This is a genomic window from Kitasatospora sp. NPDC004615 (assembly GCF_042873545.1).
Taxonomy (GTDB): domain Bacteria; phylum Actinomycetota; class Actinomycetes; order Streptomycetales; family Streptomycetaceae; genus Kitasatospora.
This window is the reverse complement of the sequence record NZ_JBIALQ010000001.1, coordinates 1,206,908-1,322,250: the sequence shown is the minus strand read 5'-3', so window position 1 is coordinate 1,322,250 and position 115,343 is coordinate 1,206,908. Positions and strand designations below refer to the sequence as shown.

General features: G+C 72.8%; 87 protein-coding genes and 3 pseudogenes (2 of these 90 running past the window's edge). 52 read left to right on the top strand and 38 right to left on the bottom strand.

Annotated elements, in window-relative coordinates; all coding sequences use genetic code 11:
- From ACFYS8_RS05900 to ACFYS8_RS05875, 6 genes are all read right to left on the bottom strand, one after another.
- A protein-coding gene (locus ACFYS8_RS05900; protein ID WP_387636282.1) for a ribonuclease H crosses the window boundary here: on the bottom strand, window positions 1-83 show its 5' portion. Its footprint begins 604 nt before the window's first position; the window shows 83 of its 687 coding nt (coding positions 1-83); it begins with the start codon at window positions 81-83; its stop codon lies off the left edge, out of view.
- Window positions 84-130: 47 nt separating this feature from the next.
- Window positions 131-1,315 carry a ferritin-like protein gene (locus tag ACFYS8_RS05895; RefSeq protein ID WP_387636280.1) on the bottom strand — a complete coding sequence of 395 codons (1,185 nt, stop codon included), beginning with the start codon at window positions 1,313-1,315 and terminating at the stop codon, window positions 131-133.
- A complete protein-coding gene (locus tag ACFYS8_RS05890) occupies window positions 1,312-3,270 on the bottom strand; it encodes a GMC family oxidoreductase (RefSeq protein ID WP_387636277.1) in 1,959 nt (652 codons plus the stop codon). Before ACFYS8_RS05890 ends, ACFYS8_RS05895 begins: the two co-directional genes overlap by 4 nt.
- Complete coding sequence (locus ACFYS8_RS05885) at window positions 3,267-3,974, bottom strand: hypothetical protein (RefSeq protein ID WP_387636274.1); 708 nt, start codon at window positions 3,972-3,974, stop codon at window positions 3,267-3,269. The genes ACFYS8_RS05890 and ACFYS8_RS05885 overlap by 4 nt, the downstream gene beginning before the upstream one ends.
- Window positions 3,975-4,126: 152 nt before the next feature.
- A complete protein-coding gene (locus tag ACFYS8_RS05880) occupies window positions 4,127-4,828 on the bottom strand; it encodes an alpha/beta fold hydrolase (RefSeq protein ID WP_387636271.1) in 702 nt (233 codons plus the stop codon).
- A 723-nt stretch (window positions 4,829-5,551) separates the two neighbouring features.
- Window positions 5,552-6,148, bottom strand: coding sequence for a TetR/AcrR family transcriptional regulator (locus ACFYS8_RS05875; RefSeq protein WP_387636269.1), 597 nt, complete (start codon window positions 6,146-6,148; stop codon window positions 5,552-5,554).
- A gap of 98 nt (window positions 6,149-6,246) precedes the next feature.
- Between ACFYS8_RS05875 and ACFYS8_RS05870 the strand changes: the two genes are divergently transcribed.
- Together ACFYS8_RS05870 and ACFYS8_RS05865 are read left to right on the top strand one after the other, a co-directional pair.
- A complete protein-coding gene (locus tag ACFYS8_RS05870) occupies window positions 6,247-7,356 on the top strand; it encodes an FtsX-like permease family protein (protein ID WP_387636266.1) in 1,110 nt (369 codons plus the stop codon).
- Entirely contained in the window at window positions 7,353-8,018 is a 666-nt protein-coding gene (locus ACFYS8_RS05865) for an ABC transporter ATP-binding protein (protein ID WP_387636264.1), read from the top strand. The genes ACFYS8_RS05870 and ACFYS8_RS05865 overlap by 4 nt, the downstream gene beginning before the upstream one ends.
- Before the next feature lie 7 nt (window positions 8,019-8,025).
- Here the strand turns inward: ACFYS8_RS05865 and ACFYS8_RS05860 are convergent, their stop codons facing one another.
- Entirely contained in the window at window positions 8,026-8,790 is a 765-nt protein-coding gene (locus tag ACFYS8_RS05860) for an alpha/beta fold hydrolase (RefSeq protein ID WP_387636261.1), read from the bottom strand.
- Window positions 8,791-8,906: 116 nt separating this feature from the next.
- On the opposite strand from ACFYS8_RS05860, the gene ACFYS8_RS05855 reads away from it, so the two are divergent.
- From ACFYS8_RS05855 to ACFYS8_RS05830, 6 genes are all read left to right on the top strand, one after another.
- A complete protein-coding gene (locus ACFYS8_RS05855) occupies window positions 8,907-9,461 on the top strand; it encodes a PadR family transcriptional regulator (RefSeq protein WP_387636258.1) in 555 nt (184 codons plus the stop codon).
- A 127-nt stretch (window positions 9,462-9,588) separates the two neighbouring features.
- Window positions 9,589-9,990, top strand: coding sequence for a sortase-dependent protein (locus ACFYS8_RS05850; RefSeq protein ID WP_387636255.1), 402 nt, complete (start codon window positions 9,589-9,591; stop codon window positions 9,988-9,990).
- Between the two features lie 40 nt (window positions 9,991-10,030).
- Window positions 10,031-10,624 carry a class F sortase gene (locus ACFYS8_RS05845; RefSeq protein ID WP_387636251.1) on the top strand — a complete coding sequence of 198 codons (594 nt, stop codon included), beginning with the start codon at window positions 10,031-10,033 and terminating at the stop codon, window positions 10,622-10,624.
- A 111-nt stretch (window positions 10,625-10,735) separates the two neighbouring features.
- On the top strand, window positions 10,736-11,566 hold the full coding sequence (locus ACFYS8_RS05840) for a hypothetical protein (protein WP_387636248.1): 831 nt from the start codon (window positions 10,736-10,738) through the stop codon (window positions 11,564-11,566).
- Complete coding sequence (cseB, locus tag ACFYS8_RS05835) at window positions 11,563-12,276, top strand: two-component system response regulator CseB (RefSeq protein ID WP_387636245.1); 714 nt, start codon at window positions 11,563-11,565, stop codon at window positions 12,274-12,276. The genes ACFYS8_RS05840 and cseB overlap by 4 nt, the downstream gene beginning before the upstream one ends.
- Entirely contained in the window at window positions 12,273-13,484 is a 1,212-nt protein-coding gene (locus ACFYS8_RS05830; RefSeq protein ID WP_387636242.1) for an ATP-binding protein, read from the top strand. Before cseB ends, ACFYS8_RS05830 begins: the two co-directional genes overlap by 4 nt.
- On the opposite strand, the gene ACFYS8_RS05825 is transcribed toward ACFYS8_RS05830, so the two are convergent.
- From ACFYS8_RS05825 to ACFYS8_RS05815, 3 genes are all read right to left on the bottom strand, one after another.
- Window positions 13,481-13,969 (bottom strand): nuclear transport factor 2 family protein, encoded by a 489-nt coding sequence (locus ACFYS8_RS05825; protein ID WP_387636240.1) that lies wholly within the window; start codon window positions 13,967-13,969, stop codon window positions 13,481-13,483. The two genes, ACFYS8_RS05830 and ACFYS8_RS05825, sit on opposite strands and share 4 nt — an antisense overlap.
- 6 nt (window positions 13,970-13,975) lie before the next feature.
- Window positions 13,976-15,751 (bottom strand): acetyl/propionyl/methylcrotonyl-CoA carboxylase subunit alpha, encoded by a 1,776-nt coding sequence (locus ACFYS8_RS05820; RefSeq protein WP_387636237.1) that lies wholly within the window; start codon window positions 15,749-15,751, stop codon window positions 13,976-13,978.
- Between the two features lie 222 nt (window positions 15,752-15,973).
- Window positions 15,974-16,669 carry a response regulator transcription factor gene (locus tag ACFYS8_RS05815; RefSeq protein ID WP_387636234.1) on the bottom strand — a complete coding sequence of 232 codons (696 nt, stop codon included), beginning with the start codon at window positions 16,667-16,669 and terminating at the stop codon, window positions 15,974-15,976.
- Window positions 16,670-17,091: 422 nt separating this feature from the next.
- Between ACFYS8_RS05815 and ACFYS8_RS05810 the strand changes: the two genes are divergently transcribed.
- A complete protein-coding gene (locus tag ACFYS8_RS05810) occupies window positions 17,092-17,781 on the top strand; it encodes a ScbR family autoregulator-binding transcription factor (protein ID WP_387636232.1) in 690 nt (229 codons plus the stop codon).
- A 129-nt stretch (window positions 17,782-17,910) separates the two neighbouring features.
- On the opposite strand, the gene ACFYS8_RS05805 is transcribed toward ACFYS8_RS05810, so the two are convergent.
- On the bottom strand, window positions 17,911-19,371 hold the full coding sequence (locus ACFYS8_RS05805) for an FAD-dependent monooxygenase (protein WP_387636230.1): 1,461 nt from the start codon (window positions 19,369-19,371) through the stop codon (window positions 17,911-17,913).
- Between the two features lie 1,438 nt (window positions 19,372-20,809).
- On the opposite strand from ACFYS8_RS05805, the gene ACFYS8_RS05800 reads away from it, so the two are divergent.
- The 18 genes from ACFYS8_RS05800 to ACFYS8_RS05715 all read left to right on the top strand — a co-directional run bounded on the left by ACFYS8_RS05800 (window position 20,810) and on the right by ACFYS8_RS05715 (window position 38,983).
- On the top strand, window positions 20,810-22,231 hold the full coding sequence (locus tag ACFYS8_RS05800) for a hypothetical protein (protein ID WP_387636228.1): 1,422 nt from the start codon (window positions 20,810-20,812) through the stop codon (window positions 22,229-22,231).
- Between the two features lie 975 nt (window positions 22,232-23,206).
- A complete protein-coding gene (locus ACFYS8_RS05795) occupies window positions 23,207-23,365 on the top strand; it encodes a hypothetical protein (protein ID WP_387636226.1) in 159 nt (52 codons plus the stop codon).
- A gap of 181 nt (window positions 23,366-23,546) precedes the next feature.
- Window positions 23,547-25,022 (top strand): FAD-dependent monooxygenase, encoded by a 1,476-nt coding sequence (locus ACFYS8_RS05790; RefSeq protein WP_387636223.1) that lies wholly within the window; start codon window positions 23,547-23,549, stop codon window positions 25,020-25,022.
- Window positions 25,023-25,068: 46 nt separating this feature from the next.
- A complete protein-coding gene (locus ACFYS8_RS05785) occupies window positions 25,069-25,725 on the top strand; it encodes a TetR/AcrR family transcriptional regulator (RefSeq protein ID WP_387636221.1) in 657 nt (218 codons plus the stop codon).
- 30 nt (window positions 25,726-25,755) lie between these two features.
- A complete protein-coding gene (locus tag ACFYS8_RS05780; RefSeq protein ID WP_387636218.1) occupies window positions 25,756-26,085 on the top strand; it encodes a TcmI family type II polyketide cyclase in 330 nt (109 codons plus the stop codon).
- Between the two features lie 37 nt (window positions 26,086-26,122).
- A complete protein-coding gene (locus tag ACFYS8_RS05775; protein ID WP_387636216.1) occupies window positions 26,123-27,391 on the top strand; it encodes a beta-ketoacyl-[acyl-carrier-protein] synthase family protein in 1,269 nt (422 codons plus the stop codon).
- Entirely contained in the window at window positions 27,388-28,605 is a 1,218-nt protein-coding gene (locus tag ACFYS8_RS05770; RefSeq protein WP_387636213.1) for a ketosynthase chain-length factor, read from the top strand. The genes ACFYS8_RS05775 and ACFYS8_RS05770 overlap by 4 nt, the downstream gene beginning before the upstream one ends.
- A gap of 43 nt (window positions 28,606-28,648) precedes the next feature.
- The gene (locus ACFYS8_RS05765) at window positions 28,649-28,918 is read left to right on the top strand and encodes an acyl carrier protein (RefSeq protein WP_387636211.1); all 270 of its coding nucleotides are present in this window, start codon (window positions 28,649-28,651) and stop codon (window positions 28,916-28,918) included.
- 97 nt (window positions 28,919-29,015) lie between these two features.
- Window positions 29,016-29,801: a 3-oxoacyl-ACP reductase FabG gene (fabG, locus tag ACFYS8_RS05760; RefSeq protein ID WP_387636208.1), complete on the top strand. Its 786-nt coding sequence runs from the start codon at window positions 29,016-29,018 to the stop codon at window positions 29,799-29,801.
- Window positions 29,802-29,849: 48 nt separating this feature from the next.
- Window positions 29,850-30,809 carry an aromatase/cyclase gene (locus tag ACFYS8_RS05755; RefSeq protein ID WP_387636206.1) on the top strand — a complete coding sequence of 320 codons (960 nt, stop codon included), beginning with the start codon at window positions 29,850-29,852 and terminating at the stop codon, window positions 30,807-30,809.
- Between the two features lie 2 nt (window positions 30,810-30,811).
- The gene (locus tag ACFYS8_RS05750; RefSeq protein ID WP_387636204.1) at window positions 30,812-33,109 is read left to right on the top strand and encodes an SDR family oxidoreductase; all 2,298 of its coding nucleotides are present in this window, start codon (window positions 30,812-30,814) and stop codon (window positions 33,107-33,109) included.
- A 195-nt stretch (window positions 33,110-33,304) separates the two neighbouring features.
- Window positions 33,305-34,732 (top strand): MFS transporter, encoded by a 1,428-nt coding sequence (locus ACFYS8_RS05745; protein WP_387636201.1) that lies wholly within the window; start codon window positions 33,305-33,307, stop codon window positions 34,730-34,732.
- A 21-nt stretch (window positions 34,733-34,753) separates the two neighbouring features.
- A complete protein-coding gene (locus ACFYS8_RS05740; protein ID WP_387636198.1) occupies window positions 34,754-35,335 on the top strand; it encodes an NADPH-dependent FMN reductase in 582 nt (193 codons plus the stop codon).
- 68 nt (window positions 35,336-35,403) lie between these two features.
- The gene (locus tag ACFYS8_RS05735; protein ID WP_387636196.1) at window positions 35,404-35,805 is read left to right on the top strand and encodes an acyl carrier protein; all 402 of its coding nucleotides are present in this window, start codon (window positions 35,404-35,406) and stop codon (window positions 35,803-35,805) included.
- Entirely contained in the window at window positions 35,802-36,572 is a 771-nt protein-coding gene (locus ACFYS8_RS05730) for a 4'-phosphopantetheinyl transferase family protein (protein WP_387636193.1), read from the top strand. The genes ACFYS8_RS05735 and ACFYS8_RS05730 overlap by 4 nt, the downstream gene beginning before the upstream one ends.
- Window positions 36,573-36,654: 82 nt before the next feature.
- A complete protein-coding gene (locus ACFYS8_RS05725) occupies window positions 36,655-38,217 on the top strand; it encodes an acyl-CoA carboxylase subunit beta (RefSeq protein ID WP_387636191.1) in 1,563 nt (520 codons plus the stop codon).
- Window positions 38,218-38,246: 29 nt separating this feature from the next.
- Window positions 38,247-38,486: an acyl-CoA carboxylase subunit epsilon gene (locus ACFYS8_RS05720; protein ID WP_387636188.1), complete on the top strand. Its 240-nt coding sequence runs from the start codon at window positions 38,247-38,249 to the stop codon at window positions 38,484-38,486.
- On the top strand, window positions 38,483-38,983 hold the full coding sequence (locus ACFYS8_RS05715; protein ID WP_387636186.1) for a nuclear transport factor 2 family protein: 501 nt from the start codon (window positions 38,483-38,485) through the stop codon (window positions 38,981-38,983). The genes ACFYS8_RS05720 and ACFYS8_RS05715 overlap by 4 nt, the downstream gene beginning before the upstream one ends.
- Window positions 38,984-39,054: 71 nt before the next feature.
- On the opposite strand, the gene ACFYS8_RS05710 is transcribed toward ACFYS8_RS05715, so the two are convergent.
- Entirely contained in the window at window positions 39,055-39,933 is an 879-nt protein-coding gene (locus ACFYS8_RS05710; protein WP_387636184.1) for a hypothetical protein, read from the bottom strand.
- Between the two features lie 162 nt (window positions 39,934-40,095).
- Here ACFYS8_RS05710 and ACFYS8_RS05705 point away from each other — a divergent pair, with 162 nt between their 5' ends.
- The 4 genes from ACFYS8_RS05705 to ACFYS8_RS05690 all read left to right on the top strand — a co-directional run bounded on the left by ACFYS8_RS05705 (window position 40,096) and on the right by ACFYS8_RS05690 (window position 43,323).
- Complete coding sequence (locus ACFYS8_RS05705) at window positions 40,096-41,349, top strand: MFS transporter (protein WP_387636182.1); 1,254 nt, start codon at window positions 40,096-40,098, stop codon at window positions 41,347-41,349.
- A gap of 58 nt (window positions 41,350-41,407) precedes the next feature.
- On the top strand, window positions 41,408-42,058 hold the full coding sequence (locus ACFYS8_RS05700) for a DsbA family oxidoreductase (RefSeq protein WP_387636180.1): 651 nt from the start codon (window positions 41,408-41,410) through the stop codon (window positions 42,056-42,058).
- The gene (locus ACFYS8_RS05695; protein ID WP_387636177.1) at window positions 42,051-43,022 is read left to right on the top strand and encodes an alpha/beta hydrolase; all 972 of its coding nucleotides are present in this window, start codon (window positions 42,051-42,053) and stop codon (window positions 43,020-43,022) included. The genes ACFYS8_RS05700 and ACFYS8_RS05695 overlap by 8 nt, the downstream gene beginning before the upstream one ends.
- 145 nt (window positions 43,023-43,167) lie before the next feature.
- Window positions 43,168-43,323, top strand: a complete 156-nt coding sequence (locus ACFYS8_RS05690; RefSeq protein WP_387636175.1) for a hypothetical protein — start codon at window positions 43,168-43,170, stop codon at window positions 43,321-43,323.
- 74 nt (window positions 43,324-43,397) lie between these two features.
- On the opposite strand, the gene ACFYS8_RS05685 is transcribed toward ACFYS8_RS05690, so the two are convergent.
- The 3 genes from ACFYS8_RS05685 to ACFYS8_RS05675 all read right to left on the bottom strand — a co-directional run bounded on the left by ACFYS8_RS05685 (window position 43,398) and on the right by ACFYS8_RS05675 (window position 45,997).
- The gene (locus ACFYS8_RS05685) at window positions 43,398-44,099 is read right to left on the bottom strand and encodes an antibiotic biosynthesis monooxygenase (RefSeq protein WP_387636173.1); all 702 of its coding nucleotides are present in this window, start codon (window positions 44,097-44,099) and stop codon (window positions 43,398-43,400) included.
- 115 nt (window positions 44,100-44,214) lie between these two features.
- Complete coding sequence (locus ACFYS8_RS05680) at window positions 44,215-45,060, bottom strand: SDR family oxidoreductase (protein ID WP_387636170.1); 846 nt, start codon at window positions 45,058-45,060, stop codon at window positions 44,215-44,217.
- Window positions 45,061-45,073: 13 nt separating this feature from the next.
- On the bottom strand, window positions 45,074-45,997 hold the full coding sequence (locus ACFYS8_RS05675) for a ScbA/BarX family gamma-butyrolactone biosynthesis protein (RefSeq protein WP_387636168.1): 924 nt from the start codon (window positions 45,995-45,997) through the stop codon (window positions 45,074-45,076).
- A 123-nt stretch (window positions 45,998-46,120) separates the two neighbouring features.
- Here ACFYS8_RS05675 and ACFYS8_RS05670 point away from each other — a divergent pair, with 123 nt between their 5' ends.
- Window positions 46,121-46,759, top strand: a complete 639-nt coding sequence (locus ACFYS8_RS05670; protein WP_387636165.1) for a ScbR family autoregulator-binding transcription factor — start codon at window positions 46,121-46,123, stop codon at window positions 46,757-46,759.
- A 471-nt stretch (window positions 46,760-47,230) separates the two neighbouring features.
- On the opposite strand, the gene ACFYS8_RS05665 is transcribed toward ACFYS8_RS05670, so the two are convergent.
- Window positions 47,231-47,848: a hypothetical protein gene (locus ACFYS8_RS05665; RefSeq protein WP_387636162.1), complete on the bottom strand. Its 618-nt coding sequence runs from the start codon at window positions 47,846-47,848 to the stop codon at window positions 47,231-47,233.
- Window positions 47,849-48,088: 240 nt separating this feature from the next.
- On the opposite strand from ACFYS8_RS05665, the gene ACFYS8_RS05660 reads away from it, so the two are divergent.
- The gene (locus ACFYS8_RS05660; RefSeq protein WP_387636160.1) at window positions 48,089-48,601 is read left to right on the top strand and encodes a hypothetical protein; all 513 of its coding nucleotides are present in this window, start codon (window positions 48,089-48,091) and stop codon (window positions 48,599-48,601) included.
- Between the two features lie 3 nt (window positions 48,602-48,604).
- Here the strand turns inward: ACFYS8_RS05660 and thpR are convergent, their stop codons facing one another.
- On the bottom strand, window positions 48,605-49,198 hold the full coding sequence (thpR, locus tag ACFYS8_RS05655; RefSeq protein ID WP_387636157.1) for an RNA 2',3'-cyclic phosphodiesterase: 594 nt from the start codon (window positions 49,196-49,198) through the stop codon (window positions 48,605-48,607).
- A gap of 104 nt (window positions 49,199-49,302) precedes the next feature.
- Entirely contained in the window at window positions 49,303-49,623 is a 321-nt protein-coding gene (locus ACFYS8_RS05650) for an SAV_915 family protein (RefSeq protein ID WP_387636154.1), read from the bottom strand.
- 277 nt (window positions 49,624-49,900) lie between these two features.
- Between ACFYS8_RS05650 and ACFYS8_RS05645 the strand changes: the two genes are divergently transcribed.
- Together ACFYS8_RS05645 and lysA are read left to right on the top strand one after the other, a co-directional pair.
- A complete protein-coding gene (locus ACFYS8_RS05645) occupies window positions 49,901-50,098 on the top strand; it encodes a hypothetical protein (RefSeq protein ID WP_387636151.1) in 198 nt (65 codons plus the stop codon).
- Window positions 50,099-50,160: 62 nt separating this feature from the next.
- On the top strand, window positions 50,161-51,510 hold the full coding sequence (gene lysA / locus ACFYS8_RS05640; protein ID WP_387636148.1) for a diaminopimelate decarboxylase: 1,350 nt from the start codon (window positions 50,161-50,163) through the stop codon (window positions 51,508-51,510).
- A 40-nt stretch (window positions 51,511-51,550) separates the two neighbouring features.
- On the opposite strand, the gene ACFYS8_RS05635 is transcribed toward lysA, so the two are convergent.
- Genes ACFYS8_RS05635 through ACFYS8_RS05610 form a run of 6 tightly spaced genes read right to left on the bottom strand, consistent with a single transcriptional unit; the run spans window position 51,551 to window position 66,653 of the window.
- Window positions 51,551-52,042, bottom strand: coding sequence for a peroxiredoxin (locus ACFYS8_RS05635; protein WP_387636145.1), 492 nt, complete (start codon window positions 52,040-52,042; stop codon window positions 51,551-51,553).
- A 32-nt stretch (window positions 52,043-52,074) separates the two neighbouring features.
- Window positions 52,075-53,130: an MDR family NADP-dependent oxidoreductase gene (locus ACFYS8_RS05630; protein ID WP_387636142.1), complete on the bottom strand. Its 1,056-nt coding sequence runs from the start codon at window positions 53,128-53,130 to the stop codon at window positions 52,075-52,077.
- Between the two features lie 29 nt (window positions 53,131-53,159).
- Window positions 53,160-54,794, bottom strand: coding sequence for a phytoene desaturase family protein (locus ACFYS8_RS05625; protein WP_387636866.1), 1,635 nt, complete (start codon window positions 54,792-54,794; stop codon window positions 53,160-53,162).
- Window positions 54,795-54,814: 20 nt separating this feature from the next.
- Window positions 54,815-56,449 (bottom strand): phytoene desaturase family protein, encoded by a 1,635-nt coding sequence (locus tag ACFYS8_RS05620; protein ID WP_387636140.1) that lies wholly within the window; start codon window positions 56,447-56,449, stop codon window positions 54,815-54,817.
- On the bottom strand, window positions 56,436-65,711 hold the full coding sequence (locus tag ACFYS8_RS05615; protein WP_387636138.1) for an amino acid adenylation domain-containing protein: 9,276 nt from the start codon (window positions 65,709-65,711) through the stop codon (window positions 56,436-56,438). Before ACFYS8_RS05615 ends, ACFYS8_RS05620 begins: the two co-directional genes overlap by 14 nt.
- Window positions 65,712-65,756: 45 nt before the next feature.
- The gene (locus tag ACFYS8_RS05610; protein ID WP_387636135.1) at window positions 65,757-66,653 is read right to left on the bottom strand and encodes a sterol desaturase family protein; all 897 of its coding nucleotides are present in this window, start codon (window positions 66,651-66,653) and stop codon (window positions 65,757-65,759) included.
- Window positions 66,654-66,808: 155 nt separating this feature from the next.
- On the opposite strand from ACFYS8_RS05610, the gene ACFYS8_RS05605 reads away from it, so the two are divergent.
- The 8 genes from ACFYS8_RS05605 to ACFYS8_RS05570 all read left to right on the top strand — a co-directional run bounded on the left by ACFYS8_RS05605 (window position 66,809) and on the right by ACFYS8_RS05570 (window position 89,676).
- Complete coding sequence (locus ACFYS8_RS05605; RefSeq protein WP_387636132.1) at window positions 66,809-67,963, top strand: cytochrome P450; 1,155 nt, start codon at window positions 66,809-66,811, stop codon at window positions 67,961-67,963.
- Window positions 67,964-68,104: 141 nt separating this feature from the next.
- A complete protein-coding gene (locus tag ACFYS8_RS05600) occupies window positions 68,105-70,666 on the top strand; it encodes a hypothetical protein (protein ID WP_387636129.1) in 2,562 nt (853 codons plus the stop codon).
- Window positions 70,659-75,353, top strand: a complete 4,695-nt coding sequence (locus ACFYS8_RS05595; RefSeq protein WP_387636127.1) for a DUF6603 domain-containing protein — start codon at window positions 70,659-70,661, stop codon at window positions 75,351-75,353. The genes ACFYS8_RS05600 and ACFYS8_RS05595 overlap by 8 nt, the downstream gene beginning before the upstream one ends.
- A gap of 84 nt (window positions 75,354-75,437) precedes the next feature.
- Window positions 75,438-76,598, top strand: a complete 1,161-nt coding sequence (locus ACFYS8_RS05590) for a Kelch repeat-containing protein (RefSeq protein ID WP_387636124.1) — start codon at window positions 75,438-75,440, stop codon at window positions 76,596-76,598.
- On the top strand, window positions 76,595-79,801 hold the full coding sequence (locus ACFYS8_RS05585) for a hypothetical protein (protein ID WP_387636122.1): 3,207 nt from the start codon (window positions 76,595-76,597) through the stop codon (window positions 79,799-79,801). Before ACFYS8_RS05590 ends, ACFYS8_RS05585 begins: the two co-directional genes overlap by 4 nt.
- Window positions 79,783-85,050, top strand: coding sequence for a hypothetical protein (locus tag ACFYS8_RS05580; protein WP_387636119.1), 5,268 nt, complete (start codon window positions 79,783-79,785; stop codon window positions 85,048-85,050). Before ACFYS8_RS05585 ends, ACFYS8_RS05580 begins: the two co-directional genes overlap by 19 nt.
- A complete protein-coding gene (locus ACFYS8_RS05575; protein WP_387636116.1) occupies window positions 85,043-86,884 on the top strand; it encodes a hypothetical protein in 1,842 nt (613 codons plus the stop codon). The genes ACFYS8_RS05580 and ACFYS8_RS05575 overlap by 8 nt, the downstream gene beginning before the upstream one ends.
- Before the next feature lie 77 nt (window positions 86,885-86,961).
- Complete coding sequence (locus ACFYS8_RS05570) at window positions 86,962-89,676, top strand: ATP-binding protein (protein WP_387636114.1); 2,715 nt, start codon at window positions 86,962-86,964, stop codon at window positions 89,674-89,676.
- Window positions 89,677-89,683: 7 nt separating this feature from the next.
- Here the strand turns inward: ACFYS8_RS05570 and ACFYS8_RS05565 are convergent, their stop codons facing one another.
- Entirely contained in the window at window positions 89,684-90,502 is an 819-nt protein-coding gene (locus tag ACFYS8_RS05565; protein ID WP_387636111.1) for an alpha/beta fold hydrolase, read from the bottom strand.
- Window positions 90,503-90,683: 181 nt separating this feature from the next.
- Here ACFYS8_RS05565 and ACFYS8_RS05560 point away from each other — a divergent pair, with 181 nt between their 5' ends.
- The 3 genes from ACFYS8_RS05560 to ACFYS8_RS05550 all read left to right on the top strand — a co-directional run bounded on the left by ACFYS8_RS05560 (window position 90,684) and on the right by ACFYS8_RS05550 (window position 94,775).
- Window positions 90,684-92,309, top strand: a complete 1,626-nt coding sequence (locus ACFYS8_RS05560; RefSeq protein WP_387636108.1) for a tannase/feruloyl esterase family alpha/beta hydrolase — start codon at window positions 90,684-90,686, stop codon at window positions 92,307-92,309.
- A 70-nt stretch (window positions 92,310-92,379) separates the two neighbouring features.
- On the top strand, window positions 92,380-93,537 hold the full coding sequence (locus tag ACFYS8_RS05555; RefSeq protein ID WP_387636105.1) for a hypothetical protein: 1,158 nt from the start codon (window positions 92,380-92,382) through the stop codon (window positions 93,535-93,537).
- Window positions 93,538-93,545: 8 nt separating this feature from the next.
- The gene (locus ACFYS8_RS05550; protein ID WP_387636103.1) at window positions 93,546-94,775 is read left to right on the top strand and encodes a biotin carboxylase; all 1,230 of its coding nucleotides are present in this window, start codon (window positions 93,546-93,548) and stop codon (window positions 94,773-94,775) included.
- An 84-nt stretch (window positions 94,776-94,859) separates the two neighbouring features.
- On the opposite strand, the gene ACFYS8_RS05545 is transcribed toward ACFYS8_RS05550, so the two are convergent.
- Window positions 94,860-95,105 (bottom strand): hypothetical protein, encoded by a 246-nt coding sequence (locus ACFYS8_RS05545; RefSeq protein ID WP_387636101.1) that lies wholly within the window; start codon window positions 95,103-95,105, stop codon window positions 94,860-94,862.
- 391 nt (window positions 95,106-95,496) lie between these two features.
- Between ACFYS8_RS05545 and ACFYS8_RS05540 the strand changes: the two genes are divergently transcribed.
- A complete protein-coding gene (locus ACFYS8_RS05540; RefSeq protein ID WP_387636098.1) occupies window positions 95,497-95,844 on the top strand; it encodes a hypothetical protein in 348 nt (115 codons plus the stop codon).
- 57 nt (window positions 95,845-95,901) lie between these two features.
- Entirely contained in the window at window positions 95,902-97,233 is a 1,332-nt protein-coding gene (locus ACFYS8_RS05535) for an alpha/beta fold hydrolase (protein WP_387636095.1), read from the top strand.
- Between the two features lie 28 nt (window positions 97,234-97,261).
- On the opposite strand, the gene ACFYS8_RS05530 is transcribed toward ACFYS8_RS05535, so the two are convergent.
- From ACFYS8_RS05530 to ACFYS8_RS05510, 5 genes and pseudogenes are all read right to left on the bottom strand, one after another.
- The gene (locus ACFYS8_RS05530) at window positions 97,262-97,441 is read right to left on the bottom strand and encodes a hypothetical protein (RefSeq protein ID WP_387636093.1); all 180 of its coding nucleotides are present in this window, start codon (window positions 97,439-97,441) and stop codon (window positions 97,262-97,264) included.
- A complete protein-coding gene (locus ACFYS8_RS05525) occupies window positions 97,438-98,478 on the bottom strand; it encodes an alpha/beta fold hydrolase (protein WP_387636091.1) in 1,041 nt (346 codons plus the stop codon). The genes ACFYS8_RS05530 and ACFYS8_RS05525 overlap by 4 nt, the downstream gene beginning before the upstream one ends.
- Before the next feature lie 28 nt (window positions 98,479-98,506).
- Window positions 98,507-98,695 (bottom strand): annotated as a pseudogene (locus ACFYS8_RS05520) (helix-turn-helix transcriptional regulator); the annotation flags it as partial.
- Between the two features lie 177 nt (window positions 98,696-98,872).
- Window positions 98,873-99,319 (bottom strand): annotated as a pseudogene (locus ACFYS8_RS05515) (ATP-binding protein); the annotation flags it as partial.
- A 34-nt stretch (window positions 99,320-99,353) separates the two neighbouring features.
- Window positions 99,354-99,959, bottom strand: coding sequence for a VOC family protein (locus ACFYS8_RS05510; protein ID WP_387636089.1), 606 nt, complete (start codon window positions 99,957-99,959; stop codon window positions 99,354-99,356).
- Between the two features lie 157 nt (window positions 99,960-100,116).
- On the opposite strand from ACFYS8_RS05510, the gene ACFYS8_RS05505 reads away from it, so the two are divergent.
- The 4 genes from ACFYS8_RS05505 (at window position 100,117) to ACFYS8_RS05490 (ending at window position 105,703) form a co-directional block, all read left to right on the top strand.
- Window positions 100,117-101,424, top strand: coding sequence for a BTAD domain-containing putative transcriptional regulator (locus ACFYS8_RS05505; RefSeq protein WP_387636087.1), 1,308 nt, complete (start codon window positions 100,117-100,119; stop codon window positions 101,422-101,424).
- Window positions 101,425-101,552: 128 nt separating this feature from the next.
- The gene (locus ACFYS8_RS05500; protein WP_387636084.1) at window positions 101,553-102,107 is read left to right on the top strand and encodes a hypothetical protein; all 555 of its coding nucleotides are present in this window, start codon (window positions 101,553-101,555) and stop codon (window positions 102,105-102,107) included.
- A 172-nt stretch (window positions 102,108-102,279) separates the two neighbouring features.
- Window positions 102,280-105,189: a BTAD domain-containing putative transcriptional regulator gene (locus tag ACFYS8_RS05495; RefSeq protein WP_387636081.1), complete on the top strand. Its 2,910-nt coding sequence runs from the start codon at window positions 102,280-102,282 to the stop codon at window positions 105,187-105,189.
- A 109-nt stretch (window positions 105,190-105,298) separates the two neighbouring features.
- Window positions 105,299-105,703, top strand: coding sequence for a hypothetical protein (locus tag ACFYS8_RS05490; protein ID WP_387636079.1), 405 nt, complete (start codon window positions 105,299-105,301; stop codon window positions 105,701-105,703).
- An 89-nt stretch (window positions 105,704-105,792) separates the two neighbouring features.
- On the opposite strand, the gene ACFYS8_RS05485 is transcribed toward ACFYS8_RS05490, so the two are convergent.
- The 7 genes and pseudogenes from ACFYS8_RS05485 to ACFYS8_RS05455 all read right to left on the bottom strand — a co-directional run.
- Complete coding sequence (locus ACFYS8_RS05485; RefSeq protein ID WP_387636077.1) at window positions 105,793-107,058, bottom strand: acyltransferase; 1,266 nt, start codon at window positions 107,056-107,058, stop codon at window positions 105,793-105,795.
- Between the two features lie 401 nt (window positions 107,059-107,459).
- A complete protein-coding gene (locus ACFYS8_RS05480; protein WP_387636863.1) occupies window positions 107,460-107,930 on the bottom strand; it encodes an NUDIX domain-containing protein in 471 nt (156 codons plus the stop codon).
- Window positions 107,931-108,077: 147 nt separating this feature from the next.
- A pseudogene (locus tag ACFYS8_RS05475) lies at window positions 108,078-108,553 on the bottom strand (helix-turn-helix domain-containing protein); the annotation flags it as partial.
- A 79-nt stretch (window positions 108,554-108,632) separates the two neighbouring features.
- On the bottom strand, window positions 108,633-111,371 hold the full coding sequence (locus ACFYS8_RS05470; protein WP_387636075.1) for an alkaline phosphatase family protein: 2,739 nt from the start codon (window positions 111,369-111,371) through the stop codon (window positions 108,633-108,635).
- A 2-nt stretch (window positions 111,372-111,373) separates the two neighbouring features.
- Complete coding sequence (locus ACFYS8_RS05465) at window positions 111,374-112,741, bottom strand: ABC transporter permease (protein ID WP_387636073.1); 1,368 nt, start codon at window positions 112,739-112,741, stop codon at window positions 111,374-111,376.
- 198 nt (window positions 112,742-112,939) lie between these two features.
- A complete protein-coding gene (locus ACFYS8_RS05460) occupies window positions 112,940-113,860 on the bottom strand; it encodes an ABC transporter ATP-binding protein (RefSeq protein ID WP_387636071.1) in 921 nt (306 codons plus the stop codon).
- Between the two features lie 241 nt (window positions 113,861-114,101).
- A protein-coding gene (locus ACFYS8_RS05455) for a glycosyl hydrolase (protein WP_387636068.1) crosses the window boundary here: on the bottom strand, window positions 114,102-115,343 show its end. Its footprint extends 1,464 nt past the window's final position; 1,242 of the gene's 2,706 nt are visible here — the last part of the coding sequence; its start codon lies off the right edge, out of view; the stop codon is at window positions 114,102-114,104.

Sequence of the window (115,343 nt, the reverse complement as noted above, 5' to 3'; positions counted from 1 at the left end):
TCGGCGACCACGTACGCCCAGCCCGCCGGCCCGGGGTTGCCCTTGGCTGCTCCGTCACATGCGGCGATCACTCGTTCAAGCATGTGTCGATCATGCCAGGCGCCGCACCGGGGCGGCGGCGGGTGGTCGGTCAGGCGAAGGCCTCGGGGGAGGGGGAGCGGGCGGCGGACAGGTCGATGGGGGCGCCCGGGTGGAGGGTGGTGGCCCGGAGGTTGCGGGTGACTTCGGTGGTGGCGGCGTCGAACTGGGGGGCGGTGATCTCGAAGGTGGCGCTGGCGAAGAGGCCTTGGGCGGCGAGGGCCGGGTCGGGGTGCGGGTTGCGGGACAACTGGGCCGCGCGGTCGCGGAGTTCGAGCATGGTGGGGATGGCCAGGGCCAGGTGGCGGGGGAAGCCGTCGAACGCGGAGGCGAGGTAGCGGAGCAGGACGGCGTAGCGGGAGTTGAAGGCGACGGCCTGCTCGTAGACGCCGCTGGTCTGCTCGTACCGCTGGTAGTCGGCGACCTTGGAGTCACCGTGGATCGGGTAGGCGTCGTCCCAGGAGACGTCGATCAGCGGGCCGCTGGGCGGGTCCTTGGGGCGGTCGTGGGGGCCGTAACCGCGGCCGGTGTAGATCTCGTTGAAGCGGAACCAGTGGGCGAGTTCGCGTTCCTCGCCGAACACCTCGTTGCTGTTCCAGATGGTGTCGTGGACGCCCTCGCCCTGTTCGGTGATGGTCTCGATCGCCAGCAGCGCGGTGGCCAGGTCCTCGATCGGGAAGACTTCGCCGCCGGAGTTGTAGAAGTCCTCGGGGCCGACCTGGCGTTCGGGGCCGCCGGTGAAGACCCGGTCGTGGCCGAGGGTGCGGACGAGGTACTCCAGGCCCTGGCGAATGGTGTCGTAGAACTGTCCGATGGAGGTCCAGCCGTCGCCCGGGGTGGCCGGGGGCGTCATGCTCTTCGGCTGTTCGATCCGCAGGAAGGTCTTCAGCGCCTCGGGGGAGAAGTGCCGCAGGCCGATCGACGGGACGGTCTCGCCGCTGAACGGCAGCCTCGCCGGGTACTCGGCGACGACCCGGGAGTCGACGACCGGGGTGCCGCCGACGGCGTTGAGCAGGTTGGCGGCCAGCGTCATGTGGAGCATCTCCTCCATCAGGACGGCGCGGATCCCATAGTAGGCGGGCGTGTTGGTGCCGGGGCGGATGGTGTACATGCCGGTCATGTAGACCGGGATGGTGAGGTGCTCGACCTCCAGCGCCGCCTGGAGGTAGGTGCGCAGCTCGTCCAGGGTCTTCGGGACGGCGAAGCCGGCCTTCTCCACTGCCAGGGCGGTCCTCATGCGGGTACCTCCGCTTCGTCGGCGCCCCGGATGTCGGCCGGGCGCCGGTCGAGGAGCAGGTCGGTGTGGATCTGCTCGGCGCTGCGCAGGGCGAGGGCCAGCATGGTGAGGGTGGGGTTGCTGGTGCCGACGGACGGCATGCTGCCGCAGCCGACGGCGTACAGGTTGGGGTGTTCCCAGGTGCGCTGGAAGCCGTCGACCACGGAGTCCTTCGGGGAACTGCCCATGATGTGCGTGCCGGCGCCGTGCCCGGCGCCGCTGTAGGCCAGGTCCATCGTGGTGCCGTCGATGGTGTGGGTGAAGTGGCCGAGCGGGGAGACGCCGTCGCGGGGCGTGAAGTCGGTGTAGTCGGTGGCGCCGAGGTGCTGGAAGATCTGCCCGGCGACCAGGCGGGCCGCGTAGATCCCGTCGCGGGTGTGCTGGTCGAGGTCGTAGGTGAGGACGGGGCGCAGGTTGCCCATCGCGTCGCGGTAGCGGCGGTCGACGGTGACCCGGTTGGCCGGGTTCGCGGACTGCTCGACGGCGACCTGGAGTTGGAGCTGCCGGCCGATGGTGGAGCCGAGCAGGCGGCGCAGTTCGGGGCCGAAGACGCCGTCGGGGCGGACCTCGCCGTTCCTGTCGCCGCCGATGCCGAGCGCGGTGGCGACGTTGCTCATCGGGGCGCCGGTGGCCCAGCCCCAGCCCCAGTTGCCGATCTCGATCCGGAACGGGGCCCGGCGCCGGCGTCCGTCCCCGAACCGGAAGACCTCCCAGCCGGAGGTGTGCCCGGGCCCGCGGAACGGGCCGACCGGGCCTCTCTTCTCGTCGGCGAGCGCCCAGTTGAGGATGGTGGGGTGGTCCATCAGGTTGCGGCCGACCTGGTCGCTGCCGTTGGCGAGCCCGGAGAACAGCAGCAGGCGGGCGTTCTCGATGGCGTGCGCGGCGAGCACCACCGTGTTCGCCTCGACCACGTACGACCGGCCGACCGGCGAGACCGGGTCGGTGTAGGCGCGGAACTCGACGCCGCTCACCCGGCCGCCCATGGTCGGCCCCGCCAGGCGGACCCGGGTCACCACGCAGCGGGTGGCGAGCGTGACCGTCCTCGGGAAGCGGGCCTGCTGGCGCAGCGGGTGGGACTTGGCCTGCACCGGGCAGATCGGCACACAGCTCGCGTTGCCCACGCAGCGCTCGCCGTAGTTGGGCAGGCCCACGGCGCTGGCCGGCCGGTACCGTTCCGGCTTGTAGTCCGGGTTCGGGGTGGAGTTGCGGGCCTGCGGCAGGCTGTGGACCTTCAACGGGTAGGTGTCGTGGGCGACTTGGTCCGGGATCTGGGTGCCGTCGAGGCCGGTGCAGTACTGGTCGATGTAGCTGGGCGGGATCCGGTGCATCGGGTAGACGTAGTCGGGGTCCGTGACGACACCGAGCTCGCGCTGATCGGCGGCGTCCCCGGCCACGCCGATCTCCAACTCGGCCCGGGCGTACCAGGGTTGCAGGTCCGCCGCGTCGATCGGCCAGTCGCGGCCGTAGCCGAAGCGCTCCTTGGTGGCGAAGTCCTCGGGGTGCATGCGCGGCACCGCCCCGAGCCAGTGCATCGCCGCGCCCCCCAACTCCCGCAGGTAGTCGGTGCCGTAGGGCAGCCGGCCGTTCTGCACGAAGTAGCCGCCTGCGGTGTACTCCCGCTCACCGGGCTCCGGGTCGGTCACCGGTGCGAGGTCGAGGACGTCGGGGAAGGGGGCGGCGGTGCTGCGCCGGTAGGCGGAGTTGGGCACCTTGGCGACGGCCGAGTAGAAGGTGGACAAGGAGCCCAGGTAGCCGGGCCAGGTCTCGGTGCCGCCGTTCCCGGCCTCCAGGACCAGCACGTGCCAGCCCCGGTCGCCGAGGTCCTTGGCGAGCAGGCTGCCGGCCCAGCCGCCGCCGACGATGACGACGTCGTAGCGGCGGCGGACCGCCTCGTCCGCGCTGACGGTCTCGGTCATGCGTCCTCCTTCGAACTGCCGGGCCGCTCGGCGGCGGTGGGGACGGCGGGCGGTCGCTCGGCGGCGGCGGCGGCGGCGGCGGTGGCGGTGGCGGTGGGGACGGCGGACGGTCGTTCGGCGGCGGTGGGGACGGCGGACGGCGGAATGTGGCGGGCGGCGCGGAGCCCGGGCAGCAGGTGCCCGGGGACGGCGTCCAGGGCGACCTCGGCGGTCAGCCCGGTGCGGAAGGGGAGTTCGGCGAAGCCGAGGCCCTCGCGCAGCGCCGCGGTGTCGGGCTGGGCGGGCGGCTTGACCGCCCAGGTGCCGAAGCCCGGCGGTTTGGCGCCGGACGGGTGCCCGTGGAAGGTGCGCCAGGCCAGGCCCTCGACGTAGGACTCCGGGGCGACCACGAACTCCTCGTTGGCCACCTGGCGGCGCAGCGCCGCGTGGGCGGCCGGTGCCAGGCGGGGCCAGGCGCCGGTGAGCCACAGGTAGGTGAGCGCCCGGGCCACCTCCAGGTGGACGGGGGAGAGGCTCTGCGGGCCGCCGCCGTCCGCGACGGCGGCCTTCCAGGCGGCCCGGAACTCGCCGAACTGCTCGGCCCCGACCTGCTGTTGGGTGGTCTCCAAGTAACGTTCGGCCATGCCGGTGCCGTACAGGTCGAACGCGGAGAACCCGGTCAGCGGGACGGACAGCTTGACGAAGTCCTCAACCTCTTTGGTCACAGCGGGAATTGTCATCGCGCTCCTCTCTCACGGGGGAGGTCGCCCGGCCCGGGGCGGATGCCGGGATCCTGAACAGTTCTCGGGCGAACTGCCTTGATTCTTCGCCCACCTGGGTACCGCGTTGTGCTGTCCGCCAAAGGGGGGCCCGGAATTCACCCGTCCGGGTCAGCCAGGGTTTCGAGGAAGGCCGAGACCGCTTCGAGGAACGCCTCGGGCTCGGTGTCGTGGATCATGTGCCCGGCGTCGATGGTGACGAGAGTCCCGCCGGGGATCCGGGCGGCCAGCTCGGCGACGCCGTCCTGCGGGATGTGACTGGACGGGCCGCCGGCCAGCACCAGGGTCTTCGCGGTGATCTCGCCGAGCTGCTCGAGCCAGCGGGGATCGGGCCGGTCGATCTGCCGGCGGACGGGCGCCACCAGCTCCCAGTCGAAGGCCAGTTCGCCGTCCGGCCGGGTCGGGACGTTCGGCGTCCGCGGGCGCGGCACCGGTACGTCCTCCAGCACCAGCCCACGGACCCGCCGCGGCCGGCGCTGGGCGAGCAGATAGGCCACGACCCCGCCCATCGAGTGCCCGACCAGATCGACGGCGCCCAGCCCGAGCGCGTCCAGGAACCCGAGCACGTCGGCCTGCATCAGCTCGAGCGTGTACTCCTTCGACCGGTCGCTGCGGCCGTGGCCGCGCAGATCGAGGGCGTACACCCGCCGGCCGCGGGCGAGCGCGGGCGCCACCACGTCCCAGCTGTCGGCGCCCTCGCCCAGCGCGTGCAGCAGCACCAGCGGTCTGGCGTCCGGCGGGCCGGACACCCGGTAGGACAGCCGGATCCCCCCGGCATCGACTGTGCGGTCGTCAACCATGGGGCGAGAATACGGGAGCGCCGGCCCGCGGCCGTCGGGTTCAGGCCAGGCCGAACTGCCGGGCGCGGGCGGCGAGTTCGACGTCGGGACCGGCCGGCAGTCGGGTGGCCTCGCGCCCGTTCAGGCGGAGTGGCGTACCAGTGCGCGGCGCCGTTCGCGTCCCCGAAGGCCGGCGCGGCCTGCGGGAGCCGTCCGACCGCTGCCACCGCACACAGCTCGGCGGCGGAGTCCCCGATGGCTTCGATCGCCTCCGTCAGTGCGTACGGTTCCAGGCCCGGCCGTGGTTCGGTCGGCGCCAGCAGTTCCGTGCCGCCCCACGCATCGAGCAGTACGACGGATCCGCCGGCCGTGACAGCCGACCCCCGCGACGGCCGCGGGGCAGGTGTCACGACCGTGCCGAGCCGCCGTCCGGTGGCGACGTCGAAGGTGCGTACCGAACCACTCGTGTCGGCTACCAGCAGCTGTGAAATGTACTGTGCCGATCCGGCGGTGGCCGCGACCGCTGGTCCCGGCCACTTCTGATCGTCCGTCCGCCAGTGTGCCCAGCGCCCGGCCCAGGGGCTGGGAGGGCCGTACGTGGACAGTCGTGAGCCTGACGCCAAGTTAGCCGAGGCATCGGCAGGTGGAAACCGTGCCGCGGTCCCAGCCGGTCCAGGGCGACGCGAACCGGGCACGGCTACAACATGCCTGTCCCCTGAAGGGAGTTGGATGCCCGGCGGGCCGTCAGCCGGCGGAAGGGCGTACGGCGGTGAGGGCGGCGACGGCGAGGGTGGTGGTGCGGTCGGTGGTGGGGTGGTAGGGGGCGCCGGATTCGAGGGCGGTGACGGCGGCGTTGACCAGGCCCTGGAGGAGGCGGGCGGTGAGTTCGGGGGAGGTGTCGCCGAGGTCGGTGAGGGCCTGGAGCAGGGGGGCGAGCAGTTCGTGGTGGGCGTGGCCGGCGGCCTCGCGGAGGGCGGCGGCGTCGCGGTCGCCGGCCAGGGCGCGGGCGATCCGGTGCTCGCCGTCGCGGACGAGTTCGCACTGGGCGCGGACGTAGGCGGCGACGCGGAGTTCGGGGGTGCCGGCGGCGGCCATCGCGGCGGTGATCCGCTCGGTCCAGCGCGGGGTGGACTCCTGGACCACGGCGGCGAGCAGTTCGGCGCGGTCCGCGAAGTACTTGTAGACGCTGTTGCGGGCCAGGCCGGTGCGGCGGGCGACGGCGGTGAAGGTGACGGCGGCGGCGTCGCCCTCGGTCTCCAGCAGTTCGCGGGCAGCCGTGACCAGCGCCCGGCGCTGCTGGGCGCGGTGGTCGGCGACCGTGGCGGCACTGATCTTCGGCATCTCAACAGTCTAGGAGCCCGGACGGCCCCCGGTTTGGGGACGCCGCGTCGCCATGTTCTATCTTGGGGACACACTGTCCCCATCTCGGAAGGAGCACGGTGTACCTCGCCCTGCTCGAACTCAAGGCCGCCCGCGGCCGCTTCCTGCTCATGGGCTGCGTCGTCCTGCTGGTCGCCGCCCTGGTCGGGATCGTCTCCGGGTTCACCACCGGACTCGGTGACGACACCGTTTCCGCGCTGCGCCGCCTGCCCGCCACCCACCTGGCGTTCTCCCCGGACACCAAGTCCGACCAGTTCGCCCGCAGCCTCGTCCCCGCCGAGACGCTGACCGGCTGGCAGCAGCGCCCCGGCGTCCGGGCCACCCCGCTCGGCGTCGGCATCACCCGCGGCACCACCGACCGGCACACCGAGGTCGACCTCGCCGCGTTCGGCGTCGAACCGGGCTCGTTCCTCGACCCGGGCGCCGAGGACGGCCAACGCCTCGGCGGCGACGACCAGTTGGTGATCTCCCGGAAGCTCGCCGAGGAAGGCGTCGCGATCGGCGACACCCTCACCGTCGACCGGCTCGGCATCGCCCTCAAGGTCACCGGCATCACCGGCCGCGCCTCCTACGGCCACGTCCCGGTCGGCTACGTCACCACCGCCACCTGGCAGCGGATCCGCTTCACCACCCCCGGCGCGAAGACTCCCGCCGCCGAACTCCCGCACCAGTACAGCGCGATCGCCCTCCAGGCCGGAACCTCGGAGCTCGCCGCCGCCGACCGCGAGCTCGGCACCCGCACCGTCCCGCTGGAGGACGCCTTTGCCGCCGCGCCCGGCTACACCGGCGAACGCGTCACCATGACGTCCATCCAGTTCTTCCTGTACCTGATCGCCCCGCTGGTGGTCGGCGCGTTTTTCGGCGTCTGGACCGTCCAGCGGCAGCCCGAACTCGCCCTGCTCCGCGCGATGGGCGCCTCCCGGCGCCGGCTGCTCGGCCACACCCTCGTCCAGGCCGCGGTCGTGGTGATCGGCGGAACCGCGGCCGGCGCCGCGCTCGCCTCCGCCGTCGGGCTGCTGGTCGGCACCGAAGTCCCGTTCAGCCTCCCGGGGTTGGCGCTCACCGCCACCATGGGCACCGTCGCCCTGGCCGCCCTCGCCGGCGCCGCCCTCACCCTCCGCCGGGTCGCCACCGCCGACCCGATGACCATGCTGGGAGCCGGACGATGACCACGCTGACCCTCCGCCAGGTGTCCGTCTCGCTCGGCCGCGGCGACGCACGGACCCCCGTGCTGCGCGGCATCGACGCGACCTGCCGCCCGGGCGTCCTCACCGCACTCGTCGGCCCCTCCGGCTCCGGGAAGTCCACCCTGCTCGCCGTGGCCGGCGCGATGCTGCGCCCCGACGAGGGCCAAGTGCTGCTCGGCGACACCGACTTGGCGCCGCTCGGGGACGCGGAGCGGGCGAAGGTCCGCCGCGAACGGATCGGGTACATGTTCCAGAGCGGCAACCTGCTCGGCGGACTCACCACCGTCGAACAGCTCCTCGCCGCCGCCTCGATCGCCGGACGCCCCGCCCGTCGGCTGCGCCCCCGGGCCGAGGCCGCGCTCGGCGAGGTCGGGCTCGGCCACCGGCTGCGGCACCGCGCCGACCAGCTCTCCGGCGGCGAACGCCAACGCGTCGCGCTGGCCCGGGCGTTGTTCCTCGAACCGGACCTGCTGCTGATCGACGAACCCACCGCCGCCGTCGACCGCGAACAGGCCGGCACCCTCACCGAGCTGATCGCCAACACCGCGAAGGCCCGCGGCTGCGTGGCGTTGGTGGCCACCCACGACCCGGTGGTGACCGACGCGGCGGGGGACGTGATCGACATGGCTGCCGGACCGCGCTGAGGCGGCGTCAGCGGGGGAGAGCTTCGGCGACCGCGCGGGCGAAGGCCTCGGGGTTGTCGAGCATGATGTTGTGACCGCAGTCCGGGACCGCCCGGACGGTCACGCCCGAGGCCGCCAGCCGCTCGGTGTCGGCGGGCGCGCCGTCGGCGGCCGGGTGGAGGAAGGTGCGCGGGACGGGCAGGGCCCCCAGCTGCTCGCGCAGAGCCGGGGTCGTTCCGCGCGCCCGGTGGACCGCCGTGCGGTACAGGGCCTCGCGCCCGGCCAGGCGCATGGTGGCCCACCACTCCGGGCCGACCCGCTGCTCCGTGCGCTGCCATCCGTCGGCCAGGAACTCCTGCTCCGTGAAGGTGTGGATGGCGCTGCTGCCGGGCTCCGGGACCGGCGGGGCCGGGTCCAACGCGGCGTCCACCAGGACGAGTTGGGAGACCAGTCGCGGGTGCCGGGCGGCGAGCAGGACCGCCACCGCGCCGCCCATGCTGTGTGCGACGACCTCGGCGCCCGTCACCTCGGCGGCCTCCAGCGCGGTTGCCACGGCGTCCGCGTGGGCCTCCAGGGTGTAGGTGAAGTCCGTCGGGCGGTCGCTGATGCCGAAGCCGAGCAGGTCGAGCAGCAGCGACCGGCGGCCGGTCAGCAGCGGGTGCGCGGCGGCGGCCGCCCAGTACACGGGCGAGCTGGCGCCGAGGCCGTGCAGGTAGAGGCGGGCGGGCTCCTCGCCGGGGATCTCCACCCACTGGATCCGGTCGCCGTTCGGGGTCACGAGGGCATGGCGCACGGCCGACTCCCTTGGTTGCTGCGGGACTTGGACGAGGTGGACGATACCTCGATGGCGAGGTATCGCGATACCGATATACCGCGTTGCCGAGCGACGGATGTGGCAGCATGGGCCGCATGCTCAAGCTCGCGATCCTCGGATTCCTGCACGACCGGCCGATGCACGGCTACGAGCTGCGCCGGCACCTGGCCGGACTCACCGGCCACATCCGGCCGATCAGCGACGGCACCCTCTACCCCGCGATCAAGCGACTCGAGGGCGACGGCCTGCTCGCCCGTGAGACCGAACCCGGATCGGCCGCCGCCCCCCGGCACACCCTGCACCTCACCCCGGCCGGGCGCGCCGCACTGCTCGAACTCCTGCGTATGCCCGAGCAGTTGGACATCAGCGACGAGAACCGCTGGTTCACCGTGCTGGCCTTCCTCCGCCACCTCGACAACCCCGCCGAGCAGGCCGCCGTACTCCGCCGCCGGCTGGCGTTCCTCAGCGAGCCCGCCAGCTTCTTCTACGACCGCGACGACCGCGACCGGCCGCTGCGCGCGGAGGAGCTCACCGACCCGTTCCGCAGCGGCATCCTGCTGATCGCCCGCGCGACCTCCGAGGCCGAGCTCGCCTGGCTGAACGAGACGCTCGCGGCCCTGGACAACTCGCCACGTCCGCAGGGTGACTGAGAACTGTTACCGAGCCTGCCGGTGGCTGTTACACAACCGGCGGCTCGCCGAGGGCCGCGCTTCCTAGCCTGAGCTGCGTCAACCCGCGGCCACGGGGCCGCGGGTGGCGAGCGCTCGGAGGAGTTCCATGTCAGGTTCCACGTCCATCCGTCGTGCGGTGCGGTTCGCCCTGGTCTCGGCCGGTGTCGTCGGGGCGCTCGCGCTGCCCGGCGCCGCCGCGTTCGCCGACTCCGCCACGCCGAGCCCGGCCGGCACGGCGAGCCCCGTCGGTTCGGCGTCGCCCAGCGCCGCGCGGTCGGCGGCCCCGTCCCCGGTGGCGTCCGCGCCGGGTGCGGGCACGCCGGGTGTGGGCACGCCCACGTCGGGCGCGCAGGTCTCGCAGGTGCCCCGGGGTGGTGCGCAGACCGGTGAAGGCGCGGCCGGCGGGGGTTCGACCAGCACGCTGGTGCTCGGGACGGGGTTGGCGGGTGCGGGTGTTGCCGCGGTCGGCGTGCTCGTCGCCCGGCGCCGTGCCGGCGCGCGGGGCTAGTCCGCACCGTCGCGGCCGGCGCCCTTCGTGGGTGCCGGCCGTGGCGGCCGGACTGCTGATCGCCGCCGGGGTGACGCTGGTCAGCACCCGGAGCGCGGACCCGGCGCCGGTGCGGATCACCGCCGCCGGCCCGGCCGCCGCGGCACCGGCCGACCCGTCGCCGCCCGCGACCGCGCAGGCTCCGTTCTCGCCACCGGTGCGGCTGGTGATCCCGCGGATCGGCGTGGACGCGCCGGTGGACGGCGTCGGCCTGGACGCGGACGGCACCGTCGAGGTGCCGCCGCTCGACAGGCCGGAACAGGTCGGCTGGTACCGCAACGGCCCCGCGCCGGGACGGATCGGGCCGGCCGTGCTGCTTGGGCACTACGACACCCGCAAGGGCCCGGCGGTGTTCCACCGGCTGCCCGGCCTCCGGCCCGGCGACCGGATCGACGTCCGGCGGGAGGACGGCAGCACGGTCTCCTACCAGGTGCGCGAACTGCGCCAGTTCGCCAAGGACGCTTTCCCGACCGAGCTGGTCTACGGCGACACCGCGGGCCCGCAACTGCGGCTGGTCACCTGCGGCGGCACCCTCGGCGGCAACGGCCACTACACCGACAACATCATCGTCTTCGCCGACCCGCTGACCCCCTGACCGACCGCCCACCGCCCACCACCCCCGGGGCGGTGGGCGGTCCGGCGGTGGGGGAGACTGGCGGCTCTTCCCGCCCGCACCCCGCCCGCACCCGAAAGGCGCCGTTTCGACGTGAGGACCTGGACCGTTCGCCCTGCCCTGCTGCGGTGCGTCCTGCTCGGACTGCCGGCGCTGCTGGCGCTGGTGGCCGTCACCGGCTGCCGGGCGCCCGGTGGTCTGGACGACGCCGGGGCGACCCGGCCGATCCAGGCCCACCCGAGCCCGCTGCCGCTGTGGCCCGTGTCCGCGACCTCCGCGCCGCCCGCCGCGCAGGCCTCGGCGGTCCCGCAGGCGCCCGTCCCGCTGCCCGGGCTGTCGGCCGGTTCGCTCACCGAACTCGACGCCCGCGCCGTGCTCGGCGCCGAACCCGACCTGAGCTCGGCCGAGCGGGCCGCGCTGAACGGCCGGTGCACCGGCTGCGAGATCCGGCCCGCCCAGTACCGCGACCTCAACGGCGACGGCAGCCCCGAACTGCTGACCGCCGTGGTCGCCGGCGCCGACTCGGAGGGCGGGCGGGCCGTGCTGCACGTCTACACGCTGCGCGGCCGCGAGGTGCTGCCGGTGCTGACGGTGGCCGCGCTCCCGGGGTTCACCGCCGAGACCGTCGGCGAGGACCTGGTCGTCCACGAGCCCACCGGCCCGTCCGCCGAGACCAGCAGCACCTACCGGTGGAACGCCGGCCGGATGGCCTTCGTCGACCGGCGGATCAAGGCCACCGGCACCGACCCGAACGTCCCCGGCTGCCCGGCCGACAGCGCGCCGACCGTCCCGGTGGTGCCGACCGCCGGGCCGTTGCCGCGCCGCGACCCCACCGACAGCGCGTCCCCCGTCCCGCAGGGCGGCCGCATCCCGGCAGCCCGGCAGGGCGGCGCCGTCCAGCCCGTCCCGACGAGGAACCCATGAGCACTCCCGCCTCCCCGCGCATCCTGCTGGTCGAGGACGACGAGGTGATCCGCGAAGCCACCCAACTCGCCCTGGAGCGCTACGGATTCCCGGTCGACACCGCCGGCGACGGACTGGAGGGCCTGGAACGCTTCCGCGCCGCGCCGCCGGACCTGCTGCTGCTCGACGTGATGCTGCCGCTGCTCGACGGGGTCGGCCTGTGCCGGCGGATCCGCGAGGAGAGCCAGCTGCCGATCCTGATGATGTCCGCCCGCACCGAACCCATCGACGTGATCTCCGGGCTGGAGGCCGGCGCCGACGACTACGTGGTCAAGCCGTTCGAGATCGCCGTCCTGGTCGCCCGGATCCGGACCGTCCTGCGGCGCACCGGCTTCGGGCCGACCGCGACGGCCGCCGCTGCGGCGACCGCGCCGGGGAACTCCGTGCGGGTGATCGACGACCTGGAGGTGGACACCGACGCGATGGAGGTCAAGGTGGCCGGCCGGCCGGTGCCGCTCACCCCGACCGAACTCCGGCTGCTGCTCGAATTCACCGCCGCACCAGGCGTGTTGATGGAGCGACAGGTGCTGCTGGAGCGGGTCTGGGACTACTCCTGGGGCGCGGACAGTCGGGTGGTGGACGTCCACGTCCAGCGGCTCCGGGCCAAGATCGGCGCCACCCGGATCGAGACCGTCCGGGGCTTCGGCTACAAACTGCGGCGGACGACGTGACGCTCCGCCGGCAGATCGCCGCCGTCATCGCGCTGGTCTCCTGCCTGGTCGCGCTGGCCGTGGGAATCCTGGTCCACCAGGCCTCGGTGCGTCAGCACACCGACCAGGCCCGCAAGTCCGCCATGACCGCCCTCGACGCGCTGCTCACCGGGTACGACGCCACGGGAGACCTGGTCGGCGGCTGGCACGCCGCCGCCGACGACCCGGCCCTGCCGGCCGACCTGCGCCGGCTCGCCGAGCGCGGCCACCAGGGCTCGATGCTCGGCCCCGGCCCGCACGGCACCGCGATGTGGGCCGCCGCCGGAACCGACGGACGGGTGCTGTCCGTCCGGATCGACTACGCCGAGGACGCGCGGGCGATCGCCGACCTGGACCGCGCCGTGGCGATCGGTGCCGCACTGTCCGTCCTGGTCACCGTCCTCGCCGGGGTGCTCGCCGCCGACCGGATCAGCAGCCGCCTGCGGACCGCCGCCCGCACCGCCCGCACCATCGCCGGCGGCGACCTCGACGCCCGGATCGGACGGCTCGGCCGGGCCCGCGACGAAGTGGCCGAACTCGCCGCCGCCGTCGATTCGATGTCAGCCACCCTGCGCAGCAAGCTCGCCGGCGAACAGCGCTTCACCGCCGACGTCGCCCACGAACTGCGCACCCCGCTGACCGGCCTGCTGACCGCGTCCGAACTGCTGCCCCCGGGCCGGCCGACCGAACTGGTCCGCAACCGGGTGCGCGCGCTGCGCGACCTGACGGAGGACCTGCTGGAGGTGTCCCGGCTGGACGCCGGCGCCGAGACGCCGGAACTCGCCGACCTCCCGCTCGCCCCGCTGATGGCCCGGATCACCGCCAACGCCGGGGTCGAGCTGCGGACCGACTCCGACGTCGTGGTCAGCACCGACCCGCGCCGCCTCGACCGGGTCGTCGCCAACCTGGTCGCCAACGCGCAACGCCACGGCCGGGCACCGGTGTTGGTGACGGTGCACGGCACCACCGTGACCGTTCGCGACCACGGGCCCGGCTACCCCGAGGAGATCCTCCACGAGGGCCCGCAGCGCTTCCGCACCGGAGCCCGCGAACGCGGCGGCGGCCACGGCCTCGGCCTGACCATCGCCCAGGGCCACGCCGCCGCGATCGGTGTCCGGTTGAGCTTGCGCAACCACCCCGACGGCGGCGCGCTCGCCCACCTCCAACTGCCCGGCCCCGCAGCGCTTTAGCGTTGCGCCGCCATGGCGGGGGTGCCGTGGTCGAGCCAGACGATCGCCGTGGCCAGGTGGCTGATCCGCCAGCCGGCGGGGGTGCGGACCGCCTGGAAGTCGTAGCGGGCGCCGCCGGTGAAGAGCGGGGCGTCGGGGCCGTGCGGGACGTGGGTGGCCTGGACGTTCGCCCGGCCCGTCGCGGTGTCACCGGCCACCTCGATCAGGTGGTTGGTGGTTACGTGGTGGGTCCGCGCCCACTGCGACTTGGGGCCGCCGAAGAAGAGCGGGAGGCCGGCGATCCCGGTGTGGGTGCCGTTGGGCATGTCGAGCACGATGCCGTCGCTGAACACCGAGCGGTACCACGCCTCGTCGCACCACCGCGGATCCGGGTGGTCGAGCCCGGAGACGAAGCGGTCGATCAGCGCGCCGATCCGGCTGCGGTCCGTCAGTTCGCGCAGCTGGTTCTCGAGGCGGTCGATGCGGTCCTGAGTGCTGTTCGGCATGGGGTGTCAGTCCTTGATCTCGCAGATGGCGGCGCCGGAGGTGAGGGCGGCGCCGACCTCCAGGGACAGGCCCGTGACGGTGCCGGATTTGTGGGCGTTGAGCGGCTGTTCCATCTTCATCGCCTCCAGGACGACGACCAGCTCGCCCTCGGCGACGACCTGGCCCTCCTCGACGGCGACCTTGACGATGGTGCCCTGCATCGGCGAGGCCAGCGTGTCGCCGGAGATCGCCGGGCCGGACGCCGACGCCGTGCGCCGCTTCGGCCTGACGCCCGGGGCAGCAGCCGAACGGGCCCCCGAGATGCCCATGCCCGCAGGGAGGGAGATCTCGAGGCGGCGGCCGCCGACCTCGACGACGAGGTTCTCGCGTTCCGGCTCGTCGTTCTCCTCGCCGTCGCCGCCGGCGCCCGCGAACGCCGGGATGGTGTTGTCGAACTCGGTCTCGATCCAGCGGGTGAAGACCGTGAACGGGCCCTCGGAGCCGTGCACCTCGGGGGCGAAGGCGGGGTCGGTGACCACGGCCTGGTGGAACGGGATGGCGGTGGCCATGCCCTCCACCTTGAACTCCTCCAGGGCGCGCTTGGCGCGCTGAAGGGCCTGCTTGCGGTCGGTGCCGGTGACGATCAGCTTGGCGAGCAGCGAGTCCCAGGCGGGGCCGATGACCGAGCCGGACTCGACGCCGGCGTCCAGGCGCACGCCCGGGCCGGACGGCGGGGCGAACAGGGTGACGGTGCCGGGCGCGGGCAGGAAGTTGCGACCCGGGTCCTCGCCGTTGATCCGGAACTCGAAGGAGTGACCGCGGACCTCCGGATCGTCGTAGCCGAGCTCCTCGCCGTCGGCGATCCGGAACATCTCGCGGACCAGGTCCAGGCCGGTGACCTCCTCGGACACCGGGTGCTCGACCTGGAGGCGGGTGTTGACCTCCAGGAAGGAGATCAGACCGTCCTGCGAGACCAGGAACTCGCAGGTACCGGCGCCGACGTAGCCCGCCTCACGCAGGATCGCCTTGGACGCCCGGTACAGCTCGGCGTTCTGCTCCGCCGTCAGGAACGGCGCGGGCGCCTCCTCGACCAGCTTCTGGTGGCGACGCTGCAACGAGCAGTCACGCGTGGAGACCACCACCACGTTGCCGTGCTGATCGGCCAGACACTGGGTCTCGACGTGCCGCGGCTTGTCCAGGTACTGCTCGACGAAGCACTCACCGCGGCCGAACGCGGCCACCGCCTCACGCACCGCCGACTCGTACAGCTCCGGAATCTCCTCCAGCGTACGGGCCACCTTCAGACCACGACCACCGCCACCGAACGCCGCCTTGATAGCGACCGGCAGACCATGCTCCGACGCGAACGCGACAACCTCGTCCGCACCCGACACCGGGTCCGCGGTACCAGCCACCAACGGGGCACCGGCGCGCTGCGCCACGTGCCGGGCGGTGACCTTGTCGCCGAGGTCGCGGATGGCCTGCGGCGGCGGGCCGATCCAGGTCAGGCCGGCGTCCAGGACGGCCTGGGCGAAGTCGGCGTTCTCCGAGAGGAAGCCGTAGCCGGGGTGGATCGCGTCCGCGCCCGAATCGGCGGCCGCCTTCAGGACCTTCGCGATGTCCAGGTAACTGCTCGCGGGGGTGTCGCCGCCCAGCGCGTACGCCTCGTCGGCCGCCCGCACGTGCAGTGCGTCCCGGTCCGGCTCGGCGTAGACGGCGACGCTGGCGATACCGGCATCCCGGCACGCCCGGGCGACGCGGACAGCGATTTCACCACGATTGGCGATGAGCACCTTGCGCATGACGAGTCACTTCTCCCAGGGGTGGAAACCTGCGTCCGGAAAGTCGGGTCCGGAGACCTGCGTCCGGAAAGTCGGGTCCGGAGACCTGCGTCCGGAAAGTCGGGTCCGGAGACCTGCGTTCGGAAACCTGCGTTCGGGAATCCCACCCTGCCCGGTGCTCGCTTCAGGGATCTACGCACCGCACTACACGCCTTGGTCAACTCCGGCTCCGGGCGGCCGTTTTCAGGCGTGGCCGAGGCGGAATCCGACGCCGCGCACGGTGATGATCCAGCTGCTGGAGCCCAGCTTGTTGCGCAGGCTGCTGACGTGGGTGTCGATGGTGCGGCCGGGGCGCGACCAGGAGTCGTCCCAGACCTGGGTCATCAGCTGTCGGCGCGAGACGACGGTCTCGGGCTGGGCCGCGAGCAGGTGCAGCAGGTCGAATTCCTTGCGGGTCATTTCCACCGGCTCGCCGTCGAGCAGCACTTCGCGGGTGCCGGCGTCGATCTGCAGCGGGCCGTGCTTGATGACCTGTTCGAGGACGTGCGGCGGACGGACGCGGCGCATGACGGCCTCCATCCGGGCCACCAGTTCGCGGAACCCGTACGGCTTGACCATGTAGTCGTCGGCGCCGGCCTGCAGGCCGAGTACCCGGTCGAGCTCGGAGTCCCGGGCGGTCAGGGCGATGACCGGGGTGTCCGACATGGCGCGCACGCTGCGGCAGACTTCGAGGCCGTCGATGTCGGGCAGGTCGAGGTCGAGCAGGATCAGGTCCGCGCTGCGGTAGGTCTGCAGGGCCCGGGCCCCGGTCGCCACGCTGTCGGACCGGTAGCCCTGGCGGCGCAGGCCCTGTACCAGGGAGTCGGCGGCCTTGGTCTCGTTCTCCACGACGAGCACCCGGAGGGGCTCGCGCTGCGGCCGCACGGGCTGTTCCACCACCGGCCCGGCGACCGACTGTTCTGCCTGGTGGCGACGGTCGTGATGCGCACTGTGTGCCCGGTGCACCAAAAGATCCGAGGATGACCTGGTCATCTGCTCTCCCCCTGCAAGTCGGCGCTGAGCTCATGGTGAGTAGACGTCAGGAGAATACAAACCGGCATGCCGGTTTGTCAAAGATTCGAGGCCGTCGCGCTGGCGCGGGGGCGGTCTCGGAGGGTGTCTCAACGCATCCGTACAGCAGCAGACTTGACGTGCCCCTGTAGTTGATCTCCGCGCCCCCGGGACGGGCTCGGGCGTGCCGCCGCGACGCCGGCCAGGCCGGTCCGATCGTGATCAAATCGGACGCCCGATTGTTCAATACCGGGGAGTTGGTTTTATAGTAGGGCGCACTGTGCCGCGCCTCCCAAGACGGAGCCGAGAGAGTGAGCAAACAAGAACGGGCGACCCGTACCCGCAACGCGCTGATCCGCTCGGCGGCCGGGCTCTTCGAGCAGCACGGCTATGTGCAGACCGGGCTGACCGCGATCAGTTCGGGTGCGGAGGTCAGCCGTGGTGCCCTGACCTTCCACTTCGAGAACAAGGCCGCCGTTGCCCGCGCCGTCGAGCAGTCGGCCGTCCACGTCCTGCGCCGGGCCGCGCGCCGGGCCACCCTCTGGCAGGGCAATGCCGTGCAGGCCATGGCGGACATGTCCCACGGCTTCGCGTACCTGCTGACGGAGGACGTGGTGGTCCGCGCGGGCTTCCGCCTCAACTGCGACTGGGCGCAGGGCGAGATCGACCTGCGCCGGGAGTGGCAGGGGTGCGTGCAGAGCCGCGTCACCCGGGCCGCGGCCGACGGGGCGCTGCGGCCCGACGCGGAGTTGGAGGACCTGGTGAACACCGTGACGAGCGCGACGCTCGGCATGGAGATACTCGGCCGGCGCGACCGGGAATGGCTGTCGCGCCGCACGGTCACGGGCTTCTGGCAGCAGATGCTGTTCGCTGCCTGCACCGAGCAGGCCCGGGCCGCGACCGACCCGAAGGGCGGCGACGAGGTCCTGGAGCAGATCGCCGAGATCCACCGGCGATTCGCCCCGTACATCGCTTCGCCCGAGAGCGCGCCGGACCAGTAAAACCGACCGCACGGTACCGTTTGGAGTGGGAAAGCCAGGCTGCCGTTGTCCGTGCGTGCCGAGAGGCCCTTGGTTGAGGGCCGGCGCGCGCGTTGACAAACAGTACGATCGGTTTTTGGTGCGGGAGGGTCAGGGGCGCGGTTCCCCGAACCAGCTCCGCAGCGCCTCGGTGAGCCGGCCGCCGTCCGGGGCCCAGGCGATGTAGCCGTCGGGGCGGACCAGCAGTGCCGGAGCCGGCAGCGCGGATCGCGGTACGGGGACAGTGGTGACGACGTGCGCCCAGCCGGCCGCCTCCTGCGCGGGGGAGTCGTCGCTGGTGAGTAGCAGCGGGCGGCCCCCCGCCAGCAGGCCGATGAGGTCGGTGCCGCCGAGGGTGGCGTTGTCGAGGAAACGGCCCTCCCACGGTGACGCGCCCGGCCCGCGGGCCGGCAGGTCCAGGCCCTGGGCGCTGATCATGCCGCCGACCAGCCGGCCGCCCTCGGCGCGGGTCAGCAACTGCTCGAACAGTTCGCGCAGTTCGCGCAGCGCGGGGTCGGGTTTCATCAGGGCGAGCTGGGCCCGGGTGTTGGCGACGACCTGCTGGGCGACGGGCCGGCGCTCGGACTCGTAGGTGTCGAGCAGGCCCTCGCCCGCGGTGCCGCGGACCGCGAACGCCAGCTTCCAGGCGAGGTTCAGGCCGTCCAGCAGCCCGGTGCTCAACCCCTGGCCGCCGATGGGGAAGTGGGCGTGCGCGGCGTCGCCGACCAGGAAGGCCCGGCCCCGGCGGTACTGGTCGGCGAGCCGGGTGAAGTCGCTGAACCGGCTGAGGCTGGTGGCCTCGGACAGCGGCACGGGGTGGCCGGTGATCCGGGACAGCTCCGCCTCGAGTTCCTGCCGGGTCAGCGGCGTGCGCCGGTCCGGGTGCGGGGCGCTCAGGTCGAGGACGCGGACCAGGTGGCGGCCGTCCGGCAGCGGGCGGGCGACCGTCCAGCCGCGCGGTGTGCTCCGCCAGCCCTCCGGCAGCGCGCCCGGCTCGGCGACCCGGACCACGCCCATGGCCGCGGAGACGGTGGGCAGTTGCTCCTCGCAGCCGAAGCCGAGTTGCTCGCGCACGGTGCTGCGGGCGCCGTCCGCCCCGACCAGGAAGTCGGCGGTGAACTCGGCCGCCCCGTCGGGGCCTTCGGCCACCACCACGGTCCGGTCCGCGTCCTGGCGGGCCGTCATGACGCGGTGCGCGCGCAGGACCCGGGCGCCGCGCGCGGTCGCCCGTCCCTCGAACTCCCGCTCCAGGTCGGCCTGGAGGCGCTTGACCACGGCGGGCGGCTCGCTCGCGGGCGCGGTGATGGCGAGCATGTGCAGCCCGCCGAAGTGGAACGGCGTGGACACCGTTCCGGCGCGCTCGGCGGACACCGGCAGGTCCAGGTAGCCGCGGCGCACCAGGCACTGCACCGTCCGGGCGTGCAGCGTGTTGGCCTTCGGGTGCTCGTCGACGGTGTCCCGGGCCTCCAGGACCACCGTGTCGACGCCGTAGCCGGCCAGTTCCGCCGCCACCAACAGCCCGACCGGACCGCCTCCGGCCACCACGACCCGTGTTGCCGCACCCCTGCGCATGGAGCCCCCTGATCACGCCGAAACCGGCGCGCAACCTAACACAGCCCGACCGAACCCCGGCCGTTCGGGGCGGCCGGCCGCCGGGCGCACCGGTGGTGCGCCGCGCCGCCGAGCAGGGTCCGACCGACGCCGGCGCCGCCCCGCGCGCCGACCTCGACCCGACACTGAACGCGTGAAGACGGCGTGTCCGCGATCGACGCCGGGCAGTGCTCGGATCAAGCGGCTCCGACCGCCCAGCCGCAGCGGGTGCGGTGCCCGATCACTCGGCGCGCTCCCGATGACACTCCCGATGCGGCTCTCCCGTCCCGGCCTGCGCCCGCCGCGTTCGCCCGGGTCGAAGAGTTGGTGGAGGCGGCCGGGAATTCCGACGTCCCTGTCTGCGCCCCTGCGCCCCTTCTGTCCCCGCAGGCGACGGCCTCACAGTGCTGTCTCAGGGCCCAAGAAGCCCACCGCCGGGCAACTGGCCACCCGAACCGGGGGACGGCCCGCTACGCCCACTCCGCGCCGCGCTCGGCGAGCCGCGCGAGCCGGCCGGGCGCCGGCTTCGCCCGGCCGGCCTTCTGATGGTCGAGCCAGCTGCCCGGCGCGAAGTGCGACACCACCACCTGCTCCTCACCCGCCGGGGCCGGCCTCCACGGTCCCCAACGGCTCCTTGCGCGGGCGGGGCACCCCGGGGATGCCGCTCCCGCTCGACAAACGCCGCCGGCGCCGCCGGACCCCGGGCGAACCGGCCTGCCCGCGACACCTTCGGCTTCGCCTCCGCGGCGGCCTTCGCGGCCACCGGCCCGGCGCCGGCCCCGATCCCGATCGCGATCGCGATGAGGAGGTCCCGCCGGTCCGCCACCAGGCCCGGCCGGCCGGCGCGCCGCGCCCGCCCGCACCGGCCGAGCTGCTCGCCCTCGTACACCGTCTCCAGCGGCAGCACGGTCCGGTCGGCCAGGCCGTCGGACTCGAGCCCCTGTCGCGTACCCATTTGCACCGCGAGGGTCTCGCGGGTACGCAGCGTGGCGCGTACGACGGCGACCTCGTCGGCGTCGAGCAGGGCTTGGCGCAGTGGGGCGTATGGGCGATGCCGGGTCCTCGCCGGCTCGCGCGGGGTGTTGCGACATACGAGGCTTCTCATCACAACCTCGCTACCTCGAAGTGATCGGGGCGGGGTATCCACTGTGGTTTGTCATGATTTGACGTCAAGTGTCCTGTCGCACTTCCGCGTTGTCGCGTGAGGGTGCGGGGCGCTTTGTTATGAGGAGAGGTGAACCTGCGGATGAGTGCTCGTACGCGTGGACAGGGCGATCTGCCGTGGTACCGGGTCAGCCGTCAGCGGCCCGCGGCCGTATTCAACAGGGCCCTGGCCGGTGGGACGATCCCGGCCGGTGCCGGCGGTGCGTCCGACCTGGTCGGCCCGGGTGGACGGCGTGGGGAGCATGGTGTGGGGGTGATGTCGGTGGGGGGCGCGCTGCTGTCCGCTATGGCGCTGCTGGCGGCCGCGGCTCCACCGGTGGCCGCCGCGCCGGCGGGGGCCGTGCCGGCGCGGGCGCAGGAGGCCGATCCGTCGCAGACCTTCACCTTCACCGGCGCTTCGCAGACCCTGACCGTTCCGGCGGCGGCGGTGGTGACGATCACCGCGGACGGCGCGGGCGGCGCCGACAACACCGGCACCCCATGTTCCGTCACCGGGACCGGTGGGACGGGGGCGCGGGTGGTGACCACCCTGCCGCAGACCGTCGCACCGACGACCTTCACCGTCAACGTCGGCGGCACCGGCGGCAAGGGCTGCAACGGCACCGGAACGGCGGGTGCGGGCGGGTTCAACGGCGGCGCCCCAGGGGGGAGTTTCCCGCTCAGCGGCTTCCACTTCGAAGGTCCGGGCGGGGGCGGGGCCTCCAGCGTCAGCACGGGCGGCTCCCTGCTGGTGGTCGCCGGGGGCGGCGGTGCCTCCGGCGGCACCGGAGCGGGCTCCACGGGAGGCAACGGAGGCAACGGCGGGACGACACCGGATGCCACCGGCGGTACCGCGGGAAGTGCCACCGGCTCCGGGGCTTCCCCGGGGCAGGGCGGGGGCGGCGGCAGCACCAGCACCAGCACCGGGGGCGCCGGCGGGGCCGCCGGCACCGCTCCACCCTGTGCCGCTTTTTCGGGTGGGCCGGGAGGCGGGTTCCTGGGTGCCACGGTCGGCACCGGCGGCACCGGCGGCACCTTCGACGGCGGCTGCGCCGCCACTGCCATCGCTGGCGGCGGTGGCGGCGGGGGCGGCTACTTCGGCGGCGGGGGCGGCGGCAGCGGCGCCGTCAACAACCACGGCACCTCGGCGGGTGGTGGTGGCGGCGGCGGGGGCAGCAGCTTCGCCACCCCCACGGGCACCGGCACGAGCTATGCGCCGTCGACGATCGGGACGGCGAACCACAACGGCCAGGTGACCATCTCCTACGTAGTCCCGTCCTTGACCATCACCAAGACCCACACCGGGCACTTCACCCAGGGACAGGACGGCATCTACACCATCACCGTCGGCAACGCCGCCGGAGCCGCCCCGACCGACGGCACCACCGTCACCATGCAAGACACCCTCCCCGCAGGGCTCGAGGCCGACAGCATCAGCGGCACGGGCTGGACCTGTGACCAGGGCACGCTCACCTGCACTCGCAGTGACATCCTTCCCGCCGGGAGCAGCTACCCGCCCATCACCCTGCAGGTCGACGTCTCCTGCAGCGCCGACGACGAGGTCACCAACGTCGCGGTCGTCACCGGAGGCGGCGACACCACCCCCCACACCGCCACCGACCCCACCAGGATCGAGCGCCCCCGGCACGACGAACACAACAAGTACGACACGCACTGCGACCGCCCCGAGCACTGGTAGACCAACCAGCCCTGGGGACCTCGGAGCCCGCACCACCACAACTACTCGAACAGCGCCCCGGACGGGCTCACCCCCCCGTTCAACGAGAACCAAACCAGCTGCGGAGCACACCCGCGCCACACCGCTTCACGCCCGCAGCCCTTCCACCCGGGCCACGCCGCTGACCCACCAGCAGCCCACCGAACACTGCCGGCCGGCCCCGCACATCGCGAGGCCGGCCAGCAGCACCCGGCAGAAGCGACAGCCTGCCCACGCCCACCCGACGCCGAGCCCGACGAGCCGCGCGAGCCGACCCGACGCCAGTTCCGCCCTCCTGCCTTCCGGTTGTCGAGCCAGGTACCCAGCGCGAAGTGCGACACGACTCGCCCCCGGGGCTGGCCTCCACGACCTCCAACGGCTCCTCGTGCGGCCGGGGCACCCGCGGATGCCGCTCCCGCCCGACAAAGGGCCGCCGGCGCCGCCAGACCCTGGACGAACCGGGCCCGTGCGCGACACCTTCCGCTTCGCCTCCGCGGCGGCCCCGGCGGCCACCAGCCCGGCATCGCCTTCGACCCCGATCGCCGACAGCAGGCCCCACCGGTCCGCCCCCAGCCCCGGCCGGCCGGCCCGCTGCGCCCGCACCCACCGGCCGAGCTGCTCGCCCTCGAACACCGTGGCCGCGCCGGCACCCACAGCGGCGCGCACTCGTCCCCCGCCGCCCGAGCGACGGCCACGAAGGCGACGTGGGTGCGCACGACGGCCAGGACGTGGCCGACCCGCAGCCGCGCCGCCGTCTTGTCCCCGGGCAGCGGCGGCGAGGTGACGCCCTCCAACTCGGGGAAGGTCGCGGCGATCCGCACCGCGTGCTCGGTCAGGAACCACGTTCGCAGCTTCCCGGCCTGCGGCAGCACGACGCTCTCGACCAGGCCCTCGTCCTTGAGTCGCCGCAGTCGCTTGCGCAGCTGCTCCGGGCCCGAGCCCGGGGTGCCGGTGCTGATGGTGGAGGCCGACCGCTCGACCCTGGCCCCGGCCGACGTCGCCGCGGAGTTCCCCCGCTACCGCGAGCCGTTCCGCACCGAGGTCCGCGACAACGATCCGGCCCGCTCCGGCGAGGAGCCGGCCGACCGGACGGTGCACTGGTGGCGCCCCCGGTGATCTGTCCATTCCCTGACATTCGCCGGACGTATTTGCACAGGGCGCACAGAGCCGTGAAGAAACCCTGCGGAGGCCTGAACAGAAGTGCCTTGAAGTCCTTTCTCCGGGCCAACAGACTCATTGACGTCGCCGCAGTTGTGTGTCGAACCGAAGGAACCCGGAAATGGCCGAGGAGAGGTACATGGACGCTTCAGTGATCGTTGTGGGCGCGGGCCCCGCCGGAATGATGCTGGCGGGCGAACTGCGGCTCGCCGGCGTCGATGTCGTCGTTCTCGAGCGTCTCGCGGAGCGCACCGGAGAATCCCGTGGGCTCGGGTTCACCGCCCGCACCATGGAAATATTCGACCAGCGCGGAATTCTCGGCCGCTTCGGCGACGTCGAGACCAGCGACCTCGGTCATTTCGGTGGTCTGCCGATCGATTTCTCCGTTCTGGAAGGCGCCCAGCAGGCCGCGAAGTCGGTTCCGCAGTCCGCCACCGAGACGCACCTGGAGGAGTGGGCGACCAGCCTCGGCGCCGACATCCGGCGCAGCCACGAGGTGCTGGAGGTGACCGACGAGGGCGACGGCGTCCGCGTGAAGGTGCGCGGCCCGAAGGGCGAGCAGACGCTGCGCGCCGCCTACCTGGTCGGCTGCGACGGTGGCCGCTCGATGGTCCGCAAGGCGGCGGGGTTCGACTTCCCCGGCACCGCGGCGACGATGGAGATGTTCCTCGCCGACATCAAGGGCGTCGAACTCAAGACCCGCATGATCGGCGAGACCCTGCCCGGCGGCATGGTGATGGTCGGCCCGCTGCCCGGCGGCACCACCCGGATCATCGTCTGCGAGCGCGGCAACCCGCCGCAGCGCCGCGACACCCCGCCGCCGTGGCAGGAGGTCGCGGACGCCTGGAAGCGGCTGACCGGCGACGACATCTCGCACGCCGAGCCGGTCTGGGTCAGCGCCTTCGGCAACGCCACCCGCCAGGTCACCGAGTACCGGCGCGGCCGGATCATCCTGGCCGGCGACGCCGCCCACATCCACCTGCCGGCCGGCGGCCAGGGCATGAACACCAGCATCCAGGACTCGGTGAACCTGGGCTGGAAGCTCGCCGCCGTCGTCCACGGCACCGCCCCCGAAGGCCTGCTCGACACGTACCACTCCGAGCGGCACCGGGTCGGCAAGCGGCTGCTGATGAACACCCAGGCCCAGGGCCTGCTCTTCCTGAGCGGACCCGAGGTGCAGCCGCTGCGCGACGTGCTGTCCGAACTCATCGAGTACCCCGAGGTTGCCACCCACCTGACCGCCATGGTCAGCGGCCTGGAGATCACCTACGACGTGGGCACGGGCACCCACCCGCTGCTCGGCAAGCGCATGCCGAACCTGGAGCTCACCACCGCCAGGCGGGTCACCACCAGCACCGAACTGCTGCACTCCGCCCGCGGCTTGCTGCTCGACCTCACCGACAACCCGCGGCTGCGTGCCCGGGCGGCCGGCTGGTCCGACCGGGTCGACATCGTCACCGCCGAGCCCGGCCGCCGCACCGCCGCCAGTGGCCTGGGGGACACCACCGCCGTGCTGATCCGCCCCGACGGCTACATCGCCTGGGCCGCGCCCGGCAGCCACCACGACCTGCCGATGGCGCTGGAGCGCTGGTTCGGCAAGCCGCTCGCCGGCTGAGCGACCGACACCCCCACCGAACCGCACGTCAAGGAGGAGTACGCCCATGGCCACGCTGCAGGCAACGATCGCGGTCCACGCCGGTCCGGCGGAGGAACGCCGGGACGTCGTCACCGCGGCCCGCACGGTCTTCGCCCGCGAGGGCTGGACCCACACCACCGTCGAGGCGATCGCCGAGCAGGCCGGCCTCGAACCGGCCGCGGTGGAGCACTACTTCAGGGACAAGGAACAGCTGCTGCTGTCGGTGCTGCTGGACAGCGCCGCGTCCGTCGCCGCCGCGCTGACCGTCATCGCCGAGGACCACCTCGTCCAGGTGGACGACCTGGCGGCGGACCTCGCCGCCCTCGGCCGCGCCTGGCTGACGCCCATGACGACCTTCCCCGAGCACTTCGCCATCGTCCGGCACATCGGCGCCGAGGTCACCCGGCTGCCCGCCGGCGTCCTGGAGATGTGGCAGACCGCCGGCCCCCGGCAGGCCCAGCGCGAACTGGCCCGCCGGCTCCGGCGGATCGCCGACGCCGGACTGCTGGACATCGCCGACGCCGACCACGCGGCCGGCCGGTTCGTCCAGCTGGTCGCCGGCAGCGTCGTGCAGCGCTCGTTCCACGGCGCCCTGCCGCTCGCCGACTTCGAACGCGACGCCCTGGTCGACGCGGGCGTGGCGGACTTCATCCGGCTCTTCGGCCCCACCCGCGCCGCCTGAGGCGCCGACACCCACGGAAGAGAGAAGACCATGCACAGCACCCTGATCGTGGCCCGCATGGACGTCGAGTCCAGCGCCCAGGTCGCCAAGCTCTTCGGCGAGTTCGACGGCACCGACATGCCGCACCGGATGGGCACCCGCCGCCGCCAGCTGTTCGCCTACAACGGCCTGTACTTCCACCTCCAGGACTTCGACGGCGACAACGGCGGCGAACTGATCGAGGCGGCCAAGACCGACCCGCGGTTCGTCGGCATCAGCGAGGACCTCAAGCCGTTCATCGGCGCCTTCGACCCGGCCACCTGGCGCTCGCCCGCCGACGCCATGGCCACCCGCTTCTACAACTGGACGGCCTCCCAGTGACGCCGACCGCCACCGACACCAGGGAAAGGCACCGCCAGTGAGCCGCCGCGTAGTCATCACCGGGGTGGGAGTGCTGGCGCCGGGCGGAATCGGCGCCAAGAACTTCTGGAGTCTGCTGAGCGAAGGACGCACGGCGACCCGGGGGATCACCTTCTTCGACCCGTCCTCCTTCCGCTCCCGGGTCGCGGCCGAGGCCGACTTCGACCCCGAGCTGCACGGGCTGACCCCGCAGGAGATCCGCCGGATGGACCGCGCCGCGCAGTTCGGCGTGGTCACCGCCCGCGAGGCACTCGCCGACTCCGGCCTCGACCTGGCCGGCTTCGACCCGCACCGCACCGGCGTCACCATCGGCTCCGCGGTCGGCGCCACCGCCGGGCTCGACGACGAGTACCGGGTGGTCAGCAACAACGGCGTGCTCAACGAGGTCGACCACCGCTACGCCGTGCCGCACCTGTACAACTACTTCGTCCCGAGCTCGTTCTCGGCCGAGGTGGCCTGGGCGGTCGGCGCCGAGGGCCCGGCCACCGTGGTCTCCACCGGCTGCACCTCCGGCATCGACTCGGTCGGCCACGCCGTCGAGCTGATCCGCGAGGGCACCGCCGACGTGATGATCACCGGCGCGACCGACGCCCCGATCTCGCCGATCACCATGGCCTGCTTCGACGCCATCAAGGCGACGACCCCACGCAACGACGACCCCGCGCACGCCTCCCGGCCCTTCGACGGCACCCGCAACGGCTTCGTCCTCGGCGAGGGCAGCGCGGCGTTCGTCCTGGAGGAGTACGAGAGCGCGAAGCGGCGCGGCGCGCACATCTACGCCGAGATCGCCGGCTACGCCTCGCGCTGCAACGCCTTCCACATGACCGGCCTGCGCCCCGACGGCCGCGAGATGTCCGAGGCGATCAACGTGGCGCTGGCCGAGGCCCGGATGAACCCGGAGCAGATCGACTACATCAACGCGCACGGCTCCGGCACCAAGCAGAACGACCGCCACGAGACGGCCGCGTTCAAGCTGAGCCTCGGCCGGCACGCCTACCGGACCCCGGTCTCCTCCATCAAGTCGATGGTGGGGCACTCGCTGGGCGCGATCGGCTCGATCGAGATCGCCGCGTCGATCCTCGCGATGGAGAACAACGTGGTGCCGCCCACCGCGAACCTGCACACCCCCGACCCGGAGTGCGACCTCGACTACGTGCCGCTCACCGCGCGCGAGCACCGCACCGACGCCGTCCTCACGGTCGGCAGCGGATTCGGCGGGTTCCAGAGCGCGATGGTGCTGGCCCGTCCCGACAGGAGCGTGGCATGAGCGCCAGGACAGTGATCACCGGTATCGGCGTCGCCACCCCCAACGGGCTCGGCGTGGACGAGTTCTGGGCCGCGACCCGGATCGGCAAGAACGCCATCGACCGGATCACCCGGTTCGACCCGTCCTCGTACCCGTCGCAACTCGCGGGCGAGATCCGCAACTTCGAGGCGTCCGAGCACCTGCCCAGCCGGCTGATCCCGCAGACCGACCGGATGACCCGGCTCGCCCTGGTCGCCGCCGAATGCGCCTTCGACGACGCGGACGTCAAGCCCGACGACATCCCCGAGTTCGACATGGGCGTCGTCACCGCCTCCACCTCCGGCGGCTTCGAGTTCGGCCAGAACGAACTCCAGAAGCTGTGGAGCCAGGGCAGCCAGTACGTCTCCGCGTACCAGTCCTTCGCCTGGTTCTACGCCGTCAACAGCGGCCAGATCTCCATCCGCAACGGCATGAAGGGCCCCAGCGGCGTCGTCGTCAGCGACCACGCCGGCGGCCTCGACGCCATCGCGCAGGCCCGCCGCCAGATCCGCAAGGGCAGCAAGCTGATCTTCTCCGGCGGCTTCGACGCCTCGATCTGCCCCTGGGGCTGGGTCGCGCAGATCGCCGGCGGCCGGATGACCACCAGCAACGAGCCCGACCGTGCCTACCTGCCGTTCGACGCCGCCGCGAGCGGCTACGTCGCCGGTGAGGGCGGGGCGCTGCTGATCCTGGAGAACGAGGACACCGCCCGCGAACGCGGCGCGCAGAACATCTACGGCGAAGTCGCCGGCTACGGCTCGACGTTCGACCCGAAGCCGGGCACCGGACGCGAACCCGGGCTGCGCCGCGCCATCGAGACCGCGCTGGCCGACGCCGGTGTCACCGCGAGCGAGATCGACGTGGTCTTCGCCGACGCGGCCGGCACCCCGCGGCTGGACCGCGAGGAGGCCGACGCGCTGATCGCCGTGTTCGGACCCTCCGGCGTCCCGGTCACCGCGCCCAAGACGATGATCGGCCGCCTCTACTCCGGCGCCGCCCCCGTCGACGTGGTCGCGGCCGTCCTCGCCATGCGCGAGGGCCTGATCCCGCCGACCACCAACGTCGAACTCTCGCCCGAGTACGACATCGACCTCGTCGTCGGCCAGCCGCGCACCGCCCTGGTGCGCAACGCGCTGGTGCTCGCCCGCGGCTACGGCGGCTTCAACTCCGCCCTGGTCGTCCGCTCCCTCGACTGACCCCCACCCCCGCAAAAAAACACAACTACCGAAGGGGACCCCCATGTCCGCCCAGGAATTCACCATCGAGGACCTCAAGCGCATCCTGCTCGAAGGCGCCGGTGCCGACGAGGACGTCGACCTCGACGGCGACATCCTCGACACCGACTTCGAGGAGCTCGGCTACGAGTCCCTCGCGCTGCTCGAGACCGGTGGCCGGATCGAGCGCGAGTACGGCATATCCCTCGACGACGAGATCTTCGCCGACAACAAGACCCCGCGGACCCTGGTCGCCGCGATCAACGGCTACTTCACCGAACTCGTCGACGCCTGAGCCCTGAGCCCTGAGCCCTGACCGGCCCCCGCCGGGGTCCCGCGCCCCGGCGGGCCCGCAGCTCACCCCACTCTTCTTCGTTTGGAGCAGCAAAGCCATGTCGCAGCAGGACAAGCGGGTTGCCCTCGTCACCGGCGCCACCAGCGGGATCGGCCTCGCCGTCGCCCGGCTGCTGGCCGCCCAGAACCACAAGGTGTTCATCGGCGCCCGCAACGCCGAGAACGTCGCCGAGACCGTCAAGCAGCTCCAGGACGAGGGCCTGGAGGTCGACGGCACCACCCTGGACGTGCGCTCCTCGGACGACGCCCGGGCCTTCGTCCAGGCCGCCGTCGACCGCTTCGGCACCGTGGACGTGCTGGTCAACAACGCCGGCCGGTCCGGCGGCGGGGTCACCGCCGACATCGACGACGAGCTGTGGAACGACGTCATCGACACCAACCTCAACTCGGTGTTCCGGCTGACCCGCGAGGTGCTCACCACCGGCGGCCTGCGCCACAAGGACCGCGGCCGCATCATCAACATCGCCTCCACCGCGGGCAAGCAGGGCGTCGTCCTCGGCGCCCCGTACTCGGCCTCCAAGCACGGCGTGGTCGGCTTCACCAAGGCCCTCGGCAACGAGCTCGCCCCGACCGGCATCACCGTCAACGCCGTGTGCCCCGGCTACGTCGAGACGCCGATGGCCCAGCGCGTCCGCCAGGGCTACGCCGCCGCCTACAACGCCACCGAGGACGCCATCCTCGAGAAGTTCCAGGCCAAGATCCCGCTGGGCCGCTACTCGACGCCCGAGGAGGTGGCCGGCCTGGTCGGCTACCTGGCCTCCGACACGGCCGCCTCCATCACCTCGCAGGCGCTCAACGTCTGCGGCGGCCTCGGCAACTTCTGACCCGTCAGGCCCCCACCAACCCGCCCCCAGACCGAAGGAGTCACCAGCATGTCGCAGCCCGGCCTGCGCGAGGTGGAGCACGAGATCACGATCTCGGCCCCGGCCGCCGCCGTGTACCGGCTGATCGCCGAGGTGCAGAACTGGCCGCGGATCTTCCCACCGACGATCTTCGTCGACCACGTGGAGAAGTCCGCGGACGAAGAGCGCATCCGCATCTGGGCCACCGCCAACGGCGAGGCCAAGAACTGGACTTCGCACCGCACCCTGGACCAGGAGAACCTCCGGATCACCTTCCGCCAGGAGGTCTCCGCCCCGCCGGTCGCCGCCATGGGCGGCACCTGGATCATCGAACCGCTCTCCGCCGACTCGTCCCGCGTGCGGCTGCTGCACGACTACCGGGCCGTCGACGACGACCCCGGGTCGCTGAAGTGGATCGACGAGGCCGTGGACCGCAACTCGCGCTCCGAACTCGCCGCCCTGAAGACCAACGTCGAGGCCGCGCACGCCGCCGAGTACCTGACGTTCTCCTTCGAGGACACCGTCCAGATCAACGGCTCCGCCAAGGACGTCTTCGACTTCGTCAACGAGGCCCAGCTGTGGTCCGAGCGCCTCCCGCACGTGGCCACCGTCCGCTTCGAGGAGCCCTACCCGGGCCTCCAGGAGCTGGAGATGGACACCCGCGCCAAGGACGGCTCGGTGCACACCACCAAGTCGTACCGGGTGGCCTTCCCGCACCAGAAGATCGCCTACAAGCAGGTCACGCTGCCGGCGCTGATGACGCTGCACACCGGCTACTGGACGTTCACCGAGAACGCCGACGGCGTCGCCGCCTCCTCGCAGCACACCGTCACCCTGAACACCGCCAACATCGAGAAGATCCTCGGCGGGCAGGCCACGGTCGAGGACGCCCGGTTCTACGTCCACACCGCGCTGAGCACCAACAGCCGCGCCACCCTCGGCCACGCCAAGGAGCACGCCGAGAACCTCGCGAAGAACAAGGCGGCCTGACCATGGCCGGGGACCACACCGGGACCCAGGTGGTCGTGGTCGGCGCGGGCCCGGTCGGGCTGTTCCTGGCCGGCGAGCTCCGGCTCGGAGGCGCGGACGTGGTGGTCCTCGACCGGCTCACCGCACCGACCACCGAATCGCGGGCGTCCACCCTGCACGCCCGCACCATGGAACTCCTCGACGGCCGCGGCCTGCTCGCGCCGCTCGGCGAGATCCCGTCCGACCCGATGGGCCACTTCGGCGGCATCCCGCTCGACCTCACCCTGCCCGGCCCCCACCCGGGGCAGTGGAAGGTCCCGCAGACCCGCATCGAGGAACTCCTCGGCCAGTGGGCGGCGGACCTCGGCGCGGACATCAGGCGCGGCCACGAGCTGACCGGCCTCACCGTGACGGCCGATCACGTCGAGGCCGAGGTACGGACGGCCGGCGGAACGACGGAGTTCCTCCGGGCCGCGTACCTGGTCGGCTGCGACGGCGAGACCAGCGCCGTGCGCCGCCTGGGAGGCTTCGACTTCCCCGGCGCCGACGCCGGCCGCGAACTGCTGCGCGCCGACGTGGCGGGCATCGACATCCCCAACCGCCGCTTCCAGCGGCTCGCGGGGGGACTGGCCATCGCCGCCCGGCGTCCCGACGGAGTGACCCGGGTGATGGTGCACGAGTTCGGTGCGGCGCCGCGCGGAACGCAGCCGGAGTTCACGGACGTCGCCGACGCCTGGAAGCGCGTCACCGGCGAGGACATCGGCGGCGGCACCCCGCTGTGGGTGAACTCCTTCGGCGACGCCTCCCGGCAGGCCACCCGCTACCGCGACGGACGGCTCCTGCTGGCCGGCGACGCCGCCCACCAGCAGATGCCGATCGGCGGACAGGCCCTCAACCTCGGCCTCCAGGACGCCGCCAACCTCGGCTGGAAACTCGCCGCACAGGTCGCCGGTCGGAGCCCTGACGGGCTGCTGGACAGCTACCACACCGAGCGGCACGCCGTCGGCCGGCAGGTGCTGGGCAACATCGGGGCGCAGGCCCTGCTGCTGCTCGGCGACGGCGGGACCGACGCCACCCGCGAAGTGTTCGCCGAACTGATCGGCGGCAGCGAGAACGTCCGCACCCACCTGGCCGGAATGATCTCCGGCCTCGACATCCGCTACGACGTCGGGCCGGGCGCCCACCCCCTGCTCGGACGACGCCTGCCGCACTGGCAACTGACCACCGACGACGGCACGTCGACCACCGCGCAGGCACTGCGCGGCGGGCAGGGCCTGCTACTGCTCCTGCCCGGCGACGAAGCGCGCCGCACGGCCGCGGCGGCCGCCGCCGCACCGTGGGCACCGCTGGTGCGCACGGTCCGCGCGACCGCGCTGCCCGACACCCCCGCGCCGGGCGGCGGCGCCCTGCTGGTGCGACCGGACGGCTACGTCGTCTGGGCCGACACCGCCGACGCCGCCGACCTGCCGCAGGCGCTGACCCGCTGGTTCGGGAAGCCCGCGGCCACCACCAGGACGACGACACCGGCCACCGCGCCGGCCACGAAGTGGAGTACAGACATGGGAAGGCTCACCGGCAAGACGGCGCTCGTCACGGGTTCCAGCCGCGGCATGGGCCGCGCGACGGCGATCCGGCTGGCGCGGGAAGGCGCACTCGTCGCCGTCCACTACACCGCGAAGCAGGAGGCGGCCGAAGAGGTCGTCGAAACCATCGAGAAGGACGGCGGCCGCGCCTTCACCGTGCGCGCCGAACTCGGCGTCCCCGGCGACGTGCACGAGCTGTTCCTCGCCCTGGAGGCCGGACTGCGCGAGCGCACCGGCAGCACCGACCTGGACATCCTGGTCAACAACGCCGGTGTGATGGGCGGGGTCAAGCCCGAGGAGACCACCCCGGAGAAGTTCGACGAACTGTTCGCGGTCAACGCCAAGGCGCCGTTCTTCCTCATCCAGCGGGCGCTGAAGAACATGCCCGACGGCGGACGCATCATCAACATCACCTCCGGCCTCACCCGGTTCGCGAACCCCGACGAGATCGCCTACGCGATGACCAAGGGCGCCGTCGACCAGTTGGCGCTGCACTTCGCGAAGTACCTCGGCCCGCGCAACATCACCATCAACTCGGTGGCACCGGGCATCACCCGCAACAGCAACCCGGTCTTCGCCATCCCCGAGGCGGTGCAGGCGATGGCGCAGCTGTCCGCCTTCAACCGGGTCGGCGAGCCCGAGGACGTCGCCGACGTGGTGGCCTTCCTCGCCACCGACGAGGCCCGCTGGATCACCGGCTCGTTCGTCGACGCCACCGGCGGCACCCTGCTCGGCTGAGGCCGGGCCACCCCATCGGGGCCGGCCGCGGGACCCCCCGCCCGCGGCCGGCCCGCCCCCGAAACCCACGCCCCGGGACCCCACGCCCGGAACGCCCACGCCCCGGGACCCCACGCCCGGAACGCCCACGCCCCGGCACCCCACCCTGTGGCACCCCAACCTGTGGCACCCCAACCACCCCTGCGGAACGGGATCATGACGCTCTCGACACCCACGCGCCCGGCCGCCCGGGCCGACGCACGCTGGACCCCCGTCCTGTGGGGCCTGCTGTTCGTGCTCGCCGGCAACATGCTCATCGACGCCCTGGAAGTGTCCGTCGCGCTGGTCGCGCTGCCCTCGGTCGGCGCCGACCTGGGACTCGCGACGGCCGAACTCCAGTGGCTGGTCTCCGGATTCGCGGTCGGCTTCGGCGGGCTGCTGCTGTTCGGCGGCCGCCTGGTCGCGATCCGCGGCCGGCGCCCGGTCTACCTGGCCGCGCTGCTGGTGTTCGCCGCCGCCTCACTGGTGGGCGCGCTGGCCGACAGCATGGCGCTGCTGGTGGCCACCCGCTTCGTCAAGGGTTTCTGCGCGGCGCTGACCGCGCCGACCGGACTCGCCATCATCGCCGCCACCTTCCCCGAAGGACCGGCCCGCCGGCGGGCGCTGTCGGTGTACTCGCTGTTCGGCGCGGGCGGGTTCTCCGCCGGGCTGCTGCTGTCCGGGGCGCTCACCGGACTCGGCTGGCGCTGGACCTTCGCCTTCCCGGCCCCCGTCGCCCTGGCGCTGTTCGCCGCCGCGCTCCGCCTGATCCCGCGCGACCTGCCCGACGAGAAGGCCCCGCGCCGCTACGACGCGGCGGGCGCGGCCACCCTCACCGGCGCGGTGATGCTGCTGCCGGCCGCCCTCACCTCGGGGGCGCGGTACGGCTGGGACGCCCCGGTCACCGTCGCGGCGTTCCTGCTCGCGGCGCTGCTCGCGGCCGCCTTCGTGCGGATCGAACTCACCGCCCGCGAACCGCTGGTGCGGCTCGACCTGCTGCGCCACGGGCCGCTGCTGCGCTCCGCGCTCGGCGCCGGCGCGCTCAACGGCTCGTACCTGGGCCTGCTGCTGGTCGCCACCCTCGACTTGCAGCAGCGCGCGGGCCACGGCCCCTGGCTCACCGGCCTGGCGTTCCTGCCGGCCGCCGCCCCGCTCGCCCTGACCGCGCTGCACTCCGGCCGGCTGGTCGCCCGCTTCGGCCCGCCCCGGCTGATCGCGGCGGGCGCCGCCGCGGCGCCGCTCGGCTACCTCCTCTACTCGCCCGACGGATCCGAACTGTCGTACGTGACAGGCGTGTTGCCCACGATGCTGCTGCTCGGAGCGGCGTTCGTGCTGGCCTTCACCGCCTTCCACGTGCAGGCCACCGGTTCCGTGGCCCCCGCCGACCAGGCGGCGGCCGGCGGGCTCTACCAGACCTTCGTGCAGCTGGGGGCGGCCGTCATGACCGCCCTGTGCGGCTCGTTGTACCCCACGGGGCAGCGGCCGGTGCTGTACCTGATCACGGCCGTCGGCCTGCTCGGCCTGGCCGTCGCACTCCACGGCCTAGGACAGGCCCTCGTGCCCCGGCGGGCGGCGCACACCGCCGCCCGTCAACTCCCCGAATGAGAACAGGAAAAGGTGAAGAAGATGTCGAACGATCCGCTGCGGCTGGCCGTCATCATCAGCAGCGTCCGCGAGGGCCGGTTCGGACCGGTCGTGGGCGAGTGGTTCACGGAGCAGGCGAAGGGACGCGGCGACCTCGAGGTCGACGTCATCGACCTGATCGAGCACGAGATGCCGTTCGCGCACTCGTTCAACCCGTCCGGTGACGCCCTCGAGCAGCTCTCGAAGATCTCGCCCCGCCTGGAGGCGGCCGACGCGTTCGTCGTGGTGACGCCGGAGTACAACCACAGCTTCCCGGCCTCGCTGAAGCACGTCATCGACTGGCACTACACGCAGTGGCGCGCCAAGCCGGTCGGCTTCGTCTCCTACGGCGGTCTGGCCGGCGGCCTGCGCGCCGTCGAGCAGCTGCGGCCGATCTTCGCCGAGCTGCACGCGGTGACCGTCCGCGACGTCGTCAGCTTCCACACCCCGTGGGAGAACTTCGAGAACGGCAAGCCCAAGGACGAGACCGGCCCGGCCGGCGCCGCCAAGGTGCTCCTCGACCAGCTCTCCTGGTGGGCCAACGTGCTGCGCGAGGGCCGCACCCGGATCCCGTACCAGGCCTGACCCGCGGCTCCGGGGGGAGCGCGGCACACACCGCGCTCCCCCCGGAGCGGCGCCAACCGGAAAGGGACATGACTGTGAACCGCACGGCGCGCCCCACCCGCACGTGCACCGCCGGCACCGGGGCGGTGACGGCGCCCGACCGGGCCCGACTCGCCGCCGCCGACCACGCCGAACGCACCCGGGTCCTCGACGCTTACGTCCGCCAGGAGCTCGGCCGGGTCCTCGGCATCGCCCCCCACCAGGTGGACACCACCGGCCGGCCGATGCGCAGCCTGGGCGTCGGCTCCATCGCCGGGCTGGAACTCCAGCGCCGGATGGAGCACGCCCTCCAGGTCGAGCTCAACCTGCAGATGCTGCTGCTCGCCAACAGCGCGGCCGAGCTGGTGGAGTGCCTGGCCGGACAGCTCGGCCCGCTCGGCCCGCACCCGGCGGCGGTGGCCGCCCCCCACGGCACCGCGGTCCCCGCATGACCGCCGCCCGGGCCACCGTCCGCACGCTTGCCGACCAGGAGTTCACCCTCGGCGACGGCAGGCTCGACCTCTGGCTGATGCGCAGTCCGCACCCGGCCACCGCGCACCTGCTCGACCGCTCCGAGCTCGACGCCGCCGAGCGCCGCCGCGCCGACTCCTTCGTCCGCCCCGCCGACGGACTGCTGTACGCGACGGTCCACGTCGCGCTGCGCCGGCTGCTCGGCCGCTACCTGCACACCGCGCCCGAGGACGTGCGCTTCACCCGCGAGCCGTGCCCCGGTTGCGGCGAACGCCACGGCCGCCCCGCGCTGGACAGGTCCCCGCTGCCCCTGCACTTCTCGCTGTCGCACAGCAGCGCCGTCGCCCTGATCGGCGTCGCCACCGCACCGCTCGGCGTGGACGTCGAACGGCTGCCCCGGGCCGAGACCATCGAGGTCTGCACCGGCGCCCTGCACCCCGAGGAACAGGCCGAACTGGCGGGCCACCAGCACGAGTTCGAGCGGGCGGAGGGCTTCGGGCGGATCTGGACCCGCAAGGAGGCCTACCTCAAGGGCATCGGCACCGGCCTGAGCCGGTCGCCCGCCCAGGACTACCTCGGCGCCCGCTCCGCCCGCCACCCGGCCGGCTGGACGGTGTTCGACGTGCCCTGCACCACCACCCACGCGGCCGCCGCGGCCGTGCGCAGCGCCGGCCCCCTGACCGCCGGGGTCCGCTGGCTGGACGAGGGGTGGCTGCACGCCGCTCCGGCGCCGGCCCTCGCCGGCTGAACGACCGGGGCCTGTCCGGCAAGGCCCTTGAACGGCCAGGACCCGTCCGACCCGACTTTTGACCAAGGAGAGTGGGAACCACATGTCCGCGAGCGACCAGACGATACGGGCCCGCATCGAGGAGTTGACGGAGCTCAAGGAGACGGTGCGCGCCGGAGACGACGCCGCCACCGAACGCCAGCACGCCAAGGGCAAGCTCACCGCCCACGAGCGCGTCCAACTCCTGCTGGACAAGGGCTCGTTCAACGAGGTCGAGGCGCTGCGCCGGCACCGCGCCACCGGCTTCGGCCTGGAGCGGAAGAAACCGCACAGCGACGGCGTCGTGACCGGCTGGGGCACCGTGCACGGCCGCACCGTCTTCGTGTACGCCCACGACTTCCGGATCTTCGGCGGCGCGCTCGGCGAGGCGCACGCCCAGAAGATCCACAAGATCATGGACCTGGCGGAGGCGGCCGGCGCCCCGCTGGTCTCCCTCAACGACGGTGCGGGCGCCCGCATCCAGGAGGGCGTCACCGCGCTCGCCGGGTACGGCGGCATCTTCCTGCGCAACACCCGCGCCTCCGGCGTCATCCCGCAGATCTCGGTGATGCTCGGCCCGTGCGCGGGCGGCGCCGCCTACTCCCCGGCGCTCACCGACTTCGTGTTCATGGTCCGCGAGACCTCGCAGATGTTCATCACCGGACCGGACGTCGTCAAGGCCGTCACCGGCGAGGAGATCACCCAGAACGGCCTCGGCGGCGCCGACGTGCACGCCGGCACCTCGGGCGTCGCGCACTTCGCGTACGACGACGAGGAGCACTGCATCGAGGACGTGCGGTACCTGCTGTCCCTGCTGCCCGCCAACAACCGCGAACTCGCCCCCGTCGAGCGCTCCGGTGACCCCGCCGACCGGCTCAACGAGTCGCTGCTCGACCTCGTCCCGGCCGAGCCCGGCAAGGCCTACGACATGCGCAAGGTGATCGCCGAAGTCGTCGACGACGGCGAGTACTTCGAGGTGCACTCGGCCTGGGCGCCGAACATCGTCTGCGCGTTCAGCCGGCTCGACGGGCACGTGGTCGGCATCGTCGCCAACCAGCCCTCCGCGATGGCCGGCGTGCTGGACATCGAGGCCTCCGAGAAGGGCGCGCGGTTCGTCCAGTTCTGCGACGCCTTCAACATCCCGCTGATCACCCTGGTCGACGTGCCCGGCTTCCTGCCCGGCGTCGACCAGGAGCACAACGGCGTCATCCGGCGCGGCGCGAAACTCCTGTACGCGTACTGCAACGCCACCGTGCCGCGGATCTCCCTGGTGGTCCGCAAGGCCTACGGCGGCGCCTACATCGTCATGGACTCGCGCTCCATCGGCGCCGACCTCGCGCTCGCCTGGCCCACCAACGAGATCGCCGTGATGGGCGCCGAGGGCGCCGCCAACGTGGTCTTCCGCCGCGAGATCAACGCCGCCGACGACCCCGAGGCCGTCCGCGAGGCGCGCATCCAGGAGTACAAGGACGAGCTGATGCACCCGTACTACGCGGCCGAGCGCGGCCTGATCGACGACGTCATCGACCCGCGCGAGACCCGCTCCGTGCTGATCCGCTCGCTGGACATGCTGCGCGCCAAGCACTCCGAACTGCCGTCCCGCAAGCACGGCAACCCGCCGCAGTGACCACCCGCCACCGAGAGAGAAGACCCGACGTGACCACTCAACCCTCCGACGTCCTCCGCATCGAGAAGGGCATGCCCACCGACGAGGAACTGGCCGCCGTCACCGTGGCCCTGCTCCTCGCCACCAGCCGGGCCGCGGACCCCTCCGGCACCGCCACGCTGGCCCGCGCCCGCTGGCGGCGGGTGGACCGCACCTTCGGCCACCGCACCCCCCGCAGCTGGCGCAGCGAGGCCTCGCACCTCGCCCGCACCTTCGGCGAAGCCGCATGACACTCACCATCGAGGACCTCGCCGCCGAACTCGCCGCGCTGCGCGCCCGGGTCCAGGAACTCACCGACGGCGCGGAGATCAGCGCACTGATCAACCGCTACGTCACCCTGCTCGACACCCAGGACGAGCACGGCTACGACGAGACCTGGCCGCCCACCGTCTTCACCGACGACGCGGTGCTGCACTTCCCGATCGGCACCCACCGGGGCATCGACGGGGTGGCGCGGTTCCACTACGAGGCCAAGGCCAAGTTCGACCGCACGCTGCACCTGAGCGCCAACCACGCGATCAGCCTGGACGGCGACCGGGGCACCGTCCGGTTCCACGTGGTGGCCACCCACGTGCACCACCGGGAGGCCGGCGCGGCGCTGTTCGACATCGGCGGCCACTACGGCGGCGTGGTGGTGCGCACCGCGCAGGGCTGGCGCTTCCAGGAGTGGAGCTTCAACCTCACCTGGGCCGACGGCCCCGGCCCCGACGGGACCCCGGTGCAGTGAACCGGCCGCCGTGCGGGCAGCAGGAGAGGCGGTACGAGCGGGCCGCCCGTACCGCCTCCCGGGCGGGGTGTTCAGCGCTTGCCGAAGAACGCCAGCAGCTCGGGCGGGAAGGCGCCGGACGCCGCGGCCTGCGCGGTGAAGGACTCGGCCAGCTCCGTCAGCCGGGCCACGGACTCGGCGCCCAGGTGCTCGTACGGTGCGCGGTCGAGCCGGTCGGTCTCCGCCTCCAGCTGCGTGCGCAGCAGCTCGCCGTGCGCGGTCAGCGCCCCGTCCGCGTCCATCAGGCCGCGTTCGCGCAGCCGGTCCTCGGCGGCGGACCAGTCGGCCTCGGTCCAGCCGCGCTTGGTCATCACGACCTCCTTGGGCATGCCGTCGCCGCTCGCGCAGTGCGAGACCAGGGCGTCGATCCCGTCGAGCTCGGCGTGCTGGAGCGCCGCGATGTGGGCGTCGCCGCGGTGCTCGCGCAGCAGGGTGGCGGCGTACCAGAGCGCCAAGTGCGGTTCCTGCGGCACCGGTTGGTCGGCGTGGGCGGAGAACATCGGACGCCCGGCGCGCTGCCCGGCCCCGGCGGCGGACAGCGCGAGCCGGGCGGCCTCGGCCATCCCGGCCGAGGCCAGCGTCTCCTCGCCGAGGTGGCGGCGCAGCAGGGCGTCCACCGCGGCCAGCCGCAGTTCGACGACGGTGGCGGGCGGTACCAGGCTCCACACGTGCGGCAGGTGCTCGGCGATCAGCGGGTGCGCGAAGCCGTAGAACGCGGCCGTGACCGTGCCCGCCGCCACCGGGCCGAGCGGGCCGGCCCGGCCCGCGAGGTAGACGGCCATCGAGTCGTCGACGCCGTACTCCGCCAGGCTCTCGGCGAAGTCCGGGCTGAAGTAGACGGTCGAGTGCAGCGCGTTGAGGGCTTCCTGGCAGCGGCGCCCGGCGAGCGGGGACAGCGGAATCGGGGTCATGGCCGAGACGGTAAATGGCGCCCGTGTCATATCGAAAGGCCGCTGTGTCAGAACTGCTGAAACAAATGTCAGAACGAGGAAAAGAATGCCGAATTCGCCGTGGGGGAGCGGAGAGTTGAGGTTCGAGACGTGCGCGAATACGGGCGAGGAAGAGGAACAGTCATGACACACGAGACCAGCGCCGCCGCCGGGCGGCCCGCCGGCGGCCGCCCGCTGCTGGTGACACTGCTGCTGGCCAGCATGCTTACCACCATGGCCGGGGCGATCGTGGCACCGGCCCTTCCGGCGATGGAGAAGCACTTCGCCGACGTCGGCCACGTCGGGCTGCTGGTGCGCATGGTGCTCACCGTGCCCGGCCTGGCCATCGCCTTCGGCGCGCCGGTGGTGGGCGCGCTGATCGACCGGAGCGGGCGCAAGCCGATCCTGGTCGCCTCGGTCGCCCTGTTCGCCGTGGCGGGCAGCACCGGCCTGTTCCTGAGCAACCTGTACGCGATCCTGGTGTTCCGGCTGCTGCTCGGCATCGCCGTCGCCGGCATCATGACCGCGACCACCACCCTGGTCGCCGACCACTACCCCGGGCAGCAGCGCTCCCGGGTCCTCGGACTCCAGGCCGGTTTCATGGGCTTCGGCGGCGTGGCCTTCCTGTCCCTCGGCGGCGCCCTGGCCGACATCAGCTGGCGCGGCCCGTTCGCCATCTACCTGGTGGCCGTGCCGATGACCTTCCTGACCCTGTGGCTGATCCGCGAACCGCGCCCCGCGGACGGCGCCGCCGCCGAGGCCGGGGCGGCCGACACCGCGGGCGGCTTCCCGAAGCTGGCCTTCGGCATCTACGCCCTGGTCTTCGCCGCCCAGCTGGTCTTCTACGCCATCCCCTCCCAACTCCCGTTCTACCTCGATGAGTTGGCCCACGTCGGGGCCGGTGGCAGCGGACTGGCCATCGCCCTGATGAGCCTGTCCACCGCACTGGTCGGACTGTCCTACGGGCGGATCGGCAAGAACCGCAGCCACCGCACCATCGCCGTCACCACCTTCGTCCTGCTGGCGGTCGGTTACACCGCGATCGGCGCCGCCACCGGCGTGCCGCTGGTGCTCGCCGGGCTGCTGGTGGCCGGCGCCGGCATCGGCCTGCTGATCCCCAACCTCAACACCTGGCTGGTGTCGCGCACCCCCGTCGCGATGCGCGGCCGGGCCCTGAGCGGCGTCACCTCGACCCTGTTCCTCGGCCAGTTCGTCTCGCCCCTGGTGAGCCAGCCGGTGAGCGGCGCCGTCGGCATCGGCGGCGTCTACCTGACCGCCGCCGGCTTCGCCGCCGTCGTCGCCGTGCTGGTCCTGCTCACGGTGCGCGGCGGGACGGCCCGACCGGCACCGCGAACGGACGCCGCACGCAAGCCCGTTGAGGTCCCCGCGGAGGCCTGAGCCGTCAGCCGCCCACCGCCCGCGTCCCGTACGTCTTCAATTCGAGAAAGGCCCCCGCATGGCTCCCGCCGAGACCCCGGTCCGCCGCGTCGAGATCGTCCTCGACATCATCTGCGCACACTCCTACATCGGCTACGCGCGCTTCACCGAAGCCGCCCGCCGCTTCCGCGCCGACGGCGGCCGGCTCGAAGTCACCTTCCTGCCGTTCCAGCTCGACCAGGACTCCACCAGCGAGGGCGAGCCGTTGATCCCGGTCCTGCTGCGCAAGTTCGGCCCCGACGCGCTCGCCAGCACCGAACGCGTCGCGAAGACCGCCGCCGCCGACGGCCTCGACCTGCGCTTCGCCGAGGTCGTGCACACCCAGACCTTCGACGCCCACCGCCAGATCCTGCACGCCGCCCGGTCCGGCCGCGCCGAGGAGATGACCGAACGCCTGTTCCGCGCCTACTTCACCGAGGGCCTCAACGTGGCCGACCCGGACGTCCTCGCCGGCCTCGGCCAGGAAGTCGGAGTCGACAAGCCGATGGCCGACGGCGAGGGCACGGAGGAGACCCGCACCATGCTCCAGCACGTGCACCACCGGATGCGGGTGCGCTCCATCCCGCAATTCCTGTTCGACGACGGCACCGTGCTGAGCGGCGCCCAGCCCGTGAGCGCCTTCGAAGCCGCCCTGCGCGCCGCGGCGCCACACGTGAACGCCCATGACTGAGCCGCAGAGCACCCGCCCACCCCAGGTACGCCGGATCACCCTCGACGCGGCTGGCGTACCGCTCTCGGCCCTGCTCGCCGAGACACCCGCACCGCCGCGCGCCGTCATCGTCGCCATCCACGGCGGCGGCATGAGCGCCGGCTACTTCGACAGCCGGGCCCGCCCCGGACTCTCCCTGCTCACCCTCGGCGCCGAACTCGGCTACACCGTCCTGGCGATCGACCGGCCCGGCTACGGCGCGTCCGCCGAACACCTGCCCGACGGACAGGGCGTCCTGGACCAGGCCGACACCCTGAACGCCGCCCTCGCCGACTTCGCCCGCGACCGCGACATCGGCGGCGGCTTCTTCCTCCTCGCCCACTCCAACGGCGGCAAACTCGCCCTCGCCGCAGGCGCCCGCACCGGCGAACACCCCCTGATCGGGCTCGACATCTCCGGCCTCGGCAGCCGCCTCGCGGTCGAACCGCACCAGATGCCCGGCTCCGACGGCCACGGCGCCTGGCGCAAACACTGGGGCGCGCTGCGCCTCTACCCGCCGGACGCCTTCCGGCTCGGCCGCTCCCTGGTCTCGCCCGTCCCCACCCGCGAGGCCCAGGAGGGCCCGCTGTGGCCCGAGCTCTACCCCGGACTCGCCGAACTCGTCCGGGTACCCGTCCGGTTCACCTTCGCCGAGCAGGAACAGTGGTGGCACTTCGACGAGGAGGCCATCGCCGCCCTGCGCAGACCGCTCGCCGCCCCCCGGGTCGCCGTCGACCACCAGCCGGACGCCGGACACAACATCAGCCTCGGCTGGGCGGCCCGCACCTACCACCTGCGCGCGCTGGCCTTCCTGGAGGAGTGCCTGCTCGCCCAGGACGCCGCGCCGCCGCGGCCGGTACGGCGCCGGGCCTCCGCCGAACTCCCGGCATCCGCCGGCGAGTTCGACGACCGCCTCGACGACCGTGCGGCCCCCTGCCTGGTCTGACCCCTGCTCCGCCTGTTCCTGCTCGTCCCGCTCGTCCCGACCCGTTCCGCTCGTCCCGCTCGTCCCGACCCGTTCCGCTCGTCCCGCTCGTCCTGACTCGTTCCGCTCGTTCCGCCTGTTTCGCCGACCCGGAAAGGATCCCCGCGTGACTTCCGACCTGTTGGAGAGCCAAGACCGGACCACCTTCGAGATATTCGGCACCAGGCCCGCCGTCGCGGGCCGCGTGTTCACCCGCCCCGCCCTGCTGGCCGGTGAGGACCGGGACGCCCCGGACCACCACATCTTCCGGGGCACCGACTGACCGGCCCGCGGTGCCCCGGCCCGGTGCCCCGGCCCGGTGGGGCGGGCCGGGGTCACCGACCGCCGGGCGGCGTGCTACTCACCCACCTGCTCGCCCGCGGAACGGGTGTGCACCACCCGGTAGGTGTTGACGTCCCGCCAGGTGCTCAGCGCCGCGACCCGCTCGTCCACCTTCACCCGCTCCGCTCCCCGCTCGGCCTCCGGACGGCCGCGGAAGGCGTCGTGGGCCTCCTTGCTGTCCCACTGCCCGTACACCACAACGAACCTGCCCTCGACACCGCGGGCGCGCAGCCCGCGCAGCACGGTGTGGGTGCGGTAGCCGGGCACGTCCACCAGCCACCCCTGCGAGGCGCCCAGGGCGTCGATCAGCTCGTCCTGGTCGGCCTCCGCGACGCCGAACAGCTCGATGACGGTCCAGTCGTCCCGCTCGGGCGACAGCTCGGTGCCGCCGGCCTCCCGCTGCTGCGTGAACGCGATCTCGTTCTGCAACAGCCGCACGGAGGTGGCGAGTTGACCGAACGCCGGCGCTGTGCGGCGCTTGAACTCCTCGTCGGCGTAGCGGGCCTCCAGGTCCGCGGCGCTGCGCCACTGGATGAAGTTGGCGGTGCCCGGGCTGTCCTGCCCCGCGTGGACGGTGGTGGAGATCCAGCCCTCGATGTCGGCGGTGTCGGTGACCCCGCGCATGGCCGTCAGCAGCTCCTGCTGCTTCTCCGGGGTGGCGGTGGTGAACACGTTGAGGACGGTGAGGCGCCCGTCGTTGGCGGTGATCTTCGGCATTCTCTCGGCTCCTGACTTGAGGGAAATCGCGCTGTCCGGGACTCCTGGCTCCGTCCCGAGGTCACTTCAACCGACCGGACAGCGCTTCGAACTGTGAGGCGAACCAGCCGGTGCGCTACCCGGCGAAGGCCGCCGCGTGCTCCTCGGCCCAGCCGGCGAAGGAGCCGGCCGGACGGGCCGTCAGCCGCTCCACCGTGCTGTCCACTCCCGTCTTCGCTCCCGCCAACTGCCGCTCGGCACTGGCCAGCAGCGCCTCGGCGACCGGCCCCGGGTACCGCCGCGACCACTGGGCCAGGGCCTGCTCCCGGCCCAACTCCTCGAACCTGACCGGGCGTTGGAGCACCCGGCCGATCCACTCCGCCTGCTCGGCCGCGCTGATGGCCTCCGGGCCGGTCAGCGTGTACGCCTTGCCCTCGTGCCCGGGTTCGGTGAGTGCCTTCACCGCCACCCGCGCGATGTCGCGAGGGTCCACGCACGAGTTGCGCGTGGTGCCGTACAGCGCGCGGACGACACCTTCGGCCCGGACGGTCGCCGCCCAGCCCAGCGTGTTCGACATGAACGATCGCGGCCGGAGGAACGTCCAGTCGAGCCCCGACGCGCGGATGCTCTCCTCCGCCCCGCGCTGCCAGCGGGTGATCAGATCGTCGGCCAGCGGATCCGTGACGGCCGCGGCGGAGAGCTTGACCAGGTGCCGCACACCGGCACTCCGGGCCGCCGCCACGAAGCGGACATCGTCCTGCCCGCCGACGTCGCTGGTCACCACGAACGCCGAACTCGCCCCCCGCAAACCGCGCTTCAGCGACTCCTCGTCCCGATAGTCACCCTCAACGACCTCGTCCGCTTCACTCATACGCGTGACACGGCCCGGATCCCTGGCCAGAATGCGCAACGGCACCCGGCCGGACAGCCGACGGACCACCTCGCGTCCCACCGTCCCGGTGGCACCCGTGACCAGGATCATCGTCGCCGCCCGCTCACCCGAGCTCGCCGCGAAGCGTGGCCTCGAACACCGGACGGTCGCCCTGACGCCCGGTCACCCGCACGGCCGGCTCCCCGGTCGCCGGGTCCGTGACCTCCTGTGCCTGGATCAGGCAATCCTCGGTCAGCTCCACGTAGTTGAAGAAGGACGCGTCGGCGGCCCAGGGAGCGAACGCCCCCGGCCGGGCCACCGCCGTGGCCGCCTGCCGCGCCGCCTCCAGCAGGAGCATGCCCGGCACGTGGTCCTTGGGGCTCTGGAACAGGGTCCGGTGCTCGGTGTCGACCCGCAGCAGCCACTCCCGTTCCCGCGAGCCGGCCGACAGCAGGACGTCCTCGTCCCGGGAGCGCCCCACCGCCGCCGCCGCGACGGCCGGCACCGCGGGCCGCACCGACAGCAGATCGGTCCGGCCGCCCCGCAGTCGCCGGTACACACCCGGGCTGACCACCTGGAAGTCGATGCTGCCACCGGCCACGGTGACCCCAGCCAGCCGGATCTCGATCCTGGCCTCGGTCGTGCCCCGCGACCTGCCCCCGAAGCCCGGAATCGAGACCCGGACCCGCAGGTCCGTCGGATCCGCCCCGACCGCGAGACGCTCGGGGGAGCAGTGGTACCGCATGTTCTGCAGTACGAACGCCTGGCCGACCGGGACGCCGAAGCCCGCGTGCGCCACCAAGTGGACGGACTGGCGCACGGTTTCGGCGACCAGCAGCGGATCCACCCGGCGCCCGGCCATCAGCTCGAAGAAGGGGTGACGCGCGGGCCACTGCCCGGTCAGCACGAAGGTGTCCGCGCCGGTCCGCCGCCAGCCGTGCAGGAACGCGTCCTGGGCGCGGGCGCGGTGGAGCATCTCCAGCGTCGCGATGCCGGATTCCGGCTGAACGTGCAGTGCGTCGGGTGCGGTCAGCGTCGCCTCGAGCATGGTCCCCCCCTTGGGGTAGGTAATGTGTTGTAAAATACAGACTGGACGGTTTCGCTGTACGGTGAGTATGTGTCAGTGTGCGTTCAGTAACCAGCAACGCTTGAGGGGCACGGAGGAGGCTGTATGGCCATTCAGGACAGGGCGATCCGAACCAGAAAGACAATCGTCGCCGCGGCGGCGAAGGTCTTCGAGGAGCACGGGTACCAGGCCGCCACGATCATGCAGATCCTCAAAGAGGCCGGCGTGACAAAGGGTGCTTTGTACTTCCACTTCAAGTCCAAGGAGGACCTGGCCCGCGGGGTCCTCGCGGAACAGGGGCAGACCGCCGAACTGCCCGACCGGAACATCAAGGCCCAGCAGTTGGTCGACCTGGTCATGCTGCACGCCCACCGCCTGCAGACGGACCCGCTGGTCCGTGCCTCGGTGCGCCTGACCCTCAACTCGCTGGAGCAGGACCTCGACCGCTCCGGCCCCTTCCAGGAGTTCGGCAGGATCTGCCGCAGCATCCTCGCCGCCGCGAAGGAACAGGGCGAACTGCTTCCCCATGTCGACGTGGCGGAAGCCTCCGACGTGGTCGTCGGCTCCTTTGGCGGCATCCAGGCCATGTCCGAGGCCCTCACCGGCTACCAGGACCTCGACCGCCGCGCCCAGTCCCTGCTGCGCTACCTGCTGCCGAGCATCGTGGTCCCCTCCGTCCTCGCCGCCCTGCTCTACGGCGCCGACCGAGGTGGCCAGGTGTACCAGGAGTTGACGGCCCCGTAGGGCGAGTCGTGAGCCGCGCCACCGTCATTCCGGGTGGTGCGGCTTTGTGTTGCGGTGCACAGCGACCTTGGCATGACGGCTCCAGCAATGAGAAGCGAACTCTGGCCAGTTGGGTGGATCGCGCGCGGGCGAACGTGAGCGGGCAGTCGCACCGCACGTCCCACTGATCGCCGCATCACCCTGATCGAATAACAGCCACTACACCCCGTGCGCCCGCCGAACAAATCGGACGCCACACCCCAGAACGCCCCGCACAAGCTCCGAGGCGGCCGGCTGACTTCATCGATCAAGAGCAAGTAGCCAATAAGATACAGGCGGGTCGGTTTTTAATCAAGGCTCCCTCGAGCGCCCCTCGAGCACTCTGTGCAGCCCCCGTCACACTCGACCACCTGACCCCCTCTCTCCACCGCCACCCACCCCGAGCCCCCACGCGACGAGCCTGCGCGGCGGGGCCGTTCTCCGTCAACACCGCTACTGCGTCCGCAGATTGAGTGACGACCGGTGATTTCCCCGTGACACGGGGACAGGCCCGCCGAATTGGCGGGCCTGTCCTTGGTCCGGCGGAGTAGCAGTCAACTCCCGTCGTAGCCGTGGCGACTTGACGTTTGGTCTGCCAGATCTTCGCTCCCGTGCGGCGCGGTCGGCGCGGTCAGCGCAGGCAGCGCGCGGGGTGGAGGAACCAGGCCGGCTCGGTGCGTCGGTGCAGCCCTGGCCGTCCGGCCTGGCCATCCCGAGCAGCCCGGCCGCGATGCTGTTGCGCAGCGCGGTGAGCGCCTGCTCCGGCTTCTCGTCCAGCTCGGCGGCGGTGGGCAGATCGTAGTTGCTCGGCGTCTCCGGGGTGGCCGCCCCGTGGTACCTGGTCGCGGTGCGCCACAGCGCCTCCGGGACGGGTACCTCCTGTTCGAGGTCGCGCAGGTACAGCTCCGCCCGGCCGCGCGGGTCGCGCTCCAGCGGCTGGGCGAGCGGGAACAGCTCCCCGCGCCGGCCGTCCGGCACCTCACTGGGCCGGTAGCGCTCGCCCACCTCGGGGGCCCGCTCCATCGGAACGTAGAACTCCCGGTCCGCCAGCGTCAGGCAGAAGTCGAGCACCGCGCCACCTCCCAATTCCCGCCCCGGCGTCCGCATTTCCCGGGGGCAGGGATGACGTTGTGCGCGCGCCGCGGACCTCCTGTACCCCCTCTTTGGGGGGCTTGGCCCACGTCATATCGGCCCTGGTCGGGCGACTGCCGGGAACCGCAACGAGATCGACGCGAAGCCGTGCCGGGGCGGCTACCCGACTGCGGAAGGCTGACACCGGCAATCACCCCGGCAGCAGCAGGAGTTGACGACGTGAAGAACCATGGACGACGGCACCGGCTCGCGGTCGCGGCGGTCGCCGGCTGCCTGGCGCTGCCCCTGCTGTCCGCGTGCACGCCTGCCTGGGACCGGGTCTTCGGCGTGCGGGTGGTGGAGGGGCACCTCGTGATCGATCCCGCCCGGTGTCCGAACGAGACGGTGAACGACGTGATGATCAGGACCAGGGTGAACGGGGAGGAGGGGGAGAACCACTGGTTCGCGAGCCCGGACACCATGGAAACGAATGTCGACCAGGTCGATTCGGGGGCGCTCGCCCCGGGCTGGACGGGGAGCGGTGACGCGCCCGGCCTCCGGGCCGACGCGACCTACTCCTTCACGGTGACGGTCAGCCGGGGTGACCGGCCGCATACCGGCGCGTTCACGGTGGACGGTGCGGTCCTGCTGGGGCTCGGCGCGGACCAGGTCGTCCGAGGCCAGGGCCGGCACGAGCGGGAGGTCATGACGCTCGCGGACTACCGGGCGCAGGTCGACAAGCGCTGCGGCTGACGGCTACGGCTGCGAGGGAGTGGCGGCGGCGAACGGCCAGGCGGTGATGTCCCGGTAGTGGATCGGGCCGGGGCCGCGGCCGATGTTGCTGCCGACCAGGTGGAGCCGGTCGGTGTGCCAACTGCGCCCGATGAAGCCGGCCAGGTCGGCGGCCACGGCCGGGACGCCGAGCGGGTCGTCGCGGCGGGCCCGGGCCAGCGTGAGGTGCGGGCGCAACGGGCGCTCCAGGAAGTCGATCCCGCAGGACCTGACCAGCCGCCGGACCTCGTCGGCGAGGGCGTGCAGCCCCGCCAGGTCGCCGTCGATGCCGCTCCACAGCAGCCGGCCGTCGAAGTGCCCGCCGCCACGCAGCCGCAGCTCCAGGGCCGGCCGCGAGCCGGCGGTGCCGGCCAGTGCGGTGAGCAGCAACGGCACGACGGCGGTGGGGAGTTCACCGAGGAAGGCGAGCGTGATGTGCCAGTCCTCGATCCGGTTCCAGCGCAGCTGCGGGTGGGCGGCGTAGGCGGGCGCCAGCGCGCGGGCCAGTTCGTCCTTGGCCTCGTCGGGCGGTGCCAGCGCCACGAATATGCGCCGGGTCGGGGGCTCTTCGGGGCTCACCGCCCAGCACCGCCTTCAGCTCCCGGGCGGCCACCGACCTGGCCACCACCTGCAACAACGGTACACACCACGAGCCCAGCCGGTTCCCAGCCCGTACCAGCAGGTCAGGCCGCGACTCCTCCGAGGTCCAGCGGGATCGGGGCCGCCGCGGTCAGTTGCGGGTCGAGGGTGAGCGCGCTGACGCCCAGCGGCTCGAACAGGGCGCGCAGCGCGGGCTCGGCGAGCGAGATCCAGGGCTGGTCGGGGCCGAGCACGGCGATCAGGTGCCGCTCCGACGAGAAGGCGACCGCGGTGCGGTCACCGACGGCGGTACGGAAGACACGGACCGTGTGGCCCAGCGGGCCCGGCCGGACGGGTACCACCAGCCGTCCGGCCGGGGTGCGTTCCGAGGGCTTCGGACGGACGGGGTGCAGCTGCTGCTTCACGGCATACCTCCACACAACGGTCGAGACACCAAGCGCCGCTCGCGGGCGCAGCAGAGACGCTATCCCCGCTCACCACCGGGGCTGTCACCTTCCGGCAAGATCCGTACGGCCCGTTGACGCGCGCCCCGTGACGCCCGTCAACGTCCCGTCAGGGCAGGCCCGATCCGTGTAGCCCCTGCGTCAAGGACGGGTGCGATCGGCGCGCGCCGGGCTTGCACTGGAGTGGTCGGGGCCCGGACGAAGGCCCCCGCGACCTCCAGGCGAAAGCGAGCCCACCATGACCGACCTGCAACTCGTCCCCGCGAACCTGCTGAACCCCGCCCCGAGCACGCAGCAGGACCGACCCGACGACGCGATCCTCCGCCGCCTGCTGCGCACACCGGCCCTCGACGCCGCACCCGACCGCACCAACGACCACCCCGAAGGCCGCCCCGCCGCCGGACACTGCCGCTTCACCATGCACTACGAGGACTGACGGCGCCCCGCACACCGGGCCGAAGCCCGTACCCTCCCGCCGAGCCCAGGAGAACCCCCGCGATGACCACCCTGTCCACCCGCCCGCTCGCGCACCCGCAGGACCCGCCCCGGCCCCTCGGCAGCCCCTGGCCCGCGTCCGCCGTCCCCGGGCGCGGCGGCGACGTGCTGCTCGGCGGTGTCGGCCTGCGCGAGGCCGCCGAGCGCTTCGGGACCCCGCTGTACGTGCTCGACGAGGACGAGGTCCGGCTGCGCGCCCGGGCCTACCGCCGCGCCCTGCCGCACGCCGACGTGCTGTACGCCGCGAAGGCGTTCCTGTGCACCGCGATGGCCGACTGGATCGCCGACGAGGGCCTCGGCCTCGACGTCTGCTCGGCCGGCGAACTGCGCCTGGCCGCCGCCGCGGGCTTCCCGCCCGGGCGGATCCTGCTGCACGGCAACGCCAAGTCCCCGGAGGAGCTGCGCCTGGCCCGCCGCCTGCGGGTGGGCCGGATCGTCATCGACAACCTCGCCGAGATCCCGCGCCTGGCCGCCCTCACCGCCGCCGACACCCCGCAGCGCGTCCTGGTGCGCGTTCTGCCCGGTGTCGCGGCCGGACACCACAGCGCCGTCCGGACGGGCATCGACGGGCAGAAGTTCGGCTTCTCGATCGCCGCCGGCGAGGCCACCGAAGCCTTCCGCCGCATCCTCGCCCAGCCCGGCCTCCGACTGGCGGGCCTGCACTGCCACCTCGGCTCGCAGATCACCGACACCGGCCCCTACCTCACGGCGCTCGACCGCCTGGTCGAGCTGCTCGCCCGGATCCGCGACCGGCACGGCGTCGAGCTGCCCGAACTCGACCTCGGCGGCGGCCACGGCGTCCGCTACCTCCCCGGCGACCCGGAACTCGACCCCGCCCGATTCGCCGCCGAAATCACCGCCCGGCTGGCCGCCCGCTGCGCCGAACACGGCCTAGCCGTACCGAAGTTGATGGTGGAGCCGGGCCGGGCGATCGCCGCCCCCGCCGCAGTCGCCGTCTACCGGGTGCTCTCCGTGAAGCACACTGCCGACGGCCGCGCCTTCGCCGCCGTCGACGGCGGCATGAGCGACAACCCGCGGCCCGCGCTTTACGGCTCCGCCTACACCGTCCGCCCGATCGGCCGCACCGGCACCGCCCCGACCAGGCCGTTCGACGTGGTCGGCTGCCACTGCGAGGCCGGCGACGTGCTGGCCCGCGACGCGCCGCTCCCCGCCGACCTGCGGCCGGGCGACCTGCTGGCCGTCCCGGCCGCCGGGGCGTACCACCTGTCGATGGCCTCCAGCTACAACCACGTGGGCCGCCCGGCCGTTGCCGCAGTCCGCGAGGGCCGGATCCGGCTGCTGATCCGCCGGGAGACCGTCGACGACTTCCGCACCCGCGAGGTCGGCCGCTGACCGGCCCGGCCTGCTCAGGCCGCTGACCGGCCCGGCTGGCTCAGGCGGGTGAGGAGGCCAGTGAGGCGAGCTGTTCGATCAGCGTGCCGGGCCGCTGGAAGGTCAGCCCGGCCAGTGCGACGTGCCGCCAGCGGACCACGCCCTCGGCGTCCATCACGAAGACCGAGCGGCGCACCCCGATGCCCGGCGCGGTGATGCCGTAGAGCTTGGCGACCCGCTCGCCGGTGTCGGCCAGCAGCGGCAGGTGCAGGCCGCGCTTGCGGGCGAAGCGTTCGTGGCTGTCGAGGTCCTGGCCGCTGATGCACCAGACGGCGGCGCCGAGTCCGGTGAACTGGTCGAGCTCGGAGTTGTAGGAGCAGAGCTGCCGGGTGCAGACCAGGGTGTCGTCACCCGGATAGAAGACCAGTACGAGCGGGGTGCCCTTGGAGTCCGCGAGCCGGTACTCGCGGCGGTGGGCGGTGTCCTGGTCGAGCTGTACCCCGGCCAGCGTGAAGTCGGGGGCGGGCGTGCCCGGTTCGGGCGGTCGGGCCATCGTGGTGTCCTTTCCGAGGGGGCGGCAGTGCTTCAGAGTTCGACAACTACCTTGCCCCGGTTGGCGGTTCGGGCCTCACCGTACAGGCTCTGGTAGGCGGTGGGGATGGCGTCGAAGCCCTGGTGGACGGTCTGGCGGTGGAAGATCTCGCCGCTGCGGACCAGGCTTCCGACCTCGGTGCGGAGTGCGGTCCAGTTGGGCTCGGTGAACCACTCGGGGGCGAAGATCCCGCGGACGGTGGTGCGCGGGAACATGATGTACGGCAGCAGGCGGGGCCCGGTGTGGTCGTTGCCGACCTGGGTGGCCCACTGCCAGCAGACCGCGACCTGGCTGTCGACGTTCAGCATGGTGAACGCCGCGTCGGTGATCGCGCCGCCGAGGTTGTCGAGGTAGCGGTCGATGCCGTCGGGCGCGGCCTTCCGCAGCAGTTCGCCGATCCGGTCGGGGTGGTCGCCGTGCCGGTAGAGGAGCGGTTCGATGCCGAGGCCGGTGAGGTGATCGGCCTTCTGTTCGGAGCTGGTGGTGCCGATGACGCGGGCGCCGGCCCGGGTGGCGAGCTGTCCGAACAGCGAGCCGACGGCGCCGCTCGCTGCGCTGACCAGGACGGTGTGGCCGGGGCGGACGGTCATGAACTTGGTCAGGGTGCCCCAGGCGGTCATGCCGGGGCCGCCGAGGATGCCCAGCGCGGTGCTGATCGGCAGGGTGTCGTCGTAGTGCGCGGGGTCGAGGCGGCGGTAGTCGGGGAAGATCATCGGGAAGGTTCCGGTCTGCCACAGCCGGGCCTCCCCGGTGCCGACCAGGTGGGTGCACCAGCCGCCGTAGCCCTGCACCAGGTCGCCGACCGCGAACCGGGCGCGCGGCCCGGCCGCCACCACCTCCATGATGGCGTCGCCGCCCATCAGGTCGCCGATCGGGGTGTCCAGGGTGATGCCGTGCAGGTAGGGGTCGAGCGAGAGGTAGCGGGTGCGGAACAGCATTTCGTCGTCCCGCAGTCGGATGTCGGTGTCCTCGACCACCTTCCGGTACATCCGTCGGGCATCGGGCACTCCGTCGAGGTGTTCCTGGACGACCCACTTGGCGATCTGCACGGTGCTGTTCTCCTCAACGACTCAACGACTCAACGGCCTACGGGGATGACGACATGGGTGGGCAGGGGTGCGCTGCGGTCGATCTCGGCGCGGAACGGCACGCCGTCGTCGCGGCAGACGAACTGCATGACGTGGCGTCCGGCGGCGGCGGCGCGGATCAGGCCGCCGGTGGTCGCCCAGACGCCGGAGAGGTAGAAGTTCCGCAGCCCGGGCAGCACGGGGCCGTTGCGCTTCATCTCGGTCTCCAGCGTCTCGCCGCTGGTCACGAACGGCTGCCAGCCGAGCACGGTGCCGTCGTAGTTGCCGGTGTAGCGGACCTGGGTGAGCGGGGTGGAGACGTCCTTGACCGCGACGGCGGCCTTCAGGCCGGGGTGGCGCTGGTCGAGGAAGTCCACGATGGTGTCCCGGACTTGGCGCTTGGCGGTCTGGTAGGCCTTGCCGCGCCCGGTGGGCAGGGTGTGCAGTTCCTCGCCGCGGCGCACCCGGCTGGCCTGTTCGGGGCCGGTGCTGAGGGCCCGCCAGGGGGCGATGTCGCAGAAGTAGCTGGCGTAGACGACGGTCGAGTCGGGGGGCGACAGTTCGGGGTAGTGCCGGCTGCGGAACTGGACGTTGATGCTGGGGTGGCGGATGCCGGTCAGCGCGTCGGCCCGGTCCTGGTCCAGCAGGTACGTGGTGCACGGATCGCCCTCGGGGAAGGGGCGGCGCAGGCCGAGGAAGACGGTGACGTAGCCGGGGAAGACCATGCCGGGCTGGGTGATGGTGCTGGTGTACAACTCCCGGTAGGTGTCGCCGAGATAGCGGCCCTTGAGGAGGTCCATCAGGGTGGTGCGGCCGTCGGCGGCGGAGACCACGATGTCGGCGAGCAGTTCGCGCCCGTCGCTGAGCCGGACGCCGATCGCCCGGTCGTCCTCGACCAGCACCTCGGTCACCTTGGCGTTGTAGTGGATCTCGCCGCCGAGCCGCAGGTAGCGCTGTTCGATCGAGCGGGCCAGCCCGAGCGAGCCGCCCTCGGGGACGCCGGCGGACAGGTTGGCGTGGCTGGCCAGCTGGAAGTAGAACGGCAGCACCGGGAAGGCGGGGTGGCGTTCGTACAGGATGTAGTTGAACGCCTCGCGCAGCAGCGGGTGCCGGAACCGCGCCGAGTAGTCCGTCATCAGGGTGCCGATGGAGCGCCGGACGACGTTGAAGTAGGGCAGGAAGCCGGCCAGCATCCGCCAGCGCTCCACCGTCCCCATCAGGCCGACCGGCTTGAGGAACGGGTAACTCGCCAGACAGGCACGGAACTTGCGCAGCCCGGCGCAGAACTCCCGGATCGGGCGGGCGTCCTGGGGCGAGATGCCCAGCAGGTGGGCCTCGAGCCGGTCCGGGTCGGAGTAGAAGTAGACCTCGCCGTGTTCGGTGCGGACGATGTTGAAGACGTCGAAGTGCCGCATCTGCTTGCCCTGGAGGGCGCCGAGTTCGAGCCAGATCTGGTGCATCTCGTTGCCCGGTCCGCAGCCGAGCAGCCAGCTGATGCAGCAGTCGAAGGTGAAGTCGCCGCGGTCCCAGGCGGTGCAGCAGCCGCCGGGCAGTTCGTGCATCTCCACGACGGTGCTGCGGTAGCCGTTCATCTGTGCGTAGCAGGCGGTCGACAGTCCGCCCAGGCCGCCGCCGATGACGATCATGGTCTCTCTGCGTGGTTCCGTCATGCCGACGCGCTCCAGCGGGCGAGTTGGGGCAGGTGTCCGAGCTTGCCGGGGTGCCAGGGGTCCTGGTTGTCGCTCTCCCAGGCCCGGAACTCCAGGCCGAGTTCCTCGCAGAGGTACTGGACGGCGAACCGGCCGCTGGACGCCGCGCGGATCAGGCCGCCGAGGCTGGCCCAGTGGCCGGCCATGGAGAAGCCGCTCAGTCCGGGCAGGCGCATCCGGTCCCGGTTGATCAGCTTGGTCACCAGGTCGTCGGCCCCGGAGAACGCCTTCCAGGCGAGGATGCTGCCGAAGCTGTTGCCGGTGTAGCGCTCCATGGTGGCGGGCGAGGCGACCTCGATCAGGTCGATGCGCTCGCCGATCCCCGGGTACCGCCGCTCCAGGAAGCCCCGGACCACGTCGGCGGCCCGCTGCTTCTCCGCCCGGTACGCCCGGCGGTCCCGGCCGCGCAGCGACTTCCAGTGGTGGTAGTCGCTGAAGTAGGTGCAGTGGATCACCGACTTGCCGGGCGGGGCGAAGCCGTCCGAGTAGTGCGAGCGCTGCTGCACCACCAGGCCGCGCTGGAGGGCGCCGGGCAGTTCGGCGGCCTGTTCGGCGGGGAGCAGGTAGGTGGTGCAGTGCGGGCCGCCGGCGTCGAGTTCGCCGTCGATGCCGAGGAAGACCGAGACCACGGCCGGGAACAGCGTGCCCGGCTCGTGCAGCACGTCCTGGTAGAGCCGGTCGATCCGCGGCCCGGTCCAACGGCCTTCCAGCAGACGGTAGATGGCGGTCTGTCCGTCGCAGGCCGCGACCACGTGGTCGGCGTAGTGCCGTTCGCCGCCGCGGAGTTCCACGCCGACCGCGCGCCCGTCCTCGACCAGGATGCGTTCGACCCGGGCGCGGTAGGCGATCTCGCCGCCGAGCGAGGTGTAGCGGTGCTCGACCGACCGTGCCAGGCCCAGCGAACCCCCTTGCGGGAAACCGGCGTTGAGGTTGCGCGCGGCGGCCATGCTGTACAGGTAGGGCAGCAGCGGGAAGCCGTCCGGGTCCTGGAACAGGATGTTGCGGAACGCCTGGCGCAGCAGCGGGTCCTGGAAGCGGTCGGCGAAGGTGTTGAGCGGGGTCGCCGCCGTCCGCCACAGCAGCCGGAACGAGGGCAGTACCTTCCGCAGGGTGGCGAGCTTCTCGCGGGGCGTCTGCAGGGCGGACGGTTTGAGGAAGGGGTGTAGGTCGAGCGCGGCGAACCGCCTGAGGTCCCGGCAGAACGCCCGGATCGGGCGGGCGTCGGCGGGGGAGAGGTCGAGCAGGTGGTGCTCCAGCCGGTCCGGGTCGTTGTAGAAGCTCACCGCCCGGCCGTGCTCGTCGACCACCCGGTTGAACAGGTCGAAGTTGGTGACGCTCTTCCCGTCGAGGGCGCCGAGTTCCCGCCAGACGCGGTTGGCGTCGTTGCCCGGGGCGGTGCCGATCAGCCAGTCGATGCAGTAGTCGAACAGGTAGCCCTTGCGGGACCAGGCGGTGCAGCAGCCGCCCGGCAGGACGTGCTTCTCGAAGATCTGGGTCCGCATCCCGCTCATCCGGGCGTAGCAGCCGGTGGCCAGCCCGCCGAGCCCGGCGCCGATGACGATCACCCGGGGTCCGTCGTCACCCTGCGGCACCGGTCGCCCCTCCCGTGAGGATGCCGCGCGTCAGTTCCGCGTTGCGGGCGGCGAAGTCCTGGTCGAGCATTTCGGCGTGGCTTCCGAAGCCGCGGAACACGGTGGTCCGGGTGGTCGAACTGCCGTGCCAGGTGCCCTGGTTGCCCGCCGCGTAGAACGGGACCTTCTCCTGGTCGGAGATCACGCTGATCAGTGAGCGGACGGCGCCGAGGTTCGGTGTGCGGGCGCAGAAGTGCAGGTACTCCCGGGCCTGGCTGAGCGTCTCCTCGGCGACCAGGTCCGAGCCGGTGTGCCGGCGCAGGTGTTCGCGCAGTTCGCGCTCGAAGGCGTCGAGGTGCTCGGCTTCGAGGGTGAAGGAGTCGGTGATCCGGTAGGAGTCCACGATGAGCACGTGCGGCACCTCGTGGGAGCGGCGTTCCAGTTCCTTGGCCACCTCGAAGGCGAGGTTGCCGCCGAGCGAGTAGCCGAGCAGCGTGTACGGGCCCTGCTCCTGGAAGGACTCGATCAGGTCGGCGTAGCGCGCGATTTTGTCCTCGCCGGTCAGGTAGTTGAACGCGACGAACTGGTACTCCGTCAGGTGCGCGGCGAGCTGCCGGTACACCAGGCCGTGCCCGCCGGCGGGCGGGAAGCAGAACACCGTTCCGTTCTCGTCGCCGGGGTTGAAGCGCAGGTACGGCTGGGCGCCGGCGATCCGGCCGGTGATGACGTGCTCCAGGGTCCGGGCCATGCCGCGCAGCGTGGTGGACTCGAACAGCAGGCTGACGGGGATGGAGACGTTGAACTCGGTCCGCAGGTGGTGGATCAGTTCGATCAGCTTGATCGAACTGCCGCCCGCCTCGAAGAAGTCGTGCTGCAGGCCGACCCGTTCCACGCCCAGCAGGGACGTCCAGTGCGCGGCCATCCGTACCTCGAACAGCGTGGTCGGCGGCTCGGGTTCGCCGTCGCCCGGGTCGAACCGGGGGGACGGCAGCGCGGCGGTGTCGACCTTGCCGTTCGGGGTGAGCGGCAGGGCGGGCAGCTCGGTGAGGTGCGAGGGCGTCATGTACGCGGGCAGCCGGTCGGCGAGTCGGCGGCGCAGCTCGCGCTGGTCGGGCTGCGCGCCGGGCTCGGGGACGTAGTAGGCGCACAGCACGCCGCCGCCGTCGTCGACCTGGCGCACCGTCACGGCGCAGGCGGCGATGCCGGGCAGAGCGGCCAACTGGGTCTCGATCTCGCCGGGTTCGATGCGGTGGCCGCGCACCTTGACCTGGTTGTCGGCCCGTCCGAGCAGCCGTACGGTGCCGTCGGCGGCCCAGTGCGCCAGGTCGCCGGTCCGGTACAGCCGGACCGGGCGGCCGCCCGGGGAACGCACGGTGAAGCGTTCGGCGGTCTGCTCCGGGTCGCCGACGTAGCCGTCCGCGACGCCCGCGCCGCCGACCCAGAGTTCGCCCGCCACCCCGGGCGGCACCGGCTCGCCGTGCTCGTCCAGGACGTACAGCACGCTGTTCGGGAACGGCCGCCCGATCGGCACCATCCGGCCCGGTTCGACGCCGTCGGCCGGGCCCTCGAACCAGGCGCTGTCGATGGTCGCCTCGGTCAGCCCGTAGGAGTTGACCAGCCGGGTGCCGGGGCCGCACAGCGCGTGCAGGCGCCGGTGCTCCTCGACCTTCCAGGCGTCCGAGCCGACGATCAGCAGCCGCATGAAGTCCAGCCGGTGGCCCTCGCGTTCGCAGTGCGCCAGCAGGCCGCGCGCCACCGCCGGGACGAACTCGGCGCAGTCGACGCGCTCCTGCACCATCGTCCGGTACAGCCGGGCGGTGTCGAACAGCAGGTCGCGGTCGACCAGCACCAGGTGGCCGCCCGAGCACAGGGCGCGCACCAGGTCGCCGGTGAAGACGTCGAAGGACTGGGCGGCCATCTGGAGGTGCACCCGGACGTCGCTGTCCAGCCGGTACTCGGCGCGCCAACCGGCGTACACCGAGGCCAGGTTGCGGTGGCTGACCCGGACCGCCTTGGGGCGGCCGGTGCTGCCGGAGGTGTAGATGACGTACGCGGGGGCGTCCAGGGCGACGGCCTCGGGGGCCGGGCCCTCGGGCGCCGCGTCCAGTTCGTCGAGGGTCAGCACCCGCGGGGCGAGGCCGGCCAGTTCGGGGCGGTCGCGGTCGGTGAGCAGCAGGACGGCGTCGGCGTTGGACGTCATGTAGGCGAGCCGGTCCACCGGGTGCCCGGGGTCCAGCGGCAGGTAGGCGCCGCCGGCCCGGAGCACGGCCAGCAGGGCGACGATCTGCTCCGGCGACTTGTCGAGGCACAGCGCCACCACCGAGCCCTCCCGGACGCCGAGTTGGCGCAGCTGCCCGGCGGCCCGGCGGCTGCGGCGGTCGAGCTCGCCGTAGTCGAGCCGCCGGACGGTGCCGTCCGGCGCCGGGAGGGTCACGGCGAGGGCCTCGGGCCGCTCGGCGGCGGCCCGGGCGATCAGCTCGTGCACCGGCAGCTCGGCGGGCTCGGTGCGCCCCGCGCCGCTCCACCGGTCGAGCAGCCGCTCCCGCTCGGCGGCGTCGAGCAGCGGCAGCCGGTCGGCGGGCTGTTCGGCGGACGACCGGGTGAGCGCGTCCAGCAGGTTGCGGTAGTGCCCGGCCATCCGTTCCATCGTCGCGGGCTCGAACAGGTCGGTGTTGTACTTGAACACGCAGTGGTAGCAGCCGTCCGCCCGGTCCTGATAGGCGGACAGTGTGATGTCGAACTGCCCTTCCTCCTCCGGGAGTTCGATGTAGTCGAGGTGGTAGCCGTACTTGTCGGTGGCCACCTTGTGGGTGAGCAGGATGAACATCGCCTGGAAGACCGCCGAGCGGCTCGGGTCGCGCTGCAGCCCGAGCTGCTCGACCAGCAGCACGAACGGGTACTCCTGGTTGTCCAGGCCGCCCAGCACGGTCTCCCGGACCCGGCCCAGCAGCTCGGCCACCGACGGCCGGTCGGCCAGATTCACGTGCAGCGGAAGCGGGTTGACGAAGTACCCGTAGACCGAGCCGAACTCCTCGCGGGTGCGGCCGGTGACCGGACTGCCCACGATGATGTCGTCCTGCCCGGAGTACCGGTGCAGCAGCAGGTAGTACGCGCTGAGCAGCACCATGAACACCGTGACATCGTGCTCGCGGGCCAACTCCTGCACGCGGGCGCTGAGTTCCTCGTCCAGCCGGAAGAACTCGGACGCCCCGTTGTGGGTCTGCACGGACGGGCGGGGCTTGTCGGTGGGCAGGCCCAGCACCGGCGTCTCGGCCGGCAGGTGGGAGCGCCAGTAGTCCAGCATCGGTTTGGCGTCCGGCCCCGCGAGCAGGCGGTTCTGCCAGTTGAGGAAGTCCAGGTAGCGCGCGGACATCGGCGGCAGCTCGACCCGGCGACCATGGCGCCGCCCCTCGTAGAGGGTGAACAGCTCGTCGATGAAGGTGAAGGTCGAGATCGCGTCCGAGACGATGTGATGGACGGCCTTCATCAGCACCCAGCGGTCCGGGCCGCGCTTGAACAGCCGCAGCCGCACCAGCGGGTCCCGTTCGAGGTCGTACGGCTTGCGGTACTCCTGGACGATCATCCCGTGGATCTCGTCCCACTCCCGGCCTTGGACGTCGAACAGGCCGGTGTCCGGACGGGCCTCGGGGGAGATCAGCTGGACGGCCCGGCCGTCCTCCAGCACGAAGTTGGCCCGCAGGGCCGGGTGCCGCTCCAGCAGCACCCGGAAGGCGTCGAACATCAGCTCCGGGTCGAGCTCGGTGCGGATCTCCACCGCGCCGCCGATGTTGTACGCGAAGGCGTCCGGGTTGAGGTGCTTGAGGAACCACAGGGCCTTCTGGTTGTGCGTCAGCGGATACCGGTGCTCGTCGGTGTGCACCTCCACCTCGGCCTCCGGCGCGGGTCCGTCGGTCGCCGCCTTCTCCAGCAGTCCGGTGTACAGCCGCTCGACCAGCTCGTCGAAGGGATCGCCGCTCAGCAGCGTCACCACCGGCAGGGCGACGCCCAGTTCGGCCTGGGTGCGGGCGCGCAGCTCCATCGCCAGCAGCGAATCCAGACCGAGGCTGTTCAGGCCGGCCGCCGGGTCGATCCGCTCCGGGTTCGCCCGCAGCACGTGCGCCACCAGCTCGGTGAACCGCTCCGTCACCAACTGGCGCCGCACCCCGGCATCGGCGGCCCGGAAAGCGGCCGGGAAACCCCCGGCCGGGGCGGCCTGCGGGACGTCGGCGGCGGCCGCCAGCTCGGCGACCAGCGCGGGCGGTGTGGCGTACCAGGCCTGGAACACCGGCCAGTCGACGACCGTGGCGACCAGCAGCTGCGCCCGGTCCTGCCCGATGACCCGCTCCAGCACCGCCATCCCCGCCGCCGGGGGCAGCGAACTCATCCCGCGCGCCTCGCGGTAGTGGCTCACCAGGCCCAGTTCCTCGATCATGCCCGTCGCCCACGGACCCCAGTCGATGCTCAGCGCGGGCAGGCCGCGGGCCCGGCGGTGGTGGGCCAGCGCGTCCAGGAAGGCGTTGCCCGCCGCGTAGTTGGTCTGCCCGGCGGTGGTCAGCACCGAGGCGATGGAGGCGAACAGTACGAAGTGGTCCAGCGGTTCCTCGCGCAGGTGCCGGTGCAGGATGTGCGCGCCGACCACCTTCGGCTCCCACGCGGCGTCGAACACCTCCCGGTCCAGCTCGGGCACCAGCGCGTCCCTGACCTGCCCCGCGAGGTGGAACACGCCCCGTACGGGCGGGAGTTGACGGCGCCGGTAGTCCGCCAGCCAGTCGGCCAGCGCCGCCTCGTCGGTCACGTCCAGCGGAACCGGCACGGGGTGCGCCCCCAGCGCCTCCAACTCCCGCAGGAACGCTACCCGTTGACCCGCCGCACTCGCCGGGTCCAGCTCCGACCACTGCTCGCGCGCGGGCAGCGCCGTCCGGCCGACCAGGATCAGCCGCCGCGCGCCGCGCCGGACCAGCGTCCGGCACAGCAGCCGCCCGAGCGCGCCGAACGCGCCCGTCACCAGGTAGGAGCCGTCGGCGCGCAGCCGCAGCGGCAGCGGCCGGGTGAGCCCGGCGGGCCGGCGCAGGCGGCAGGTGGCGCGCCGCTCGCCGCGCAGCGCGATCTCCTCCGCGTCCGCCACCGCCAGCTCCCGCAGCAGCGCCGCCGCCTCTTCGTACGGCTCGGCCGCCGCCCCCAGGTCGATCAACTTGCCGCGCTGCGCGACGAGTTCCTGCTGCCACAGCACCCGCCCGATGCCCCAGGCGGGCGCGCCCAGTGGCTCCACCGGCTCGCCCTCGACCACCGCTTGGGTGCCCCGGGTGACGATGTGCAGCCGCCCGCCGGGCCGGGCGGACGGCAATACCTGGGCGAGCGCGATCAGCGACCAGCCGCCGAGGGTGCCGCAGTCCGCCAACTGCTCCCGGCCGACGGCGTCGAGCGACGGCAGGTCCAGGTTCCACAGGTGCAGCACGGTGTCGAAGCTGTCGTCGAGGTCCTCGAACAACCGGCGCAGGTCGGCGGCGGAGTCGGGCCGGACGGTCGAACCGCGGTCGCTGTAAAGGTAGTTGTCGCCCGGCCGGACCAGGTGGCAGGCGCCCCCGCGCTCGCGGACCTGCGCGGCGAGCTCCTCGGCGAGACCGGCGGCGTCGGCGAGCACCACCAGCCGCTCCGGGGCCGGCGCGTCGGCGTCCGCCAACGGCTGGTCGATCCAGACCGGTTCGGCCAGCCAGCCGTCGATCGCGGCCAGACCCGCGGAGGCCGAGGCGCCCTCGACGCCGGCCGCGCGGAAGCCGGTGACCCGGCCGAGCAGGTCGCCGTCCTCGGCGTACAGCGTGAGGTCGCCGATCAGCTCGTCCCCGCTCTCCCGGGTGACGGTCGCGTGCACCCAGAACGGCCGGTCGCCGACCCGGTCGAGGCTGACCTCCGCGATGGACAGCGGGAGCCGGATGCCGCTCACCGGGCTTTCCTCGCCGAGGAGTTGAGGCGTCAGCAGGGCCTGGAAGCAGGCGTCGAGCAGGGTCGGGTGGACGTGCGCGACGTCGGCGTCCGCCGGGCGCGGCTCGGCCGGGCAGATCCGCGCCAGGGCCTCCCCGGGGCCGATCCAGACCTCCTCGATGCGCTGGAACGCCGGGCCGTAGCCGTAGCCCAGTTCGGCGAGCTCCCGGTAGCAGCCGGCCCGGTCGAGCCGCCGGGCGGAGCGTTCCCGAATTGCGGGCAGGTCCGGCGCGGCGGCGGGCCCGCGGCGCTGATCGGTGCGGACCACACCGGCGGCGTGGATGGTGCGCTCGGCGCCGACCGAGGCGACGGAGAAGCTCACCCCGTCGGAGTCGAAGCCCAGTTGGACGGTCGGCGGCAGCGACTCGGAGAGGAACAGCGCCTTGGGCAGTTCGACGTCCGCCAGCACCGCCCGGTCGGCGCCGGTCAGCACCCGTACCGCCTGCGCGGCCATCTCCAGATAGCCGGCGGCCGGGAACACCGCGGCGTCCTCGATCCGGTGGTCGGCCAGGTACGGCAGCCGCTCCAGGTCGAGCTGGACCTCCCAGGTCGGCCGGACGTTCGCGGTGCGGCGGCCCAGCAGCGGGTGGTCGAGCCGCCCGAGCCGGATCTGCTCGACCGGCTCCGGCTCCACCCAGTACCTGTCCCGCTTCCACGGGTAGCCCGGCAGTGGCACCGGGCGGCCGCCGGGGTGCAGTGCCTCCCAGTCCAACTCGACGCCCAGGTTGTGCAGTTCGGCCAGCGAGCGGGCGATGCGCTCCGGCTCGTCCTCCTCCCGGCGGATCGACGGCACCGTCCAGCCCGCCGCCTCCCGGCCGTCCAGGCACTCGCGGATCGCGTGGCCGAGGACGGGGTGCGGGCCGATCTCCAGGAACAGCTGGTGGCCGTCGTCGACCAGCAGGTCCACGGCGGAGCGGAACCGCACCGGCTCGCGGACGTTCTGCCACCAGTAGTCGGCGTCCAGCTCGGTGCCGTGGGCGCGCCCCTCGCGGGCCGTCAGGTACAGCGGGACTTCGGCTTGGCGCGGTTTCAAGTCGGCGAGCGCGGCGAGCAGTTCATCCCGGATCGGGTCCATCCGCACGCTGTGGTAGGGCACTTGGACCGGCAGGAAGCGGGCGAAGACCTGCTCCCGCTCCAGCTCGGCGGCCAGCTGCTTCAGGGCGTCCAGGTCTCCGGAGAGGGTGACGGAGGACGGGCTGTTGACGGCGGCCACCGACACCAGGTCCTGGCAGGGCCGGATCCGGCGGGCGGCCTCCACCTCGGGCAGGCCGACGGCGAGCATCCCGCCCGTCCCGGCCAGGCGGTGCTGGAGCCGGCTGCGGTGCAGCATCACCGCGACGGCGTCGGCGAGTTCGTGGACGCCGGCCTCGTGGAACGCGGCGGCCTCACCGGTGGAGTGTCCGACGATCGCGTCCGGGCGCACCCCGTAGCTGCGCCACAGCGCGGCCAGGCCGAGCTGCACGGCGAAGTTGGCGGGCTGGGCGAGCCAGGTCTCGGCCATCCTCGACTCGGCCTCGCCGCGCGCGAGTTCGTCCAGCAGCGACCAGCCGGCCTGCCGGCGGATCTCGGCGTCGCACCGCTCGACCGTCTCGCGGTACACCGGCTCGCTCTCGAACAGGCCGCGGCCCATGCCCCACCACTGCGGGCCCATCCCGGTGAACACCCACACCAGCCGCCGCTGCGCGCGCTCGAGCCGCCGGCCGGTCAGCACCCGGGGGTGCGGCTCGCCCTGCTGGTGGGCGGCGAGCGCCTCGTCCAGCGACGCCGCGGACTCCGGCCGGTACACCACCGACAGGCGGTGCTCGTGGTGCTCGCGGCGCCGGGCCAGGGTGTGGCCGAGGTCGGCGAGGGCCACCGGCGGGCCGTCCGCGCCGGCGAGCTCCTGCCGGATCCCGGCGGCCAGTTCGGGCAGCCCGGCCTCGTCCCGGGCGCTCAGCGGCAGGACGGTCCAGCTGGGCATCCGCGCGGGCGGGGCGGGCGCCTCGCGCACCGGCGCCTCCTCCAGCAGCACATGGGCGTTGGTGCCGCCGAAGCCGAACGAGTTCACGCCCGCCCGGGCCGGGCCCTCGTGCGCGGGCCAGTCCACCGCCCGGGTCGGGACCTCGAACGGCAGCGCGGCCCAGTCGATCGCGTCGGTGGGCCGCTCCAGGTTGATGTGCGGCGGAATTCGACGGTGCTTCAGGGCCAGCACCGTCTTCACCAGCCCGGCGATGCCGGCCGCCGCCTCCGTGTGCCCGATGTTGGTCTTCACCGAGCCGACATAGCACCGCGCGCCCGGCGCCCGGCCGTCGGCGAGGACCCGTCCCAGCGCCTGGGCCTCGATCGGGTCGCCGACCGGGGTGGAGGTGCCGTGCGCCTCCACGTACTGCAGGCTGCCCGGCGCGATGCCCGCCTCCGCGCAGACCCGGCGGACCAGGGTGACCTGGGCATCGGCGCTGGGCACCGTGATGCCGTCGGTGCGGCCGTCCTGGTTGACGCCGCTGCCGAGCACCACCGCGTGGATCGGGTCGCCGTCGCGCAGTGCGTCCGCCAGGCGTTTGAGCGCCACCACGCCGACGCCCTCGGCCCGGACGTAGCCGTCGGCCGTCGCGTCGAAGGCGCGCGAGCGGCCCTCGGCGGACAGGAAGCCGCCCTTGGTCTCGGCGATGGTGTACTGCGGCGCCAGGTGCAGCAACGTGCCGCCGGCCAGGGCGAGATCGGTCTCGCCGCGCAGCAGGCTCTGCCGGGCCAGGTGCAGCGCCACCAGCGAGGAACTGCACGCGGTGTCGATCGAGACGCTGGGGCCGCGGAAGTCGAAGCAGTGCGAGATGCGGTTCGACACCATCGTCATCATGGTGCCCGTCGCGGTGTGCGCGGCCAGGGTGTCGAAGCCGAGGTCGGCGAACTGCAGGATCTTGTAGTCGAGGGTGAACGCGCCGACGTAGACACCGACTTCGCGTCCGGCGAGCAGGCTCGGCAGCTGTCCGCCGTCCTCCAGCGCCTCCCAGGCCACCTCCAGCAGCTTCCGCTGCTGCGGGTCCATGTGGTGGGCCTCGCGCGGGCTGATGCCGAAGAACTCCGGGTCGAACTCGTCGACGCCGTCGATGTATCCGCCGCGCCCGGCGATCAGCCGGCCGGGCTTGGCGCGGTCCCGGCTGGCCAGGGTGGTGGTGTCGTAGCGGTCGGCCGGGGTCGGGACGATGCAGTCCCGGCCCTCGATCAGGTTGCGCCAGAAGCTCCGGTGGTCGCGGACGCCGCCGGGAAACCGACAGCCGATGCCGATGATCGCGATCCGGTCCTGGGGTTGGTCGGTCGAGTCCGTCATGGTCCAATCCGTGTCTCGTGGCGCCCCGGCAGGGGACGGGTGGGGTCAGCTGGAAGGTCCGGTGGTGGCGTCGGGGGCGGGGCGCCAGGGGTGCAGCAGGCTGGCGAGGACGCTGGTGGTGGGCGGGAAACTCGCCGGGTCGTGCAGTCCGACCGCCACCGGCCGGCGCCCCGGCCGCCAGGTGAAACTGCCGAACAGGTGGTCCCAGATCGCGAGGTCCGCGCCGAAGTGCCCGGACTCGGCCAACACGGTGCTGTGGTGAAGCCGGTGCTGTTCCGGACTGCCCAACACGTGGTTCAGCCGGCCGATTCGGACATCGATGTTCGCGTGCACGAAATAGCCCTGGGCGACGACGAACAGCGAGGTGCAGAAAACGGATTCCCGGGAGAAACCGAGCCAGGCCAGCGCGAGTTGCACCAACGCCTGCCCGAGCAGGACGTCGAGCAGATGATTGACGCCGTTGTTGGTGACGTTCACCTTGTCCAGCCCGTGATGGACGCCGTGCAGCCGCCACAGCCACGGCTGGTGGTGCGACCATCGGTGAAAGAGGTATTTCGCCAGTGAACCGGTGAGCAGGGCGAGCGGGATCTCCACCCGGAGCGGAAGCGTCGGATGCGGCGGCGCCAGCCGGGCGACCAGCGCCGCGACCAGCAGTTGGCCGAGTGCCCCGCCCACCATCGTCAGAACGAAGTAGACGGCGTAGCAGCGGAGTTCACGCCCGCCCGGGTGCCAGTCCCGCCGGTAGGGGATGAGCCGCTCGAGGGCCCAGAGGTAGCCGATGGTGCCGGCCTGGAACGCGGCGAGGACGCGGCCGATGTCCCAGTGCTGGTGGAGAGTTGCCACGGCACAGGCGGGCACGGTGAACAGCAGGGCGGGATAGGCGGCGTAGCGGAGAACGGTGCGAAATTCGGCCGTCTGACCAAAGGATCTTTCCTGGTTCAACGGCCCTCCAGATGAATCGTCACCGAACTGAACGGGATTCGATGCTAACCGCAGGGCGAGCGGTCGACGCGGAACCGACGTGGCACGGCTTCAGAAAATCTGACGATCCATCAGCTAGCGTAATCGGCAAATCCCGCCGCTCGCGTGGAGGTGCCATGTCCGCCCAACTTCCGCCGCTGCACGCCCTGGACCTACCCGAGTCGGCCCCGCCGCGGTCGGCCACCCTGCGGGACGGCTCGGCGGCCTGGTTGGTGACCAGGTACCACGAGGTGCGGCAGGTGCTGACCGATCCGCGGTTCGTCCGCGACCTGGAGCCCGGGGGTGGCGGCGCGCTCAACGTGTCCACCGATCCGGCGTCGCTCTACAACCAGAACGGATCCGACCACCAGCGCCTGCGGCGCACCGCGCAGGGCGCGTTCACGGTCCGGGCCGTCGCCCCGTGGCGGCCCTGGGCGGAGGCGGAGGTCGGGCGGTTGCTGGACGACCTGGTGGCGGCCGGACCGCCGGGCGATCTGGTCGCCGGTCTCACCTCCGTCCTGCCGTTCGCGGTGGCGGAGCGACTGATGGGCCTGGAGGGCCTGGAGCCCGGACGGTTGCGGCGCTGGGCCGCCTGCCTGACCGTCGAGGACGCCGAAGCGGGGGGTGAACTGGCGTCGGATCAGCGGGAGTTCGCGCAATTCGCGGCCGCGCTGCTGGCCGAGCGACGGCGCCGGCCGGGCGAGGACCTGGCGAGCCGCCTGGTACAGGCCGCCGACCAGGCCGGCGGGATCCCCGAGGAGCGGTTGACGTACCTGCTCGGCGGCCTGGCGGCCAGCGGCAGCGACAGCGTCGCGGGAGTCCTCGCCAACGCGCTGCTGTACCTGCTGGGTGAGCGGCTCGGCAGCTGGCCGCAGCTCGCGGAGGAGGAGCGGGCGCGGACGGCCACCGAGTGGTTGCTGCATCACATCCAGCTGGGTGACGACGAGTTCACCACCCGTCGGGCGGTGGAGGCCGTCGAAGTCGGCGGCGTGCGGATCCCGGCCGGATCGACGGTCGCGGTCTGCCTCGGCAGCGCCAACCGGGACCCGGCGGTCTTCCCGGACGGCATGGCGGGCGACCTTTTCGCGCCGCTGCCGGCACCCACCCTGGCGTTCGGCGCGGGCCCGCACCACTGCCTGGGCACCTGGCTGGCGCGGACCCAGCTCCAGGTGGTCCTGCAACGGCTCGCCACTCGGCTCCCCGGCCTGCGCCTGGCCGAGCCGGGCGCGGCCGTCGAGTGGCGCCTGGGCGGCACCACCCGCAGCCCGCGCAGCCTTCGGGTGGAATGGTGATCGGGCTCAACTCCCTTGTGTGGTACATGATCTGACGATCAGTGGGGCGAATGACCTCTTTCGAGGCATTGACGCCGTGTTCGTGCCGAATTCCCCGGCGCCGGTCAGTACGGTTGCGAAGCATTGGACAGGAGGTCCTCCGTGGCCCACCCCCCCGACCCCACCCCCGATCTGCTGCTGTTCCCGCACAGTGACCTGCACATGGCGTTGACCGGAACGCCGCCGCTCACCCTCTCGCTGGCCACCCGCCGGGTGGCGGTGCCGGCGACGAACGGATTCATCATCACCCCGGTCCCGCCGCGTCAGTGCACGGTCGACTTCTTCGCGCCTTTCAACGACAAGGGCCACCGGTTCGACGGGGTGCCGGTGTACGACAACACCACCGGCGTGGTCACGGCCACCACCCCCGGGGTCTTCCTGTTCCAGGCCCAGACCGGCGGCCAGTACATCGTCGGCCGGCTCCAGGTGCACAAGTCGGTGGTCGGCTGGTGGTTCGGCAACGACTCGATCACCACCGTGCTCGACACCACCCTGGCGCACGCCCAGCCGTCGCTGTACGCGAAGTTCAGCGACGACCCCGGCACCGGGACGGACCTGATCGGCGACATCACCGGCCACGGGTACGTCCAGCTGGTGCCGGCCGACGCCCGGCAGCTCGCCGTGTCGCCCACCGGCCGCCTGCGGGGCGTGCTGCCCACCCAGCCCGGCACCCCCTGGGTGCTGTCCGGGCTGTTCCCCGGCCTGGGCGGTGCGCAACTGCTGAACGTGTGGGTGGTCGACTACGCCGCCGACCACGCGGTGACCCGGGAGATGGGCGGCGACGACCTGACGACCCTGGCCGACAAGCACAACGTGCTGTTCCTCGCCGAGGGGTTCCGCGACCAGGACCGACCGAAGTTCGACCAGATCGTCACCCGGGCCATCCACGAGATGTTCGAGAAGCCCGCGCACGAGCCGTACGGCATGCTGAACAAGAGCTTCAACGTCTTCAAGGCCTTCACCGCCTCCCAGCAGCACACCGTCACCTGCGGATTCCGGGTCGCCGCCGGCGAGGAGCGGATCGACGCCGGCCAGGCGAGGGGCATCGGCTTCCCGATCCCGACCAACCAGATCGGCGGAGGCAACCTCTACAGCCTGGAGGAGCTGGTCCACCTGGTCGGGTTCCCGATGCGCGGCGACCAGCGGACCAACCTGGTGGCGACCTGGCAGGCCCAGGACCTCGTCATCGAGCCGGCCAAGATCAACGACGACCTGATCAAGGCCTGGAAGGCGCACCAGTCGGTCGGGATCCTGCACGCCCGCGACACCTTCTTCGGCGTCCGCCTCGGCCCCCGGCCCGGCGACCGGTTCTCGGGCTTCGGCCCGGTGGTCAGGCCCGCCGCCGACACGGTCGGGGACCAAGGGGTCAAGGACTTCGTCGCCCGGGTGTACGAGTTCTACCGGAACAGGCCGACCCGGAACCTGACCCTGGACGTCCGCCGGCACCCGCCCGAGCTGTACATGAACCCCTCGGAACTCAACGTGGCCAACACGCTGCTCCGCTTCGTCGGCAGCCTGAAGGTCACCAGCTCGAGCGTCCCGGTCGGCGCCGTGTGGCAGCCCGACGTCCTGCACTTCCAGCCCAGCCGGGGCCTGATCGCCCTGATCGTCAACGACGGCGTGGACGGCGGCACCAACTTCAACGTCCGGACGGTGACCGCTCAGACGGTCAACAGCATCCAGGGGGTCTCGTACGTCTACGCCAACGCCACGGACAAGCGGGAGCTGCGCCGCGACCCGCCCGGCGACACCGAGGTGAACTTCGCCGGAGTCGTCGAAACCGTCGCCCACGAGTTCGGCCACAGCTTCAATCTGCTCGACGAGTACGAGGAGTTCCGCGGCGACGGCGGGCCCGACGAGGAACAACCCGTCGACCTGCCCGGGGACAACGTGGCCAGGCTCGGCTTCCTGCGGGTCGCCCCGGCCCCGGACCGGCGCATCGACCCGGCCAAGGTCAAGTGGTTCCAGCTGCCCCGGATCAGCACCGCCGCGATGCTGCTGGCCGACTCGGTGAACGTGACCAGCCCCGTCCAGGGCCTCAAACTCACCATCGGCACCCGGAACACGGCGGAGTGGCAGCAGGTCAAGACGCAGCTGTCCGAGGTGCGGGTGCGCAACTTCGGCATCGCACCGGGCGGCCAGCAGCTCCCCCTGGACACCACGCCCGCCCACTACATGGAAGGGCTGATCGTCGGCCAGGTGCTGCCGGCGGAGGGCGCGATCATCCTCACCAGGGCGGGGAGCGCCCCGTTCCCGACCTTCGTGAAGGGATCGATCGTCTTCGTCCCGCTGAAGGACAACCAGCACCAGGTGCTCCAGGTGGTGGAACCGGAGGTGCTCAAGTTCCTCCAGATCACCCAGAGCCCGCTCAACCAGGACCCGAACCACGAGGACACCAACCCCAAGGAGGACACGCCGCTCAAGATCCCGGACTTCGACCCGCCCTGCAAGGGAGCCAGGACGATCGGGATCTTCGAAGGCGGCGACACCTTCGCGGGCGCCCACTACCGGCCGACCGGCCGCTGCAAGATGCGCCAGGACGAGACCGACTTCTGCCACGTCTGCGCCTGGCTGATCGTCAACCGGGTCGACCCCACCTTCCACGCGCTCCTCGACCGGAAGTTCTACCCGGAGTCCAAGGCGGAGAAGAAGAAGCATGAGTGAGCCGGGCACCTTCGAACGGATCCTGGCGGAGATCGGCCAGGCACTGCTGCCGCTGCGCGACGGGCTGGCCACCCCCGCCGCGTTCACCGGGCTGCTGCGCCGCCTCGGCTGGACGGTCACGGCGATCCCGCAGCCCTTCGTCGACCTGCGGGGCGCCGTCGAGACGCTCTACGACAGCCTGCACTCGCTGCTCGGCGACGGCGGGCTGAACGTCGACGGCACGGTCGGCGACGGCGGGGCCGCCGCGGCGGCGTCGTTCTCCCCGGACGACGTCAAGCGGGCCCTCGGCGCCGTGCAGGCGCTCGTCAAGGGCATCCAGGCGATCGCCAACGCGCCCGCCTCCGCCATCCCCGACACGCTGCGCGCGGACGGGTTCCTCACGCTCTTCCCCGGCCAGCTGATCGACTTCCTGGTCGTCACCTACCTGCAGCGCTACCACCCCAACCTGGGCTTCGCGCTGCGCGGCCTCGGCGTGGTGAAGTCCAGCTACGCCCCGCCCACCGGGAACCGGCCGCCGTACCAGCACCTCGCCCTCGACCTCGGCGACCTGCCGCGGACGCTCGCCGACCCGGCTCAGGTGCTGAAGGACGCCTTCGGCTGGGGCACCGCCGCGTTCGACCAGCCGGAGGTGCTCAACCAGCTCGACAATCTGCTGCGGAGCATCGGCGCCAACGTCAAGGGCGAGCGGGTGGTGCCGTCCACCGCGCTGGCCGTCCAGGGCGCGACGCCGGACCCGTTCGGGCCGCGGACCAGGGCGCTGGCCGCCGTGCTGTTCCAACGCGTCAGCCCCACGGCCGAGATGACCGCCGCCATCCGGCTGCTGCCGCTGCCCGCCACCGCCGACGGCGCCCCGCCCGGGCTGGCGCTGCTGCCCTCGTTCACCGGGATGCAGGGCTTCCGGTTCGAGCTCGGGCCGGACATCGCCGTCACCATCCGCGGCGACCTCGACCTGCAGGGCGGCGTCGCGCTGCTGGTGCGCCCCGGCCGGGGCATCGACATGGTGCTCGGGTTCGAGTCGTCCTCCGCGCCGGTGCACGCCAAGGGCTCGATCGACGTCCAGGTGGACCGGTTCGGGCCGACCGACCAGCCGCGCGTCCTGTTCGGCCAGGCCGACGGGACGCGGCTGCAACTGAGCCGGATCAGCGGCGGGGGCGGGGTGCGGCTGGTCGGCGACGCCGTCGACTTCTTCGCCGAATTCGACCTGGAGGGGCTGGAGTTCGTCCTCTCCCCGGCCGACGCGGACGGCTTCATCGGCGCCGTGCTGCCCGCCGGTGGGTTCACCCTCGGCACCGACCTCACGGTCGGCCTCTCCTACCGGCAGGGCTTCTACTTCCGCGGCACCTCCAACCTGGAGATCCAGCTCCCCGCGCACCTGGAACTCGGCCCGCTGGAGATCCAGGGCCTCACCATCTCCGTCGCACCCGGGCCGGACGGGCTGCCGATCGGCCTCGGCGCGTCCTTCCGCGCTGGGCTCGGCCCCGTCACGGCCGTGGTGGAGCAGGTCGGCCTCAACGCCAACATTGCGTTCCGCTCCGGCGGCGACGGCAACCTCGGCCCCGTCGACCTCACCTTCGGTTTCAAACCGCCCAAGGGCGTAGGCCTGTCGGTGGACGCGGGGGCGGTCAAGGGCGGCGGGTTCCTGTCCTTCGACCCGGACCACGGCGAGTACGCGGGCGCCCTCGACCTGGACTTCGCCGGACTGGTCGAGCTCAAGGCGATCGGCCTGATCAGCACCCGGATGCCCGACGGCAGCAGCGGCTTCTCGCTGCTGATCGTGATCACCACCGACTTCGGCTCCACCGGCATCCAACTCGGCTACGGATTCACGCTGTTGGCGGTCGGCGGCCTGATCGGCCTGAACCGGTCGATGAACCTGCAAGCGCTGGCGGAAGGCGTCCGGACCGGCTCGGTCGAATCGGTGATGTTCCCCAAGGACGTCATCGCCAACGCCCCCCGAATCCTCTCCGACCTGCGCACGTTCTTCCCGCCCGAGCAGGGCCGGTTTCTGATCGGGCCGATGGCGAAGATCGGCTGGGGGACGCCCACCCTGGTCAGCGTCTCGCTCGGCGTGGTCATCGAGATCCCGCCCGGGGACATCGCCATCCTCGGCGTGCTGAAGTGCCTGCTGCCCAGCGAGGACCTGCCGCTGCTGGCGCTCCAGGTGAACTTCGTGGGCGCGCTGGAGGTCGACAAGTCGAGGCTCTGGTTCTTCGCCGAACTGTTCGACTCGCACGTGCTGACGATGACCATCGACGGCGGGATGGGCCTGCTGGTCGCCTGGGGCGACGCACCGGACTTCGTGCTGACCGTCGGCGGCTTCCACCCGTCCTTCAAGCCGCCGCCACTGCCGTTCCCGGTGCCCAAGCGGCTCTCCGTGGACATCCTCAACCGGCCCGGCCAACTGATCCGGGTGTCCGGCTACTTCGCCGTCACCAGCAACACCGTGCAGTTCGGCGCGGCCGCCGAACTCCGGCTCGGCTTCGGCGGGTTCCGTATCGAGGGCCACCTCTCCTTCGACGCGCTGTTCCGCTTCTCGCCGTTCGCGTTCACCATCCAGATCTCCGCCGGCGTCACCCTGAAGGCCTTCGGCGTCGGCGTCTTCGGCATCGACCTGAACTTCGCGCTGGAGGGCCCCGCGCCCTGGCGGGCGCACGGCCGCGGCTCCATCTCGCTGCTGTTCTTCGAGATCTCCGCCGACTTCGACATCACCTGGGGCGAGGAACACAACACCACCCTGCCGCCGGTGGCCGTACTCCCGCTGCTGGCAGGGGAGTTCGGAAAGATCGAGGGCTGGCAGACCCAGCTGCCCACCGGCGGCTTCAACCCGCTGGTCACCCTCCGGCAGCTGCCCCCCACCGACCAGTTGGTGCTGCACCCGCTCGGCACCCTGTTCGTCCGCCAGCGGGCCATCCCGCTGGACGTCCGGCTGGACCGGATCGGCGCCCAACGGCCCAGCGACGGACGGCGGTTCGGCATCGCACCCGCGCCCGACAGCGGCCTCGCCAGGGTCTCCGTCACCGGCGACAGGTTCGCGATGGCTCAGTTCCAGGACCTGGACGACGCGGCCAAACTCTCCCGCCCCGCGTACGAGAGCCAGGACGCCGGACTGGAGCTGACCGCGGCCGCCGGCACCCTGCTGGCGCCTCGGGTGGTGCGCCGCAGCGCCCGGTACGAGCTGCACATCATCGACAGCGGCGCGCCCGCGACGGCCGCCGCCGCCCGCCGGGTCGTCCCGATGGCGGCCCGATCCGCCGTCGCCGCGCCGAAGCGCTTTCAGAACGTCAGCCCCGCGATCTTCGGCCAGCTGCTCCAGGGCAGCAGCACCAGCCGGTCGCCGATCTCGCAGCGGGAGTCGCAGCTGCGGCAGCCGTTCGCGCCCGACCAGACCGTACAGCTCACCGACCGGCGGTTCGTGGTCGCGAACATCCGCAACAACGTCCAGGCGCACCCGCCGGCCGGCGGCACCGGCGGGACCTTCCGCAGCCGGGCCACCGCCGAGGACGCCCTCGCCGACTGGATCGGCCTCGATGGTGCTCTTGCGGGCCAGCTGCACGTCATTCCCGAGGAGGAGTCCGTCGGCTCGCCGGCCGTGTCGGGCGCCTGGACGGCCGTCGGCCCGCTGCCGGTGCCCGCGCGGGAGATCGAGGCGGTCCGGCTGGCCAACGGCAAGGCGCTGGTGGCCGGGGGAGCGGACGTTAGTGGGGCGGCGCTGGGGTCGGTGGCGCTGTTCGATCCGGTCGCCGGGACCTGGACGGCCGCGGCCGGCCTGGCCACCGCCCGCACCGGACACAGCACGAGCCGGCTCGGCGACGGCCGGGTGGTCGTCGCGGGCGGCCTCGGCGCCGGCGGTGCTGTCCTCGCCTCGGCGGAGGTCTACGACCCGGCGCCGGGCACCTGGGCGTCCACCGCCGCGCTCGCCACCGCCCGCCACGGGCACGCCGCCACCGCGCTGGGCGACGGCCGGGTGCTGGTCACCGGCGGCACCGGCGCCGATGGCCGGGCGCTGGCCACCGTCGAACTGCTCGACCCCGCCACCCTCACCTGGTCCGCCACCGGCCCGGCGATGACCGACGCCCGCACCGGACACCGGGCCGTCCTGCTGAAGGGCGGCAAGGTCCTGGTGGTCGGCGGCGCGCTGCCGACCGGCGGACCGGACGCGGCGCTCGCCCACTGCGAGCTGTACGACCCCGTAGCCGGCACCTGGACGCCGACCGGCAGCCTGCTCACCGCCCGCAAGGGCCACCAGGCCACGCTGCTCGCCGACGGCCGCGTCCTGGTCACCGGCGGCGACGCGGTGGCCGGTCCGTCCGGGTACGACCCGCGCAGCCTCGCCACCGCCGAGATCTGGGACCCGGCCACCGGCACCTGGACCGCCTTCGGCCCCCTGCCGGGCGGCGGCCGCCGCGGACACCGCTGCCTGGCGCTGCGCTCCGGCCTGGTGCTGCTGGTCGGCGGTACGGGCGGGCCGGGGTTCGAGACGGGCTTCCGGCACGTCGCCGTCCTCGACCCCGCCGCCGGCAGCTGGACGACCACCGGGGCGCTCGGCACCGGCCGCTACGGCTTCGCGGTGGTGGAACTGACGGACGGCCGGGTGCTGGTGGCGGGCGGGACCGCCTCGGCCGGCGCGGCGGCTCCCGGGCCGGATCCGGTCGAGTTGGCCGTCGCCGTCGAGGCGTACGTGCCCTGATGACGTGACCCGCCTCCGGGCGGACCCGTTTGCCGCCGCCGAGGCCCGATGACGTAAACCCCCATGACGGAAGGTTCGACCCCCATGACCAGCACCATCGCGCCGGCCGCAGCGAAGTGGACCGCCGCTCACGATCTGACCGCGGCCACGGCCTGGTACGGGCAGCACGACGGGCCGGTCGTGCTGAAGGGGACCTCGAAGGTGCTGGCGGTCGGGGGCGCCGATCCGAGCGGAGCGGCTCGCGGGCAGGCCGTGGTGTACGACCCGGCCGCCGACACCTGGACGGCGACCGCCACTCAGCCCTCGCCGCGGCGGCTGCACGCCGTGGTGGCGCTGGCCGACGGGAAGGTGCTGGCCTGTGGGGGCATCGGCGGATCCACCGCGCCGGGGCTGGCGTCGGCCGAGGTCTACGACCCGGTGGCCGGCACCTGGACGCCGGCCGGGACGATGAACCAGGCCCGCTGGGGGCACAGCGCGGTGCTGCTGCCGAACGGCAAGGTGCTGGTGGCGGGAGGCAGCGCCGTCCGGTCCGGGAGCACCACCAAGGCGCTGCGGTCCGCCGAGTTGTACGACCCGGCGGCGGGGACCTGGACGGTGACGGGTGATCTCACCGACGCGCGGTCGGGGCATGTCGCGGTGGTGCTGAAGGACGGCAAGGTGCTGGCGGTCGGCGGCACCGCGTCCGCCGGGACCGGCCAGGACCCGGCCATCGCGTTCTGCGAGCTGTACGACCCGACCACCGGCACCTGGAGCCCGACCGGCAGCCTGCTGCGTCCGCGCGCCCTGCACCAGGCGACCGCGCTGTCCGACACCACCGTGCTGGTGACCGGCGGCCGGGCGCCGGGGGCGGGGGACGACGGCACCTTCGATCCGGTCAGCCGGCGGACGGCGGAGAAGTACGACCTCACCACCGGCGTCTGGACCGCCGCCAAGGACATGCCCGCCGGGCGCGCCCAGCACCGCGCTGTCGCGGTCGGCACCGGCGGGGTGCTGGTGGTCGGCGGCACCGGGAGCGAGGCCGACGAGGCCGGTTTCCGCAGCGTCGTCCAGTACGACTCGGCCGCCGATGCCTGGACCGCCCAACCGGGCATGCCCACCGGCCGGTGGGGCTTCGCGGTGGCCGTTCTGCCCGACGGCCGGGTGCTCGCGGCGGGCGGCGCCGCCCGCGCCGGACTGGCCGCCGCCGACCCGACGACGACCGAACTCACCGCCGCCACCGAGCTGTTCAACGGGAGTGGGGCATGACCGCGAACGGCTACTCGTTCCTGCCGTGGCTGCGCACCGGCCTGTCCACCCGGATCACCCAGGACCCGGGTACGGCGGCCCGCGCCACCATCCCCGTCAAGCTGCTGCTGAGCGGTGAGGGCCTGGACGGCAGCCCGCTGAGTCAGCGTGTCGAACGGGCGGTGCAGCTGTACGGGCCGGGCGACATCGTCGGCGTCGAGGGGCGGGCGATCTCCCGGCGGGAGCCGCTGCCGGGCACCACCAACATCGAGCCCAACTACCTGGCGCACATCGAGTTCTACGACGAGGACTTCCCCTGGCGGTACAGCCCGGCCGTGGCCGACGGCTCCACCGACCGGCTCGCGCCCTGGCTGGCGCTCGTCGTGCTCGCCGCCAGGGCGGACGCGAACGGTGCGCCCGCCGAGTTCGAGGAGGGCGGCGGCGGCACCCCGCTGCCGTTCGTCACCGTCAAGAACCCGAACGTGTTCCCGCCGCCCGACCAGCTCGGCGCCTGGGCGCACGTGCACGTGAACGGTTCGCTGGACGATCCGGTGGCGCGAGAGCTCGGCGGACCGGGTGACCCGGTGCTCGGGGAGCTCGCCGAGATCCTGCGCACCGACCCGGACCGGGCCTGTTCGCGGCTGGTCTGCCCGCGCCACCTCCAGCACGACGTGGCGTACGAGGCGTTCCTCGTCCCGGCGTTCGAGACCGGGCGGCTCGCGGGGCTCGGGTTCGACCCGGCGCTGTCGCCCGCCGCGCTGTACTCCAGCTGGGGCCCGGACTACCCCAACCGCATGGGCGCGGGCCAACTGCCCTACTACCAGCGGTGGGCGTTCACCACCGGCGCCACCGGCGACTTCGAGTACCTGGTACGGCTGCTGAAGCCGCGCCGCCCCGACCCCGCGGTCGGCCGCCGGGACATGGACGTGCACCGCTCGGCCGGGCCGGGTCTGCCGCCGATCACCACCCCGGCCGCGATCGGCGGGGTGCTGAAGCTCGGCGGCGCGCTCCAGCTGCCCGAACAGCCCATCGACGCCTGGGAGAACTGGGACAACTTCTACGACCAGCCGGCGCCCGCCGCGCCCTACCCGCACCCCTTCGAGCAGGCGCTGGCCAACCTGGTCAACCTCGCCGAGGCCTACCAGTCCGCCACCCCGGCGGCCGCGAACGGCGCGCTGCCCGCCGACCAGGCGATGTCGCTGTCGGCCGGCGTCGACCCGGTGATCACCCCGCCGCTGTACGGCCGCTGGCACGCGCTCACCAACCACCTGCTGATCGACGACGCTGGTCAGCCGCTGCCCTCGCCCGCCAACCGCAACTGGGTGCACCGGCTCAACCTCGACCCGCGGCACCGGGTCGCCGCGAACTTCGGCACCAAGGTCGTCCAGGCGCGGCAGGACGAGTTCATGGACGCCGCGTGGGCCCAGATCGGCGACGTCCTGACGGCCAACGCGAAGATCCGCGCCGCCCAGCTGGCCCGCGAGGTCGGGCACCGGCTCCAGGTCAAGCACCTGTCGCCGCCCGCCGCCCCGGCCGGCGCGGTGCCGCCGCCCACCGGCAAGTACCTGACGCTGACCGCGCCCGCCCACCCCCGCGTCACCACTTCGGGGCCCGGTGCGGCGATCGCCGCCGCCGCCGAGCAACTGGCCGTCGGCTTCCAGGTGGCGGCCAGCCGGGTCGCCGAGGCGCCGCTGTCGGCCACCATGCGTCGCCTCATCCGCCCCGGTGCCCGGCTGATGCGCTCGCTGACCTTCCCGCCCGACCAGCCCCGCGAGGCGCTGCTGCCGCGGATGGACGCCGACACCGGCGCCGTCACCGCCGCCGCGCCCAAGGTCAAACCGGCCGCCCTGGTCACCCCGGACCAGCTCGAGCAGGTGCTGCACCCCGTGATCGGTCTGGCGGCGGACCCGGTGGGCTCGCTGCCGCACAGCCCGGACTTCGTCCTCAAGGACATCGGCGACCCCGTCCCGCCGACCACTGGCGGAAACGTCGACAGCCTCGAGGCGCAGCAGTTCAAGGGCGCCCTCACCGAGCTCTACCAGGGCTGGGACGCGGCCGGCGCCGTCGGACAGGCCCCCGCCCGGGGCCCGCTCGGCGTCGCCGGGACGACGGACGCGGTGCTGACGGGGCTGCACCCGGACACCACCGTCCCCCGGTGCCTGCTCGGGTCGGTGGACGTGCCGGAGCGGCTGCGCCCGTTCGCCGAGAACTTCATCGAGGCGATGGCCTACCCGGTGATCGACCTGCCGATGTACCGCTCGCTGCTCGACCAGTCGACGGGCGTCTTCGCGCCCAACCTGGACCTGATCCCGGCGAACTCGATCACCCTGCTGGCCAACAACCGCCGCTTCATCGAGTCGTACCTGGTCGGCCTCAACCACGAGATGGCCCGGCTGATGCTCTGGCGCGAGTACCCGACCGACCAGCGCGGCACCCCGTTCCGCCAGTTCTGGGACCCGCGGGCCGCGCTCTCCCCGCCCGGCGAGACCCCCGACCAGCGCCGCGAACGGCTCTACGACATCCAACCGATCCACCGCTGGGGCCCCGCCGCGCTGCTCGGCGAGAACGACAACCGGCAGCAGCCCGGCACCGCGCAGAAGGACGACCTGGTGCTGGTCGTCCGCGGCGAACTGCTGAAGAAGTACCCGAACACCGCCGTGTACGCGCACAAGGCGGCCTGGCCGCTGGACGACGCCGGCAACCCGATCACCACCGGGGAACGCATCCCCGCGCCGCTGCCCGACGAGGACCACCCGACGCCCGACCTGGTCCGGCTGCCGCTCTACGAGGCGAAGGTCGAACCCGACATCTACCTGATTGGGTTCGACCTGGACGCCGCCGAGGCGCGCGGCAATCCGCCCGCCGACCCCGGCTGGTTCTTCGTCATCAAGGAACGCCCCGGCGAACCCCGCTTCGGCCTCAACGAGCCGGACCCCGGACCGCAGCCGCCCGTCGAGCTGTGGAACGACCTCAACTGGCAGGACGTGGACCCGGGCGGGACCGGCTTCGTCGAGTTCACCGACACCACGAACGTCCCGCTGGCGCCCCTCGACCCCGCCGAGGAGGACCCGGACACCAAGCAGCAGCACACCGAGGACGCGACGCTGCCGCTCTGGTACTCCCGGCTCAGCTCCGCCGACATCGCCTACATCCTCTTCCGGGCGCCGATCATGGTCGCCATTCACGCACAGGAGATGCTCCCCGTATGGCCGACAACGCCCTGAGCGACGACTTCCCCGTCCTGCTCGGCCCGGTACGGATCGAGACCACGTTCACCGCCACCGAACTGCTGGTCCGCGTCTTCCCCGACGACTGGTCCGTCGACACCTTCGAACCGCGGCCCACCGAGGCCGAACTCGGCGCCCTCGACGCCTACTGGACCGCGCTGTGGCGCACCGGCGGAGACCCCGTCGGCGACCGGGCGGCCTGGCACGAACTGGTCGGCCGGATCGCCCCCGGCCGGGCGACCTGGCTGCTGAGCAACCACCAGCCCGCCAACCCCGGCGACCGGCCGATGCCCGTCCCCGCCGGCACCACCGTGCTCGTCATCCTTACCGCCACCGCGCTGGCCGCCGCCGACCGGCAGCCGACGGTCGACTACTGGACGGCGGTCTGGCGCGCCCATGGCGACCGGGTGAAGCTGCGGGCCGCCGACACCGCGCTGCTCGCCGCCGTCGGCCCGGCCAGGGCGGCGCCGATCCGGGCCCGCCGGCCCGCCGGCATCGACGCCGCGCCGCTGGCGAGCGGCGACGCCGTCCTGGTGGCCTTCCCCGTGGTGCCCCGCCCGCCCGACACCGGCATCGCCCCGCAGTCCTGGACGGTCGCCGCCACCGCCGGCCTGCTGCCCGACCGGTTCCGGCTGCTCGGCTGGGCCGGCGGCACCAAGGTCGTCGACCTGGTCGGCAACCCCGTCCCCGCGAGCCTCCAGGTCAGCCCCGACCCGAGTTCCACCGACCCGATGAAGGTCGACGAGACCACCGGCGTGCTGACCGTCCCCGACGCGCTGCTGTGGCTGACCGACTTCGACCGGGCCGTCACCGACGGCATGGGCTTCCGGATCCCGCTGACCACCGCCCTGGCCGGCGGCCTCGACCGGCTGGTGGTGCTCGGCCTGCGCGCCCAGTCCACCCCGGCGCAGTCCGCCGCCGACCTGACCGACCGGCTCACCCGCCAACTCCGCAGCCCCGCCGGACTCGGCCTGCTGCCCCAGGGCACCCCCACCAACAACAGCGCCCAGGCACCCGCCGGCACCGACCCCACCCAGCGGGCCGACAGCGCCCTGCGCTCCGCCGCCGCCGGGGCGGACTGGACCACCCGCACCGACGGCCAGTGGTTCGCCGAACTGCTCGGCCTCGACCCCGCCGCCCTGGCCGGCATGGCCAACTCCGACAGCACCGACCAGCGCGACGCCCGCGCCGCCGACACCGCCCTGTGGCCCGCCACCTGGGGCAACCAGCTGCAGACCGTGCTGCACCCGATCTTCGGCCGGGCCGTCGTCGAACAGACCCGGCAGTACTACCTCGACCACGTCTCCGGCCGCGGCCCCGTCCCCGCCGTACAGATCGGCCGGCAGCCCTACGGGATCCTGCCCACCACCGCGTTCTCCCGGCTCGCCTGGCCGGACACCAACCCCGTCGCGCCCCACCGCCGCGGCCTGTACACCGTGCTCCAGGCCGCCGCCGCCGACTGGCAGGCCGCCACCGGCAAGGTCGCCCACCTCGGCGCTCAAGGGGCCGACGCCCACCAGCACCTGCTGGACATCCTCGCCGCGCACCCCACCTCCGCCGAGTACTACCAGCGGTACGCGCTCAGCGTCGAGGACATCTTCAACCGGGAGAACCTCGGCGCACTCGGCTCGACCGTCCTGCCCGCCCTCGAACGCCTGGGCCAGCCCGGGCCGATCCGCGACCTGCTGACCCGCTTCGGCTACCCCGACACCGGCAACGCCCAGGACCCCGACCTGGTCCGCCGCCTCTTCACCGACACCCAGCACCCGCTGCTCGCCCCACCCGTCGACGACCGGCCGCTCTCCGAGACCGACCCGATCCGGCCCTACACCGCCGACGGCGCCAACTACCTCCAGTGGCTGGCCGCCCACGCCCGCACCGACCTGGAGACCGTCCGCACCGAGGCCGGCTTCCCCGACGACGACCTGCCGTCCGCGCTGCTGTACCTGCTGGCCCGGCACGCGCTGCTGCTCGGCTGGGCCGACGCCGCCACCGAACTCGCCATCGCCGCCGGCATCGCCAGCCCCGCCGAACAGGCCGCCGCGGACCCGGCGTTCATCCACGTCAAGATCCCCGCGCCCGGCCAGACCCTGCCCAGCGAGAGCCGCTACCGGCGGCTCTACTCCGCCGCGCCGGAGATCACCGGCGACCCGACCCGGCTGGTCGTCGACCACATCCCCCGCGTCCTCGGCACCGCCCCCGGCACCGCCCGCCTCGCCGAACAGGCCACCGCCCTCGACCTGTTGACCACCCTGCCCACCGCCCGGTTGGAGCGCGTCCTCGCCGAACACCTCGACTGCGCCACCTACCGGCTCGACGCCTGGCGCCTCGGCCTCGCCAACGAACGCCTCGCCGAACTTCGCTACGGCCCCGACGGCACCACCCCCGCCACCCCCGGCCTGCACCTCGGCGTGTACGGCTGGCTGGAGGACGTCCGCCGCCGCGACACCAGCACACTCACCGAAATCACCCTCACCGGGCCGCTCGCCCAGGTCTTCCAGGGCAACGGGCCACTGCTGCACGACGCCAAGAACGGCGGCCACCTGCACGCCCCGTCACCCGGCCACGCCCGCACCGCCGCCGTGCTGCGGGCCGGCTACCTCGCCAACGGCTCACCGCAGAACCCCGGCTCGTTCGCCGTCAACCTCAGCTCCGGCCGGGTCCGGATCGCCCTCGGCCTGCTCGACGGCATGCGGCAGGGGCAGTCCCTCGGCGCGCTGCTCGGCTACCGGCTCGAACGCGCCCTGCACGACGCCCACGAACAGGCCGAGGTCGACTTCCTGATCGCCGCGCTGCGCCTCAAGTTCCCGCTGCGGGCCGGCCGGATCGCCGACACCGTCCCCGGCCAGACTGACCAGCCCGACCCGGCCAAACCCCTCGCGATCGGCCAGCTCGAAGCCCACAACGTCATCGACGGCCTCGCCCTGGTCCGCCTGCTGACCAGGGGAGACGCACCCCAGACCTACCCGTTCGGCCTGGACGGCCTGCCCACTGTCAACGGCGCCCAGCAGGCCGTCGTCGACCGCTCCGTCCAGGACCTGCTCGACGTCCACGACGCGCTCTCCGACCTCGCCGTCGCCGAAAGCACCCACCAGGCGCTGCTCGGCAACCCCGAACGCGCCTCCGCCACCCTCGACGCCTACGCCAAGGAAGGACTGCCACCCGAACCCGCCGTCGTCACCACCCCCCGCAGCGGCACCACCCTGACCCACCGCTTCGGCCTGCGCCTCACCCCCGGCCTCAAACCCGACACCGGCGCGCCCCCGCTCTCCCACAACACCCCGCGCGCCCAGGCCGAACCCGCCGTCAACGCCTGGCTGCCCGCGCTGCTGCCGCCCGCCACCGGCGTCGTCGCCCAGGTCACCTGGACCGACCCGATCACCGGACAGCCCCGCAGCCGCACCCTCAGCCAGTTCGACCTCCACCTCCAGCCGATCGACCTGCTCTGGGCGGTCCGCCCGGCCGGCGACAGTGCCATGACCGACCTCGACGACCGGATCACCGGCGCCGTCATCGCCCTCGACAACCCGCGGCCCGACGCCGAACTGACCATCCACTACACCGACCGGGTCGCCGGACGGATCACCTTCTTCGAACTCGCCCCGCTGATCAACGTGCTGCGCCCGCTGCTGACCACCGCCCGGCCGCTGCGCCCCACCGACCTGATGCCCGCCGCCGGACCGGCCCCCGCCGACCGGGCCGCCGACGACGCCGTCTCGCTGCCCCGCGAACGCCCCGCCGCCGTCCGGGCCTCGCTGGACGTGCTGCGCACCAACGTCGAGAGCTACCTCGCCACGCTGGCGCCGCTCTACCCGGCCGGTGCGCCGCCGCAGCGCGCCCAGATCCTCGCCACCGTCGACACCCTGCTCACCGGGTACGCCAACCTGGTCACCACGGCCGCCGGCTTCGGCATGGTCCGCAGCGGCTGGGGCGAACTCGCGATGTGGCGCCGGGGCGTCTTCGGCGACGTGCTGGCCGCCGTCGCCGCCGCCGCGGACCGGATGACCAGGGCGCTGGCCCAGGCCGACGCGCTGCTCGCCACCTACGACGCGCTGCCGTTCGCCACCTCCGCCACCGAACGGTTCCGGCTGCTGCAACAGGCCGAACGGCTGATCGCCACCACCCCCACCACGCCGCTGCCCGCGCTGCCGGCCGTCCTGCGCGGGATCATCGCCGGACGGCGGCAGGCCTTCGCCAACAAGCTGGCCTCGCTCCGGGCGGAGGCCAGGACCGTCCGCACCACGCTCAGCGCGCTGCTCGCCGAAGTCTCCGGCAAGCTCCCGCTGACCGCCTTCGACCCGACCGACCTCAGCCTCCAGCCGTTCCAGGACCGGGTGGTGCTGTTCTGCCGCGACCTGCTGGACCGCGCGGGCGCGCTGCACACCGACGTCCTCGCCCGGCTGGCCGGCGCGGACCAGGCGCTCGCCGCGTACGACGCGGCCGTCACCGGGCCGGACCAGGTCACGGCGGCGATCGACGCGCTCAAGGCGCTGCTCGGCCAGGACGCCCTCGCCGTACCGGAGTTCACGCCCGACCCGCAGCTCGCCGCCGACTGGCAGCACGCCGTCACCGCCAGCGGCACGCTCGTCCAGCACCTCACCCAGCCCCCGTTCGGGCGGGACTTCCCGATCGACGACTGGGCGCACGGCATCGCCCGGGTCCGCGACAAGCCCCGGCTGTGGGAACAGGCCGTGCTGCTGAGCGACGCCCTGCGCGGCCCCGGCGGGCTGCTCGGCTCCCTGCTCGGGTCCGCCGAACCGCAGTTGACGCCGATCCAGCTGCCGTTCCGGCCCGGCGACCACTGGCTGGCCATGGAGTTCGCCGACGACACGCCCATCACCGAGGACAAGGTGCTGTTCACCGCCCACTACGCGCCCGACCCGGTGCTGCCCTCCACCACCCGGGTCGGCCTGCTGTTCGACGAATGGACAGAGGTGATCCCCACCGACCGCGAGACCACCGGCATCGCGCTGCACTACGACGGCCCGGACTCCCAGCCGCCGCAGGCCATGCTGCTGGTCGTGCCGCCCGTGCGCACCGGAACCTGGAACACCGACGACCTGATCGCCGCGATCGGCGAGACGCTCGACCTGGCGAAGACCCGCGGCGTCGAACCCGAACACCTCGACAACACCGCCTACGCCCAACTGCTGCCCGCCACCGTGATGTCCGCGACCCGGCAGCCGATCACCATCTCCACCGACCTCGCGACCGCCAACCAGCGCTGGAAGGCCGCCCATGCCTGAGCCCCGCATCGCCGACCTGCCCACGGCACTCGCCGGCCGGACGAACCCGGCCGTCGGGGTGTGGAACCGGCTGGAGGGACGGCCCCGCACCACCGACTTCCAGCGCGCGCTGCGGGCCGAACTGCGCGACCCGCTCTGGCTGTTGACCCGGCAGTGGCAGCTCGGAGAGTTCCGCGCCACCGACGGCGGCTCACCCGTCACCGCGACGTACTCGATCGCCGGCACCCGGCCCAGCCGGTTCCGCCCCGACGACGGCGCCGCCGAACCACTGCCGGACGACCGGCCGCTGGAAGCTCTCGCCGAACGGCGCCCGCCGGCCTTCGTGGCGGGCAGCGACCGGATCGCCTTCGACCTGCGGCTGGCGATCGGCCGGCGGTGGCTCAAACTGCTGGGCCGCGACCCGGTGCTGGCCAACATCGCGTTCGACTTCCGCGGCCAGTACGTCCGGATGTACCCGATCGCGCTGCCCGACCCGACCACCGACACCGACGCGCCGCGGGTGTCCGACCCGGAGACCTGGTCCACCCTCCAAGCCGTCGCCGGACGGCGGATGGACGGCTACCTGCTGTACCGGCACATCAAGGGCGGCGGCCACGCCTCCGACGGCATCAACGACATCCTGCACCTGCACTACCCCGCGCTCGACGCCCTTGGCACCCGCCTGGTCGCCTGGTTCGACGACCTCATCGACCAGCCGGACGGCGACGACAGCTGGGACCCGCGCCGCCTCGAACACCGCTTCTCGGTGGCCGGCACCGCCCCCGACGGCACCGAAAAGGTGCTCACCGCGCAGGAGTTCCCCGGCGGCGAACTCGACTGGCACGCCTTCTCGATCGACCCCGACCACCCCGTCGGCGGCGCCGAACCGCCACTCCCGCCGATCAACCGCACCGTCTTCCCCGCGCCGCTGCGCTACGCCGGCATGCCACTGCCGCGCTGGTGGGCGATCGAGGACGGCGGCACCAACTTCGCCGCCGTGTCGCCGGACAGCACCGACCTGGCCCGGCTGATCTTCCTCGAGTTCGCGCTGGTCTACAGCAACAACTGGTACCAACTCCCGTGCGAACTACCGGTCGGCACCCTCGCGTCGATCCAGGGACTCGCCATCACCGACGTGTTCGGACAGCGGCTGTGGATCACCCCCGCGGGCACCGGCCTTGACGAGAACTGGCAGCGCTGGTCGATGTACACCCTCGACACCATCGACGCCCGACCCGACACCCCCGCCGACACCAGCCTGCTGCTGCCCGCCAGCGTGCCCAAGGTCGCCGACGGACCCGCGCTGGAGGAAGTGTCGCTGATCCGCGACGAGGCCGCCGACCTGGTCTGGGGCATCGAGGCGACCGTCCCCCGCCCCACCGGCCCGGGCCGCCGGGGCAGCGAGGTCGCCGCCGAGATCCGTGCCTACCACCTGCGCCTCCACCCGCCCGCCCCGCCGGACGCGCCGCTCGCGCCGATCGCCTACGAGGCGATGAACTCCGTCCCCGAGAACTGGATCCCGTTCATCCCCGTGCACGTCCCCGGCGACAACCGCACCATCCAGCTGCAACGCGCCGCCATGCCCGACGTCGTCGGCGTACTGCCGCCCGTCCAGCCGCGAACCTCGCTGCTGCGCGAGGGCCTGGACGCCGCCACACCGCACGGGTACTTCGTCAACCAGGAGGAAGTCCCGCAGACCGGCACCCGGCTCTCCGTCGCCTACCACCGGACCCGGTGGCGCAGCGGCCGGGTCTGCGTCTGGCTCGGCGCCCAGCGTGGCGCGGGCCGGGGCGAGGGGGCGAGCGGGCTGGCGTTCGACCTGCTGGTGGACACCCCTCAGGCGCCCGCGAACTGAGGTCGTATCGGCAGTTCGGGCGGTGTTCGTAGGATGGTCATGGCTCCTCCGGGAGGGGATTCACACCGGAGGGGACCATGGCGGACCAGGCGAAGCGTCAACTGCTCGGGCGGGAGCGGGAGTCGGGGGAGTTGGAGCGGCTGCTGCGCGAGGTGCGCGGCGGGCGCAGCCGGGTGTTGGTGGTGCGGGGGGAGGCGGGGGTCGGGAAGTCGGCGCTGCTGGATCAACTGGCGGGGCTGGCCGGGCAGTCGCAGGTGGTGCGGGTGGCGGGGGTGGAGGCCGAGGCGGAGTTCGCGTACTCGGCGTTGCAGCGGCTGTGCGCGCCGCTGCTGGACCGGCTGGAGCGGCTGCCCGAGGTGCAGCGGGACGCGCTGCGGGTGGCGTTCGGGCTGAGCGGCGGGGCGGCGCCCGAGATGCTGCTGGTCGGGATGGCGGTGCTGGGGCTGTTCGCGGAGGCGGCGGCCGATGCGCCGCTGGTGTGCCTGGTCGACGACGCGCAGTGGCTGGATCTGATGTCGCAGCGGATCCTGACGTTCGTCGGGCGGCGGCTGGACGCCGAGTCGGTGGCGCTGGTGTTCGCCGAGCGGGCCGTGGACGGGGCGGGCGACGAGGGCTTCGCCGGGCTGCCGGACCTCGCGCTGCGCGGGCTGGGCGACGCCGAGGCCCGGGCGCTGCTCGACAGCGTGCTGCCCGGGCCGGTCGACGCCCGGGTGCGGGACCGGATCGTCGCCGAGACCGGCGGAAACCCGCTGGCGCTGCTGGAGTTGCCCCGGGGCCTGTCGCCCGCGGAGCTGGCGTTCGGCTTCGGCGGGCCCGGGGCCGGGCCGCTGGCGACCCGGGTCGAGGACGGCTTCCGGCGCCGCGTGCAGGCGCTGCCGGCCGACACCCGGGCGCTGCTGCTGGTCGCGGCGGTCGAACCGGTCGGCGACGGGCCGCTGCTGTGGGACGCGCTGCGGTTCCTTGGCGTCGGGCCGGAGGCGGCGGCGCCGGCCGGGGAGCTGATCACGGTGGGGGCCGCGGTGCGGTTCCGGCACCCGCTGGTGCGCTCCGCCGTCTGGCGGGGCGCGGACGCGACCGCGTTGCGGGCCGCGCACCAGGCGCTGGCCGAGGCCACCGATGGCGGGCGCGACCCCGACCGGCGGGCCTGGCACCGGGCGCACGCCGCGCTCGGGCCGGACGAGGAGGTCGCCGTCGAGCTGGAGTGCTCCGCCGACCGGGCGCTGGCCCGCGGCGGGCGGGCCGCCGCCGCGTCCTTCCTGGAACGGGCCGCCGCGCTCACCCCTGACCCGAAGGGACGGGCGCGGCGCGCGCTGGCCGCCGCGGACGCGTACCTCGCGGCCGGGCTGACGGCCCGGGTGCCCGACCTGCTCGCCGCAGCCGAACTCGGCGCGCTGGACCCGCTCCAGCAGGCCCACGTGCACCGGCTGCGGGCCAGGGTGGCGGCCCTGGCCGGCCCGGAACTCGGCGTGGTGCGGCCGCTGCTGGACGCGGCGGACCGGCTCGGCGCGCTCGACCCGGCCGCCGCGCGGGAGACCGCCCTGATGGCGTTCGGCGCCGCGATCTGGGCCGGCCGGCACGACGACGGGGCACTGCGGCAGGTCGCCGGGGCGGCCCGCGCGCTGCCGCCCGGCGACGAGCCGGCGGGCGTCCTGCTGCGCGCCCTCGCCGCGTGGACCACGGACGGGCCCGCCGCCGCGCACCCGCTGCTGGCGCGGGCGCTGCGCGCCGTCCCCGACATCGACGACCCGGCGCTGCTGTGGGCGGCCGCGAACGCCGCCGCCGAGCTGGGCGACCTCGCGGCCTGGCTGGACGTCACCGAGCGGGCGGTCCGCTCCGCCCGGACGACGGGCGCGCTGTCGATCCTCTCGACGGCGCTGCCGCACCGGGCGGCCGCGCTGGGCTTCGCCGGGCGGCTCGCCGAGACCCGCGAACTGCTGGCCGGGGCGACCGCCGTCGAGAACGGCGCCGGCCTGGCGATGCGCCTGGCCACGACGGCCGGCATCGGCGCGTACCAGGGCCGGGAACGGCCGGCCCTGGCCGCGATCGGGGCGGCCGAACGGGAGGGCGAGCGGTGCGGCCTCGGCCGGCTCACCGCGACCGCGGCGTGGGCGCGGGCGGTGCTCCACAACGGCCTCGGCAACTACCCGTTGGCGCTGGAGGCGGCGCTGCGGGGCGCGGAGTACCGGGATCTCGCGGTGCACCAGTGGACGTGCGGCGAACTCGTCGAGGCGGCCGTCCGGGCCGGGGACCCGGCCGCGGCGGCCGGGGCGCGGGAGCGGCTGGCCGATTGGGGTCGGGCCGGTACGCCGTGGGCGCTCGGCGCGCGGGCGGTCGCCGAGGCGCTGGCCGGGCCGCCCGAGCAGGCCGAGGACCGCTACCGGGAGGCCGTCGGGCACTTCGGGGCGGGCGGGCTCGGCGTGCTCGAGGCCCGGGCCCGGCTACTGTTCGGCGAATGGCTGCGCCGCCAGAACCGGCGGGCCCTGGCCCGCGACGAACTGCGCGCCGCGTACGAGGAGTTCGCGCGGATGGGCCAGGAGGCGTTCGCCGAACGGGCCCGGCGCGAGCTGCTCGCCACCGGTGAGACGGTGCGCAAGCGGGCCGTCGGCGGGCCGGAACTGACGCCGCAGGAGGCGCAGATCGCCCGCCTCGCCGCCGCCGGGCACCCGAATGCGGAGATCGGCGCGCAGCTGTTCCTCAGCCCGCGGACGGTGGAGTGGCACCTGCGGAAGGTGTTCGGCAAGCTGGGGATCACCAACCGGCGGGAGATCGAGGGGGCGTTGGCTTCGAGTTGACTGAGTGTCAGCTCATGGCCGCCTTTTCGATGACGCCGGCCACCAGGTCGGGGTGGGAGACCGCGACGGAGTGGGACGCGGCGACCTCGGTGGTGCGGGCGTGGGCGCGTTCGGCCATGAAGCGCTGGGCGGCGGCCGGGATGTTCAGGTCCTGGGTGGTGACGATGTCCCAGCTGGGGACGGTCTGCCAGGCGGCGGCGGTGGCCGGTTCGGTCAGCGCGGCCTGGGCGATCGGGCGCTGGGTGGCGGCCGCCAGTGCGGCCTTCTCGGCGGGGACGTCGGCGGCGAACTGCGCGCGGAACTTGCCCTGTTGGATGTACAGGTCGGTGCCGGTGCTGCCGTCGGGGAGCGCGTACGGCACCGGGTCGAGGGCGCCGGCCAGGGTGGATCCGGGGAACTGTCCGGTCAGTTGCAGCGCGGACTCGCCCGGTGCGGGCAGGAACGCGGCGACGTAGACCAGTGCCTTGACGCGCGGTTCGCCGACGGCGGCGGCGCTGATGACCGAGCCGCCGTAGGAGTGGCCGACCAGCACGACGGGGCCGTCGATGTGGTCGATGACGCTGCGCAGCGCGGCGGCGTCGGAGGCCGGGCCGCGCAGCGGGTTCGCGGCGGCGACGACCGGGTAACCGTCGTGGCGCAGGCGGGCGATGACGCCGTTCCAGCTGGACGCGTCGGCGAACGCGCCGTGCTCCAGGACGACGGTCGGCTTCGGTCCGCGGTCGGCCGCCGCGGGGCCGGCTGTCGCGCCGGTGAGGGCGAGGATGCCCGCGGCTGCGGCGAGGGCCGCGGCGAGCCGCCGTCCGCGGCCGTTCTGGGTGATCGACATGGCGACGCTCCTGGCTTCGGTCTTCGGTCTTCGGGGGCTTGGGCGTTCACTGTCTCCCGCGCGGCGGGCGTCCGCATCGGTTGGATGACTGCATGGCCACAGAGCGTCGGATGACTGATGTGTTCCAGTCGGCGGGGCGGCGACAGTGGTCGCGCGATTCCCGAAATTCGAGGAGAGACACATGAATCGACGGCTTCTGAGGCTCGCGGCGGCAGGATTCTCGCTGGCGGCGGCCGCGGCCGTCAACGCACCGGCGAGCGCCTCGGCCGGCCAGGCGGGCGGCGCGACGCTGACCGCCTCCGGTTCCGTACCGTTCGCCTGTACCCCGTTCCAGCCCTCGGCGCCGGAGGGCGCCTCGGTGGAGTCGGTGACGGCGACGGCCGTGCCGGCGGGCGCGTTCCAGGTGCCCGGCAGTCCGCCGCTGGGTGGCGGCGTGGTCCCCGACGTGCCGGCGCACTGCGAGGTGACCGTCACGCTGACCCACCCGGGCGCCAACGACCGTGCCAAGGTGCAGATCTGGCTGCCGGAGTCCGGCTGGAACGGTCGCTTCCAGGCGGCCGGCGGCGCCGCGTACGCCGCCGGGAACATCGGCTCGGTGGCCGCGGCCGTCAAGCAGGGCTACGCCGCCGCCACCACCGACGCGGGCGTGGACACCAGTGGCCTGGACAGCAGTTGGGCGCTGGACGGGCAGGGCCGGATCAACGCCGCGCTGCTGGAGAACTTCGCCTCGCGCTCCGTCCACGAGATGGCGCTCGTCGGCAAGCAGGTCGTCGACGGCGTCTACGGCCACACCGCTTTCCGCTCCTACTTCAACGGCTGCTCCACCGGCGGCCGCCAGGGCTACATGGAGGCGCAGAAGTACCCGACCGACTTCGACGGCATCAACGCGGCGTCCCCCGCCATCAACTGGAACCAGTTCGAGGTGGCCACGCTGTGGCCGCAGGTCGTGATGAACGAGCAGCACACCTACCCGACCGCCTGCGAGTTCAACGCGTTCAACCAGGCCGCGCTGAAGGCCTGCGACAAGCTCGACGGCATCGCGGACGGGCTGATCAGCGACCCGAACCGCTGCGACTTCGACCCGCGCCGCCTGATCGGCATGAAGGTGGTGTGCGAGGGCAAGGAGTACACGATCAGCGCCGCCGACGCCGAGGTGGTCCGCAAGATCTGGGACGGCCCGCGCGACAGCCGCGGCAAGCGGCTCTGGTACGGGCTGCCGATCGGCGCCGACTTCGGCCCCCTCGCCGCCAGCACCACCACGGACGGCGTCACCACCGGCGCGCCGTTCATCGTCCCCGCCGAGTGGGTCGCCAACTTCGTGCAGAAGCAGCCCGGGTTCAGCTCGGCGAACCTGACGTACCCGCAGTTCGAGGAGATCTTCCGCAAGGCGCGCGCCGAGTTCGACCCGGCCATCGGGACCCGCGACGCGGACCTGTCCGCGTTCCGCGACGCCGGCGGCAAGCTGCTCAGCTGGCACGGCGACGCCGACCCGGTGATCCCCACCGCGGGCACGGTCGACTACCGCAAGCGCGTCGAGGACCGGATGGGCGGCAGCGCGAAGGTCGACAACTTCTACCGGGTCTTCCTGGCCCCCGGCGTCGGGCACTGCGCCCTGAACGGCGCCGACGACATGGCCGCGCTGACCGCCTGGGTCGAGCGCGGGCAGGCCCCCGGCGTGCTGCACGCCACCCTGCCCACCGCCGACGGGCGGAACGTCACCCGGGACGTGTGCCGGTACCCGATGGTCTCCCGCTACGCCTTCGGCGACCCGAACGCCGCGAGCAGCTTCCGCTGCGTCAGGCCCTGACGTGAACGGGGGGCGGGTCGCCGATCCGCCCCCCGTCCTCGGTCGCTTCGGTTGCGGACAAGGAGTGGAAGTGGACAGCAACGATCTCTTCAACGGTTCCGTGGAATCCGCGCCTCGTGCGTTGGTTCCGTCCCCGTCGCCGTTTCGCGACTACGTTCTGCACGACCTTCCGGGGGACCTGGCCGAGGTCGGGCGTGGCGGGCTGACGTACCGGCAACTAGCTTTCAAGCAGCGGGAGTTGGTTTCGGGAGTCGGAGTGGTCGGTGACGACCCGCGCGCCGCTCGCGTCACGCAGCTCGACCTGCTGTTCATGCTGGGCGGGTTCGCCCCCGCCGGGCCGCTGGCCGCGCCCCGCGAGTTGACGGAGCTGATCTCCGCGCAGAGCGCGCGGTTCCGCTCGCTGGATCCGCACCTGAGCTACGAGCTGCTGATCGACGTGAACTGCGAGGAGTACCGGCGCTGCGGTGACATCCGGGTGTTCTCGCCCGGCCAACTCGGCACCCTGGAACGGGACTTCTACCTCGGCCACCACCTGTCCGAGCCGTGGATCAGGTCCGCCGCGTACGGGCTTCGCACGCTGATCACCGCGCCGGACGCCGTGAAACCGGTGGCGGTGCTGGACGACGCCGCCCGCTGCGTCGCGGAGTTCACCTCGCACATGGCGAGCTACCGCCGGCTGTCCGGGGAGGCGTTCGGCCGGTTCCGGCACTTCCACATGGGCCACCCCGGCGGTCCGCGCGGCGCGAGCGGGGCGTTCATGCCCAGCGTGCAGCTGCTCGAACTGGCCCTGCTGCCGCCGACCACCGAGTACGGCAGCTACCTGGACCTGGCGATGTCCTACTTCCCGACCTGGTCGCGGCCGGTCGTCGCCCAGTGGCGCAGCGCCTCCAGCCTGGGCATGAACGTGTGGCAGTCGGTGCGGGACGGCAGGCTGGTGCTCGACGGTGCCGGGGCCGAACGGCTGGTCCAACTGATCGACAGGTTCGTCGACTTCCGCATGGTGCACCTCGGCATCACCCGGCGCATGCTGCCGGAGGCGTTCCCGGACCGGACCGGGCTGACCCGCAGGGAGATCGGCGCGCAGGCCGGCGAGCGGGGGATTCTGAACGCCGAGCACCCCGGCACCTCCGGGTTCAGCGTGCGCGACGTCCTCACGAACGCCGTCCACCGGCTGCTCGAACTCCGCCGGGAAGTCCTTTCGTCCGCATCGGCTCCGGCCAACCAGTAGGGGGCAGAATGTCCGCGTTCCGTGTGGCAGTCGTCGACGCGTTCGGGCCGGCCTACGGCCACATCGACGCCTTCGCGGCGGTCGGCGGCGAGGTCGTCCAGGTGCAGAGCACGCCCGGGCTGCCGTTCGGTGTCGAGCCGGTGGATGCGGCGCGGTTTGCTCAAGTGCTGGTCCACGACGGTGAATTGGACGCCTTGGCCGCGCGGCTGGAGGGGGTCGTCGCGGTGCTGCCCGGACGCGAGACCGGGGTGGAACTCGCCGACGCGCTCTCCGAGAAGCTCGGACTGCCCACCAACGGCACCGAGTTGAGCGCCGCGCGCCGGGACAAGTATGTGCAGATCGAGACACTCAGGGCCCGGGGCGTCCCCGCGATGCGGCAGCTCCGCACCGGGGACGAGAGTGAACTCCGGACCTGGCACGCGCAGTTGGGCGGGGTGGCGGTGGTCAAACCGCTGCGCAGCTACTGGGGCGACGGCGTGTCGTTCTGCGACTCGCCGGACGAATCGGTCGTGGCGCTGCGCCGGCTCCGCGGCAGCGGGACGATCCACGGCGAGCCGATCGAGCAAGTCGTGGCCCAGGAGTACCTGGTCGGCACCGAGTACATCCTGAACACCGTCAGCAGCAGGGGCGTTCACCACCTGACCGACGCCTGGCGCACCGAGCGGATCACCGCCAACGGAGTCTGCGACCTGGTCGTCGCCCAGGTGCTGCTGCGCTCCGACGAACCGCCGGTGCCCGAACTCGCCGCGTACGGACGCCAGGTGCTGGACGCGCTCGGCATCCGGCACGGCGCCGCCCACCTGGAGATCAAGCTGACGCCGGACGGCCCGCGGCTGATCGAGGCGGGCGCCCGGATGTCCGGACTCCCGTACTACACCGACCGGTTGCTGGGCGAGGGCCAACTGGAATGGATCGTCGACGCCTACGCCCGCCCCGACCGCTTCCGCACCCGGACCGGCCGGGCGTACCGGCGGCCCCACGCCTTCGCCTGGGCCGCGCTGGTTGCCCCCGCAGCCGGGCGACTGGTCCGCTACCGGGCCCTCGACCGGATCCGCGAGCTGGAGAGCTTCCGCGACCTCACCGTGCTGCTCGAACCCGGTGACCCGATCACCCCGACCACCTACGACCGGGGCTACCCGGCCACCCTCACGCTGGAGCACCCGGTGGACGCCGTACTCCAGCGCGACCTCAACACGGTGCGGTACCTCGACGGCGCCGGGATGTACGAGATCGCCTGAATCGGACCAGGGTGCGGTGACGCGCGAGGTTGGCGCCACTCGTCGTCGTGGGTGGAGGCGGAACGTCATCGCCGCGCTTGGGGCTCACGGGGCAGGTACCTCGCCGTGGTCCTCGTCGGGGAGGGCCCGGGTCAGCTGAGCAGTGAGGTCGGGGTCCGCCAGGATCCTGGCGGTGGCGCGCCATTCGACTATGACGCGGTGGAGGTTGGAGTGGACATCCAGTTCGACGGCATCACGCGTCGCGTTGACGAGGTCCACAACGAACTCGCGTACCTCCTCGGCTGACAGGTGCCTGCTCCACGGGAACACCTCGGGCAGGGCTAGCAGCACGGCCCGCGCGCCCGCCCCCGCGAGGGGCTCGCATCGTTCCGGCCCCGATCCCCGAGGCCCCGCCAGGTCGGATCGACTCCGGTGAATACCTCCGTTGCCGGCGGCCGTGATTTGACTGAATGCGCCGCGCACCCGGGGCCGGACTGGGGGAAGCGGATGTGCGGTCAAATGACCGATTTCGAAAGGCGGTTCGGCGCCAATGATGGACAGGGCACGCCCGCTCCGAAGGGACACGCCATGTCTGTCCGCTGGTCGACCTGCTCGATCCGGCGCTGGTGGCTGATCGCCGAACTGAGATCGCCGAACTGGAGAAGCAGAGCTGGATGTTCCAGGCGGAGAACCGGGCCTGATCCCCACAGCAACAACGTCCCACGAACGGAAGGTGGTTCATATGTTCACTCCCAAGGCCTCGGCCGTCGCGGCGGCTCTCGTCGCGGCCGTGATCGGCCTCGATGCCGGATCGGCGCAGGCCGCCGGCTGGCCCCCGTTGCAGCCGGGTGCCCACCTCTACTCGGGCAGCGGCGGGAGCGGCGCGGTGACCGTCGTCGATCTCGACGACTTCGGCACCTGCCACACGTTGTCGGTGGCCGCGCGGTCGGTGCAGGTCGCCTCCGGGGCCGCGTCCGTGGTGGTGTACTCCGGCGCGGGCTGCACCGGCGACCACCCGTGGGCCACCGGCTCGCTGGCCCAGTTCGACCTGCCGTGGCCGGCGCTGAGCTACCGGGTGGTCCCGGCCTGATTCCGTCCGGTCGCGGGCGGAACACCTCACATCTCTTTCTCATGCAAGGAGGCCTCGATGGCAGCGCACGAAAACACCACCGGCCGACGCCGTTTCCTCGGTCTGGCGGCGGCCGGGGTCGTTGCCGGCCAGGTTGCCCTGTCCGCTCCGGCGCAGGCGGTCACCGGGCGGGCGGCGGGATCGACGGGCGCCGGGGAGGCGCCGCGACCGGGGGCGGGTATCCGTCCGTTCCGGATCAAGGTTCCGCAGGCGGACCTCAATGAGTTGCGGCGGCGGATCCGGGCGACCCGGTGGCCGGACCGTGAGACCGTCGACAACCGCACCCAGGGTGCGCAACTGGCGAAGATGCGGCCGCTGATGGAGTACTGGGGCAGCGGGTACGACTGGCGGACGCTGGAGCGGCGCCTCAACGACCTGCCGCAGTACATCGTCGAGATCGACGGGCTGGACATCCAGTTCGCGCACATCCGCTCCCCGCACGCGGGCGCGATGCCGATGCTGATGACGCACGGCTGGCCCGGTTCGATCGTCGAACTGCTGAAGGTCATCGACCCGTTGGTCAATCCCACGGCGTACGGCGGGCGCGCCGAGGACGCCTTCCACCTGGTCCTGCCGACCCTTCCCGGCTACGGCTTCTCGGGCAAACCGACCGGGCCGGGGTGGAACTTCACCCGCATCGCGCACGCCTTCCACGAGCTGATGCTGCGCCTCGGGTACCCGGAGTACGTCTCGCAGGGCGGCGACCACGGCGCGCTCCTCTCCGAGGTGCTCGCCGTCCAGCAGCCGAAGGGGCTGCTCGGCATCCACGTCAACATGCCGGGGACGGTGCCGGACGACATCCTGCGCCGGGTGCGCAACTTCGACCCGGCCCCCACGAACCTGTCGGCCGAGGAGAAGCGGGCGTACGACCGGCTGCTGCACTTCTACCGCGACGGTTTCGGCTACGCGGCGATGATGAACCAGACCCCGCAGACGATCGCCTACTCGCTCACCGACTCCCCGGTCAGCATGGCGTCGTACTACTACGACAAGTTCGCGGAGTGGACGGACTCCGGTGGCGAGCCGGAGAAGGTGCTGACGTACGACGAGATGCTCGACGCGATCTCGATGTACTGGCTGACCGGCACCGGCGCGTCGTCGTCCCGGCTGTACTGGGAGGGCGCCCAGGCGGGCGGCGGACCGTTCAACGCGGTGTCCATTCCGAAGCTGCCGGTCGCGGTGACGGTCTTCCCGTCCGAGATCTACCCCGCGCCGCGCAGCTGGGGCGAGCGGACCTTCGGCAACATCATCCACTGGAACGAGGTCGACCGGGGCGGCCACTTCGCCGCCTGGGAGCAGCCGCAGCTGCTGGCCGAGGAACTCCGCACCGCCTTCAGGTCGCTGAGGTAGGACGGCGTCCCCGCTTCGGCCGGGGTGGTCAGAGGCCCAGATCGGCAGCCAGGCAGGAGAACCGGATTGCCTGGCTGTCGGGGTCGAAGGCGGCCGGATCGGTAGCTATCTCCGGGCGTTCCTCGACCATGTCCGCGAAGGGGATTCGCTGGGGGAGGGTGCCGAAGCGGGTGCGGCGGGCCTCGGCGACGTGCTCGGGGCCGGTCACTTGTGGGCCGCCAACCGGTCGGCGTCCTGGACTGCCCGGGCGAATGCGGTCGGGGCCTCCTGGGGTGCGTTGTGGCCGATGCCCGGGAGGACGCGGTGGTCGTAGGGGCCGGTGAAGAGCTGCCGGTAGGCGGCGCCGTCGGTGGAGGGGAGGAACGGGTCGAGGGCGGGGTCGAGGGTGATGGTCGGTACGGGGATGGTGGGCCGGGCGGCGAGCAGTTGTTCGTACTGGTCGTACCGGCGTTCGCCGTCGGCCAGGCCCAGGCGCCAGCGGTAGTTGTGGATCACGATGGCGGCGTAGTCGGGGTTCTCGAAGGCGGCGGCCGTGCGTTCGAAGGTGGCGTCGTCGAAGTCCCAGGTGGGGGAGACCTCGTCCCAGACCAGGCGGCACAGGTCGTGCCGGTTCTGCTTGGTCTCCATGGCGAGGCGGCCGCGGTCGGTGGCGAAGTAGTACTGGTACCACCAGGTGTGTTCGGCCTTCGGCGGCAGCGGGGTGCGCTGCGCCGCGAGGTTGGTGATCAGGTAGCCGCTGACCGACACCAGGGCCCGGACCCGCTCCGGCCAGAGGGCCGCGATGATGTCGGCGGTCCGCGAGCCCCAGTCGAAGCCGGCCAGCGTCGCCCGCCGGATCTTCAGGGCGTCCATCAGGGCGAGGATGTCCAGCGCGATCGCGGACTGCTGGGCGTTGCGGGGCGTGGTCGGCGACAGGAACGTGGTGGTGCCGTGGCCGCGCAGGTACGGCACGATCACCCGGTAGCCGGCGTCCGCGAGCAGCGGGGCCACGTCGACGTAGCTGTGGATGTCGTACGGCCAGCCGTGCAGCAGGACGGCCACCGGGCCGTGCTTGGGGCCGAGTTCGGCGTAACCGATGTCGAGCACGCCGGCCTGGACGCGCTTCAGGTCGGTGAAGGCGGTGTGGGTGCCGGGGGCGATGTCCGGGACGGTCGGGGTGGGTGCGGCGGCGGACGCGGTGCCCGTGAGGGCGGTGGCGCCGAGGCCGAGGCCGACCGCGGTGGTGAAGGTACGCCTGCTGATCATGTTCGGTCCTTTCCGAGGGGGGAGAACGTCATCCGGCGGCGCGGCTCAGCGCGTCGCGCAGCGCCGCCCTGCTGGTGACGCCCAGCTTGGGGAAGACGCGGTAGAGGTGCGAGCTGACGGTGCGCGGCGACAGGTGCATCCGCACGCCGATCTGCTTGTTCGTCAGGCCGCCCGCCGCCAGGTCGGCGACCCGGCGTTCCTGCCAGGTCAGCGCACCCGGCTCGGGGGCGCAGGCGCGGCGGGCGGCCCGGGCGGCGTGCAGTTCGTCCGGGGCCGGCCGGAGCAGCGCGGTTTCGTCGGGGCCGGAGGCGACCGGGAGTTCGGGCAGGGCGGCGGCGTCGAAGCGCGACGGGAGGTCAGTGCGGACCGCGACCAGCAGCTGCACCGGCCGGCCGGCCAGTCGGCGGCCGACGAAGCCGCAGACGTCGGCGCTGGCCTCGTCCAGCCACTGCCCGTCGTCGAGGACCAGCAGCAGTGGCCGCTGCTCGGTGGCGAGCTCCAGCAGCCGGAGGACGGCGATGCCCATCGGCATGACCGGCGGCGAGCAGCTCCGCAGGCCGCCGAAGGCGGACTCGAACACCGCCCGGGTCCGGTCGTCCAGACGGGCGAGGTGGCCGAGCAGCGGGTGGAGCAGCTGGTGCAGGCCCGCCCAGGGCAGCGCGGACTCCACCTCGGCGCCCGCCGCCCGGACCACGGCCCGGCCCTGCTGCTCGGCCAGCGCGGCGGCGTGGTGCAGCAGCGTGCTGCGGCCGGACCCCGCCTCCCCGCGCAGCACGAGGGCACCGCCGGACGCGGATGTCACGAACGCCGTGAGTTCGGCCTGCTCGCCGTACCCGGTCATGCCTGATTCCTCCGTTTCAGCCGTTTCAGCCGTTTCAGCTGTCGAGACCGGCCGCGCGGGCCATGTGGGCGGCGTACCAGGCGGGCCAGTCGGCGTCGTGGTGGCCGAGTGCCTCCTCGTACTTGCCGTGGGCGGCGGCCGCGTCGCGCAGCGCCGACTCGAGTTCGGCGGCATCGCGGTGGACCACGTGGCTGATCCGGCCCGGGCCACGGACGGTGACCTCCTGCAGGACGAAGACGTTGCCGTCCGGGTCGGTGAACGAGGCGAACGAGCCGTACGAGCGCCGCTCCGGGTGCGGGCCGGCCACCCGGCCGGCGGTGCCCGCGTGGTGGAAGACGCCGCCCGCGTCGTGGAAGACCTCGCTGACCTCGACCCCGGCCGCCACCAGTTCGGCGCGGGCCGCGACCACGTCGTCCACGATCAGGTGCACGCCGCGCTCGGAGCCCGGCGCCGCGTCGGTCACGCCGCTGCCGATGATCAGCGAGGCGGCCGAGCCGGGCGGGGTGAAGTGGACGACCCGGAAGCCGCCGGGGCCGGAGTAGTCGACGTCCTCGCGGAACCCGATCCGGGAGTAGAAGTCCTTGGCCCGGTCCACGTCCGAGACCGGGAGGACCAGAACCTCGATCTTGAACTCCATCATTCGTCAGCTCCCTCTGCTGGTGCGGGAAGCCGCCCTTCGGCCTCCACCGCTCACGATCCCGGGAACGCGGGCCGGTCGAGCCCGTGGAGAACCCTGGCCGGTACCCGGGCCAGTGCCCGCACCCGGGCCCGGGGGTGGCGTGACGGAGAGCGATAACATGACGGAACGTCAACATGACGATCGTCTCGGGGAGGACGCGCTGGAGCTCCACTTCACCACCCTCGGCCCCCTGACAGCCCGGCGCGCGGGCCAGGAGCTGCGCATCAATCGGGCCCGGGACCGGGCGGTGCTCGCCGTGCTCCTCGCGCAGGCGGGCCGGCCGGTGACGGTCGGTGAGATCATCGACGGGGTCTGGGGCGAGGAGGGGGACGAGGCGCCCGACCGGGCCGGGGCGCTCCCGGGCAACATGTACCGGCTGCGCAGCGCGCTGGGCGGCGACGGGAACCTCCTGCGGCACGTCGGCAAGGGGTACTGCCTGGACGTCGACCCGGCCGGCATCGATCGGACGGTCTTCCTCTCCGCGCTCGCCGACGCCGCCACCGCCCGCCTGAACTGGCAGCCGCAGCGTGCCCGCGAGCTGCTGACCGCCGCGCTCGACCTCTGGCAGGGCCCGGCCGCCCTGGACGGCGTCCCCGGCCCCTTCGCCGAACACGAACGCCGGATGCTGGCCGGGCGGCGGGACGAGGCGCTGCGCGAACTCGACCTGCCGGTCAGGGAGTTGGAAGCGGGGCCGGGCGCGGGGCCGGTCGAACTCAGGGCGGGCGCCGCCCGGTCGGTGCTGCGGCCCTTCCAGCTGCCGCCCGATCCAGGCGACTTCACCGGCCGGATCGCTCAACTCGCCAGGATCAGCGAGCTGTTGGCCGTGCCAGGGCGGACGCGGTCGCCGCTCGTCACCGTCGCCGGCCCGCCCGGCGCCGGGAAGAGCGCGCTGGCGGTCCGCGCCGCCCACCTCGCGGGCCCCGACCACCCGGACGGACAGCTGTACGCCGACCTGCACGGCGCGGACGACGCCTCCGGGTACCTGGCGCCGTTCCTGCGCGCACTGGGCGTCGAGGAACAGGCGGTGCCCGCGAGCGCCCCCGAGCGCCGCGCGCTGTACCTCCGGCTGCTCGCCGACCGCCGGATCCTGGTCGTACTGGACGGCGCCGGGGGCGTCGAGGACGTCCGGCCGCTGCTGCCCGCCGGGCCGGGCTGCGCCGCCGTCGTGGTCGTCAACGGGACGGCGGGGGAGGGGAGTTCGAGTGCGGTCCAGGTCGGGCCGCTGGCCCCGGACGAGGCGCTGGAGCTGCTCGGTCGAATGATCGGCCGGGAGCGGACCGACCGCGAACCGGACGCCGCCCGGGCGCTCGCCGCCGCCTGCGGCCACCTGCCCCGCGCGCTGCGGGACGCCGCCGAGCGGCTGGTGCGCCGTCCCGCCTGGCCGATCTCCGCGGTGCTCCCGTCCGGGTCGTCCGCCGACGCGTAAACGCCACCGTTCATCGCGCGTCAATCCGGGCGCCGCAGAATCCGATTGCGACGTGATCATCTGCCCGGAGACGCAGCTTGCGGGCATGGCCGGCCGTCGTGGACAGCACCATCGAAAGGACCGGACCGTTGAGCCGCACCACCGTACGAACCACCCTCGCCGCCGTCGCACTGGCGGCAGCGAGCGTGCTGACCGCCCAGGGCACCGCCCACGCCGTCTACGACCAGCCGACCGCCACCATCTGGGACGGCGAACAGCTCACGAACAACGGCGCGCACATCGACAACCGGGGCGGGTTCGGCACGGCGCGGCTCGTCATGCAGCCCGACGGCAACCTCGTCGCCTACTACGCGCCGGACAACGACTTCTCGCGCCAGTACCCGACCTGGGCGACCGGCACCGTCGGGTGCGGCGCCAAGGCCGTCATCCGCACCGACGGCAACCTGGTCGTCCTCGACGCGAACGGCGGCCTGTGCTGGGAGAGCGGCACCGCCGGGTACCCGCACGCCCGGGTGACGCTCTGGCGCAGCGGCGACCTGCTGATCACCGACGCCTGCAACCGCACCGTCTTCGAGCGCCAGCCCGGCACGACGTACGTCCCCGGGCAGACGCACGGCGGGATCTACGCGCCCAGCTCGGTCGAGAGCCCGTACGTCGTGATGCCGGTGCCGACCAACTGCTGAGCCGGGCCCGTCACTTCGCACCACCACGTTCCACGCACCACGCACCACCGCGTTCCACCACGCACCACGCAGAACCACGCACCACCACGCACCACCCCGTGCCGTCGTGGGTGTCCGGCTGGTCCGGCGCCCGCGACGGCACGGGGGCACCGAGCTCACGGGGAGACCTGACATGGAGACAGCCGCCATCGCCGCCGACGGGGCCGGGGAGGCTGGGATCCGGTTCCGGCTGCTCGGGCCGCTCGCCGGGTGGGCGGGCGGGCAGGGCCTGGCGCTCGGCCGCCGTCAGCAGCAGGCGTTCCTCGCCATGCTGATCGCCGCGCCCGGGCGGGTGCTGACCACCGGTCGCCTCGGGGACGGGATCTTCGACGAGGACAACCCGCCGGGCAACCCCAAGTCCGTGCTCGCCACCCACGCCTACCGGGTGCGCCGGGAGCTCCGCAACCACGCGGTCGGGCACCTGCTGGTCACCGTCGACGGCGGCTACCGCCTCGACGTCCCCGCCGAGGCGCTGGACTTCGTCGCCTTCGACCGCCTGGTCACCCGGTCCGCCGAGGCGCTCGCCGCCGGTGAGCGGCCCCGGGCGCGGGACCTGCTGGCCGACGCGCTGGCCCTGCACGAGGGCGAGCCGCTGGCCGGACTGCCCGGCCGGCACGCCGCCGAACTCCGTCGCCACCTGACCGAGCGCCGGCTGGACGCGCTGGAGACCAAACTCGGCCTGGACGTCGAACTCGGGAGCGGCCCGTCCTGCCTGGTCGAGCTCGACCAGGCGGTCTTCGCCCACCCCTTCCGTGAGCGATTTCGAGCTCTGTTGATGCTGGAGTACCACCTGTCGGGCCGGCCCGCGGAGGCCCGGGCGGTGTACGAGGACGCCCGGCGGTTCTACCTCGGCGAGGGGCTGACCTGCGCGGACCTGGACGCGCTGCACCGGCGCATCCTCCGCTCCGACCCGGGCCTCGCCACCGCCGCCCGCCCCGCCGCCACCGCCGGCGAACGGCCGACCGGCCCGGTGCCCGTGGTGCCCGAGCAACTGCCCACCCGGCTACCGGACTTCACCGGCCGCCAGGCCGACGTCGTCCGGCTGACCGACGCCCTCTCCCACCCGGACCCGGGCGCCGTCGTCATCTCGGCGATCAACGGCCTCGGCGGCGTCGGCAAGACCAGCCTGGCCGTCCACGTCGGACACATCCTGCGGGCGCGCTTCCCCGACGGACGGCTGCACGTGGACCTGCGCGGCGCGCAGCCCGTACCGCTCGACCCGGGCGAGGCGCTCGCGGGCTTCCTGACCGCGCTGGGCGTCGCGGACCGCGACATCCCCGCCGACTTCGCCGAACGCGCCGCGCTGTTCCGCACCACCGTCACCGGCCGTCGCCTGCTGGTCCTGCTCGACAACGCCGCCACCCCCGAACAGGTCGCCCCGCTGCTCCCGGGCTCCCGGACCTGCGCGGTGCTGGTCACCAGCCGCGGCTGGCTCACCACGCTTCCCGGCGCCCGCCACCTGCCGCTCGACGCGATGACGGCGGACGAGGCGCTCGACCTGCTCGCCGCCGTCGTCGGCCGGGCCCGGATCGACGCCGAACCCGAGGCGGCGGCCGCGATCGTCACGGCCTGCGGATGCCTGCCGCTCGCGGTCCGGGTGGCCGGCTCCCGGCTGGCCGCCGACCCCGCGCAGTCGCTGGCCGGGCTGGCCGCGAACCTCGCCGACGAACGCACCCGGCTCGGCGAACTCACCCACGAACAGGCCGCGGTGGAGCCCGTCCTCGCCCTCTCCTACGCCCGGCTCACCGAGGAACAGGCCCGCGCCCTGCGGCTGCTCGCCCTGCCCGACGCCCCCGACCTCGGCCCCGCGGACGCCGCCGCGCTGCTCGACCGCGGCCCCGCCGAGACCCGGGAACTGCTGGACGCGCTGGTCGACCTCAACCTGCTCCAGTCGCCCGCCGCCGACCGGTACGGCTTCCACGACCTGCTGAAGGTGTTCGCCCGGCAGCGCGACGGGGACACCCCGGCGGCGGTGACGGCCGCGTTCGCCCGGCTCCTCGACTTCTGCGTGGCGAGCGCCCGCAACGCCGAGAACGCGGCGCACCGCGACCCCGACGGACACGGCTTCGCCAGCATCGAGGAGGCCACCGCCTGGATGCGCGAGCGGACCGCGCTGCACCGCGCGGTGATCCAACGGGCCTGCCGCGACGACGGGTTGTCGCTGGACCGGACCGTCGACCTGCTGGACAAGATGAGCTCGGTCCTGTTCGGCCGCGGCTACGTGACCACCGTCGCCGACCTGGCCGGGCAGGTCGCCGCCGCCGCCATGTCCCGCGGCGAACGGGACGCCGAGGCCCTGGCCCGCTCGGTGCGCGGCGGCATGCTGTGGCACGCCAACTCCTACGCGGAGGCGGGCGAGGAACTGAGCGGCTGCCTGGCGTTGTGCGACGGCCCGGACCAGCTGCGGCTGCGCGCCGACACGCTGAAACTGCTCGGCGCGAACGCCCGTGCGCTGCGGGACTTCGAGCAGGCGGTGCTCTGCCTGGAGGAGGCGGCGGAGCTCTTCCACCGGCAGGGCGACGAGAGCGGGGAAGGGCTCGTGCTCGGCGAACTGGCCTTCAACCACGCCCAGTGCGGACGCCTCGACCAGGCCCGCGCCGCCGCCGAACGGTGCGTCGAACTGACCGGCCGCCAGGTCTCGATCCCGGAGTCCATCGGCCGGTACTACCTGGCCCGGGTACTGCACCTGTGCGGCGACCTCGGCCCCGCGCTGGAGCAGGCCGAACACGTGGTGGAGCGCTTCCGCTCCTTCGGCATGCTGGCCTTCGAGGCGGCCACCGGCAGCCTGATCGCCCGCATCCACCTGGCGGCCGGCCGCGACCGGGCCACCGTCCGGGCCGCCGAGGAAGCACTGCCGAAGGCCCGGCAGGTTGGCGGCCTGCTGGAGGGCGGGCTGCTGCGTGCCCTCGGCGAGGCACTGACCCGGCTGGGCCACACCGACCGGGCCCGGATCTGCCTCCAGCAGGCGCTGGGCCACTACCGGCAGCTGGAGCTGGCGGGCGACGCGGCGGAGGTCGAGGAGCTGCTGGGCCTTTTGCCGTGAGGCCCGGCCTGGTGGTCATGCCCATGCTCATCGGATGTCCATCGCGGCCGACGAATCTCTCCCACGTGCCCGGTCACCCCGGCCGGGCCGTCCGAGAGAGGGGACGCACATGTCCATCAAGGGACTCCGCAAGGCCACGCTGGCCCTGGCGACGATGGCGATGGCCGGCGGTATCGCAGTGACGGGCGCCGGGTCCGCATCCGCGTCCGTCGGCGGCGGCTGCGCCGGGCCGGACTACCAGAAGGTCTGCATCAGTGACGGGTGGACCCAGGTCAACACCTCGGTGACCACCAACTTCGCCAGCAGCAACTGCACCGAGCAGGTCATCATCTGGGACTACACCACCAACACCCAGGCGATCTCCACCTCGTTCCCCTGCCACTCCGGCCAGTACACCTTCACCTGGGCCCTCGCCAACCCGACCGCCGGCCACGACTACAAGGCCGAGGCCCGCTTCTACTGGCAGCCCGGCAGCGGCTACACCTACCAGACCAGCCCCGACCTGCACTTCTGAGCACGCCCCTGAAGATCTGACCCGACGCTTCCTCCCCCGGACGCCACTCCGCCCCACCGCCACCCCCTTCGGCGGTGGGGCGGAGCCGTTCAGGACCGGGCAGGGCGGCGGCCGGAGCGCAGGACCAGGGCGAAGCCGCAGGCGAAGGCCGCGAGGGTGAGGACGGGTGGGTGGCCGGACGGGGCGAAGCCGTTGACGGCCAGCCAGGCCAGGGCGGGGAGGATTGCGGCGAGGCCGCCGAGGAGCAGGGCTGGGGATCGCCCGGTGCTGCCGGTGAGGCCGAGCAGGGGGCGTTGGGCCCGTTGCAGGACGGCGACCAGGGCGACGAGGAGCACGGTCAGGACGGCGAACCAGGCCGGGCGCAGAGCGAACCACTGCCAGGAGCCGATGCCCGCCTGCGGGACGAGACCGGCCGGGTAGAGGGTGACGGCGACCAGCACCACCGGGACGGGGTGCCACAGGTAGACCGTCATCGCCGCCCGGTTGAGGCGGGTGACCTCGTCCCGTCGCGCCGGGGTGGCCAGGAAGCGTTGCGCGGCGGGCTCGGCGGCCAGCAGGAGGCCGCACTGGGCGGCGGCGAAAGCGAGCAGGGCGATCGACGGCGGCGTGGTGTTGCCGGCGTGCAGGCCCGCGCCGACCATGTCCACCGGGAACGGGCCCCAGATCAGCAGGACGGTGAGCAGGAGCGCGCCCGCGAGCGCCAGCCCGAGCGGGCGGTGCCCCCGGGTGAGGCTGCCGTCGTGCCAGGCGAACCCCCACTGGTGCATGGCGCCCCACACCAGCAGGTAGTTGGCGAACCCGACCACCGGCAGTCGCGGACCCAGGATCGCGACATCCACCAGCGCGGCGGCGGTCGCCATGGCAGCCGGCACCGCGAGCCCCCAGCGGGTGTGCGCGGCGTGCAGCGCCGGGGTCAGCGCGATCAGCAGCAGGTAGACCGGGAGGAACCACAGGTGCAGGGCCAAGTACCAGCCGGCCTGCGCGAGTTCGCCCGCGTCCGCGCCACCCGCCCAGGCCCCGGCGGCGGCGAGGGCCATCACGCCGACATACACCGCCGTCGGCCACAGCAGTCGTAGCGCGCGGCGGTGCACCCAGCCCGCCCAGGACTCCTCGCGGTGCGCCGTCCAGGAAGCGGCGTTGGCGTAGCCGCCGACCAGGAAGACGACCGGCATCACCTGGAAGAGAAGGGTGACCCAGCGCCCCCAGCCCACATACGCCAGGGCGTCATGGCCGGTCACCCGCCCGGCGCGGTAGGTGAGGTCGGTCAGCAGCCAGTGGCCCAGCACGACAGCGCAGATAGCTGCTACCCGCAGGAGATCCGCGTAGTGGTTGTGGTCGGCGGGGTGGTGGGGCATGGGGGTCGCGCCGGATCCGGGAGGTTTTGGCCCGTACACCTCATTATCCGGCAGGGTGTGACCGCAGGCGGGTGCGAATCCGGGGGCGCGGGGAGACTTGCGCGCGAGCAGGCGGCGACCAGTCAGGGGCGCGTGGGGGTACCTCCCGGCCCGCCAGGGCCGGGGGAGAACTGCGCGACAAGCGCACGCCCGTCCGCAAGGTCGCGATCAAGTGCAAGTCATCGCCCGCGTCGCGATCTTGCGGTCGGGTCCTTCCGCTGCGCGCAGTTCCCAGTAGGCGCGAAGGTCTTGCAACGCCTACTCGGAGCGGGCCGACCCCGCATCTCTGAGGGGCCCGCCCAGCCCCGCCCCTTCCTCCCTCTTCGGGTGGTCGGGATGGGGCCTTTGTCGTTTGGCTTCCGTCAGCCGAGATAAGGGGTTGCTCGATTCTCCAGGAAGTGGTGGAGCCGGAGTTGCTGGGTGTGGTGCATCGGCAGGTCTCCGATGTCTTCGGGTGCCACGAACCGGAGATCGGTCGACTCATTGGAGATCCGGAGTGTCCCGCCCGTGATGCGCGCGGTGAAGCAGACATTGAACTGCTGTCGTACCTCACCGTCCGAGTAGGAGATCACGTGTCGTGGGTCGGTGTACGTTCCGACGAGTCCAGTGATCTCCACGTCAAGGCCGGTCTCCTCGCGGACTTCCCGGACGGCCGTCCCCGGAAGCGACTCGCCGAGATCCATCGTGCCGCCCGGCAGCGCGTACAGGCCGTTGTCGGTACGCCGCTGAAGCAGGATGTGCCCTTCACCATCGGTCACCACCGCGGACGCCGCCACCACCAGACGGTTCGGCTCCGGCGCGTCGGGATCGTCGTAGAACTCGGTGCGCACCACGTGATCAGTTCTCCTCAACCGGCAGGGCCGCGTTTCATACTCCATCGAAGCTTGCAGCGTAGGTGGCTGCCACTTCCCCGGAAGACGTCGCGGACACCGTCCGTGCGGCACTGTTCCCGAAACCCGCCGGATAGGGTCACAGACCGGGAAGTTCCGCAGCTCGCGGTTCTGCGCGATTTTTTGCGGGGCTTGGGGCGGGGCCGGCGGGCGTCGGCGCGGGCCTGCGCGGCATGGGGGCGGTAACTGCCGCTGCCCGGACGGCTGTTGCGCCGGATCTCCCGGCTGACCGTGGACGGGCTGCGGCCCAGCTCGGCGGCGATCGTGCGAACGCCGGCCTTCTCCGGGAGCCGGTCGGCGATGTGGATGCGCTCGTCCTCACGCAGGTACCGGGACGGTCCGGGCGCGGCGGCGGGCGCCCGCTCGGGTCGAGCGGGCGCCCGGAACCTGTTCGGGTCCGTCCGGCCGTTGCGCCACTCGCGTCCGGTTCGCTCGTGGACGCCGACCAGCAGGGACGCCTCCTTGTTGCTGTAGCCCTGTTGCACGAGCTGGAAGTGTTCCGCCCGCTCGGCACGGAGCCTCCTCGGTCCCTGCGGCTCCCGATTCGCTCGGATCTCGAAGTCCATCGCACCCCTTCAGCTGGGGTGTTGCGACGACCGTCAGAACCCAAGTCTGATCCGGGCGGGCCCGTCCTGCGCGATCAGGTCAGCCGTCGAGCTCCGCCGAAGGCAAGGTCGCGCCCGGGACGTCCGCCGGAGCGAGCAGCGCTTGTTCGCCGGGGTACGGGGTCGTCCAGTCGTGGGCCTCGTACCAGGTGAGGTGGTTCATCTGGGACGGGTTGGCGCGGTCGGGGGCGGCGCCGGTGCCGGTGAGGTGTTGCTGCTGCTTCCAGTCGGACCACTTCTGCACGAGGTCCGCCCGGTCGGCGGGGACGGTGCCGGTCGCGGCGCGGGCGGCGGCCGGGTTCTGGGTGGCGGGGACGTCGAGGCCGCAGGAGGGGGCGGTGGCGAGGCCGTTGGTGAGGGAGGTGCGGTTGGGCTGGACGTTGAAGGGGGTGAGGTCGGGGGTGCTGGTGAAGGCCGAGGTCATGGGGGTGGCCGCGGTGTCCTTCTGGTTCATCGGCTTGATGCCGAGGATCTGTTCGATGGTGCGGATCATGTTGATCTGCGAGTAGTAGTGGCTGTCGACGACGCCGCGCTGGGCGTAGGGGCTGATGATCTGGATGGGGGCGCGGTGGCCGTCGACGTGGTCGAGGCCGGCCTGGGAGTCGTCCTCGACGACGAAGATCGCCGAGTCCTTCCAGTACTGGCTGTGGGTGATCCTGTCGACGATCTGGCCGACCGCGAGGTCGTTGTCCGCGACCTGGGCGGCGCCGTTGGCGGGGCCGCCGGTGTGGTCGCTGGAGAGCCAGAGCATGTTGAGGTTGGCGGGACCGTTCTTCTCGAAGTCCTGCTGCCAGATCTGCGCGCGGTAGATGTCGGGAACGCTGGTGTCGAACATCGGGAAGCCGGGCACCGAGACGCTGTTCAGCGAGGGGATCGGCGAGGAGGAGTTCAGCTTGTACGCCGAGGGGTTGCCGGTGGTCTGCATGGTCTTGGCGTCGCAGTACAGGTTCTGCCAGGTCGCGTCGGCCGGCTTGGTGAGGAACTGGTGGAACTCGCCGAAGTCCCGCACGCTCTTGCCGGACGCCTGGGCGCCGCTCCACAGGGTGCCGCTGGCCTGGTGGCCGAGGGCGTCGTCCTCGGTGTCGTAGCTGCGGATGTACTCGCCGGCCGAGGACTCGGTGTACTCCGGGTTGTCCGCCTGCATCAGCCAGTTGTGGCCCTCGGCGGAGTTGGTGCCGATGTCGTACGTGTTGTCGTACAGGCCGAACTGCTGGGCGAGTGCGTGCTGGTTGGGCGTCACGTTCTGGCCGAACTGGGCCAGCGACGGGTCGCCGTTGCCCTGCGGCAGGTCGCCGAAGAGCTGGTCGTAGGTGCGGTTCTCCTTGACGATCAGGAAGACGTGCTTGATCGTCGACGGGTCGCCGATCCTGTTGGGGACGGGCACGGCCTTGGCCTTGTTGCCGGTGGCGAGCCTGGCCGCGTTGTTGGTCCAGTTGTTCTGCGCGAAGACCTTGCCGGTCTGCTTCCGGATCTCCTTGTCGCTGGGCAGGGCGAACCGCACCACGCTGGAGGTGGTGTCGTGGGTGCCGTGCGCGCCGTCCACCCGGCGGGCGTCGATGCCGCGGGTGTTGGAGACCAGGATCTGGTTGCCGGACGAGGAGATCTCGGAGGGGAAGTAGTCCGTCGGCAGCAGGCCGACGTAACTGGCGGGCTCTTGCGGGCCGCTGTACCGGTAGACGGCTACCGCGTTGGCCCGGCCGAGGGTCACCAGCAGGTGGCCGTCGTCGGTGAGGGTCACCGCGTTGGGCTCGTAGCCGATCGAGGCCTCGGACCAGGGCCGGGTGGCGATGGTCTGGACGACCTTGTCGTTCCGGGTGTCGATCACCGAGACGCTGTTGCCGGCGGTGTTGGTGACGAACACCGCGCCGTTCTTGGCGTACACGGCGGTCGGGTGCAGGCCGACGTCGATGCTCGCCGGGACGGCGGACGGGTTCGCCAGGTCGATCACGCTGACCGTACCGGAGGTGGTGGCGGCGGTGTTCGGGTCGGCGGGCACCTGGGTGCCGTACGAGTTGACGGTGTTTTCGCCGGGCTGCGCCGGGCGGCCGCCCTCGTTGCTGACGTACAGCTTGCCGCCGGCCTGGACCAGGCCGCGCGGGGCGTTGCCGACGGCCCAGCTCTGCTTGACGGTGCCGCTCGCGGTGTCGATCGCCACCACCCGGTTCTGGCCGTTGACCGCCGCGTACGCGGTCGCGCCGTCCGCCGAGAACACCAGGCCGGCCACCAGCGCGCGCTGCGAGCCGGTCTTGGCGATCTTGACGACGACCGGGTTGGTGACGCTGCCGTCCGGGTTCACGTCGAACCGGGTGTACCCGTCGGGCTGGCCGAGCCACAGCTGCTTGCCGCCCGGGGAGTACGTCGGGCCTTCCTGGCCCACGTTGTTGCTGCTGATCTTCGGGGTGGACGAGGCGCCGCTGCCGACCAGCTGCTGCACCTTCCAGTTCCGCACGTCCACGATCGCCAGCGCCGCGCCGCCGTCGGTGACCGAGGCCGCCAGGTGGGTGCCGTCCGGGCTCACCGTGGACGACATGATCTTGCCGTTGTTGATGACCAGCCGCTCGCCGTAGGGGGCGAGGTACTGGTTGCTGGAGACCAGTGCGCCCTGGTCGTAGACCTGGCCAACCCGGTTGGTGCCGAAGGTGTCCGACTTGGCCCAGCCGACACCGGCGCCGGCCGCGACGACCACGGCCGTGGCGGCGGCCGTGACCAGCGTCCGGCGGCGGGTCCGGCGGCCGGACGTGCTCGGGGTGTCCTTCACACGACGACGTGTGACCTGCATCGTTACTGTCCCTTCGAAGGTGCCGGAAGCAGATCGACGTTGCCGTCGAACTGCCAGAGCGGGTTCGGCGCGTCACCGGTGGAGGTGCGTACCAGGAAGTAGCCGTTCACTTCCTTCGGCCCGTCGCCGTCGGCGACGAACCTCCCGTCGGGGGCGATGTCGAGCTGGTAGACGGCCGTCCCGGTGGCCTCGACGCCCGGGAGGTGCCAGGACACGACGCAGCGCCAGTCGTTGCCCGCCCCTTCGGGCTCGACCTCGGTGCTGCCCTTGTCGCACGCCGCCGTGACCTGCAACTGCGCCTCGGTGACGTCGGGACGGTTGAGTTCGGCGGTCTGCAGGCGGTACAGGTGCGCGAAGGCCGTGGCGACCGAGCGCTGCACCTTGTCCTGCTCGATGCCGGAGCCCGCCGCGTTGAGTGCCGGGGTCAGGATCCCGATTGTGGCGGCGAGCAGGGCGGCCAGCGGCAGAGTGCCGAGGGCGAGCGCGCGGCGGCCGGAGCCGTCGTGCACCGGGTTGGTGAAGTCGCGCCGCAGGAACAGCAGTCGGGCAAGCAGCGTGGCGGCCACCGCCCACACCAGGGAGACCGCGACGCCGATCAGCAGCGGGCCGAGCTGCACCGGGCCCGTGAACAGGCCGTTCCAGGAGACGAACGCGTAACCGGGCAGGGCGAGCCGCACACCGACCGGCAGCGGCAGCAACTGGGCGAGCTGCATCGCCAGCGCCACCAGCGCGGGCAGCAGCAGGCCCATCGGGGAGCGGCCCAGGGCGACCGAACCGAGCAGGCCGATCCCGGCCAGCGCCAGCGTCGGCGCGAGCGCGCACAGCCAGGCCAGCAGGACCTTCAGCGCGGCGTCGCCCGGCGACAGCAGGTGGCCGTCGAGACCCACCAGCGGGTGGTGGCCGACCGCCAGCAGACCGCCGGCCGTGGCGGACACCGCCAGACCCGTCACCAGCAGCACCAGCACGGTGAGCGCGGCCAGCGCCTTCGCGGCGAAGATCCGGCGCGGTGAGCGGACCGCGACCAGCAGGTGGCGCCAGGTGCCGAGCCGGTCCTCGGCGGCGAACACGTCACCGGCGACCACTGAGGTCAGCAGCGGCAGTGCCCAACTCCCCGCGAACCCGAGCGTCACCAGCGGCCCCGCCCAGCCCGTGGCGTGCATCCAGCGGCCGAAGAGCGTGTCGGTGGGGAGCGTGCTCTGTTGGCTCACGGCGGCGACGAAGGCCGCCGGGGCCAGCCAGCAGGCGAGCAACAGCAGCCGGATCCGCCACTGCGCGACCAGCTTGACCAGCTCGAAGCGGAAGGCGCGGGACACCGGCACGCGGGTGGCGGCGGGGGTGGTGGCGGTGGCGGGCGTGCGGGTGGTGGTCATCGGGCGTCCGCCTGCGGCTGGTCGGTGAGGGCGAGGAAGGCGGCTTCGAGTGCCGGGGCGGGCCGGCAGGCGAGCAGTTCGAAGCGGTGGGTGGTGGTCATCGGGCGTCCGCCTGCGGCTGGTCGGTGAGGGCGAGGAAAGCGGCTTCGAGCGCCGGGGCGGGCCGGCAGGCGAGCAGTTCGAAGCGGTGGGTGGTGGTCATCGGGCGTCCGCCTGCGGCTGGTCGGTGAGGGCGAGGAAGGCGGCTTCCAGTGGCGACACCACCGGCGCGAGCTCGCGTACGGCGATGCCGGCCTGGACGAGTCGTGTCACCAGGGCGTCCAGCGCGGGTACGGCCGCGCGGATCACGAGGCGGTCGGTGGTGTCGTCGGTGAGGCGGACGCCCGCCGTTTCGGCGGCGACGCGGCGGGCTGCTGTCGGGTCGGAGGTGAGCAGCCGGTGGTCGAGTTCGCGGTTCCGGGCGGCCAGTTCGGTCAGCGGGCCGGAGAACACCACCCGTCCGGTGGCGAGGACGGTGACCTCGGAGCACAGGGCCTCCAGGTCGTCCATGCGGTGGCTGGAGAGCACGACGGCGCAGCCGTCCGCCGCGAGCCGCCGGAGTACGCCGTGCACCTGCCGCTTGCCGGCCGGGTCGAGACCGTTGGACGGCTCGTCCAGGACCAGCAGCCGGGGCCGGGTGAGCAGGGCGGCGGCGAGGCCGAGGCGCTGGCGCATGCCGAGCGAGAAGCCGTTCACCCGGTCGTCGGCGACATCGGTGAGGCCGACCTGGTCGAGTTCCTCCTCGACGCTCGCGGCGCGGCCCTGGAGTGCGGCCAGTGCGGTGAGGTTCTGCCGGGCGGTCAGGGCGGGGTAGAGACCCGGCCCGTCCACGAACCCGGCCACCCCGTCCGGCGCGGCGAGCGCCCGCCCGACCGGTGTCCGCAGGATCTCCAGCCGGCCCCCGTCGGCGACGGCCAGCCCCAGCAGCAGCCCGAGCAGCGTCGTCTTTCCGGCGCCGTTCGGCCCCACCAGGCCGTGGATCTGCCCCTGCGTCACATCGAGGTCGACGCCGTCGAGGGCGATCACGTCACCGAAGCGCTTGGTGATCCCCCGGGCCCGGACCGCGAGCAGTGTGTCCATGAGTGCCTTCCTCCGAAACCGTTGGAGACCCTAGGCACTTGACGCGACGCGATCAGGGCCCGGCCTCTGAACGTTCGTAGAACGGAAGGCGGAGATTGTGCAGCGCAGTTGACGTCCCGTCACCGGATTGGCTGACGAGTGCGGTAATCCTCCTATTTGTCGGCCGGGTGGCTGAGGAGCCGACGGAACGCCGCTGCCCGGCCCGCTCGGGTGAGCGGGCCGGGCAGCGGTGGTGCGGGGGTCAGTGCTGGTTGTCGTCGTCGCCCTGGTTGTCGTCGTCGCTCAGCGAGCGCGGGTCGATCGACCAGATGCCGCGCCCGAAGGTGGCGGCGTACAGGCGCCCGTCCGGGCCGGTCTTGAGCTGCTGGACCGAGGTGGTGGGCAGGCCCTTGCCGAGCACCTTCCAGTTCTTCTCGCCGGGCGCGCGGTAGAACGCGGCGAGGTCGGTGCCGAGCACCAGCGCGCCGTCCGGCAGGATCTTCACCGAGGTGGCCGGGACGTCGGGCAGGTTGGCCGAGACGTCGGTCCAGGTGGCGCCGCCGTCACGGGTCTCGAAGAGGTGGCCGATGCCCGCGCCGGGGCCCTCGGTCCAGGTCCGGGAGAAGCCGTTGAAGGCGACGAAGACGTGCTGGGCGTCCTTCTGGTCCACCCCGAAGGAGCTGATGTAACGGTTCGGCAGGGTGCCGTCGACCGGCAGGTTCAGCTGGTGCCAGCCGGTGCCGTCGGTCTTGCCGACCGCTATGCCGCGGCTGAAGCCCTGGTTGTTGCAGGGGCCGCACCAGCCCGCGTACACGGTGCCGTCGACGGTGGCCACGGCGGTGGCGAGGTGCCCGGCGCCCAGGTCGTAGGCGTTGCTCCACTCGCTGCCGCTGCGGATCGCGTAGCCCTTGTTCTGCACCCAGACGTGCCGGCCGCCGGCGATCCAGGTGTTGCCGTTCTTCGGGTCGCTGGTGATCGGCGCGATGAAGCGGGCGCCGGCGCCGCCGAGCTTCTTGTCGGGCGGGGCGACCTCGTAGGAGGTGGCCTTGCTCGGGTCGTCCAGGGCGGCGCCGTTGTTGACGGCGCAGTTCTGGGTGACCCACATGTCGAGGTAGACGTACTCCTCGGCGATGTTGCAGCCGTTGTTCGGGTCGACCAGGGTGTCGGCGCCGTCGCCGCCGAAGTTGGAGCCCATCACCTTGTCGCCCGCGCGCAGGATGGACTCGCCGTTGTCCTGGAGGCCGCCGGAGACGATGACGCCCTTGCCGGAGCGGTCCGCCGGGTCCTTGCCGATGCCGACCGAGTAGTACTGGAGGGTGTCGATGGTGCCGTCCGCCAGCGACTTCCAGTCCGTGGCGTGCCCGGAGGCGTCGGCCGCGCCGGCGACCGGGCGGCTGTAGATGCCGCCGTCGTTGCCGACGTACACGCTGGGCTTGCCGTGGTACGAGCCGATGGCGACGGCGTGCTGGTCGGAGTGGGTGGTCGGCGAGCAGTCACCGGTCTG

Coding starts and splice junctions, on each gene's coding strand:
- ACFYS8_RS05895 (WP_387636280.1), bottom strand. CDS start 1,315: ATGAGGACCGCCCTGGCAGTGGAGAAGGCCGGCTTCGCCGTCCCGAAG.
- ACFYS8_RS05890 (WP_387636277.1), bottom strand. CDS start 3,270: ATGACCGAGACCGTCAGCGCGGACGAGGCGGTCCGCCGCCGCTACGAC.
- ACFYS8_RS05880 (WP_387636271.1), bottom strand. CDS start 4,828: ATGGTTGACGACCGCACAGTCGATGCCGGGGGGATCCGGCTGTCCTAC.
- ACFYS8_RS05875 (WP_387636269.1), bottom strand. CDS start 6,148: ATGCCGAAGATCAGTGCCGCCACGGTCGCCGACCACCGCGCCCAGCAG.
- ACFYS8_RS05865 (WP_387636264.1), top strand. CDS start 7,353: ATGACCACGCTGACCCTCCGCCAGGTGTCCGTCTCGCTCGGCCGCGGC.
- ACFYS8_RS05855 (WP_387636258.1), top strand. CDS start 8,907: ATGCTCAAGCTCGCGATCCTCGGATTCCTGCACGACCGGCCGATGCAC.
- ACFYS8_RS05850 (WP_387636255.1), top strand. CDS start 9,589: ATGTCAGGTTCCACGTCCATCCGTCGTGCGGTGCGGTTCGCCCTGGTC.
- cseB (WP_387636245.1), top strand. CDS start 11,563: ATGAGCACTCCCGCCTCCCCGCGCATCCTGCTGGTCGAGGACGACGAG.
- ACFYS8_RS05825 (WP_387636240.1), bottom strand. CDS start 13,969: ATGCCGAACAGCACTCAGGACCGCATCGACCGCCTCGAGAACCAGCTG.
- ACFYS8_RS05820 (WP_387636237.1), bottom strand. CDS start 15,751: ATGCGCAAGGTGCTCATCGCCAATCGTGGTGAAATCGCTGTCCGCGTC.
- ACFYS8_RS05805 (WP_387636230.1), bottom strand. CDS start 19,371: ATGCGCAGGGGTGCGGCAACACGGGTCGTGGTGGCCGGAGGCGGTCCG.
- ACFYS8_RS05800 (WP_387636228.1), top strand. CDS start 20,810: ATGTCGGTGGGGGGCGCGCTGCTGTCCGCTATGGCGCTGCTGGCGGCC.
- ACFYS8_RS05795 (WP_387636226.1), top strand. CDS start 23,207: ATGGTGGAGGCCGACCGCTCGACCCTGGCCCCGGCCGACGTCGCCGCG.
- ACFYS8_RS05790 (WP_387636223.1), top strand. CDS start 23,547: ATGGACGCTTCAGTGATCGTTGTGGGCGCGGGCCCCGCCGGAATGATG.
- ACFYS8_RS05785 (WP_387636221.1), top strand. CDS start 25,069: ATGGCCACGCTGCAGGCAACGATCGCGGTCCACGCCGGTCCGGCGGAG.
- ACFYS8_RS05780 (WP_387636218.1), top strand. CDS start 25,756: ATGCACAGCACCCTGATCGTGGCCCGCATGGACGTCGAGTCCAGCGCC.
- ACFYS8_RS05770 (WP_387636213.1), top strand. CDS start 27,388: ATGAGCGCCAGGACAGTGATCACCGGTATCGGCGTCGCCACCCCCAAC.
- ACFYS8_RS05765 (WP_387636211.1), top strand. CDS start 28,649: ATGTCCGCCCAGGAATTCACCATCGAGGACCTCAAGCGCATCCTGCTC.
- fabG (WP_387636208.1), top strand. CDS start 29,016: ATGTCGCAGCAGGACAAGCGGGTTGCCCTCGTCACCGGCGCCACCAGC.
- ACFYS8_RS05755 (WP_387636206.1), top strand. CDS start 29,850: ATGTCGCAGCCCGGCCTGCGCGAGGTGGAGCACGAGATCACGATCTCG.
- ACFYS8_RS05750 (WP_387636204.1), top strand. CDS start 30,812: ATGGCCGGGGACCACACCGGGACCCAGGTGGTCGTGGTCGGCGCGGGC.
- ACFYS8_RS05745 (WP_387636201.1), top strand. CDS start 33,305: ATGACGCTCTCGACACCCACGCGCCCGGCCGCCCGGGCCGACGCACGC.
- ACFYS8_RS05740 (WP_387636198.1), top strand. CDS start 34,754: ATGTCGAACGATCCGCTGCGGCTGGCCGTCATCATCAGCAGCGTCCGC.
- ACFYS8_RS05735 (WP_387636196.1), top strand. CDS start 35,404: ATGACTGTGAACCGCACGGCGCGCCCCACCCGCACGTGCACCGCCGGC.
- ACFYS8_RS05730 (WP_387636193.1), top strand. CDS start 35,802: ATGACCGCCGCCCGGGCCACCGTCCGCACGCTTGCCGACCAGGAGTTC.
- ACFYS8_RS05725 (WP_387636191.1), top strand. CDS start 36,655: ATGTCCGCGAGCGACCAGACGATACGGGCCCGCATCGAGGAGTTGACG.
- ACFYS8_RS05715 (WP_387636186.1), top strand. CDS start 38,483: ATGACACTCACCATCGAGGACCTCGCCGCCGAACTCGCCGCGCTGCGC.
- ACFYS8_RS05710 (WP_387636184.1), bottom strand. CDS start 39,933: ATGACCCCGATTCCGCTGTCCCCGCTCGCCGGGCGCCGCTGCCAGGAA.
- ACFYS8_RS05705 (WP_387636182.1), top strand. CDS start 40,096: ATGACACACGAGACCAGCGCCGCCGCCGGGCGGCCCGCCGGCGGCCGC.
- ACFYS8_RS05700 (WP_387636180.1), top strand. CDS start 41,408: ATGGCTCCCGCCGAGACCCCGGTCCGCCGCGTCGAGATCGTCCTCGAC.
- ACFYS8_RS05695 (WP_387636177.1), top strand. CDS start 42,051: ATGACTGAGCCGCAGAGCACCCGCCCACCCCAGGTACGCCGGATCACC.
- ACFYS8_RS05685 (WP_387636173.1), bottom strand. CDS start 44,099: ATGCCGAAGATCACCGCCAACGACGGGCGCCTCACCGTCCTCAACGTG.
- ACFYS8_RS05680 (WP_387636170.1), bottom strand. CDS start 45,060: ATGATCCTGGTCACGGGTGCCACCGGGACGGTGGGACGCGAGGTGGTC.
- ACFYS8_RS05675 (WP_387636168.1), bottom strand. CDS start 45,997: ATGCTCGAGGCGACGCTGACCGCACCCGACGCACTGCACGTTCAGCCG.
- ACFYS8_RS05670 (WP_387636165.1), top strand. CDS start 46,121: ATGGCCATTCAGGACAGGGCGATCCGAACCAGAAAGACAATCGTCGCC.
- ACFYS8_RS05645 (WP_387636151.1), top strand. CDS start 49,901: ATGACCGACCTGCAACTCGTCCCCGCGAACCTGCTGAACCCCGCCCCG.
- lysA (WP_387636148.1), top strand. CDS start 50,161: ATGACCACCCTGTCCACCCGCCCGCTCGCGCACCCGCAGGACCCGCCC.
- ACFYS8_RS05635 (WP_387636145.1), bottom strand. CDS start 52,042: ATGGCCCGACCGCCCGAACCGGGCACGCCCGCCCCCGACTTCACGCTG.
- ACFYS8_RS05625 (WP_387636866.1), bottom strand. CDS start 54,794: ATGATCGTCATCGGCGGCGGCCTGGGCGGACTGTCGACCGCCTGCTAC.
- ACFYS8_RS05615 (WP_387636138.1), bottom strand. CDS start 65,711: ATGACGGACTCGACCGACCAACCCCAGGACCGGATCGCGATCATCGGC.
- ACFYS8_RS05605 (WP_387636132.1), top strand. CDS start 66,809: ATGTCCGCCCAACTTCCGCCGCTGCACGCCCTGGACCTACCCGAGTCG.
- ACFYS8_RS05595 (WP_387636127.1), top strand. CDS start 70,659: ATGAGTGAGCCGGGCACCTTCGAACGGATCCTGGCGGAGATCGGCCAG.
- ACFYS8_RS05590 (WP_387636124.1), top strand. CDS start 75,438: ATGACCAGCACCATCGCGCCGGCCGCAGCGAAGTGGACCGCCGCTCAC.
- ACFYS8_RS05585 (WP_387636122.1), top strand. CDS start 76,595: ATGACCGCGAACGGCTACTCGTTCCTGCCGTGGCTGCGCACCGGCCTG.
- ACFYS8_RS05580 (WP_387636119.1), top strand. CDS start 79,783: ATGGCCGACAACGCCCTGAGCGACGACTTCCCCGTCCTGCTCGGCCCG.
- ACFYS8_RS05575 (WP_387636116.1), top strand. CDS start 85,043: ATGCCTGAGCCCCGCATCGCCGACCTGCCCACGGCACTCGCCGGCCGG.
- ACFYS8_RS05570 (WP_387636114.1), top strand. CDS start 86,962: ATGGCGGACCAGGCGAAGCGTCAACTGCTCGGGCGGGAGCGGGAGTCG.
- ACFYS8_RS05565 (WP_387636111.1), bottom strand. CDS start 90,502: ATGTCGATCACCCAGAACGGCCGCGGACGGCGGCTCGCCGCGGCCCTC.
- ACFYS8_RS05560 (WP_387636108.1), top strand. CDS start 90,684: ATGAATCGACGGCTTCTGAGGCTCGCGGCGGCAGGATTCTCGCTGGCG.
- ACFYS8_RS05550 (WP_387636103.1), top strand. CDS start 93,546: ATGTCCGCGTTCCGTGTGGCAGTCGTCGACGCGTTCGGGCCGGCCTAC.
- ACFYS8_RS05540 (WP_387636098.1), top strand. CDS start 95,497: ATGTTCACTCCCAAGGCCTCGGCCGTCGCGGCGGCTCTCGTCGCGGCC.
- ACFYS8_RS05535 (WP_387636095.1), top strand. CDS start 95,902: ATGGCAGCGCACGAAAACACCACCGGCCGACGCCGTTTCCTCGGTCTG.
- ACFYS8_RS05525 (WP_387636091.1), bottom strand. CDS start 98,478: ATGATCAGCAGGCGTACCTTCACCACCGCGGTCGGCCTCGGCCTCGGC.
- ACFYS8_RS05510 (WP_387636089.1), bottom strand. CDS start 99,959: ATGATGGAGTTCAAGATCGAGGTTCTGGTCCTCCCGGTCTCGGACGTG.
- ACFYS8_RS05505 (WP_387636087.1), top strand. CDS start 100,117: ATGACGGAACGTCAACATGACGATCGTCTCGGGGAGGACGCGCTGGAG.
- ACFYS8_RS05495 (WP_387636081.1), top strand. CDS start 102,280: ATGGAGACAGCCGCCATCGCCGCCGACGGGGCCGGGGAGGCTGGGATC.
- ACFYS8_RS05490 (WP_387636079.1), top strand. CDS start 105,299: ATGTCCATCAAGGGACTCCGCAAGGCCACGCTGGCCCTGGCGACGATG.
- ACFYS8_RS05485 (WP_387636077.1), bottom strand. CDS start 107,058: ATGCCCCACCACCCCGCCGACCACAACCACTACGCGGATCTCCTGCGG.
- ACFYS8_RS05470 (WP_387636075.1), bottom strand. CDS start 111,371: ATGCAGGTCACACGTCGTCGTGTGAAGGACACCCCGAGCACGTCCGGC.
- ACFYS8_RS05465 (WP_387636073.1), bottom strand. CDS start 112,741: ATGACCACCACCCGCACGCCCGCCACCGCCACCACCCCCGCCGCCACC.
- ACFYS8_RS05460 (WP_387636071.1), bottom strand. CDS start 113,860: ATGGACACACTGCTCGCGGTCCGGGCCCGGGGGATCACCAAGCGCTTC.